The sequence below is a fragment of the Planotetraspora mira genome (assembly GCF_016863275.1).
Lineage (GTDB): Bacteria > Actinomycetota > Actinomycetes > Streptosporangiales > Streptosporangiaceae > Planotetraspora > Planotetraspora mira.
In genome coordinates this window covers 1-113,831 of sequence record NZ_BOOO01000001.1, presented here as the reverse complement: position 1 = coordinate 113,831, position 113,831 = coordinate 1, and the positions used below count along the sequence as shown (strand labels likewise).

Genomic DNA, 113,831 nt, shown 5'->3' with positions numbered 1-113,831 from the left:
CGTGATCGAGATCGGCCTGCCGTACTCCGATCCGCTCATGGACGGACCCACCATCCAGGACGCGGTGCACCGGTCTCTCGTGAACGGCACCCGCATCAGTGACGTGATGCGCACCGTCGAAGGGGTGGCCGCGTCGGGTGCCGCCACGCTCGTCATGACGTACTGGAACCCCGTCGACCGCTACGGGGCCGAGCGCTTCGCGCGCGACCTGGCCTCGGCGGGCGGGGCGGGGACGATCACGCCCGACCTCACGCCGGAGGAGTCCGAGCCCTGGCTCGCGGCGAGCAAGGAGGCGGGGATCGACACCGTCTTCCTGGTCGCGCCCAGCTCACCGGACGAGCGGATCAGCCGGGTCGCGTCCTGCTGCACCGGATTCGTCTACGCGGCCTCGCTGATGGGCGTGACCGGCGCGAGGGAATCCGTGGGCTCCGCCGCCGAGGGGCTGGTGAAGCGGACCAGGTCCCACACCTCCCTGCCGATCTGCGTCGGGCTCGGTGTCGGCAACGGCCGGCAGGCGGCGGAGGTGGCCGCCTACGCGGACGGGGTCATCGTCGGCTCGGCCTTCATCAGGCGCCTCCTCGACGCGCCGGACGAGAAGACGGGACTCGCCGAGGTTCGCGAGCTCGCGCAGGAGTTGGCGCGAGGCGTCCGGCGCTGAGGCGCAAGGAGGGTCATTTCCGGCCCACCCCTCGGTAAGGCCGGTAAAACCCCTGCTTACCGTGCTCTTATCCGTCACATGCTGTGCTGGTCCCGATATTGTTCACCCGGGGTTGCCGAGCGGGACGAGGGAGACGATGGTTCAGTTGGCATCGGGCAGGCCGGTGTTGAGTCCGTTACAGTCCGTGGCCACGGCGCTCTCGTGGGTGACGACCCTTGCGAGACTCGTGCTCGGCGTCTCTCTTTTCGTCGCGGGTGCGATCAAGATCGGCGCGCCCGCGGTCTCGGTGCAGGCGGTCAAGGCCTATGAACTGCTGCCGGACACTCTGGCCACGGTGGTGGGACACGGCCTGCCGATCGTGGAGATCATCGTCGGAATCCTGCTCGTCCTCGGCCTGCTCACCCGGCCCTCGGCCGTCGTGGGCGGTCTGCTGATGGTGGCCTTCATCGTCGGCATTTCTTCGGCGTGGGCGCGTGGCCTGCGGATAGACTGCGGCTGCTTCGGCGGCGGCGGCACGGTGGGCGCGGATCAGGACCCCGGATACATCTGGGAGCTTCTGCGCGACGTCGGCTTTCTCCTCTGCGCCGCCTGGATCGTCTACAGGCCCCCCGGCCGGCTCGCGATGGACTCGGCGCTCGGTCTGGCCGGTTCGCGCGAACTCGGCACCGCAGGCGACGACGAGGACGACGAGGACGGCAGCGATACGGATTGACGAGGTCGCGGGCTCACCGCGATCTGTCTGAGGCCGGCGCGGGATGGCCGGCGGAGCAGCCACGGGGGGCTTGCTTGAGTAAGAGGGCACGGGAGGCCTCGGCCAAGGCGCGGGCCGCGGCTCAGCGCGAGGCGGTCCGCAAACAGGAGCAGCGCAAGCGCACGACCATGCTGACCACGATCGGCGTGATCGTCGTGGTCGCCGGCGCGGTCACCTGGTGGTCGGTACGGCAGAGCGCGTCGGAGCAGGTCACGGGTGCTCTCGCGCCGGTCACGATCCAGCCGGACGGCCCGATCGTCATGGCGAGGCCAGGAGTCACCGCGCCCGTGATCGACGTCTACGAGGACTACCAGTGCCCCGCCTGCAAGCAATTGGAGCTGACCAGCGGGTCGACACTGAAGAACCTGGCCGCCGAGGGCAAGGCCAAGGTCGTCTACCACCTGCTCACGATCTTCAAGCAGGAGCCGACGATGTCGAACTCGCTGCGTGCGGCCTCGGCGGCCCGGTGCGTGACGGACGGCGCCCAATGGATCAAGTACCACGACAGGCTGTACCAGGAGCAGCCGAGCGAGACGTCGGTCGGGTTCGGCGCCGACGACCTGGTCCGCTGGGGCCGTGACATCGGCGTCACGGGCGCGGACTTCGAGACCTGCGTGCGCGACCAGAAGAACGTCGCCGCCCACCAGCAGTACTCCGCCCAGGTCATCGCCACTCAGAAGTTGCCCGGGACGCCGACCGTCATGCTGGACGGGCAGAGTCTGGGAACCACCGCGTTCGTGCCGAGCGCTCTGCGGGAGGCCGTTCTCGATGCGGCCAAGTGAGCTTCGGCACCTGTACTCCGCGGTGTGCACCGAGGGCGGGCGGACTTACGGTAACGTCACCTGACATGCCACCCCTCGCCTCGATTCCCAGTCCGTCACAGGGTGTCTGGGATCTCGGCCCGATCCCGATCCGGGCCTACGCGCTGTGCATCGTGCTCGGCGTCATCGTCGCCGTCTGGATCGGCGAGCACCGTTGGCGCGCCCGCGGCGGCGCGGCTGGAACGATCACCGATCTCGCCGTCTGGGCCGTGCCGTTCGGCCTGGTCGGCGGGCGTCTCTATCACGTCATCACCGACTGGCAGCTGTACTTCGGATCCGAAGCGCCCAACCGGCCGATCGACACGCTCTTCATCTGGAAGGGCGGCCTCGGCATCTGGGGCGCGATCGCGCTCGGCGCGCTCGGTGTCTACATCGGCTGCCGGCGGCGCGGGATCTCCTTCACCGCGGTGGCCGACGCCCTCGCCCCCGCGGTCGCGGTGGCCCAGGCCATCGGCCGGTGGGGCAACTACTTCAACCAGGAGCTGTTCGGCAGCCCGACCACGTTGCCCTGGGGCCTCGAGATCGATCCTGGCCGTCCGGGCGCGATCGCCGGCGTGGAGACCTACCACCCGACGTTCCTCTACGAGTCACTGTGGGATCTCGCCCTCGCGGGCGTCCTGGTGTTGCTGGCCAGGCGCTTCACCCTGCGCCACGGCCGCCTGCTGGCGCTGTACGTCGCGGGATACACCCTGGGCAGGTTCTGGATCGAGGGGCTGCGGGTCGATCCCGCACACCACATCCTCGGGCTCCGGCTCAACCAGTGGACCTCGGTGGTCATCTTCATCCTGGCCGTGGCGTACTTCTGGTTCGCCAGGAACAGGAAGGGCGAGGAGATCGTCGACGTCCCCGTGGAGCCCGCCGACGGTGACGGGCCCGCGGCGGACGCCGCAGCCGACGCGAGCGAGGACGGATCCGCGGGGGAGCGTGCGGACGGTTCCGAGTTAGCGGCAGGGCAGACGAAGGTCGCCGCCTTCACGAGCGAACCGGTCGGGGAGACGGCGGGCGACGCGGCGGCGGACACGGCAGCGGGCGCAGCGTTCGACACAGCGGCCGAATCAGCGTCCGACACAGCGGAGGTCGCTGTCGCCGAGGCCGCGGAGGAGGCGGACGGGGTCGACCCGGCGCACCAGCGGGACCAGGCGGACGAGTCCGACATCGCCCCGCCCGTGACGGCTCCCGACCCCGCCTCGGCAGACGACCAGGACGGTCAGGACGTCCAGGACGGTCAGGACGGCGAACGGGCGGCAGGCGAGGCTCAGGCCGTACCTGACCGGGAGGCCGGCCAGAGATGACCGAAGGCGGCTCGGGGGCGCGGGCCGAGATCCATCACCAGCACCGGGACGTCACCGGTGGGTGGCTCAGGCCTGCGGTGTTCGGTGCGATGGACGGCTTGGTCTCCAATTTCGCCCTGATCGCCGGTGTCGCGGGAGGAACCGCCGACACGAAGATCGTCTCCCTGGCGGGTGTGGCGGGCCTTGCGGCCGGCGCGTTCTCCATGGCGGGCGGCGAGTACGTGTCGGTCGCCAGCCAGCGGGAGCTGGCCGAGGCCGAGATCGACATCGAACGGCGAGAGCTGGCGCGCAATCCTCAGTCGGAGGAGGACGAGCTGGCGCAGCTTTACATGCAGCGCGGCGTGGAGCCGGACACCGCGAGGGAGGTCGCCAGGCAGATCTCCCGCAACCCGGAGCAGGCGCTCGTGGTCCACACGCGGGCGGAGATCGGCGTCGACCCGCAGGACCTGCCCTCGCCGGTCCTCGCGGCGGCCTCGTCCTTCGTCTCCTTCGGCGTGGGGGCGCTCATCCCGCTGGTGCCGTACCTCCTCGGGCTGACGGTCCTGTGGATCCCGGCGGTCGCGTCGATGCTGGCTCTGTTCGCCGCGGGCGCGCTGGTCTCCAGGGTGACCGCGCGAAGCTGGTGGTTCAGCGGCCTGCGCCAGCTCCTCGTCGGCGGCCTCGCGGCGAGTCTGACTTGGGGGCTTGGCACGCTCATCGGAGCCGGCGGTTCATGACCAAGCGAAAGCGCCGGACGTCCGGTTCCCGGGACAGATGGGCCGACTCGGCACCCCCCGCCGAGTCGGGGATGAGCGACAGTCAGCGGCGCGTCCTGGTGTGGACCGGGTCGATCGCCGCCACCCTCGCGACCGCGTTGGGCCTGGTCCTGCTGGCCACCTCGATAACCGGGAACGCCGCGGCGCCGGACGAGCAGGGGTCGGACCCCTTCGGGAAGGCCCGGCCGGACCTCTACCAGGCATGGCCGTCCCCCAAGCAGTTCGGGCCTATAGCCGACAGGAAGGCCGACGCGGCGCCGCTCACGGCCAAGGAGGTCTTCGGCGCCAAGACGCTCACGTCGGGCAGGATCGCCCTGAAGAGGATCGCCAGCCGCCTGGACGACAACTGCGGCGGCACCGTGTGGGGCGGCCTGGCGGGAGAGTTGGCCGACGCGGGCTGCGAGCAGGCCGTCCGCGGGCTGTACGCGACCGCCGACGGCGACTACGTCGCCCAGTACACGATGTTCAACCTGGCCGACGTGGACGCCGCGAACGAACTCGTCGACAACCTCAAGGCCCTGCACCACGACGGCTGGGTGCTGCCGCTGGAGTCGGAGAAGGCGCAGTTCCAGGGGTATACGGAGGCCAGCGGCCAGGCGATGGGGCACTTCGTCGGCCTCGCCTGGATCGGCCGCGCGGACGGCGCCGAGCCGGGGGGCAAGGACGACTTCGTCACGCTCGGGCTGGCGGTCCGGGAGTCGGAGAAGGCGCTCTACCGCCGCGTGGTCGCGGTCGCCGGGCTGCCCGCGGCCCCCGCCGGAGGGGACGAGGGAGACGACACGGCGCAGCCGTCGGAAGCGCCGCCCAGCGAGCCCGATCCGGGGTCCGGAGGATACGGGGAGTCCGAGTCTCCTCCGCCGGCCACCTGACAGGTCAACGGGCCCCGGCCAGTGTCTCCGACACGTCGGCGGGAAGCCCGGCGAGGCGGTGAAGGGGCAGTTCCAGTGCGGTGAGATCCCCTGCCCACGGCGCGGCCTCCTCGACCACGGCCCTGGCCTCCTTCCTGGTCAGCCCGGCCGTCTCGGCCAGCGCCTCGCGCCAGGTGTTGGCCACCTTGCCGTGCGCGCTGTCGAGGATCCGCCGGACGATCCGCGCGACATCGGCGTCGGGGAGCGGCAGCCGTACGGCGTCGAGGACGGCCCCCGCGCCGGTGGACCGGCAGGTGACGTCGTACACGGGGCGGACCGCCTCCGTCAGCGCGGGCAGGTCGTCCGGCCTGGCGGCGAGCAGGACGCGCACGTGCCTGGCCCGGGTCGCGAGCAGCAACCGGGGAAGGGCCGTCTCAAGCCCGGCGGGCATGGCCACGGCCACCCGTTCCGGCGCGGCGGCGTACGGCTTGGCGAGCAGGGTGGACAGCCTCGTCCTGGGCACCTTCGGCAGCAGTTCTCGGGGCCATTCCCCGGCGAGCAGGGCGGGGGCGAACTCCGCCAGATCCTCTCCGGCGGGCGCACCCGCCGCAGAGGCGGCCTCGACGGACTGGGGACCCTGGGTGTAGATCGCGGTGGCGAGCCTGTCGACCCGGGAGGCGACGGCAGGCCACGTCTTGGTCGTCGGCCGGAGAATGTAGAGGTCGGCGGCGCTGCCGATGGCCTCGGCCCCGTCGTACCTATTGAAGTCCGGAAATATCGCTTCATTAAGAAGATTTAGGTCAGACAAGGTGTTCTGTACCTTGAGGGCCAGCATGGGGGTGCGTTCGGACGCGCCGTAGGCCAGGAGGATCCGGCCGTGGTCGCGGTCCCGCAGCCCCTCGGCCGCGCGTGCCACGAACAGGCCGATCCCGTCGGGCGTGTAGGGCGGATCGGTGATCGCCAGGTCGGCCTGACCGCGCGCGGACGGGGCGAGGCCCAGGCGCAGGTCCGTCCAGCGGGTCCTGACACCGAGGCCCTGGGCGTCGATGTAGTCGAGGATCCGCTCGTCGATGTCGACGACCGTGACGTCCACATCCGGATGGATCATCCGTACGGCGAGGGAGGTCAGGTCGTGATCGCCCACGCAGAGCAGCCTGGCGCCCGGCAGCCAGAAGCGGGCCCCGAGCAGCAGGGCCCGCCGCAGGACCGTGTCGGCGGTCGCGGCGACATGGTCGAGCGTGTGGCGGCCCCGCGGGGCCTTGGCGATCAGCTCCCTCAGCCGCTCGAGGGTCTCGGCGTGCTCCCCGGCCAGGCCGGCGACCGGATCCGTCAGGTCCGAAATATCGGGACCGAAGGCTTCGTTATAACGTCGGGCGCGATCGGCCGGCAGCCGGAAGCGATCGCCGCTGCGCTCAAGGGTGAGCTCACGCAGCAGCGACTCGATGGAACGCCGCGATGTCGCGGTCTCCCGGACGAGATCGGCCAGAGTCCACCAGTCGCCGCCGCCGAGAAGGCCGAGCGCCCTGCGGAGACGGCGGCTGTCCACGCCCGCCGAGGTCAAGAGCTGATCGATCGCCTCATGAGCCGCCATGCGGCAACTGTATCCATCGTGTTAACCAATGAAGATTCGCGAAGCGGACCCACGGGGACTATTCCGGCAGGGTGCGGTAATCTCTACGTACCATAATTGCAGCAGGGCCAACGTCGTCCCTCTGTTTCGAACAGACGATGACGACGGGAGTGACTAGATGCCTGCTGCCCGCCTTGGCTCACCCAGAGGCTTTCCGGAGCCCCAGGGCCTGTATGACCCCTCGAACGAGCATGACGCCTGCGGCGTGGCCATGGTGGCCGACGTCGCCGGCAGGCGCAGCTATGACATCGTCTCCAAGGCGCTGACGGCGCTCCGCAACCTCGATCATCGGGGGGCCAGCGGCAGCGAGCCCGACACCGGTGACGGCGCCGGCATCCTCACGCAGATCCCCGACGCGTTCTTCCGGGCGGTCGCGGGCTTCCCGCTACCGCAGGAGGGCGCGTACGCCGTGGGCACCGCCTTCCTGCCACTCGACGAGGAGGCCAGGAGCATCTCCGTCGGCCTCATCGAGGAGATCGCCGCCGAAGAGGGCATGACCGTCCTCGGCTGGCGTGACCTGCCGGTCGACCGCGCTCTCCCCGGGGCCAGTGCCCGCGCGGTCATGCCGCATTTCCGGCAGCTGTTCGTCAGCTCGCCCGGCGGCGAGAGCGGCCTCGAGCTCGACCGGCTCGTCTTCGCCTTCCGCAAGCGCGCCGAGCACGAGGCGGACGTCTACTTCGCCTCGTTGTCCAGCCGGACGATCGTCTACAAGGGGATGCTGACCTCCCTGCAGGTCGAGCCGTTCTTCCCCGACCTCGCCGACGAGCGTTACGTCTCGGCCATCGCGCTGGTCCACTCGCGTTTCTCCACCAACACCTTCCCCTCGTGGCCGCTGGCCCATCCGTACCGGTTCATCGCGCACAACGGTGAGATCAACACCGTCAAGGGCAACCGGAACTGGATGCGTGCCCGCGAGGCCATGCTGGCCACCGGCCTCATCCCCGGTGACCTGGAGCGCCTGTTCCCGATCTGCGACCCGGACGGCTCGGACACCGCATCCTTCGACGAGACGCTGGAACTGCTCCACCTGGGCGGGCGGTCGCTGCCCCACGCCGTGCTGATGATGATCCCCGAGGCGTGGGAGAACCACGCCGAGATGGACCCGGCGCGGCGGGCTTTCTACGAGTTCCACTCGACGCTGATGGAGGCCTGGGACGGCCCCGCGTCGATCACCTTCTCCGACGGCACGCTCGTCGGGGCGGTGCTCGACCGCAACGGCCTTCGCCCCGGGCGGTTCTGGGTCACCGACGACGGCCTGGTCGTGCTCGCCTCCGAGGCGGGCGTGCTCGCGGACATCGCCCCGGAGAGGGTCGTCCGCAAGGGCCGCCTCCAGCCGGGCCGCATGTTCCTGATCGACACCGCCCGCGGCAAGATCATCGAGGACGACGAGATCAAGGCCGAGCTCGCGGCGGCCCAGCCGTACGAGGAGTGGCTGCACGCGGGCCTGGTGCGGTTCGAGGAACTGCCCGAGCGCGAGCACGAGCACCCCACGCACGAGGCGCTGGTGCGGCGGCAGCAGACCTTCGGGTACACCGAGGAGGAGCTGCGGATCATCCTGGCGCCGATGGCCAGGACGGCGGCTGAGCCGATCGGCTCCATGGGCACCGACACGCCCGTGGCCGTGCTGAGTGACCGGCCGCGGCTGCTGTTCGACTACTTCAGCCAGCTGTTCGCCCAGGTCACCAACCCGCCCCTGGACGCAATCCGCGAAGAGCTCGTCACCTCGCTGCAGTCGACGATCGGCCCGGAGGGCAACCTGCTCGACCCTGCCGCGCCCTCGTGCCGGCGTCTCGTGCTGCCCTACCCGGTGATCGACAACGACGAGCTGGCAAAGATCGTCCACATCAACGACGAGGGCGCGCTGCCGGGCTTCCAGCCGCACGTCGTCTCGGGTCTGTTCGACGTGGCCGGCGGGGGCGAGGCGCTCACCCGGCGGCTGGAGGAGATCCGCCAGGAGGTCTCCGCGGCGATCCGGGACGGCGCGCGGATCATCGTGCTGTCCGACCGCGGATCCTCCCGCGACAAGGCGCCCATTCCGTCCCTTCTGCTCACCGGCGCGGTGCACCACCACCTCATCCGGGAGAAGTCGCGCACCCGGGTCGGCCTCGTGCTCGAGACCGGCGAGGCCAGAGAGTGCCACCACATGGCCCTCCTCGTGGGGTACGGCGCCAGCGCCATCAACCCCTACCTCGCGCTGGAGACGGCCGAGGATCTGATCGCCACCGGCGTCATCGACCTCGAGCCGCACAAGGCCGTCCGCAACCTGATCAAGGCGTACGGCAAGGGCGTGCTGAAGGTCATGTCCAAGATGGGCGTGTCCACGGTCGCCTCCTACACCGGCGCCCAGATCTTCGAGGCGCTCGGCCTGGGGTCCGAGGTCATCGACCAGTGCTTCACCGGCACGACCTCCCGGCTCGGCGGCGTCGGCTTCGACGTCCTGGCCCGCGAGGCCCTGGAGAGGCATGCCCGGGCCTACCCGCGCGCCGAGAACGCGCACCGGCGCCTGGAGGTGGGCGGCGAGTACCAGTGGCGGCGCGAGGGCGAGCCGCACCTGTTCAACCCGACCACGGTCTTCAAGCTCCAGCACTCCACCCGGACCCGGCGCTACGAGATCTTCAAGGAGTACACCTCGCTCGTCGACGGGCAGTCCGAGCAGCTCATGACCCTGCGGGGCCTGTTCAAGCTGCGTCCGGGCACGCCCATCCCGATCGAGGAGGTCGAGCCGGTCGAGTCGATCGTCAAGCGGTTCTCGACCGGCGCCATGTCGTACGGCTCGATCTCGATGGAGGCCCACGAGACTCTCGCCATCGCCATGAACCGGCTCGGCGCCAAGTCGAACACCGGCGAGGGCGGCGAGGACCCCGAGCGGCTGCACGACCCCGCCCGCCGGTCGGCGATCAAGCAGGTGGCCTCCGGACGCTTCGGCGTGACCAGCGAGTACCTGGTCAACGCCGACGACCTGCAGATCAAGATGGCCCAGGGCGCCAAGCCCGGTGAGGGCGGCCAACTGCCCGGCCACAAGGTGTACCCGTGGATCGCCAGGACCCGGCACTCCACGCCCGGCGTCGGCCTCATCTCGCCTCCGCCGCACCATGACATCTACTCGATCGAGGACCTGGCCCAGCTCATCCACGACCTCAAGAACTCCAACCCGCGCGCCCGCGTCCATGTGAAGCTGGTCGCCGAGGTCGGGGTCGGGACCGTGGCCGCCGGAGTCAGCAAGGCCCACGCCGACGTCGTGCTGATCTCCGGCCACGACGGCGGCACCGGCGCCTCGCCGCTGACCTCGCTCAAGCACGCCGGCGCGCCGTGGGAGCTCGGCCTGGCCGAGACCCAGCAGACGCTGCTGCTCAACGGCCTGCGCGACCGCATCGTCGTCCAGGCCGACGGCCAGCTCAAGACCGGCAGGGACGTCGTCGTGGCCGCCCTGCTCGGCGCGGAGGAGTTCGGCTTCGCCACGGCGCCGCTGGTCGTCTCCGGCTGCGTCATGATGCGCGTCTGCCACCTGGACACCTGCCCGGTGGGCGTCGCCACGCAGAACCCCGAGCTGCGCAAGCGGTTCACCGGCAAGCCCGAGTTCGTGGTGAACTTCTTCGAGTTCATCGCGCAGGAGGTCCGCGAGTACCTCGCGGAGCTCGGCTTCCGCTCGATCGCCGAGGCCGTCGGCCACGCCGAGATGCTCGACACCGCCCAGGCGGTCGAGCACTGGAAGGCCGCGGGGCTGGACCTGTCGCCGATCCTCTACCAGCCGGAACTGCCCGAGGGCACCCCGCTGCACAAGGTCGTCGCGCAGGACCACGGCCTGGACAAGGCCCTGGACAACACCCTCATCCAGCTCGCCGAGGGCGCGCTCGAACTCGGTGACCGGGTGACGCTGGACCTGCCCATCCGCAACGTCAACCGTACGGTCGGGACCATGCTCGGCCACGAGGTGACCAGGCGGTACGGCGGGGCGGGACTTCCGGACGACACGATCGACGTGTCGTTCACCGGCTCGGCGGGCAACTCGTTCGGCGCCTTCGTCCCGCGCGGCGTCACGCTGCGGCTGATCGGCGACGCCAACGACTATCTGGGCAAGGGCCTGTCGGGCGGGCGGCTCGTCGTCCGGCCGCACCCGGACGCGCCGTTCGCGGCCGAGACGCAGGTCATCTCCGGCAACGTCGGCCTGTACGGCGCGACGTCCGGCGAGGTGTTCGTCAGGGGCGTCGTCGGCGAGCGGTTCTGCGTGCGCAACTCCGGCGCCACCGCGGTCGTCGAGGGCGTCGGCGACCACGGCTGCGAGTACATGACCGGGGGCAGGGCGGTCGTCCTCGGCCCCACCGGGCGCAACTTCGCGGCCGGCATGTCGGGCGGCGTCGCCTACGTGCTCGACATCAGGCCGGAGCGCGTCAACCGGGAGATGGTCGAGGTCGAGCCGCTGGAGGACGCGGACGCCGAGTTCTTGAGAGAGATCGTCGAGAGGCATTTCACCGAGACCGGATCCACGGTCGCCAAGGACCTGCTGGCCGACTGGGACTCCGCTCTGGCCAGGTTCGGGAAGGTCATGCCGACGGACTACAAGCGGGTCCTGCGGGCACGGGCCGCCGCCGAGGCCGAGGGCCGGGACATCGACGAGGCCGTCATGGCCGCCGCGCACGGATAAGGGGCACACCAGATGGCTGACCCGAAGGGTTTCATGAGGCACGGGCGTGAGCTGCCGGCGCGCCGTCCCATCGACGTGCGCATCCGCGACTGGCGCGAGGTCTACGAGGACTTCTCCCGTCCGGCTCTCACAAAGCAGGCGGCTCGCTGCATGGACTGCGGCATCCCGTTCTGCCACAACGGCTGCCCGCTCGGGAACCTCATCCCCGAGTGGAACGACCTCGTCTTCCGCGACGACTGGCGCGAGGCGATCGAGCGGCTGCACGCCACCAACAACTTCCCCGAGTTCACCGGCCGGCTCTGCCCGGCTCCGTGTGAGGCGGCGTGCGTCCTCGGCATCAACTCCGACCCCGTCGCGATCAAGCGGGTCGAGGTGGAGATCATCGACAGGGCCTTCGCCGAGGGCTGGGTCACCCCCCAGCCGCCGCTGGACAGGACGGGACGGCGGGTCGCGGTCGTCGGCTCCGGCCCGGCAGGCCTGGCCGCGGCGCAGCAGCTCACCCGCGCCGGGCACGACGTGACCGTCTTCGAGCGGGCCGACCGGATCGGCGGCCTGCTCCGCTACGGGATTCCCGAGTTCAAGATGGAGAAGCGGCACATCGACCGCCGCCTCGAGCAGATGGAGGCGGAGGGCACCCGGTTCCGCACGTCGGTCAACGTGGGCGTGGACGTCACCGTGGCCGAGTTGCGCGAGGAGTTCGACGCGATCGTGCTCGCGGGCGGCGCCACGGCGTGGCGCGACCTGCCGATGCCCGGCCGTGAGCTGGGCGGCGTCCTCCAGGCGATGGAGTACCTCCCGCTGGCCAACCGCGTCCAGCAGGGCGACCTCGCGGAGTCCCCGGTCTCCGCCGAGGGCAAGCACGTCGTGGTGATCGGCGGCGGCGACACCGGCGCCGACTGCATCGGCACGGCCATCCGGCAGGGGGCCGCCTCGGTCACCCAGCTGGAGATCATGCCGAGGCCGCCGGAGTCCCGGCCGGGTGCGCAGCCGTGGCCGACCTACCCGATGTTGTTCAAGATGGAGAGCGCCCACGAGGAGCTTGAGGCCGGCGAGGGGGACCGGGTCTACGCGGTCTCCACGCAGGAGTTCCTCGGTGACGCCGAGGGCAACCTCAGGGCGTTGCGCCTGGTCGACGTCGAGGGGCCGGGAGCCGGGTTCAAGCCGATCCCCGGCACCGAGCGGGAGATCCCCGCGGGCCTGGTCACCCTCGCGATGGGATTCGTCGGACCGGAGAAGAGCGCGCTGCTCACCGGGCTGGCCGAGCTGGCCGGAGATCCGGCCGCGTTCTTCGACGCGCGTGGCAACGTCGCCAGGGGCCGGTCGTACGAGACCGCCGTGGACGGGGTGTTCGCCGCAGGCGACATGGGCCGGGGGCAGTCGCTGATCGTGTGGGCCATCGCGGAGGGCCGTTCCGCGGCCGCGGCGGTGGACCGGTACCTGAGCGGGCGGACGGCCCTTCCGGTCGCCATCCCGCCGACGGCCCGTCCTCTCGTCTGACGCCGGGGACCCGTGCGTGATCGTGGGGGCGATCGCGCACGGGACCTCGCCGGTGCGGCCCGTTTCGCCGGACATCAGCCGGTCGGGACGAGTCTTTGCATGATCACGGCCGGGCTTTTCGCCGGGGAGGGGTAAGGTCCCGGAGCCTGTGCCTGGTCGTGGCGGCGGGGGCGATAGCCGTACAAAACGGGAAGTATCCCTGCAAGGTGGTTGATTCGCGCGCTGGATGGCGGGCACTTGCGAGGGATGCCGGGCCCGGATCGAGGAGGAGTCGTTGAAATCACGGGGGCGTGTCGCGAAGGCACTGTTTTCGATCGCACTGGTGGGCGTCGCGAGCGCTGCCACGGCCGGTGTCTCGATGCCGACCGTCAAGTCCGTCCCGCCCGTCAAGGGCGGCGACTACCTGGTCTTCTACGCCGACGGTGCCCGTGACACGGCCTCACGTGCGGTCACCGCCGCGGGGGGCGTGATCGAGTCCCAGGACGACAGGCTCGGCTACCTCGTCGTACGCGCCCCGGCTCCGGAACCGCTGGCGGACAGCCCCTCCGTCGTCGGGGTCACGCCCGACCTCCCCATCGGCTCCGCCGCCGACATGCCGATGGCGGCACCCCCGCCGAAGACGTCGGGGGGAGCGAAGGCCGTGGCCGGCGACCCGCTGTCCGACCGGCAGTGGGACATGAGAATGATCGGCGCCACGCCCACCGGGTCGTACGCCAAGGCGCGGGGCAACCACCAGGTGCTGGTGGGCATCATCGACACCGGGGTCGACGGCAACCACCCCGACATCGCGGCCAACTTCAACCGCCAGTTGAGCCGCAACTTCGTCACCGACCTGCCGAACGACGTCAACGGCAAGAAGTTCGACGGCGCCTGCGAGGTGGCGGGCTGCAAGGACCCCGCCGACGTGGACGACGACGGGCACGGCACCCATGTGGCCAGCACCATCGGCTCGCCGATCAACGGTATCGGCGTCGCCGGGGTCGCACCCGACGTGTCGCTGGTCAACCTGAGGGCCGGGACCGACTCCGGCTACTTCTTCCTCAAGCCGACCATGGACGCCCTGGCCTACGCGGGCGACGTGGGTGTCGACGTGGTCAACATGAGCTTCTACGTCGACCCCTGGACGTTCAACTGCGCGGCCAGCCCGCAGGACTCGCGGGCCGACCAACTGGCCCAGCGCGGCATCCTCGTCGGCATGCGCAGGGCCGTCGCCTACGCACACCAGCGCGGCGTCACCATGGTCACCGCCATCGGCAACAGCGGCTCCGACCTGGGCAAGCCGAGCAAGGACACGGCCAGCCCCGACTATCCGCTCGGGGCCGAGAAGGAGCGCACGGTCGACAACACCTGCCTCAACGTGCCGACCGAACTCCCCGGAGTCATCGCGGTCTCCTCGGTGGGCCCCAGCGGCCAGAAGGCCGCCTACTCCGACTACGGGGTCGAGCAGACCGACATCGCGGCGCCGGGCGGCGACATCTTCGACAGCGGGACCTCTCTGGTCGGGGAGCGCAGGGAGATCCTCGCCGCGGCCCCGACCGCCGTGCTGAAGGCCGGGCACCAGATCGACGGCAACGGCAACCCGGTCGACGCGTCCGTCGTGCGCGACTGCCGTGGGGGGACGTGCGCCTACTACCAGTACCTTGAGGGCACCTCGATGGCCGCCCCGCATGTGACGGGAATCGCGGCGATCATCATCAGCCGGTTCGGCGTGCCCGGCAAGGGCGGTCTGACCATGGACCCGAACCAGGTGGAGAAACTCCTGTACGCGTCGGCGACCCAGACGTCCTGCCCGACGCCGCGCGCCTTCAAGTACGGCACGGCCACGCAGACGTGTGAGGGGACCAAGGAGCGGAACGGCTTCTTCGGCCACGGCATAGCCAACGCCGCCCAAGCCGCCACCCTCACCCCCTGACACCCCCCTCGTGGGGGGGATGGAGGGTGATCATGCACAGGTTCGGGGGCAGGTGCACTGACGTGCGCGAACTTGGTCCGTGATCATGCAGAGGTTCGGAATCTTGCCGCGTGACCTGGCCAAACGGTGGGCGTGATCATGCGCACTTTCGGCGATCGGGTCGTCGACCTGGGCCGATATCGGCCGTGATCATGCAGCGGCCGGCTCGTTGCATGATCACGCGTTGAATTCGCCCTGGTGGTGGGGTGCTTCCCCGAATCTGTGCATGATCACGAAATCGGGATTCGCAGGTCAGGCGGCCTTTCGCCGAATCCGCGCATGATCACGGACCAAGTTCGCGCACGTCGGCGGCCCCTTCGCCGAACCTGTGCATGATCACCCCCAAATCACGAGCGCACTCAAGGGAGGGTGAGTAGGAGTACGGATGTTCTGGGGGAGGGGGCGATCTACTTTCGGGGGCGGAGGGCAGATCAATGACTTATCGCGTCATCTCAGAAGCCACCATGGTGGTCCACTTCCTGGTCATCGCCTACATCGGTCTGGGCGGCTTCCTGGCCTGGTACCGGCCGCGGCTGATCTGGCCGCACCTGCTGGCGTGCGCCTGGGGCCTCGTGCAGCTCACCGGCCTGGTGGAGTGCCCCCTGACGGCCCTGGAGAACTGGGCACGGGCCCACGCGGGGGAGCGCGGCCTGGCTCCCGGCGGCTTCATCGACACCTACATCGAGGGCGTGGTCTACCCCGCGGACCACATCGCCCTCGTACGGCTGATCGTGGTGTCCGTGATCCTGGTCTCGTGGGCGGGCTTCCTCTTCCGCCTCCGGCGTCGCGCCGAAGTCGCGGGGGCGACCCCGTCCCCCGGGAACACGGCCCGTTGATCAGTTGGAGATGCCGCAGGTGTCCTCGGCGTACGACAACATGGTCGCCTGCGTCTGCTTCGACGGAGTGGCGATCAGCCAGTAGGTCTCCCCGTCGGCCACGGTGCCCCAGACGGGGAACAGGAACGCCTTCTTGGCCTCGCCGAACGCGTGCGGGTCGCAACGCGCGGGGGTGACGACCACCGGGATCTCCAGGCTCCGCACTCCCGGCTCGAGCACCACGACCGGATGGCGTTTGCCCGACACCGGCAGGATGTTGAAGTGGGTGGTGCCGCCGAGGTCGTCGATGGCGACCGCCTCGTTGCCGGTCTTCCTCGTGACCAGGAGGTCCCCGCGCAACTCCTTGCCCTCGTGCGTCCAGGAGTCGCCGAATGTGACGTCAGCCGACTCCCGCAGGATGAAGGCCCCGCACTCGGCGTTCACCAGCCCGCTCAGCGTCGGGTCGGGATGCGGAATGGTGAAGGTGACCTTCCGGAGCGGCCCGTTTCCCACCTGGATGTGGGCGATCACCGTCGCCGGCCGGACCGCGGGGATCCGTGCCGGATCGCAGCGGGCCTGGCCGTACGGGATCCGGAGGTCGGTCCGGGGAGTCCGGCCGAGTGTCGTGTCCACCCGTTCAGGGGGAAGTTTCACGAACGAGGCGGTGACGAGTTGCACGTCCTGGAATCGCACCGGCGTCGTGGTGTCGTTCCGGACGGACACCTCGATCGCGTGCGCGGCCTCGCCACTGCGCCACTGGTTCAGCGACACGGAAACCCCGGCCGGGGGCTGGTCCGATTCGGTAGTCTGAGCTGAACAGGCAGCCGCCAAGAAGAGCGCCACGACGGCACCGAATGCCCGGAAACGTCCCATGGATGGTCACGTTAGGGCACGTAGGTGATCACGTGAAGTCTCTGAACATTTGGCGACAGGTATGTGGGTCGTCACTACCAAGTGGTCTGTACCAATTAGGGTGGGGTATGTGAGTCGTCGAGCAAAGATCGTCTGTACCCTTGGGCCCGCCACCTCCTCCCCGGAGCGATTGCGCGAGCTCATCGCCGCAGGGATGAACGTGGCCCGTTTCAACCTCTCCCACGGCAGCCACGAGCTGCACAAGGAGGTGTTCGACCGGGTCAGGGCCGCCGCCGACGAGCTGGGTGAGGCCGTAGGCGTACTCGCCGACCTCCAGGGTCCCAAGATCCGCGTCGGCCGGTTCGCGTCCGGTCCCGTACGGCTCGGCTTCGGCGACGTGTTCACCGTCACCACCGAGGACGTCCCCGGAGACCGGGACATCGTCTCCACCACCTACGCGGGTCTGCCCGGTGACGTGAATCCGGGTGACACGATCCTCGTGGACGACGGCCGCCTCAACCTCGAGGTGACCGCCGTGGAGGGCCCGCGCGTCGTCACGCGTGTGGTCATCGGCGGGATGATCTCCGACAACAAGGGTCTCAACCTCCCGGGTGTCGCCGTCAGCGCCCCGACGCTCACCGAGAAGGACGAGGCGGACCTGCGCTGGGCACTCCGCACGGGCTTCGACATGATCGCCCTGTCGTTCGTGCGGACGGCGGAGGACGCCCAGGTGGTCCGCGACATCATGGACGAGGAGGGCGTGCATCTGCCGCTCCTCGCCAAGATCGAGAAGCCGCAGGCGGTCGATCAGCTCGAGGAGATCGTCGACGCGTTCGACGGCGTCATGGTCGCCCGTGGCGACCTGGGCGTGGAGCTCCCGCTCGAGCAGGTCCCGATCGTGCAGCGCCGCTGCATCGAGCTGTGCCGCGAGAAGGCCCACCCGGTCATCGTGGCCACCCAGATGCTCGACTCGATGATGAGCGCCCCTCGCCCGACCCGCGCCGAGACCTCCGACGTCGCGTACGCGGTGATGGACGGCGCCGACGCGGTCATGCTCTCCGGCGAGACCTCGGTGGGCACCTACCCGATCGAGTCGGTCGCCACGATGGCCCGCATCGCCACCGCCGCCGAGGGCACCACGCTGCACGCCACCCACCACCTCGACCGCCTGCCCGAGACCACCGGCGGCGCCATCGCGCGCGCCGCGGCTGAGGTCGGCGCGATCGTGGGGGCCAAGGCACTGGTTGCCTTCACGATGTCCGGCGAGACCGCCCGCCGCCTCGCCCGCTACCGGTCGTCGATCCCGCTGCTGGCGTTCACCTCCAACCCGCAGGTCCGCGGCCAGCTCGCGCTGACGTGGGGCGTCGAGACCTTCGAGGTCCCGTTCGTGCACCACACCGACGACATGGTCCGCCAGGTCGAGGCGTCGTTGCTGACCCTCGGCCACTGCGAGAAGGGCGACAAGATCGTCATCGTCGCCGGCTCCCCGCCCGGGAACCCCGGGTCGACCAACGCGCTCCGGGTGCACACGATCGGCTCCGCGGTGTCCAACACCCGCTGATCGACTCCGCCCAGACAACGGCCACCGCTCCGGCGGTGGCCGTTCTGCGTGTGACTCCCGGTGGCCCGGGAAAACCGGTTGATCGCGCCATGCCCCTGATGAACCATGGCAGGTGCGAGAGGCCCGATCCCGTCTCCATGCGCCGGTGAGGAGTGCTGCGCCCGACGATGCCTTCAGATGACGATGATCCAGATGCGGCCCCGGGCGCCCGGCAACTCTCGTGGCGCGCGCTGTGGCGGCTGAAGTCCTACCTCAGGCCCTACAACCGCGTGCTCGTCGTGTCGTGGGTGGCCGCCTTCCTCGGCATCGCCGCGGGCACCGCCGTCCCGCTCGTGGGCAAGCAGATCATCGACGGGCCCGTCGGCCACGGTGACCTCGGAGGCCTCCTGCCGCTCGGCCTGCTCGCCCTCGTGCTGGGGATCGCGGAGGCGGTCCTCATCTTCGTCCGGAGATGGTCGCAGGCGGGACCGGTCCTCGGCCTGGAGACGGCGATCCGCGACGACCTCTACCGCCGGCTGCAGAGCCTGCCGATGAGCTTCCACGGCGAATGGCAGTCGGGCCAGTTGTTGTCGAGGGCGACGACCGACCTCTCGACGATCCGCAGGTTCCTCGGGTTCGGCGCGCTGTTCCTCGTCATGAACGTGCTCCAACTCATCGCCGTCACCATCGTCCTGTTCCACATGTACTGGCCGCTCGGCCTGATCGTCGCGGTCTCGGCCGTGCCGATCGTCGTGTTGTCGCTCCGGTTCGAGAAGCGGTACATCGGCATCTCCCGCCGGGTCCAGGACCAGCAGGGCGACCTCGCCACCCTCGTCGAGGAGGCGGCGGTGGGCATTCGGACGATCAAGGCGTTCGGCCGCAGCCGGCATCTCTACGAGGGGTTCGACGAGACCGCCCGCGGGATCCACCGGACGTCGCTCGCCAAGGTACGGCTGGCCTCGCGGTTCTTCACCTTCCTCGAGGTGGTCCCGAACGTCACCCTGGCCATGGTCGTGCTCGTCGGCGCGCTCGCCGTCGCACGTGACGCGCTCACCCTCGGCACGCTGGTGGCGTTCACGACGCTCGTACTCCAGCTCGTCTGGCCGGTCGCCTCCCTCGGCTACATCCTCGCGATGGGACAGGAGGCCATGACCTCGGCCGACCGCGTCACCGAGGTGCTGGACACCGTCCCGGAGATCGTCGGAGGGACCGAGGTCATCGAGCACCCACGCGGGCATCTCCGGTTCGAGGGTGTGGAGTTCCGCCATCCCGGCGGCGCGCGCTCGGTGTTGCGCGACGTCTGGCTGGACGTGCGGCCGGGGGAGACCATCGCCGTCGTCGGGGCGACGGGCTCGGGGAAGACCACGCTCACGGCACTCGTCCCGCGGCTCATCGACGTCACGGGCGGCCGCGTCACCATCGACGGGCACGACGTCCGCGACCTGACGCTGCCCGCGCTCCGGTCGGTGGTCGCGACGGCGTTCGAGGAGCCGACGCTGTTCTCGATGAGCGTCAGGGAGAACGTCATGCTGGGCCACGGCGACGCCGGTGAGGACGACGTCCGGGAGGCCCTGGAGATCGCCCAGGCCACGTTCGTGTACGACCTGCCGTGGGGCCTGGACACCAGGATCGGCGAGCAGGGGATGTCGTTGTCCGGCGGCCAGCGGCAACGGCTCGCCCTCGCCCGCGCGGTCCTCGGCAAGCCGCGGATCCTCGTCCTGGACGACACGTTGTCGGCGCTGGACGTCGAGACCGAGGCGCTGGTGGAGGAGGCGCTGCGCCGGGTCCTCGCCGACGCGACCGGCCTGGTCGTCGCACACAGGGCCTCGACGGTGCTGCTCGCCGACCGGGTGGCCCTGCTCAGGGACGGAACCATCCAGCACGTCGGCCGACATCCCGACCTGCTCGCCACGGTCCCCGAATACCGGGCCCTGCTCGCCCAGGACGCCGACCTCGACCCCGACAGGGCGCTGCGGTGAGCGACTCCTGGCGCGGGGTCGCGGCCGAGGACAAGGACCACATCCCCGAGAACGTCTCCCTCCTGCTGCGGTCCCGCTCCCGCCGACTGCTCGGCGATCTCCTGCGCCCGCACAGGAGGGCGATCGCGCTGCTGACCGCCGTCATCGTGGTGTCCAACGCGGCCGGCCTCGCCCTGCCGTACCTGGTGAAGACCGGCATCGACAGCGGCATCCCGCCGATGGCCGACGGGCGGGGCTCGGGCACGCTGCTGACGATCGTGGCGGCGATCGTGGGGGCCGCGCTGGTCCAGGCCGTCACCCGGCAGGCGTTCCTCCAGCTCGCCGGGCGGATCGGGCAGGACATCCTGCTCGAGTTGCGGCGCCGGGTCTTCACGCACTTCCAGAAGTTGTCGTTGTCGTTCCACGAGGGCTACACGTCCGGCCGGGTGATCTCACGGCTCACCTCCGACGTCGAAGCCATCGCCGAGTTGCTGGACTCCGGCTTCGACGGCCTGGTCACCGCGGTGCTCACACTGTTCGGCACGGCCGCCATGCTCCTCGTGCTCGACGTCCACCTCGGGCTCGTCGCGCTGCTGCCGCTGCCCGTGCTGCTGCTGTTCACGCGCTGGTTCCGCCGGGAGTCGAGCGCCGCCTACCGCCGGACGCGTGAGACCGTCGCGCTGGTCATCGTTCACTTCGTGGAGTCGATGACCGGGGTCCGCGCGGTGCAGGCCTTCCGCCGGGAGCCGCGCAACCAGGAGATCTTCGAGAGGCTCAACGCCGACTACCGCGAGGCGAACACGCGCGGGTCGCGACTCATCGCGATCTTCATGCCCGGGATCAAGCTCATCGGCAACGTCACGGTCGCCCTCGTCCTGCTGTACGGCGGGTGGCTCGCGTTGCACGGCACGGTCACGGTGGGGGTGCTGGCGGCGTTCCTGCTCTACCTCCGCCAGTTCTACGAGCCGATGCAGGAGATCAGCCAGTTCTACAACGCGCTCCAGTCGGCCGGCGCCGCCCTCGAGAAGCTGTCGGGGGTGCTGGAGGAGCAGCCGGGCGTGGCGGAACCGCGCCGCCCCCGGGAGCTGACCCGTGCGAGCGGGGCGCTGCGGTTCGACGCCGTCGAGTTCGCCTACGGGGAGGGTCCGCGGGTCCTGCCCCGGCTGGACCTGGAGATCCCCGCCGGCCAGACCGTCGCGGTGGTGGGGACGACGGGCGCGGGCAAGACGACGCTGGCCAAGCTCATCTCGCGCTTCTACGACCCCGTGTCCGGGCGGGTCATGCTCGACGGCGTGGACCTGCGCGACCTGGACGAGGCCACGCTGCGGCGGTTCGTGGTCATGGTGACCCAGGAGAACTTCCTGTTCACCGGGACGATCGCGGACAACATCGGGTTCGGCCGTCCCGGCGCGCCCATGGAGGCGGTCGTCGAGGCCGCCGAGGCGATCGGCGCCCACGAGTTCATCACGGCCCTCCCCGAGGGTTACCACACCCAGGTCGGCAAGCGGGGCGGCCGGATATCGGCGGGGCAGCGCCAGCTCGTCGCGTTCGCCAGGGCGTTCCTCGCCGACCCCGCCGTGCTGATCCTCGACGAGGCGACCTCGAGCCTCGACGTGCCGAGCGAGCGGATGGTCCAGCGGGCCCTGCGGACCATCCTCGCCGACAGGACCGCGCTGATCATCGCCCACCGCCTCTCCACGGTGGAGATCGCCGACCGGGTGCTCGTCATCGAGGGCGGGCGCATCGTCGAGGACGGCCCGCCCGACCGGCTCATCGAGGGATCCGGCCGTTTCTCCCGGCTCCATCAGGCCTGGGTCGACAGCCTCGCCTGACCCGCGCCGGCCTGGCCCGCGCAGGCCCGACCTGCCTCGGCCTGACCGTCTCCGCCTGACCGCCCGGCGGCCGGGTGGAACCGCCGTACGGCTCGCGCTCCCACGCGAGCCGTACCGGCTTCCGGGTCCGCCGGGTTCTCGCGGTCAGCCGACCGGGACCGGGTAGTCCTTGGCGAGGTCGGAGACCGCGGCCTCCTTGAGGACGACCGAGCCGCCGACCGCCGCCTTGTCGGGCTTGAGGATGTAGGACGCCCGGGACGCCGGCTTGTCGAAGAACGTGAAGTCCATCGGGGTGCCGAAGCCGCCTTCGAAGGTCGACTGCGAGCGGTGCGCGGCCAGGATGCCCTCGTGGCTGAGGTCCTTGGCGGCGCAGGCCTTCTTGACCGCCTCATCCACGATCATGGCGGCGCTCCAGCCGGTGGGGACGGCGTTGTCGAGGGTCTGCCCGGGATATTTCGCCTGATAGTCGGCGACCAGCTTCTGCATCGCGGGCATGGGCGCGCTCACCGGCGCTCCGGCCGTCATGACGTAGAAGTCCTTCAGCAGCGCGGGCGCCGCCGGGGTGCCGAGCAGTTGCGGCGAGTAGGCGGAGTTGCTGCCGACGAACGGCACGTCCATGCCGCCCGCCAGTGCGACCCCGACGAGCGACGCGGCCTGCCTCGGCCCGACCGAGACGAGCACGGCCTTGACCTTCGCCGCCTTGAACGCGGCGACCTGCGCGCTCATGTCCTGGTCGGTGGCCTTGATCTTCTGCTCCACGATCTCCAGGCCGAGCTTGTCCGCGGCGTACTTCGAGCCGTTGAGCGCGCTCTCGCCGTAGTCGCCCTCGAAGTACAGGTGCCCGACCTTGTCGCCGGCCTTGATGCCCTTCTCCTTCGTGAGGAAGTCCACACCGTTGATCATGTCGATGTCGTACGTCGTGCCGGTCACCTGGATCGCCCGGCTGCCCAGCAGGGACGTCGCCCATGCCATCGGGATGGTGAGGAGCTTGTCGGTGTCGATGCGCTGCTTGAGCGCCGTGACCATGGGCGAGCCGATGAACTGCGGGATCGCCGCGGACTTCGGCCCGATCTCCGTGTAGGCGGCGACCGCCTTCTGCGTGTCGTAGCCGTGGTCGCGGACGATGACCTCGTACTTGCGTCCGCACGCTCCGCCCGCGGCGTTGGCCTGCTCGAAGTACAGCTGCTGCGCCTGGGTCAGGCTCTTCCCGAGCGAGGCGTACGGTCCGGTCAGGTCAGTGACCACGCCCACGGTGATCGTCGTGGCGGTCACGCCCGGGCCGGTCTTCACGCCGTCGCCGCCGGTGGCGGGCGCTCCGCCCACCGCCTTGTCGCTGGCGCAGGAGGCCGCCGCCAGGGCGAGGACGGCTAGCGTCGCGATGCGGGCGCGGGTGCCGAATTTGGCCATCTGAGCTCCTTGATTCGAGGGATGACGCGGCGGAGCCGCGTGGCGAGCCCGAGCAGACCGCCGGGCAGGAACAGCACCACCGTCACGACGGCGGCGCCGTAGAGGATGCGCGCGGCCTCGGCGGGGGACACCCCGCCGGAACCGGGCTCGGCCACCAGCGGCAGGGCGTCGCTGTAACGCGTCAGCAGCTGGGGGAGGAGGGAGACGAACACCGCTCCGATGACGGCCCCCGCGACCGATCCGAGACCCCCGATCACGATCATGGCGAGATAGTCGAGCGACAGCAGGAAGCCGAAGTAGTCCGGCACCGCCCGCTGGAAGACCAGGGCGACGAGCACGCCGGCCAGCCCGCCGTACATGGACGACAGGACGAACACGCCCGCGCGGTAACGCGCGACCGGGACGCCCATCACCCCCGCCGCGATCTCGTGGTCCCTGATGGTGTTCATGGCGAGGCCGGGACGGCCGCGCAGCACGCCCCGCGCGAACGCCGCCGCGGCGGCGAGCACCAGGAGACCGAGGAACCACAGCCGCTCCAGCGCCCCGAAGGGCACGTTGAGCAGCACGAGGCCGGGGGAGTCCGCGAACACGAAGCCGAACAGCTCCATCGGAGGCACCGCGCGGCCGTTGTAGCCGCCCGTGAGCGGCTCGGCGTTGAAGAGCACGTGCTGACCCCCGAAGATCAATGCGAGGGTGGCGATGCCCAGATAGGCGCCCTTCAGACGTCCCGCGATCGGGCTGAACAACCCGCCCGCGACGCCCGCGAGGATCACCGCGACGACGGCGGCCAGCGGCGTCGGCAGCCCCACGTCGGTCGACAGGTACACGTAGGCGTACGCGCCGACGGCGAGGAAGAACGCGTGGCCGAGCGACAACTGCCCGGTCGCCCCGGTCAGCAGGTTGATGCCGATGGCGCCGACCGCCGCCGACATCGCGAACAGGCCCGTCTGGAGCCAGAAGCCCTCCAGGTAGAAGGGCGCGACGACCGCGGCCACCACGACCACCCCCCAGACGGCGCCGAGCGTGATCCACCTCGATCTCCTAGACACGGGCCAACTCCTTCGTGCCGAAGATCCCGGCGGGCCGGAACAGCAGGATCACGATCATCACCAGGAACGGCGCGGCGTCGCCGATGCCGCGTCCGAGGAAGGCCAGCTGACTCTGGTATCCGCTCATCAGCGCCTCGGTCACCCCGACGATCAGCCCGCCGGCCAGCGCGCCGGTCGTCGAGTCCAGCCCGCCGAGGATCGCCGCGGGGAAGGCCTTCATGGCGGCGGCCGTCGTGCTGCGGTCCAGACCCGGCGTGGGGAAGACGCACAGGAACAGGGCCGCGATCGCGGCGAGCGCACCCGCAACGGCCCAGGCGCTGAGCGAGACCCGGCCAAGCCGTACGCCCATCAGGGCGGCGGTCTCCGCGTCCTCCGCGGTGGCCCGCATGGCCACGCCCCACCCCGTGAACTTGAACGCCAGCAGGAACGCCGTGATCAGTGCGGCGGCGACCCCCAGAGCGACGATGCGGGTCTCGGCGATCGTGATCGGGCCCAGGTGCAGGACCTGGTCCCGCCACGGATCCCCCAGGGCGAGGACGTCGGTTCCGATCTCCCGGGTGAGCTCGGTCGTCAGCAGGATGTCCACGCCGATCGTCACGATCGCCAGCACGCCGTGCGAACCGACCCGCGCCCGCCTGATGATCAGGAACTCGATCAGCGCCCCGACCAGCGCGGCGCCCGCGACCCCGGCCGCGAGGGCGAGCCAGAAGCCGAGCGCCGGATGCAGCTTCGCGACCAGGAACCCGCCCGCGAGCAGCAGCGAGGCGTGCGTGAAGTTCACCACCTCGGTCGCCTTGAAGATGACGACGAACCCGAGCGCGATCAGCGCGTACACGGCTCCGACGGAGATCCCGTTGACGAGAAGCTCCAGGAAGGTGGTCATGAGGGGCTCTCCTCGATGTCGCCGAGGTAGGCGCGGATCACCTCGGGATCGCGTTGGATCTCGTCGGGCTCGCCGTCGGCGATGCGCTTGCCGAAGTCGAGGACGGTCACGGAGTCGGCGATCCGCATGACGATCCCCATGTCGTGCTCGACCAGCAGGATCGAGATGCCGAGGCTCTCCCGGACGGAGACGATCAGGTCGGCCATCTCCCGCCGCTCCTCGCTGTTCATGCCGGCGACCGGTTCGTCGAGGAGCAGCAGGCGCGGCTCCATGCACAGCGCCCGGGCGAGCTCGACGCGCTTCTGCGTCCCGTACGGCAGCAGCCCGACCGGAGTAGGCAGCGCGTCGGCGACGCCGACGAACGCGGCGATCTCCTCCACCCGCGCGCCGTGCCGTACGGCCTCCCGCCGGGCCGAGGGCAGCCGCAGCCCGGCGGAGACGAAGCCGCTCCTGGTCAGCCGATGACGGCCGAGCATGAGGTTGTCCCGCACCGTGAGCCGAGGGGACAACGCGATGTTCTGGAACGTGCGCGCCACTCCGAGCGCCGCCACCTGGTGCGGCCGCGACGCCGTCAGTTCCGCGTCGCCGAACCGCACGCTCCCCGACGTCGCCCGGTACACGCCGGACAGCACGTTGAAGCACGTCGACTTGCCCGCGCCGTTCGGCCCGATGAGCGCGTGCGTGCTGCCGGGCCTGACCGTGAAGCTCACGGCGTCGAGCGCGACGAGGCCGGCGAACCTGACCGTGACGTCGCTGACCACGAGTTCCGGGATCACGCCGTCCACCTCGACAATGTCCGGACCGGTCGGGGCGGGTCGTCCGGCGGGGCGTTCTCCGCGTTGATACCAACCGGTCGGTCTGTCTCGGGCGTGCCGACGCCCAGATACCGGCGCCGTACCTCGTCGCTGGCGGCCAGTTCCGCCGCCGGGCCCGACAGGGCGACCTCGCCCACCTCCAGCACGTACGCGTGGGACGCCAGCCCCAGGGCCATCGCCGCGTTCTGCTCCACCAGGAGCACGGAGGTGCCCTGGGCGTTGATCTCTCTGATCGTGGCCGCGATGCGGGCCGCCATCTTCGGAGCGAGGCCGAGAGTGGGCTCGTCGAGCAGCAACATCGACGGGTTCGCCATCAGGGCCCGTCCGATCGAGAGCATCTGCTGCTCGCCGCCCGACAGCAGGCCCGCCCTCTGGTGCGCCCGTTCCGCGAGGATCGGGAACAGCGCGTGGACCCGGTCGCGCGCCTCGCCCGCCTTCGCGCGATCGCGGACGCCCAGCGCCCCGGCCCGCAGATTCTCGGCCACGGTCATCCGGGCGAAGACGCGGCGGCCCTCCGGCACCTGGACCACGCCACGTGCGACGGCGGTCGCCGGCGACCCGTTCAGCCGTGAGCCGCCGAAGGACACCGTGCCGGAGGTGACCCCGCCCCGGTGGAACCTCAGCGTGCCCGACACGGCGCGAAGGAGCGTCGTCTTGCCCGCGCCGTTCGCACCGAGGACCGCCACCACCGCACCGCGCGGAACGGTGACGCGGATTCCTCTCAACGCGCGTACGGGGCCGTAGTGCACCGCCAGATCCGCGATCTCCAGGCCTGCCTCACCAGCCATCAACCCCTCCTGTGACTCCGATGAAGGCACAGACAACCCATCGCGTCGAGCCGCGTCCAGATCTGCCCGGCAAGTCGGGTCCTCAGCCCATGTCGTTGACACACGACTTGTGCGACAGCACAATCCACGGTCACGAAACGAGAACCGAACCTTGTTCCAGACCCGAAGTGCTGGCACATTCGGACCCATGAGGTCCAGGACGGAATCCGAGATCCGGGAACTGCTGAGGACCTCCGCCGCCTTCTTGCTGGAACGGATCCCCGAGCTCACCGACGAGCTCGTGAAACGCGGCAGGGAGAACGACGAGGCCTACCGGATCAACATCCCCATCGAGGATCACTGGAAGAGCACCTACGAGGGGCTGCGCATCGGCATCACCGCCATCCTCCAGCCGCGGCACGAACGACGCGACGTCGAGTACGCGCAGACGGTGGGGCGCAGGCGGGCCGAGCACGGGCTGCCGCTCGACTCGCTCATGCGCAGCTACCGGCTGGCCGCCCAGGTCACGTGGAACGGCTTCATCGACATCGTCGGCGACCGGAACCCCGAGAAGCTGCCCGCACTGCTGCGCAGCGCCACTCACGTGTGGCACGCCATCGACCGGCAGGCCGTGGCGGCCGCCGACGCCTACCGCCGCCGGGAGAACGAGCTGCTCGGCCGGGGGAACGAGCGGGTGCACGCGATGCTGGACGCCCTGCTCGAAGGGCGGGCGGACGCGGCCGTCGGACAGGTCGCGGCGGCCGCCCTGGAGCTCCCGGAACACGGCCGCTATGCGGTCGTCACAACGCGGCTCCCCGAGCGGGTCCACCGGCCCGAGATCATCGGCGGCATGCTGTTCCTGTGGCGCATGCGGACCGACTACGAGATGGCCGTGGTGTTCATGGGCGACCGGTCGCTGGACGACCTCGTCGAGGCCATCAGGCCCATCGTGTGCGGGATCGCCGGCATCAGCCCCGTCGTCGAGGGGCTCGCGGAGCTCGGCAACGCCCGGCGGATGGCCGAGCTCGCCATGCGGACGTGTTCCGGCACCCGGCCGGAGATCGCGAGGCTCGACCGGCGGCTGCCCGCCGCGCTGGTGGTCTGCCAGCCCGAGCTGGCCAGGCACCTGGCGAGCGGCGTGCTCGGGCCGGTGTTGTCCTCACCGGAGCGCGGGGTGCTCCTGGCCACTTTGGAGGCCTGGCTCCGGTGTGAGGGCTCGGCGGTGCGGGTGGCGAGCGAGCTGTACTGCCATCGGAACACGGTCTTCAACCGGGTGCGCAGGATCGAGCAGATGACCGGGCGCTCGCCGTCGCGGCCGCGCGACGCCGTGGAATTGTCCCTCGCCCTCGATGCCGTACGGCTCCTGCCGGACACCTGATCGGTGTCGGGAAGCAGGCAAAGAGCCCGAAATCGCGTCGACCGGGTCGCGTGCGCCGATGACGGCGTCCGCCGGTGAGATTTCGGAGATGATTTTTACGATTACTGCAAGTGCCCCGGGTGGGACTCGAACCCACACTGTACGGGTTTTGAATCCGCTCCCTCATGCCAATTGGGGTACCGGGGCTTCAATCCGGACATACGTTGACTTGTCCGAACCCGTCGTCATAGAGCTTAGCGGAGAGATGATCGACCGCGTGGCCCCTGGCGTGGTCCTAATGTAGCGGACGTCGGTAACCTCTTGTGCGTGAGTACGCAGCGGCGAGTGGTGATCGCGGAAGACGAGGCACTGATCCGTCTCGACCTCAAGGAGATGCTCGAAGAGGACGGCTACGCCGTCGTGGGGGAGGCGGGCGACGGCGAGACCGCGGTCAAGCTGGCCATGGAGTTGCGGCCCGACCTGGTGATCCTCGACGTGAAGATGCCGGTCCTCGACGGGATCTCGGCCGCTGAGCGGATCGTGTCCGAGCGGATCGCGCCCTGTCTCATCCTGACCGCGTTCTCGCAGCGCGATCTGGTCGAGCGCGCCAGGGACGCGGGGGCCATGGCCTATCTGGTCAAGCCGTTCACCAAGGGCGACCTGGTTCCGGCGATCGAGATGGCGGTCAGCCGCCACGAGGAGATCTCGGCGCTGGAGAAGGAGGTTTCCACCCTTTCCGAGCGGCTGGAGACCAGGAAATTGGTGGAGCGGGCGAAAGGCCTGCTCATGACCCGGCACGGGTGGACCGAGCCGCAGGCGTTCCGGTGGATCCAGAAGGCGTCGATGGACCGGCGGCTGAGCATGCGCCAGGTGGCCCAGGCCGTCGTCGACGACGGCGCCGGAGAAGCCGCGCCGTCCGCGTGACGCCTTTATGGCGGAGTGAATTTCGGTGCTCAGTGGTATCCGAGTGCCGGTTGGGACGCCTGTGGCGAAATGTACGGAGAGAGCGCACACCGGGCTCCTGCTCAGAAAGGTTCCCCCCATAAGTTGAGGAGTTATTACGACTCCGCAACCAAGTGTGGACAGTTCTGACGCATGCCTGGTCGGAGGTCCCTTGCGGTATGTACGTTTCCACCATTCGATCGGGACCGGTCGGCGATGCTGCCGTTTCCCGGCCTGGATGAAGGAGATGCTTCATGATCCGCATTGCCCCCCTTGGGCGCGTGCTGGCCGTCGCCGCGGCCGCCAGCCTCGCCCTGACGGCCTGTGGCGGTGGCGAGGAGACCGCCGCGCCGACGTCTTCGGCGCCCGCCTCCTCAGCGCCCGCCGCTGCCAAGGGCGACGGCGTTCTCACCGTCGGCACGCTGCTGCCGCAGACCGGTTCGCTCGCCTTCCTTGGCCCGCCGGAGTTCGCGGGTGTCAAGCTGGCGGTTCAGGAGATCAACGCCGCCGGCGGCGTCCTCGGCAAGCCGGCCGTCGAGATCGACACCGACTCGGGTGACACCTCGACCAACATTGCCTCGCAGTCGGTTGACAAGCTGCTTCAGCAGAACGCCGACACCATCATCGGTGCGGCGTCCTCGTCTGTTTCGCTGTCGGTCATCGACAAGATCACGGGCGCCGGCGTGGTGCAGATCTCGCCCGCCAACACCTCTGACGAGTTCACGACGTACAACGACAAGGGCCTGTACTTCCGTACGGCTCCGCCGGACGTTCTCCAGGGCCGCGTGCTCGGCGACCTCATCCTCGCCGACGGCAGCGACAGCGTGGGCATCCTCGCCCTCCAGGACGCGTACGGCACCGGCCTGGCGGACAACGTCCAGAAGGCGGTCGAGGGCGGCGGCGGCCAGGTCGTCTCGAAGGTCATCTACGACCCGAAGGCGGCCGACTTCTCCGCGGACGTCGCGAAGATCAAGGAAGCCAACCCCAAGGCCATCGCGCTGATCGGCTTCGACGAGACGAAGAAGATCGTGCCTGAGCTGGTCAAGCAGGGCCTGACCGCCGACAAGGTGAAGTGGTACTTCGTCGACGGCAACCTGTCCAACTACGGCACCGGCAAGGACGGCTTCCCCAAGGGCACGCTGGACGGCGCGAAGGGCACCCAGCCCGGCGCCGAGGTCTCCGACGACTTCAAGGCGAAGCTCAAGACGGCCGACCCGAGCCTGAAGGACTTCAACTACGGTCCCGAGTCCTACGACGCCACGATCCTCACCGCTCTCGCGGCGACCGCGGCCAAGAGCGACGCGGGCGCGGACATCGCGGCGAAGCTGACCGAGGTCTCCAGCGGCGGCGAGAAGTGCAAGGACTTCAAGTCCTGCGCCGACCTGCTCGCGGCCGGCAAGGACATCGACTACGACGGTGTCTCGGGCCCGGTCGAGTTCAACGCCGCCGGTGACCCGGCAGAGGCCACCATCGGCATCTACCAGTACGGCGCGGACAACACCAACAAGAACATCGCCTTCAACACCGGCAAGATCGACGGCTGACGTCGGTGATGGCAGCGCTGTAGACGAAGTGCTGACGTGAAGGGCCCGGTCCTGGCGGACCGGGCCCTTTTCGCGTGCCCGCCACTGCCCCCGCCGTACGCCTGGCGTCGCGTCAGGGCCTCGGGCAGGCCGAGGTGATGGTGCGGGAGGCCTTGCGGTACTCGCGGAGCAGAGCGGGCCGCGTGGAGGGCGCTGTGGCAGCCGTGGACAGGGGCGTGCCGACCTCCTCGATGGTCGCGACGGGGCCGGCCAGGGACGCGGGGAGATGCGGGCCGTACATCGCGAGTGTGCCGCGCACGTAGCCGAAGCGGCCGCGCACGTCGCCGTCGTAGCGCTGGGCGTCCTCCTGGCCGGAGGGAAGCAGGGAGAGTTCTAGATAGCCGATGGCGGAGACCACCCGGGTGCAGGCGTCGTCGTCGGGCCGGGCGCCGGTCACGTAGACGGCCCTGTCCGCCGAGGCGCCGGCCGTCGCGGTCGAGGACCCGGATCCCCCCGGGGTGTCGTGAGGGGGGCTCTGGCAGGCGCTCAGGACGATCGTGAGCGCCATGAGGGCCGACGCCGACCCCAATGTGTTTCGGGTCATGACGCCCATTGTGGTCGCCGTGTTCCGCGGTCTCGCGGGCAAAAGGTCACAAGGCGGTGGCATTGCGCCGTACCGGAGACCACGAAGGGCCCCGGGCGGCGAACCACCCGGGGCCCCTCGTGACGGCGGCGCTAGGCGCGGGCCAGCGTGCCGAGATAGAGCTGGATGACCTTGGGGTCGTTGATGAGGTCGCGTCCGCTGGCCATGTAGGCGTTGCGGCCCTGGTCCAGGACGTAGCCCCGATGGCAGATCTGCAGACAGCGGCGCGCGTTCTGCTCCACCATGATGATCGTCACCCCGGCCTTGTTGATCTGCTGGGCCTGGATGAAGACCAGGTCCTGCAGCTTGGGCGACAGACCGGCCGACGGCTCGTCGAGCAGGAGGACCGACGGCTCGGTCATGAGCGCCCGGCCCATGGCGACCATCTGGCGCTCGCCGCCGGACAGGGATCCGGCCCGCTGCTTGCGACGTTCCTTGAGCGCCGGGAAGATCTCGCAGACGAACTCGAAGCGTTCCTTGAACTTGCCGGGCACCTGGAAGGCGCCCATCTCCAGGTTCTCCTCGATGGTGAGGCTGGGGAACACGTTGTTGGTCTGCGGGACGTACCCGACGCCCCTGGCGACCAGCGAGTGGGCCTTGAGGTTGGTGATGTCCTCGCCGTTCAGCGTGACCGTGCCCGTGCGCACGTTCACCAGCCCGAACAGGGATTTGAGCAGCGTCGACTTCCCGGCTCCGTTGGGGCCGATGATGCCGATGAGCTCGCCCTTCTTCACGTAGAGGTCGGCTCCGTTGAGGATGTTGACGCCGGGGACGTAGCCCGCGTACAGCTCGTCGGCGCGCAGGACCGCGTCCTGCGCCCCGGCCAGGTGGTCGGAGCGGTCGGTGACGGCGACGGAGGTGGTCTCCTCCGCAGTGTCCTCCGCAGTGTCCGCGGTGTCGTCCGCGGGCTCAGGGGCGTCCTGCTCCGCGGCGCGCGCGGCCGGTACGGCCACCGCGTCGTCGGCGCCTTCGGCGCGCTCGGCGTTCGGCTCTGGCTCGCTCATGCCTTCTCCTCGATCTCGGCCTCGAGCTCGGCCTCGGCCTCCTGCAGCTGCTCCTCGGCCTCCTCGGCCGACATCGGAGCGTCGTGGTGGGCCCCGAGGTAGGCGTCGATGACCCGGTTATCCGACATGATCGTGTCCGGCGGGCCCTCGGCGATGACCGCGCCCTGCGCCATGACGATGACCCAGTCGCTGATGTCACGCACCATGTCCATGTCGTGCTCGACGAAGAGCACGGTCATGCCCTCCTCGCGCAGGTCCTTGACGTGGCCGAGGAGGGACTGGGTCAGCGCCGGGTTCACACCGGCCATGGGCTCGTCGAGCATGACGAGCTCGGGGCCGACCATGAGCGCGCGGGCCATCTCGAGCAGCTTGCGCTGGCCGCCCGACAGGGAGCCGGCGAAGTCGTCCCGCTTGGCCGCGAGCTTGAACCGCTCGAGGAGCTCCTCGGCGCGCTCGGTGATCTCGTCTTCCTGCCCGCGCCAGCTGCTGGGGATCAGGGCGCGGAAGAAGTTCTCGCCGCGCTGGTTCTGCGCCCCCAGCCGCATGTTCTCCATGACGGTCAGCTTGGACAGGGCCTTGGTGAGCTGGAAGGTGCGCACCATGCCGTTGCGGGCCACCCGGTGGGCCGGTACGCCCCTGAGCGGCTTGCCGTTGAAGGTCCAGGAGCCCTCGTCCGCGGTGTCGAACCCGGTGAGCTGGTTGAAGAACGTGGTCTTCCCCGCTCCGTTCGGCCCGATGAGCGCGGTGATCGAGCCGCGCTGGACCTCGACGTGGTCGACGTCCACCGCGGTGAGGCCGCCGAACCTCCGCACGACCTTCTCGATGACGAGGATGGGGTCGGGCTTGGGTACGCCGGGCTCGGAGGCGATTCCCTCGAAGGCCGCAAGCGCGGCGGCCTTCTTGCTGGTCACGGTGGTGTCAGCGTGCATCGAGCGCGATCTCCCTCTTGTCGCCGAAGATGCCCTGGGGCCGGAAGATGAGCAGGAGCATCAGGCCGAGGCCGACCAGGATGAAGCGCACGGAACCGACCTGGGTCACGGTGATCGCGGAGCCGAAGACCCCGGCGCCGACGGCCTCGCTCAGCGTGTTGCCGACGAAGACCAGCAGCACCCAGAAGATCGCGGCGCCGACGACGGGGCTGAAGACCCGGGCCGCGCCTCCGAGGATCACGATCGTGTACGCGTAGAACGTGAACTCGGTGCCGAACAGGTCGGGCTGGATGGACGCCTGGCCCAGGCCGAAGATGAAGCCGCCGAGACAGCCGATGACGCCGCCGAGGACGAGCGCCTGCATCTTGTAGGAGAAGACGTTCTTGCCGAGGCTGCGCACGGCGTCCTCGTCCTCCCTGATGGCCTTCAGGACGCGGCCCCACGGGCTCTTCATCAGCAGGTAGACCAGCACGCAGGACAGCGCGATCAGAATCCAGCCGACCGTCAGGACCCACGTGGTCCGCTCGTCGAACTTGATCGGGCCGATGCCGTACGAGCCGGGGGCGTAGGGGTTCATGGCGTAGAAGTCGCCGGAGAAGTTCTGCCGCCCGTCGGAGCCGCCGAAGACGTCCTTGAACGCCACCGACCGGAAGACGAGACGGACGATCTCCGCCGCCGCGATGGTGACGATGGCGAGGTAGTCGGCCCGCAGCCGGAGGGTCGGGATGCCCAGCAGGAACGCGAGGACCACGGTGGCCGCGAGACCCACGACGATGCCGAGCCAGAACGACAGGCCGAACGTCGAGACGATGACGGCAAGGCCGTACGCGGCGACGCCGAGGAAGGCCGCCTGGCCGAAGTTGAGCAGCCCGGCGTAGCCGAACTGGATGTTGACGCCGATCGCGGCGAGCGCGTAGACGACGGTCTCCAGGCCGATCGAGGCCTTGACCGTGGTCACGAAGATGGTGTTCCAGTCCACGTGTGGTCTCCGATCAGCCGATGCGCTCGCGGCGGCCGAGGATGCCCTGCGGCCGGAAGAGCATGACGAGGATGAGCACCAGCAGCGCGCCGACGGTCTTCAGTTCGGTCGGCACCACGAGGGTGGACAACTGGATGAACAGGCCGACGACGAGCGAGCCGACGAGTGCGCCGAAGGCGGTGCCGAGGCCACCGAGGGTGACGCCCGCGAAGACGAGCAGCAGGATCTGGAAGCCCATCTGGTAGTTGATGTTCTGGGCGAGGCCCAGCATGACGCCCGCGAGCGCGGCGACGGCGCCGCCGACGGTCCAGATGATCTGGATGACGCGCTCGACGTTGATGCCGGAGGACGCGGCCAGCGCCGGGTTGTCGGCGACCGCGCGGGCCGCCTTGCCGGTGCGGGTCTTGAGCAGGGCCACGCCGACGATCACCAGGACGGCGAGTTCGACGCCCATCGCGATGAAGTTCTTGGGCGCCGCCGAGATCGGGCCGACCTGGATGCCCGGCTGGGCGTTGAATTCGGCGAAGGGCCTGCTCTCCCCGCCGAAGAGGAACAGGAAGATGTAGCGCAGGAACAGGGCGAGGCCGATCGAGATGATCATCATGGCGACGAGGCTGCTGCCACGTTTGCGCAGTTGTCCCCAGAAGAAGCGATCTTGCAGATATCCGAAGGCGCCGCCGATGACGACCGCGATCACCGCGGACAGGATGAGCGGGACGCCGAGGACGGCGTTGAACAAGTAGGCCGCCATGGCCCCCAGCGTGAGCAACTCGCCGTGCGCGAAGTTCGTCAGGCCGGTGGTGCCGAAGACGAGGGACAGGCCCATCGCCGCGAGCGCGATGATGAGGCCGAGGTTGAAGCCCTCGAAGGTGAGTTGGGCGACGCGGTCCCAGACCGAGGCGGTCGTCTCACCGGAGGCGTTCCCCCCGTTCTGCTGCCCGGCCGGCGCGAGGGCGAACAGCACGTTCCGCTGGTTCCCCTCGTACACCTGGACGTCGAGCGTGCCCTTGTCCTTGAACTTGAGGCCGACCCCCGAGGGAAGCGTCTTCTGGTCGAGGGTGACCTTGTACTTGCCGGCCTTCGAGACGGGGACCTCCCACGTGCCGTCGGCTCCGGTGGTGACCGCGGCGACGGGGCTTCCGTCCTCGGCCACCACGCTGATCTTGACGCCGTTCACCGGCTGGCCTTGGTTTTGGAGTGTGCCCTTCAGCGCCTCCCCTTCCGCCCAGGCGGGGGAGGCGAGGAGAAGAACGAGTCCGCCCAGGAAGGCCGTGAACGCGATCACGGCTCTGCGCAATGGTGCTCCCTCTATTTGGCTCATGGCGGGTGGGTCGCCCGCCATTCCGAACACACGACAATCGCCTCGGGTCGACGACGTTGTGGCGGAGCATAAGCCCGAGTCGCCCGGTTCGGGGTTGTTCGTCACCAATCGGTGACCATGGCGTGTCACTCACGTGAGAATGGCTTCCCAGGTCAGAACCGATTTGCCGGAGAGATCCTCTATTGAACGGCCACGGAAAAAACAGTGAGCCCGTGGCTGACCTTTGGGACCGTGCAGAGCTTCCCCGGCTCTGCACGTTGTCTACTCGGTCTTCCACGGGCTCTCTGGGGCCACAACGGTAGCGAGCGGAGAGGTCCGCGTGCAAAGAGAGTCGCAACCTCATCCGTTTTGCGGCGATATGTCGCTGTGCTGCTCCGCGTGTCGCGCCTTTTCCGGGCTCTCAGACGCCTTCCGGGCTCTCAGACGTCGCGCAGCATGCAGGTGAGCCGCGAGGTGCAGATCCGGCGGCCCTCCTCGTCGGTGATCTCGATCTCGTACGTCGCGAGAGTGCGGCCGCCGTGCGTCCGGGTGGCGACGCCGGTCACGTGACCGGAGGTCGCCGAGCGGTGATGGGTGGCGTTGATCTCGATGCCGACGGCGATCCTGCCCTGCCCGGCGTGCAGGGCGGACCCGATGGATCCCAGCGTCTCGGCCAGCACGACCGAGGCGCCGCCGTGCAGCAGGCCGTACGGCTGGGTGTTGCCCGCGACGGGCATGCGCCCGACGACCCGCTCGGGGCTCGCCTCAAGGATCTCGATGCCCATGCGCTCAGGCAGGTGGCTCTTCGCGGCCTCGTTCGCGGCCGCGATGAACTCGTCGGGATTGGTCAAGGTCAAAGGGATCCCTCCTGTGGGAAGAGCCCGGGATTCATGTCGTAGACGGAGACTAGGCTGCGTGTGTGCCGAAGAGTGAAGCGACCCCCAGCCGTCCCCGCCTGCTGCTGCTGGACGGCCATTCTCTTGCGTACCGTGCGTTCTACGCCCTTAAGGACGCCAATCTCATGACGACCGACGGGCAGCACACGGAGGCGGTGTACGGCTTCACCTCGATGCTGGCCAATGTCCTCCGCGATGAGCAGCCGAGTCATGTCGTGGTCTGTTTCGACCGAAGTGAGCCCACCTTCAGGCACGAGGCGTTCGAGGGCTACAAGGCGAACAGGAGCGAGACTCCCGAGGACTTCCGCGGGCAGGTGCAGCTGATCTTCGAGCTGCTCGACACGCTGCGGATCCCCCGGATGTGGCAGGCCGGGTTCGAGGCCGACGACCTGATCGCGACCCTGGCCACCGAGGCGGCCGGCAAGGGCATGGACGTCCTGATCGTCACCGGCGACCGCGACGCGCTCCAGCTCGTCAACGACGACGTCACCGTGCTGATGACGCGCCGCGGCATCAGCGACATGACCCGGTTCACCCCCGCGGCCGTCATGGAGAAGTACGGCCTCACGCCGGCGCAGTATCCCGACTTCGCGGCGCTTCGCGGCGACCCGAGCGACAACCTGCCGAGCATCCCCAGCGTCGGCGAGAAGACCGCCACCAAGTGGATCTCGGAGTACGGCTCGCTGGACGAGCTGGTCAGGCGGGCCGACGAGGTCAAGGGCAAGGTCGGCGACAAGCTCCGCGAGCACCTCGGCCAGGTCATCCACAACCGGATGCTGACCGAGCTGAGGCGTGACGTGGAGCTCGGCGTCGAGGTGACCGACCTCCGGATGGGCGAGTGGGAGCGCGAGGAGATCAACAAGCTGCTCGACTCGCTCCAGATCCGCGGAGAGCTGCGCGAGCGGCTCTTCAAGACCCTCGGCACGGCCGAGCCCGAGGTGGAGGAGGGCTTCGAGCTCGAGGTCACGGTGCTCGAGCCCGGCCAGGTCGCCGGATGGCTCGCCACGCTCACCGAGAGCAGGGCCGGTCTCGCCTTCGACGGCGTGTACGGCAGCGGCACCGGGCGGGTGGACGGCATCGCGATCGCCGCCGAGGCGGGTGCGGCCTACGTCGATCCCACGCGGCTGACACCGGAGGACGAGGCGGCGCTCGGCGCGTGGCTTGCCGACGAGTCGAAGCCGAAGGCCGTGCACGATGCGAAGGGGCCGCTGCTGGCCCTGTGGGCGCTCGGGTTCGACCTGCGGGGGCTCACCTGCGACACCGCCCTCGCGGCCTACCTCGCGATGCCGGGGCAGCGCTCGTTCCCGCTCGACGACCTCGTGCTGCGCTACCTGCACAGGGAGCTGCGGGCCGAATCCGCGCCCGGCGGGCAGGGGTCCCTGTTCGAGGACGCCGACGCCGGCGCGGCCAAGGACCTGGCGCTCCGGGCCCAGGCCGTGCGCGATCTGGCCGAGTCGCTCGAGGACCACCTGTCCAAGCGCGGCGGCACGCGCCTGGTCACCGATGTCGAGTTGCCGCTGGTCCGGGTCCTCGCCGAGGTGGAGCGGGCCGGCATCGCCTCCGACCGGCAGTATTTCGCCGCGCTGGAGGCCGAGTTCGGCGCCGCGGTGAAGCAGGCCGTCGAGGCGGCCCACGAGGCGGTGGGGGAGCAGTTCAACCTCGGCTCGCCCAAGCAGCTCCAGGAGATCCTGTTCGTCCGGCTCGGCCTGCCCAAGACCAAGCGGATCAAGACCGGTTACACGACCGACGCCGACGCGCTGGCCTGGCTCGCCGCCCAGACCGACCACGAGTTGCCGACGATCCTGCTGAGGCACCGCGACCAGACCAAACTGCGGACCACGGTCGAGGGCCTGATCAAGGAGATCTCCGACGACGGGCGGATCCACACCACGTTCAACCAGATCGTCGCCGCGACGGGCCGCCTGTCCAGCGAGAAGCCCAACCTGCAGAACATCCCCATCCGCACGGCCGAGGGCCGGCGCATCCGCAAGGGCTTCGTCGTCGGGGAGGGCTACGAGACGCTGCTGACGGCCGACTACAGCCAGATCGAGCTTCGGATCATGGCTCATCTGTCGGAGGACGCCTCGCTGATCGCCGCGTTCGAGTCGGGCCACGACTTCCACCAGGCGACCGCGGCCCGGGTCTTCGACATCCCGGCCGAGCAGGTGGACGGTGAGCTCCGGGCGCGGATCAAGGCGATGAACTACGGCCTGGCGTACGGCCTGTCCGACTTCGGGCTGTCGGGGCAGCTCAACATCCCCGTCGCCGAGGCGAGGGCCCTCAAGGACGAGTACTTCGAGGAGTTCGGCGGCGTCCGCGACTACCTCGAGGCGATCGTCGCCCAGGCCCGCACGGACGGCTACACCGAGACGATCCTCGGCCGCCGCCGCTACCTGCCCGACCTGACCAGCGACAACAGGCAGCGCAGGGAGATGGCCGAGCGGATGGCCCTCAACGCGCCGATCCAGGGATCGGCCGCCGACATCATCAAGGTCGCGATGCTCAACGTGCAGCGGGCGATCGAGGGGATGCGCTCGCGCATGCTGCTCCAGGTCCACGACGAGCTGGTGTTCGAGGTGGCTCCGGGAGAGCTCGACGAGCTCACCGCGATGGTGCGGGAGCAGATGAGCGCCGCCTACTCCCTGCGGGTGCCGCTCAGCGTCTCCGTCGGTGTCGGCTCGACCTGGGAGGACGCCGGCCACTGAGGGGGCCGGAGCCGTCTCCGTCCACGGGGGGAGCCGGTGTCTGCCCGGCGGGCGCGGGCGGCGCCGCCGGCCTACGAGGTGCCACGGCCGTCACATCGCCCCCCGGCGGCCGGGCGTGCGCCGTCCGCCGGACGGCCGCCGCCTCGACTTCCAGGATGCTCGCCTCGCGCCGTTCCGCCTCGTGGGCCGGCCGCCCGCCCCGCAGGCCGAACAGCCGTTTGCTCAGCGCGATGTAGAGCACGACCGCGATGTTGATCAACAGGATCACCACACGTGTCGGGGTGACCTTCTCGGCGATCTCGTGGACCTCCACGGGGATGAACGCCGACGTGGCGATCACGGAGAAGTACTCGCCCCAGCGTTTCAGCAGCCACAGCCCCAAGCCTTCGATCATCCACAACATGCCGAGGACGAGCAGGGCGAGCATGATCCAGGTCAGCGTCGTGGTGGTCGCCGCCAGGGCGGTCCTGACCGTGTGAACCGCGCCGGACTGGTCCAGGTTCCACCCGAGCCGGTCGGCGATCGGCTGGAGCAGCGGCAGATTCGCTTTGAAGGCCCGGTTCACGGCGTCGTGGTCGGCCCGGAAGCGCCACACCCCGTAGGCCGCGGCGAGGACGAGCACGCCCTTCACCCATCGGAACACGGCGATCAGCCGGAGGATCGTCGCGTCACGAAGAGCCCTGCCGCGCAGTACGATCGGCGCGGCTCCCGCGGGCCCGGACCCGTGGGCCTCGCCCACGACGAAGTCGCCGCACCGGAGGCACCGCCAGGCCTCGCCCATGGCGGTGTCCGCGCGGAGGCGGCCGCGCAGCGCGGGGTCGTCGGGCGCGAACGTCACGTGACCATGCCGGCCACATGCCCGGAGGCTCCAATCCACACAAAAATTGCAACACAGGCCATCTCGGGCAGAGAGCGGCACTAAGGTCAAATGACTGTGCGGAGTCTTGCCCGGGCGGGTGTCCTCGCCAACGCGGCCGTGGTCGTCGTCGGCCTGGTCGTCGTGACACTTCTGCCCTCATCCGACGCCGGACGACAGGCGGTCAGGACCAGGATCACGCCCGTTCCCGTGCCCTCCGTGAGCCATCCGGCCGGTAAGCCGACGGCCGCCGAGGCCGCCCGGAAGGTGAAGGCCAACGAGGCGGGCATGATCCCGGTGATCATGTACCACCGGCTGCTGGCCAAGCGCCGCGCCTCCATCGACCGGACCCCGAAGCAGTTGCGCGCCGAACTGGAGCGGCTGGTCCGGGAGAAGTACGTGCCGATCACGGCCGCCGAGTTCGTGTCGGGGAAGTTCAACGTCCCGGCCGGGACGCACCCCGTCGTGCTGACCTTCGACGACGGGAACCCCAGTCACTTCGCCCTCGACACGCACGGGAACCCCAAGAAGAACACGGTGGTCGAGATCCTCTACGAGGTCGCCGCGAAGCATCCGGAGTTCCGGCCCGTGGCGACCTTCTGGGTCAACCGGAACCCGTTCGGGATCAGGGACAGGTCGCAGGAGGAGCGGGCGGTGAAGTGGCTCGTCGGCCACGGGTTCGAGGTCGCCAACCACACCTACACCCACCCCGACCTGCACCGGATGAAGGCCAAGAAGGTGTCGGAGCAGATCGTCAAGCAGGAGCGGCTGCTCAAGGAGATCGGCGTCCCGTCGTCCACGACGTTCGCCCTGCCGTACGGCTCGGCTCCGAAGAAGCAGCGCGTCGCCCATGACGGGTCCTGGGACGGGACAAAATATCATTTTGATGGAGTTTTCCTAGCTTCGGCACGGCCGTCGGTTTCGCCCTACGCGAAAGCCTTCGACCGCTACGCGATCCCGCGGGTGCAGTCGAACGAGAAGAAGTCGGGCTGCCCCGTTTACTGCACGCAGTACTGGCTTGATTGGCTGGACAAGCGGCCGGGGGAGCGCTACACGTCGGACGGCGATCCCGCGCATATCTCGGTCCCGAAGAAACTGCGGGGCAAAATCACTCCAAGCCGGGCTAAAAACGTCATCGCGTACTAGCGTGTTCAAGCTTGTATCGGATTGACCCAGCCCGCCACGTCTCATATGCTGATCGCTGCGCTGTGGGCTCGCGCGCGTCTCGTACGGAGCGGCTCGCGCTCGATCATCGATGCTTCGCCAGGTGCCTCTGATGAGCGAAAACAGGTCCGCCGCGCTTCCGTCACAACGACATCTGTCCGGTTCGGAGCAACTCCACACATGACGAGCAGCACTGAGGCCACCTCGAACACCCCGCAGGTAGCGGTCAACGACATCGGTTCCGAGGAGGCCTTCCTCGCCGCGATCGACGAGACCATCAAGTACTTCAACGACGGAGACATCGTTGAAGGCACCGTCGTCAAGGTCGATCGAGACGAGGTCTTGCTCGACATCGGCTACAAGACCGAGGGTGTCATCCCCTCGCGTGAACTCTCCATCAAGCACGACGTCGACCCCGCTGAGGTCGTCGCCGTCGGAGAGCACGTCGAGGCCCTGGTTCTCCAGAAGGAGGACAAGGAAGGCCGTCTGATCCTGTCCAAGAAGCGCGCTCAGTACGAGCGGGCCTGGGGCACGATCGAGAAGATCAAGGACGAGGACGGCATCGTCACCGGCACGGTCATCGAGGTCGTCAAGGGTGGTCTCATCCTCGACATCGGCCTCCGCGGCTTCCTGCCGGCCTCCCTGGTCGAGATGCGCCGCGTCCGCGACCTGCAGCCGTACGTCGGCCGCGAGCTCGAGGCGAAGATCATCGAGCTGGACAAGAACCGCAACAACGTGGTCCTGTCCCGCCGCGCCTGGCTCGAGCAGACCCAGTCCGAGGTGCGCCAGACGTTCCTCAACACCCTGCAGAAGGGTCAGGTCCGCAAGGGCGTCGTCTCCTCGATCGTCAACTTCGGCGCCTTCGTGGACCTCGGCGGAGTCGACGGTCTGGTCCACGTCTCCGAGCTGTCCTGGAAGCACATCGACCACCCCTCTGAGGTCGTCGAAGTCGGCCAGGAGGTCACTGTCGAGGTTCTCGACGTCGACATGGAGCGCGAGCGGGTCTCGCTGTCGCTCAAGGCGACGCAGGAGGACCCCTGGCAGCAGTTCGCCCGTACGCACCAGATCGGCCAGGTCGTCCCCGGCCGGGTCACCAAGCTGGTTCCGTTCGGCGCGTTCGTCCGGGTCGAGGAGGGCATCGAGGGTCTGGTGCACATCTCCGAGCTGGCCGAGCGTCACGTGGAGATCCCCGAGCAGGTCGTGCAGGTCGGCGACGAGATCTTCGTCAAGATCATCGACATCGACCTGGACCGTCGTCGCATCTCCCTGTCGCTGAAGCAGGCGAACGAGGGTGCGATCGGCGCCGACGTCGAGTTCGACCCCACGCTCTACGGCATGGCGGCGACCTACGACGACCAGGGCAACTACATCTACCCCGAGGGCTTCGACGCCGAGACCGGCGAGTGGCTCGACGGGTTCGACAAGCAGCGTGAGGAGTGGGAGCGGCAGTACGCCGAGGCTCAGGCCCGCTTCGAGGCGCACAAGACGCAGGTCGAGAAGGCTCGCGCCGAGGAGGCGGAGGCCAGCGAGGCCGCCCCGTCGTCCTACACCGGCGAGACCGCCAGCCCGGCTCCGACGACCGGTGGTGCTCTCGCGTCCGACGAGGCGCTCGCCGCTCTTCGCGAGAAGCTGGCCGGCGGCCAGAGCTGACCGCACTGAAGTGAACGCAGTGAAGGCCCCGCTTCGGCGGGGCCTTCCGCGTTCCCGGGCATGTCCGAGCGGGGATGCCCTGCCTGCGCGGCCTGCTTCGCGGCCTGAATGAAGCGCCCGGCGGCCCGGGTCCGGGTCCGGGTGCCGGAGGTGGAGCGGCCGCTCACCCGGACCGCCGATAGGGTTTGCGACGTGGTGGACATCACGCGCGCCCTCCCCGAAGACGCGGGGGAGATCCTCACCCTCCAGCGGGCCGCATACGTGACCGAGGCCCAGTTGTACGGCGACCCGTTCATCGGGCCCCTCGTCGAGTCCGCCGAGCAGGTCCGCGAGTTCATCGGCACCGGGGTCGTGCTGAAGGCGACGGCGGGCGCACGGATCGTCGGCTCCGTCCGGGGCAGGCTCAACGGCTCCACCTGCCTCGTGGGGCGTCTCGTCGTCGCCCCGGATCGTCAGGGCGAGGGGATCGGGGGCGGCCTGCTCGCCGCGCTCCACGACGCCCTGCCGGACGCCACGACCTTCGACCTGTTCACCGGTCACCTGTCCGGCGGGAACCTCCGGCTCTATCGCCGCCTCGGCTATCGCGAGACCCACAGGGAGCGCGTGCAGGACCATCTGACCCTGGTACACCTCCGACGCGACGTTTGAGATCCCTCGGTAGGCTTCGGGCGTGCTCAAGGTTGGCCTGACGGGCGGCATAGGTTCGGGGAAGAGCGAGGTCTCCAAGAGGCTCGCGGCCGGTGGTGCGGTGGTCATCGACGCCGACAAGATCGCCCGTGAGGTGGTGGAACCGGGGACGCCGGGGCTCGCCGAGATCCTCGAGGCGTTCGGCGAGGGTGTCCTGCGCCCGGACGGCACGCTCGACAGGGAGAGACTCGGCTCGATCGTCTTCGCGGACACCGGGAAGTTGAAGATCCTCAACGGGATCGTCCATCCCAAGGTGGGTGCCCGCGTGGGGGAACTCCAGCAGGCGGCGCCCGAGGACGCGATCGTGGTCTACGACGTCCCGCTGCTGGCCGAGAACAACCTCGCGGGCTTCTACGACGTGGTGATCGTCGTCGACGCCTCCGATGAGATCCGCCTCGAGCGCCTGCGCAAGTTCCGGGACATGCCCGAATCGGAGGCGCGGGCGCGGCTCGCGGCTCAGGCCTCCCGCGAGGACCGCCTGAAGATCGCGGACATCGTGATCGACAACGAGGGCTCCCTGGACGCGCTCGACGCCAGGGTCGCCGAGGTGTGGGCCGGTCTCCAGTCCCGGTGACCGCCGGGTGACGCGGGCCACAGTGTCGTCGCCCGTCCTCGGGGAAGATGCCGCCGGTGAGCTTGCGGCGGCTGGGCGTACTCGACTGGATCAGCGTGGGGTTGCTCGCGCTGGGCGTGCTCTTCGTGATCACGGGGCTGCTCCCGGCCGCGACGGCCCGTGCGAGCGTCGACCGGATCGCGCCGCTCCTGGTCTTCCTCTGCGCGGTCGTCGTCCTGGCGGAGCTGACCAAGCAGGCGCAGGTCTTCGATGTCGTCGCCACGCGCCTCGCCATCGTCGGCCGCGGCAGCTACGCCGTACTTTTCCTGCTTTGTACGGCTTTCGCATCTCTAGTAACGATATTTCTTAATCTAGACACGACGGCCGTGTTGCTGACCCCCGTCATGCTGGCGCTGGCGCCGCGGGCGAAGATCGCGCCGCTTCCGCTCGTGATGACGACGGTGTGGCTCGCCAACACCGCGAGCCTGCTCCTGCCGGTCTCCAACCTCACCAATCTCCTCGCGATGAGCAGGCTGGCGCTCGGTACGAGGGAGTTCGCCGCACACATGTGGGCGCCGGCCCTGGTGGGCGTCGCGGTCACGATGGCGTTTCTGTGGATCTTCTACTGGCGGCGGGGGGAGCGCGGGGACGACCGCTACGTGCCGCCGCCCGCCCCTTCGATCGCGGACCGGACACTGTTCGCCGTCGCCGCCGTGGCCTGTGTGCTGTTCGTCGCGGGGATCCTCGCCGGCGCGCCGATCGAGGTGGCCGCGCTGATCGCCGCCTTCGTCGTCGTCGCCGTCTTCTCCTGGCGTGACCGGGGAAGACTCCGCTGGGGTCTGGTCCCCTGGCGGCTGCTGGTGTTCGTCACCGGGCTGTTCCTCGTCGTGCCCACGCTCGGCAGGTTCGGCCTCGAAACGGCGATGAACGTGATCATCGGGCTGGACGGCGCCGGCGACGGCGCCTACCGCGCGGCCGCGGCCGGGGCGGGGCTGTCCAACGTGGTGAACAACCTGCCTGCCTACGTCGCGGGGGAGCAGGTCATTCCCGCGGCCCACCACATCCCGTTGTTGTCGCTGCTCATCGGCGTCAACCTGGGGGCGGTGATCACGCCGTGGGGCTCGCTCGCGACCCTGCTGTGGTTCGAATGGTGCCGCCGCCGGGAGGTGCGCGTCCCTCTGGTGAAGTTCATGCTCACGGGCGCGGGTCTCGCGGTCACCGGCATCGCCGCGGCCGTCGGGACCCTGCTGCTGACCGCCTGACGACCGTGCGCGGAACCGCTCATGCCAGGCCGGGGACGGCAGGAGCCCAGACACCCTGTTCGGCGGGCGGGATGTGTCCCCGGTAGGGGTCCTGACGGTTCAACGCGTTCCGGGCGATCTCGTCGGCGTCGTCCTCGCCGAAGTCATCAGGCAGTGGAATCGCGAGGGCCGCGAACAGCGCGAACGTCTCCGCCGGCGTCGGAGAGTCGCTGAGTCGCGGGGCCAGCTCCAGCGGGACGCGCCGTGCCTGGCGAAGACTGTTCCTCAGCTCGGTGGACCACAGGTTGTAGTGAGGGCTCTGCCGGGGGAAGGAGATGGCGGGGAAGCGCGGGCCGCGCTGCGTGATGACCAGACGGCTCGACGACAGGTCCCACCGGAAGAGCGTGATCACCGAGGAGAGCCGCACGTCGATGTCCAGGAGTTGCTCGTTGAGCTGCCGGTACCAGCAACAGGCGAGGATCGTGGAGTAGACGTCCATACGGGTGCCCTTCGGCGTCCAGCTCTCCCTCTCCTCCGATCCGGGCGGGGCGAGATCCTGGTGCAGCTTGGTGTAGTTCGCGCATAGGTCCCCGTCCATGGGGTCGAGGATCTCGAGCCGGAACTCGATCGAGCGCCGGTTGCGCTCGGCGTGCGCGTAACACTCCGGAAGCGTCACAGCGCGGGTGAACGTCCCCGTACCTCCCTTGAACAACCACCGGTCGGTGTCCAGCCGCGCCTCGCCCAGTTCACGGGTGATCATCGGGCCGGACAGCACACGCACAGAGCTCGCGTTGGCCACCAGGCTCTTGAGATCATGTGTGTCGACGGCCACCGACGACACTTGCTTGGCCACCCGCCGCTGGCGCGCACGGTCCATGATCCAGGCGAACGCGAGCGCCGCGAGAACCGGGAGGATCGCGCCGCTCGCCTTGTCGTCGGGCACGAGATCCATCAAGTCCAGGAAGCCCACGACCAGAGCGGTCAGGAACACCAGGACGATGTCCGCGTTCTCGGCAAGACCCCGCAGTCGTGCCAGGAGATTCCGCATTAAGGCCCCTCAATGGCTTCCGGCGCATTTCCCCCGATCGAATGGTAATGGGTCCAGCGAGGGGCACTGAGGTCTTTGCCGGGGTCTCCGGGCTTTCGTTACCTGGTCCGGGAAGCCCAGCGGGCACGAGGGGTCGTCGAGTGGAGCGTGGTGGCTCAGGTCGCGCCGCGCAGGCGTGGAATGATCTCAGCGAGGCGTTCAAGCTGATCGGTCTGGGCGGTGAGATCGAGGGCGCCGATCCTGACGACCAGATGGCGGGCACCGGCGGCCGTGTATCGGCTCAGTTCGGCCCTCACCTGTTCCACGGGTCCCGTGACCACGGCCTGGATCGTCTCGAGTTCTTCCAGCGGAAGCCCGTAGGCGACCCTGGCGTACCCGTCGAGAGCGCGGCGGCCGGACTCGGCGCTTTCGGCGATCAGCACCGAGACGAAGAGTGCCGGAGTGATCGCGCCGGGATCGCGGGAGGCCGCCTCGGCCGTCTCCCGGATCGTCTCCAAGCCGGACCGGTAATCGGCGGGATCCGGCGGATAGGGCAGCCAGCCGTCGTAGAGCCGCCCGGCGCGGGACAGCGCCGCGGGAGTCGCGCCGGCCAGCCAGACGGGCGGCCCGCCCTTCCTGAAGGGCGGGGTGGGCGCGGGGATGTCGTCGAACCGCAGGATCTCGCCGTGGAACGAGGTGGGTCCCTCCGCCGACCAGAGCAGGCGCCACAGGGCGACGGTCTCGTCGAGCCTTTCGAAGCGGCGCGGCCACGGCACCTCCGACAGGTCGTAGAAGGGCCGGCCGAAACGCCCCGGGAAGCCCGCGCCGACCGCCACGGCCAGCCGTCCTCCGCTGAGCAGGTCGATCGAGGCGAGGGCCTGCGCGGTCTGCACGGGTCGGCGCAGGAACGGCAGAAGGGCGCCGGTGCCGAGCGTGGCCCGCGTCGTGACGGGCGCGAGGGCGGCGAGCATCGTGAGCGCCTCGACGCGCGGGGAGATCAGCGAGTCGTTGACGAACAGCGAGTCGTATCCGAGTCGTTCCGCCCGGACGGCGAAGCCGATGAGCTCCCTGGGATCGGCGGCGTCGCCCCACTGGGCCCTTCCCGTGGGCACGAGCACGCCGAACCTGATGTCGTGGGTCATGTGCCCCAGCGTGCCGACCCCTCCTGAGGCGTCTCAATTCCCCGGGGGGAATGGCCGGGCCCCGGGAGCGGGGGCTACAACTGGCCGGGTGGACTTTCCTCAGGCGCTGCGGGAGCGGCGTACCGGGCGCCGGCTGAGCCAGCTCGACCTCGCCCTGCGGGCGGGGACGACCCAGCGGCACCTCAGTTTCATCGAGAGCGGCCGGTCGGCTCCCGGCAGGACCATGGTCGTACGGCTGGCGGAATCGCTGGAACTGCCCCTCCGGGAGCGCAACGAGCTGCTGCTGGCCGCCGGATACGCGCCCGCCTACCCGGAGACCTCCCTCGACGACCCCGCCCTGGCGCCCGTACGGACCGCGCTGCGGCACATCCTGGCCGGTCACGAGCCCTATCCGGCCATCGTGGTCGACCGGTACGGCGATCTCGTCGCGGCCAACGAGGCGTTCGGGCTGATCACCGAGGGGGCGGCCCCCGAGCTCGTCGGGCCGGGGACCAACGCCTACCGCCTGGCGCTGCACCCGGACGGCCTGGCGCCCCGGATCATGAACTTCGCCGAATGGGCCCGCCACATCCTCGAACGGCTCCGCCAGGCCGCCCCGCACGACCCCGCGGGCAGGATCGCGGAGTTGCACGCCGAGCTGGAGACGTACGTTCCCGAGATGCGGCCGTCGCCTGATCACCTGGGATTCGCCGTGCCGCTGCACCTGCGCTCCTCACGCGGCGAGCTCCGGCTCATGACCACGGTGACCACCTTCGCGACCGCCGTGGACATCACACTCGCCGAGCTGAAGCTCGAGGCGTTCCTGCCCTCCGACCAGGCCACGGCGGCGCTCCTGTCCGCCTGACGCCAGGAGGCCTCCTACCTCGGCGGCAGCCCGATGGTCAGGGCCCGGGCGTCGGCGACGAGGAGCGACTCCCGAGCCCGGGACGGCCCGCGACGAAACCGCGGACCTCGGAGGGGCTACCCGCCGAGCGTGTTCGAAGTCCTTAGGTTCCTCCTGGCGAGCTCGGCGGCACGGACGGTCTCGCGGGCATCGCAGTGTTCCCGCCTGATGTGGTGGATCGGCGCGTCCAGGGGACCCAGCGAGAGGTCGGCCAGTCCGGGCCTGTTCCGGCCCAGCGCCACGGTCGCGGTTTCCACGCCCTCGGGGATCACACTGCTGTGGAACGTCCCCGCCTGGAGCGTGTAGGTGTCGCCGGGACCGAAGATGTCGATCCGGCCGGTGGCGCAGCTGACCGTCCGCCCGGTGGGCCGGATGACGTCGCCCTCCGGCGAGCTCGTGACCGAGAAGACACGGTGGCCGGCGTCGGGCCCGGCGTCCGTCACGACCGCGCGGACATTGTGCACCTGGCCGTAGAGCACATGGCTGACGAGGTCCCAGCTGTGGCAGTGGACCTGGGACGTCGTGTTCCCCGCCGGCCGAGCGGTGGCCGACCAGATATGGACGCACACACCGTACTCTCCGGCGCGTTCCACGGGCAGGCAGAGGAAGCCGAGGGGATGGCGGACGGCGGCGATGCCCGACAGGCCTCCGGCGACCTCGTCCAGGGCGCCGAGGGCCCACTCGCGGACGCCGCCGCCGCGTAGCTCGTCGAGCGCGTCGTGATATTTCATGATGCGTATGGGTCCTTGACTCGCAGGGCCTTCCGGGTGATCTCGACCACCTCGCGATCGGCGCAGGACTTCGGCGACGGGAGGTCGATCCGGTCGAACAGCCTGCGGACCTCCTCGAACCCCGCCATAGGTCAGCCCCGCATCCGTCGGTGTGCTTGGCTGGCATGGTAACGAGGGAGCAACGTCCCGGCCAAGAAGAGACCAAACGGCCGCCGAGCGATGTCGGCCCCATCCCCGGCGATGTGTCGCGGGGCGCACGGGGAGCGGTCGCGCGGCCCACGGCGGAATCCTCGCCGGGAAATGTCGGTGCCCGCGCGTAGGTTAAGAAGGTGTGGGCCCGGCGCGGCGGGCGGAGTCGCCGCCGACGCACGAGTCGCCCCGCGGCAAGCGAAGAGTGGAGATCGGCCGATGAGACCTGTCACGGAGCTGGAGCGGAAGGTGGCGCCCTTCGAGGTCGTCACCGGCATGACCCCCTCCGGGGACCAGCCTGCCGCGATCGCCGAGATGGAGCGCCGCGTCAATGGCGGGGACAAGGACACCGTCCTGCTGGGCGCCACGGGCACGGGGAAGACGGCGTCGGTGGCCTGGCTGATCGAGCGGCTCCAGCGCCCGACGCTGGTCATGCAGCCGAACAAGACGCTGGCCGCCCAGTTCGCCAACGAACTGCGCGAGATGCTCCCCAACAACGCGGTGGAGTATTTCGTGTCGTACTACGACTACTACCAGCCTGAGGCGTACGTCCCGCAGAGCGACACCTACATCGAGAAGGACTCCTCGATCAACGAGGAGGTCGAGCGGCTGCGCCATTCGGCCACGTGGTCGCTGGTGACCCGCCGCGACGTCGTGGTGGTCGCCTCGGTCTCCTGCATCTACGGCCTCGGCACTCCGCAGGAGTACGTCGACCGCATGGTCGGCCTCAAGGTCGGCCAGGTGATCGAGCGCGACCGCCTCCTGCGCAAGCTCGTCGACATGCAGTACGCGCGCAACGACGTGGCCTTCACCCGCGGCACCTTCCGCGTGCGCGGCGACACGATCGAGGTCATCCCCGTCTACCAGGAGCTCGCCGTACGGATCGAGATGTTCGGCGACGAGATCGAGAAGCTGTCCACGCTCCACCCGCTGACCGGCGAGATCGTCAGCGAGGACACCGAGCTCCACATCTTCCCCGCGACCCACTACGTCGCGGGTCCTGAGCGGATGGAGCGGGCGATCGGCGGCATCGAGGCCGAGTTGGTGGACCGGCTCGCCGACCTGGAGCGGCAGGGCAAGCTGCTCGAGGCGCAGCGGCTGCGCATGCGCACCACCTACGACATCGAGATGATGCGCCAGATCGGCACCTGCGCCGGCATCGAGAACTACTCACGGCACATCGACGGCCGCGAGGCCGGCACCGCGCCGCACACGCTGCTCGACTTCTTCCCCGACGACTTCCTGCTCGTCCTCGACGAGTCGCACCAGACGGTCCCGCAGATCGGCGCGATGTACGAGGGCGACGCCTCGCGTAAGCGGACCCTCGTCGACCACGGCTTCCGCCTGCCGTCCGCCATGGACAACCGCCCGCTGAAGTGGGAGGAGTTCCTGGAGCGCATCGGCCAGACCGTCTACCTGTCGGCCACCCCCGGCCCGTACGAGCTGGGGCGGAGCAAGGGCGACGTCGTCGAGCAGGTCATCCGGCCGACCGGCCTGATCGACCCGGAGGTCGTCGTCAAGCCGACCAAGGGCCAGATCGACGACCTCATGGAGGAGATCAGGTCCCGGGCGGAGCGCGACGAGCGGGTCCTCGTCACGACGCTGACCAAGAAGATGTCGGAGGACCTGACCGACTACCTCCTCGAGAACGGCATCCGCGTCCGCTACCTGCACAGCGAGGTCGACACCCTGCGCCGCATCGAGCTGCTCCGTGAGCTGCGGATGGGCGAGTTTGACGTGCTGGTCGGCATCAACCTGCTACGTGAGGGCCTCGACCTGCCCGAGGTGTCGCTGGTCGCGATCCTCGACGCCGACAAGGAGGGTTTCCTCCGGTCGGAGACGTCGCTGATCCAGACCATCGGCCGGGCCGCGCGAAACGTGTCCGGTCAGGTGCACATGTACGCCGACAAGATCACGCCGAGCATGGAACGCGCGATCGACGAGACCAACCGGCGCCGTGCCAAGCAGGTGGCCTACAACGAGGCGGCCGGCATCGACCCCCAGCCGCTCCGCAAGAAGATCGCCGACATCCTCGACAGCCTGGCTCGGGAGGACGAGGACACCGCCCAGTTGCTCGGCGGTGGTGGCCGCCAGCAGTCGCGGGGCAAGGCCCCGGTTCCCGGCCTGGCCTCGCGGGGGGCCGGTCAGCACGCGAAGGCCATCGCGGGGGAGATGCCCAGGGCCCAGTTGGAGTCGCTGGTGGAGTCGCTCACCGAGCAGATGCACGCGGCGGCCACCGACCTTCAGTTCGAGGTGGCGGCCCGGCTCCGCGACGAGATCAAGGAGCTGAAGCGCGAGGTCCGCGACATGCGCGAGGCCGGCGTCAAGTGACCCCGGGTCCGGCCTGATCGGTCCTCTCCCGCCCCGCCGTCTCCGGCGGGGAGGGGGCGGGGCAGGGACGGCTCAAGGCGTACGGACCGTCTCGGGGCCCCGGACGGCTTCGGGGGCATGCGTGGCCTCTGCCGCGTGTGAGGTGCCGGGGCGGGGCCGCCGCCGGACGGCTCCGGCGACCACGGCGAGCAGCGCCAGCACCAGGACCAGGACCCCGTAGGCGGTGGCCGTGGTCCGCAGGCCGGCGGACGGGACAGCCAGACCGGCCAGGACCGCGGGCACGCTGAACGCGAGGTAGCTGACCACGTAGATGGAGGCGAACAACTCCGCCCGCTCCGCTGGCTCCGCGAGTTGGGCGAGCGAGCGGAACGCGCCGAGGAAGGCGGCGCCGAAGCCGCTGCCCGCGACGGCGGTGCCGATGAAGAACAGCGGCGCCGACGCCCCGGAGATCGCGGCCAGCGCCAGCGCGGTCCCGACGGCCAGGGCGGCCGATCCCGCGGTCATGACGCGGCGCGGTTCCATGTCGCGGACCACGATCGAGGCCACGGCGCCCGCGCCCGTGAGGGTGGTGACTACGAGCCCGCCCACCAGGTGGTTGGTGACGTGCAGGACGCTCGCCGTCACCGAGCCGCCCAGGGAGAGGTAGAGCCCTCCCATCGCCCAGGTCGCCACGAGGCAGGGGACGGCGGTGAGGAACGCCCGCCGTGCTCGGGGCGGCACCGAGGCGCGTGGGCGCAGCGACGAGAGGGCCCCCCGGCGCCGCGAGACCGTCTCCGGCAGGAAGGCCACGGCGACCGTCAGGAGCACGAAGACGGCCGCGAGAAGGGCGAACGGGAGGGTCGTCGGCGCGGGGGCGTACTGCACGAGCAGTCCGGCCCCCAGCGCTCCCACGGCCAGTCCCACGGTGGGCGCCACGCTGTTCGTCAGCGCTCCCAGTCGTGAGCCCGGGAAGGGCTGGAGGTCCACCACGGCGGCGCTGATGGCCCCGGCCGCGGCGCCCGTGGCGAGGCCCTGCAGGATTCGGGCCAGCAGCAGGAGCCCGACCCCGTCGGCCTCCATGAACACGACCATGGCGACCGCCTCGACCAGCAGGGCGGCGGCCAGGACGGGGCGGCGGCCCAGATGGTCGGACAACCCTCCGACGGTCAGCAACGCGATCAGCAGGGCCAGGACGTAGACGGCGAAGACGGCGGTGAGCGTGGCGGCGGAGAAGTCCCATCGCTGCTGGTAGACCACATAGAGCGGGGATGGGGTGCTCGAGGCCGCCATGAAGGCCAGCAGGGTCCCGCCGACCAGCCAGAAGCCGGCGGCTCGGGGCATCCGCCGCGCGGCGCGAGCCGCGGGCGGACGATCGTCGGTGTTGTGCATGCCCGGCTCTCCTTCAATACAGTTCCAAAATTTTCGAACTGTTGGAGACTACGCCGCGGGGACTCACTGTTCAACTATTGTCGAACCATGAGTGGAACCTCACGGGACCTGGCGCACCCGGACACGGCGGACCTGGCCCTGACCGACGTGTTGTTCGCCCTGAGCGATCCGTCGCGCCTGGCGATCGTGCGATCCCTCGTCGAGGGCCCGATCGAGGTGGCGGCCTGCCAGCCGGCCGGTGCGGAGATCCCCAAGTCCACGCTCTCCCACCATCTGAAGACGCTGCGGGAGGCGGGGGTGGTCCGAAACGTCCCCCACGGCCGGCAGCGGTACGTCAGCCTCCGCCGGGGGGACCTGGACGAGCGTTTCCCCGGCCTCCTGGCCGCCGTCCTCGGCTCCGTGCGGGAAGAGACCGACACCCCCATGCGGGAAGAGGTCGACGCAGCCGAGAACGGGTGACCCCTCGCACCCCCTGGCGTGATCATGCACAAGTTCGGCGATCGCCCCCCTCGCCTGCGTCGACTCTCGCCGTGATCATGCACAGGTTCGCCGCGATGGCCGCTGACCTGCTGAAACAATGTTCGTGATCATGCACAGGTTCGGGAAAACGCTTGCGAGCAGCGCGGATCCCATTCGTGATCATGCAGTGACGACCGACAACCGGGCTTCGGGAAAGTCGCATGCATGATCACGAATGCCATCGCGCCAGGCCAACGGCCCTGATGCCGAATCGGCGCATGATCACGGAAGATGTGGGCCCTGTTCGTCGGCCTGATCACCGAACCCGTGCATGATCACGAATACGATCGCGCCAGGCCAAGGGCGCTGACGCCGAATCTGTGCGTGATCACGGTCCGGCGGGGCGGGCTCGGCGGGCCTCCCGATAGCGGCGCACCCGGCGCAGGAGCAGCCAGGCGACCAATGCCAGAACCGCCATCGCCACGATGACGAGCACCGGCAGGAAGATCGCGATGAGGCTCATGCCCAGCGAACTCGCGTCCTCGACCGTGCTGACGACGGGGGCGCCGAAACCCGCCGTGGTCGCGTTGACGACGGGGCGGGCGCCCGACTTGACCAGATGGACGGCCAGGGCGACCACGATGCCGAGGACCCAGCCGACCGCCGGATGCTCGGCCATCCACGTCGATTCGTCCAGCCTGGCCGCGGCCGCGGTGGCGCTGAAGACCACGCCCCCGGATGCGGGCCGTACGGCCGTCTGGATGATGTCGTTGACGTGGTCCACTACGGGGACCTTGTCGAGCACGAACTCGGCGACCAGCAGCACCCCGATGACCGCCAGGACCCAGCCGTTGGACAGCCATTCGTAGCCCTGCGGCAGCCGTACGGCGTCGGTGAGGTTGGCGAGCAGCCCGACGACCATGAGCGGGATGTAGGCGTTGAGCCCCGCCGCGGTCGACAGGCCGAGCCCGGTCAGCGCCGCGAACATCGGCATCTCCTTCTGCTTCGCCACGTAATCGGGCGCCACGTGGCCGTCGCCATCCGGTCAGGCGAAGACATCAACGGACGGACTTCCCTGCACGTCCCCGAAACGGGTGACGATATGCGAACGCCGGACCGGGCTCACCCGGCCTCGGCGACGGTCGGCCGGGTCGCCGGCGGGCCCGGCCGGGCGGGAGCCGTACGAGCCTCGCGGAAGTCCTGCGGTCCCTCCGGGAGAACCGGCAGGAGGGGGCTGTGCCACCCCCGCTCGGGGGAGTGCCGGCGGACGATCTTGGCGGGGACGCCCGCGATCACGGAGTGGTCGGGGAACTCGCCGCGGACGACGGCGCCGGCCGCGACGACCGACTGGCGGCCGATGCGAGTGCCCGGCAGGATGATCGCCCCCGTCCCCAACCACGAGCCCGAGCCGATCGAGACGGGATTGTTGCGCGGCCACTGCCGCCCGATGGGCGTCTCGGGATCGTCGTAGACGTGGTTCTGGTCGGTGATGTAGACGTACGGGCCGGTGAACACGTCGTCGCCGACGTCGATCGACTGGTGCCCGACGATGTGGCTGCCCCTGCCGATGGAGCAGGCGCGGCCGATCCGCACGATCGAGTCGGGACCGAGGTCCACGCCGGGGCCCATTCCGGCGGAGATCGAGACCCTTTCCCCGATCAGCGTGTGGTCCCCGATCTCGATCCAGGCCTCACCGAAGATCGCGCCGAGCGGGAACGACACGCACGCTCCCTCGCCGAGATGACGGAACCGGTAACCCCCTGTGGAGCCGGGGCTGAGAGCGGCCGCCTCCCGCAGGTAGGCCCATGTCCGGTGGGCCAATCGGCCCACGGCGCGCTTCACGATCGACATAACGGGACAAGGTACCTCCTGGTCGCGCCCTTGACCATGGTGGGTTCGCGCACGTAGGGGCACCAATCATGCAAAGCGTTTGATAATCTGAGAGCCCGTGGCATGGCGGTCGCCGATTTGGCGGCCGAGCAAAGTCAACGACCACGGGAGCCCTTCTTGCGCAGCGACGCCCACTCCAGGCCAACACTGACCAAGCATCTGTTCGTCACCGGCGGCGTCGCCTCCAGTCTCGGCAAGGGGCTCACCGCCTCCAGCCTTGGCCGCCTTCTCAAACTGCGGGGCCTGCGGGTCACCATGCAGAAGCTCGACCCCTACCTCAACGTGGACCCCGGAACGATGAACCCGTTCCAGCACGGCGAGGTGTTCGTCACCGACGACGGCGCGGAGACCGACCTCGATGTCGGCCACTACGAGCGTTTCCTCGACACCGAACTGCACGGCTCGGCCAACGTGACGACCGGCCAGGTCTACTCGAACGTGATCGCCAAGGAGCGCCGCGGCGAGTATCTCGGCGACACCGTGCAGGTCATCCCGCACATCACCAACGAGATCAAGGACCGCATCCGGAGCATGGCCGGGCCGGACGTCGACGTGGTCATCACCGAGGTCGGCGGGACCGTCGGCGACATCGAGTCGCTGCCCTTCCTGGAGGCCGTCCGCCAGGTGCGCCACGAGGTCGGCCGCGACAACGTCTTCTTCCTCCACGTGTCGCTCCTGCCGTACATCGGCCCGAGCGGCGAGCTGAAGACCAAGCCGACGCAGCACTCGGTGGCCGCGCTGCGCAGCATCGGCATCCAGCCCGACGCCATCGTCTGCCGGTCCGACCGGCCCATCACGACCTCGCTCAAGCGCAAGATCAGCCTGATGTGCGACGTGGACGAGGACGCCGTGGTGTCCGCCGTGGACGCGGCCTCGATCTACGACATCCCGAAGGTCCTGCACACGGAGGGTCTCGACGCGTACGTCGTCAGGCGGCTCGGCCTGCCCTTCCGCGACGTGGACTGGAAGGAGTGGGACCAGCTCCTGCACCGGGTGCACCGGCCGGCGACGGAGGTCACGATCGCGCTGGTCGGCAAGTACATCGACCTGCCCGACGCGTACCTGTCCGTCACCGAGGCGCTGCGCGCGGGCGGCTTCGCCAACGACGCCCGAGTCAACATCCGCTGGGTCAAGAGCGACGACTGCGAAACCCCCGAGGGGGCCGCGCGTGAACTCGACGGCGTGGACGGCGTGCTCATCCCCGGCGGCTTCGGCGTGCGCGGCATCGAGGGCAAGGTCGGCGCGGTGCGCCACGCGCGCGAGCAGAAGATCCCGCTGCTCGGCATCTGCCTCGGCATGCAGTGCATGGTCATCGAGGCGGCGCGCAACCTCGCGGGCATCGCGGACGCGGGAAGCACCGAGTTCGACCCCGACACGGCCGACGCGGTGATCTCCACGATGGCCGACCAGGAGGACGTCGTCTCCGGCGACCGCGACATGGGCGGCACCATGCGGCTCGGCCTCTACCCGGCCGCGCTCACCGAGGGCTCCCTCGCCCGCCAGCTGTACGGCAAGCCCAGGGTGGAGGAGCGGCACCGCCACCGCTACGAGGTGAACAACTCCTTCCGTGACCGGCTGGAGAAGATCGGTATGGTGTTCTCCGGGCTGTCGCCCGACGGCCGGTTGGTGGAATACGCCGAGATGGCGGCCGACCAGCATCCCTTCTTCATCGGCACCCAGGCCCATCCCGAGTTCCGCTCGCGGCCGACCCGGGCCCACCCGCTGTTCAAGGGACTGGTTCAGGCGGCCCGGGTGTACGCCGACGTCCGTGAGACCGTTGCGAAGGCAGGCCGCAGCAAGTGAACGTGGAAGACTCCGCGGAGTCCTGGGAGATCACCGGCTCGCAGGAGCACTTCTCCGGGCGGGTGATCTCCGTGCGCACCGACGCGGTGCGGATGTCCGACGGTTCGGTGGCCAAGCGTGACTACGTCGTCCACCCGGGCGCGGTCGCCGTGCTCGCCCTGGACGACGACGACCGCGTGCTGCTGATCCGCCAGTACCGGCACCCGATGCGCCGCCTGCTGTGGGAGCTCCCCGCGGGCATCCGCGACGTGCCGGGCGAGCCGCTCGTGGACTGCGCCGCGCGCGAACTCGCCGAGGAGGCCGCCTACCGGGCGGGCACCTGGCACACGCTGGTGGACCTGTACACCTCGCCGGGGATGAGCGACGAGCGCATCCGGGTCTTCCTCGCGCGCGACGTCACACCCCTGTCCGACGAGGAGAACAAGTTCGTCCGGCGGGACGAGGAGATCGACATGCCGGCGATCTGGATCCCCTTGGGAGCCGCGGTGGACAAAGCCCTGTCGGGGATGATCCACAATTCTCCGGCCGTCGCCGGTATTCTCGCCGCGTACGCCGCTTCCGCCGACGGTTTCAAGGGCCTTCGTCCCGCCGACGCTCCGGAGGCATGAGTCCGTAGGGGGACGTCCTGAGCGAGCCGGAGGCGGTGCTGTCCAGCTACCTCGCGCACCTGGCGGTGGAGCGGGGTCTGGCTGCCAACACACTCGCTTCCTACCGCCGCGACCTGCGCCGCTACCTCGATCATCTCGCGGCGCAGGGGGTCGATTCCTTCTCGCGGATCACCGAGTCCGACGTGGTCGCCTTCCTTGCTTCACTGCGGGAGGGCGACGCGGAGCACCCCGCCCTGGTCGCCAGTTCGGCGGCCCGGGCGGTGTCGGCGGTGCGCGGCCTGCACCGCTTCGCGGTCCGCGAGGGCGTGACCGGTCACGACCCCGCGCACGAGGTCCGGCCGCCGCGCCAGCTGCGCAGGCTGCCGAAGGCGATCACGGTGGCCGACGTTGAGCTTCTCATCGCGGCCTCGGGCCCGGAGGACGCGCCGCTGACCCTGCGCAACCGCGCGCTCCTTGAGGTCCTGTACGGCACGGGCGCGCGGATCTCCGAGGCGGTCGGGCTGGCCGTCGACGACGTCTCCCCCCGCGAGGAGCCCGATCACGACCAGGTACGGCTGCGGGGCAAGGGCGGCAGATCGAGGATCGTCCCGCTGGGCCGGTTCGCCCGGGGGGCCCTGGACGCCTACATGGTCCGGGCGAGGCCCCAGATCGCCTCTCACGGCCGGGGGACGCCCGCGCTGTTCCTCAACGCCCGGGGGGGCAGGCTGACCCGCCAGGGCGCCTGGGAGGTCCTCCAGGCGGCAGCGGAGCGGGCGGGTCTTTCTGGTGTTTCTCCGCATATGTTGCGGCATTCATTCGCAACCCACCTCCTTGACGGAGGCGCCGACGTTAGGGTTGTCCAAGAGTTGCTGGGCCATGCGTCGGTCACCACGACGCAGGTGTACACACTTGTGACGGTCGACAGGCTCCGTGAGGTCTACGCCGCCGCCCATCCCCGGGCGCGGCACTGAACGCATTTGGTTCCGCGCGCAATATGGCGTTGAATATCGCGGGCCCCTGGCGCGCCGCCTTGCCGCAGGGGGTCCTACGCTCTAAATTCGATCAGGTTCGGTCCATCAGGGAGGTTCGTCAGTTGACTGCGACCACAGATGCGACGTGGACCGCGGGGAATCCCGGCGGTGAGATCGGGCCGACCGGTCGCCCCCGCCCCGTATTCCCGGAGCCGATAGCGCCGGAGACGCACGGTCCCGCGCGGATCGTCGCCATGGTGAACCAGAAGGGCGGCGTCGGCAAGACGACCACCACGATCAACCTGGGCGCCGCGCTTGCCGAGGTGGGCCAGCGGGTGCTGCTCGTGGACTTCGACCCCCAGGGCGCCCTGTCGGTCGGGCTCGGGATCGACCCGCGGCCGCTTGAGTCGACCATGTACGACCTCATCATGGAGGAGCCGGACGTCACGGTCGACGACGTGCTGCTCAAGACCTCCGTCGAGGGCATGGATCTGCTGCCGAGCAACATCTTCCTGTCCGGCGCGGAGATCAGGCTCGTGAACGAGGTGGCGCGCGAGTACGCGCTGCAGCGGTCGCTCGAGCCGCTCCTGCCGCACTACGACATCATCCTCATCGACTGCCAGCCGTCCCTCGGACTGCTCACCGTGAACGCGCTGACCTGCGCGGACAGTGTGATGATCCCCCTGGAGTGCGAGTTCTTCGCCCTGCGCGGCGTCGCGTTGCTGATGGAGTCGATCGGCAAGGTGCAGGAGCGCCTGAACAAGGACCTCGAGATCGACGGCCTGCTGGCGACGATGTACGACCCGCGGACGCTGCACGCGCGGGAAGTGCTGCAGACGATCATGCAGGGCTTCGGCGACAAGGTCTTCCATACCGTCATCAACCGGACGGTGCGGTTCCCCGACGCCACCCTGGCCGGCGAGCCCATCACCCAGTTCGACCCGGGTTCCATGGGTGCCACCGCCTACCGCGAGCTGGCTCGTGAGCTGCTCGTCCGGTGGCCTTCGCGGGTCTGACGTCACGCGCGGTTCCGAGCCCCCGCATCGGGACCGCACGCGTCGGGTCCTGCCTGGCTCGGCCGGCCCTGCCCGGGCCGAGGCGCCCCAGAGGCGGAGCACCTCAGCCCGGCGCTCCGCAGACCACGTCACCGGATGTCGGGCGTGGCCGTACGGGGCGGTTCGCTCGGGGCCCGCATGCCGCCATGGCGGCCCGGTCCTCCTGAGCGGCTTGATCAGGACTGCGTGCCGCCGGGGCCGTCGAACAGCGCGCTGTAGTTGCCCACCAGCATGGCGCTGCCCTTCACCGCAGAGGTCACGTCGGGTCCGGCCAGCTTCGCGACGCCGTCCTCACCGGGAATCCAGCTGGCGCCCTTCTCTGGGCCGAGCGGCACGACGATGATGGGTGGCAACGGCTGCCACGTGCCGAGCTCACCCTCACCGGTGATCAGCGTGCGGAGGTTTCCGGCGACCAGCTGTCCCTGGTAGGTCGCGCCACCGGCCGTCTTGCGGTCCGCGTCGGTGATGTCGCCGATCGCGAACACGCGCTCGTGCCCGATCACCTGCAGCTGCCCGTCGACGCGGAGGTAGCCCCTCTCGTCGCGGGTCGCTGCGAGGGAGCCCGTCAGGTAGCCCGACTCCGGGGTGAGGCCGAAGCAGCGGAACCAGATGTCCGCCGTCAGCTTGTCGCCGTCCTCGGTGGCGATCGTGATCTCGCCGAACGTGGCCGGGGCGGTGTCCGGCAGCTCGCTCAGGGGGCTGCCGAGTTTGACCTCGACGCCGATCTCGTCCAGCTGGCGTCGCAGCTCGTCGCGCAGTGACTGGTCGAAAGGGCCGGGCAGGACGTCGGATGCGATGTCGACGATCGTCACGTGCTTGTCGGGGAAGAACGCCTTGATCTCACCCGCGAGCTCCAGGCCGGTGGGGCCGGCGCCGACCAGCAGCACCCGCTCGGCGCGGAGGAGCTCATCGTGCGCTCCCCGGAACCTGGCCTTCGCCGTCTCCGCGTCCGGCGCGTCGGTCTTGGCGGGGAAGGGGTAGGACGAGCCGGTCGCCAGGATCAGGTAGTCGGGCTCGAGTTCCCTCCCTGAGGCAAGGGTGACGCGCCGGCCGTCGACGGTCACGGCGCGATCGTGCAGGAACCGCCCGTGGGTCAGCAGGCGGTCGTAGGGCATGAAGATCTGTTCCAGCCAGACGGGCTCGACCAGGGCGCGCCATGCCGCGACGTTGTGCACGAAGATCTCGCTGGCGTCCACGAGGGTCACGTCGGCGACGTCGTCGAGGCCCTTGGCGGCGTTGACCCCGCCGTATCCGCCGCCCACGATCACGACGCTCGGGCGCCCGCCGGTGTTGTCGGTCATTACGCTTATCCTCACTCGGTATTTAGGGGTGACACTGCGAAGACTAGCAGCTAGGAAAGTCGAAGTGGCAAGCAACCGGCTAGGATGGGCTCCGTGACCTCCGAACCCCCCTCACCCGCCGAGGTGGAGTGCTGCGAGCGCGGTGATGCCGCGTTGACGCGAGCCTTCTCGGTTCTGGGGAAGCGCTGGACCGCCGTGGTGCTGGGTTGCCTACGCCCGGGTCCCGCCGGATTCCGCGAGCTGTCGCGTGCGATCGGGGGAGTGAGCGATTCGGTGCTCTCCGACCGCCTGTCGGAGTTGGCCGAGGAGGGACTCGTCACGCGCACCGTCTGTGAGGGACCGCCCGTCACGGTGTCGTACGAGTTGACCGAGCGGGGCCAGGCGCTGATGCCCGCGCTGGACCAGGTCGCCCGCTGGGCACGCGAGAACCTTCTCGCCGAAACGGTGTGAGCGACCCGGTTCCTCCGGAGATCGCCGTGACTGAGTTTCCGCCGGTGTCGTGTTCCGCTGTGGACCGGTGTCGTGACTCGCCGTGAAACGGCGAGTGCCGTGCTGGGCTGTCGCCCGGCGCGGCACTGTTCATGTTCTGACGAACTCAGAGTGGCGGCGTGTGATTCACGAAGGCCGTGCAGTTCGCCGGGTACGCCGGAGGCCCACCGGGCGCCCCGGGGGCGAAGAAGCCACCGAGAACCGGGGTCGGGATGCCGATCGCACACACCGTCTGCGCGATCTGACCGGTCGAGGTCTCCACCGTCACGGGCCGCCGGGACCCTGCGGACCGCCGGGGCCGCGTGGCCCGGGCGGGCCCTGCGGGCCTCTCGCGCCGCCGCCGTCGAAACCGTCGCCGCCCCTGCAGCGCCGCCTGTTGCATCCGTCGTCTTCGTCGTCGAGCATTCGGGTCAGATGCCGTGAACTTTCGGCAATACGAATGACGTTGCGCGCTGCGCGAGGGTTATCGAAGTCACCTCGTGACTGGAGGGAAATCGCGCCTTGCGCGCTGATTACGGCACTCGCCGGTGTCTGGCATGAGAGAGCAAGAATTGCGCCGATTGCCGTCGTCGCGACCCCCAACGCCCGGATGCTCCTACCGGAACCAGGAGTGGAAGCGCGCCTGTAACTACTAGAAGTCATCGCGTTCCATGTCGTTCGTGATTCGAGAGAATCAAATCCATGAACCGCTACAGCGGCTGCGAACAAGGGGTATCCGGCCATAGTCGCGACAATGCGCCTTCTTCGTTAACAGGGCATAAATGGGTTCGTCAACGATGAGAAATTGTCCAAATTATTCGAGTTTGCTCGGCGCTTTCCGTGGAGAATGCTTGAGTCGCAAGTCTTAATTCATTATAAGAGGATGTCACTCCCATTATGTCAATTAAAGGAGTGTACTACTGATTTAAGGCCTATCGGAGCCCGGCAATGAGCCGGATTTGGCGAGTTCTGGTCTTTTTATCCAGTGATGAGATGTCTGAATAACCCGCATGGAGTTGTTGGTCGTGAAAGGGAAAGTTTTTCGGCCGGTGCAGGCCGTGGAGACGGATTCCCCAGGCCTCCGGCAGCGGTCCCCCGTGTGAGGGACAATGAGAGGCGTGATCGAGCAGGAGACCGAGCGGGAGAGCCCGGCGCAGGAAGGCTTCCAGGTGCATCTGGACGTCTTCGAGGGCCCGTTCGACCTGCTGCTCGGCCTGATCTCCAAGCACAAGCTCGACATCACCGAGGTGTCCCTGCACAAGGTCACCGACGAGTTCATCGCGTACATCCGGTCACGGGGCCCGGAGTGGGACCTCGATCAGACCAGCCACTTCCTTCTCGTCGCGGCGACGCTGCTCGACCTGAAGGCGGCCAGGCTCCTGCCCACCGGCGAGGTGGAGGACGAGGAGGACCTCGCCCTGCTCGAGGCCCGTGACCTGCTGTTCGCCCGCCTCCTCCAGTACCGGGCGTACAAGGAGGTCGCCAAGATCTTCTCCGGCCGGATGGCGGAGGAGGCTCTGCGGTTCCCGCGTGCCGTGCCCATGGAGAAACGGTTCGCCGACCTGCTGCCCGAGCTCGTCCTCGGCATCGGGCCCGAGCAGCTGGCGAAGATCGCGGCGAGGGCGTTCACGCCCAAGGCGCCGCCGTCCGTCTCGGTGAGCCACATGTACCAACCGCTCGCCAGCGTGCGCGAGCAGGCCGCTATCCTTGTCGAGCGGCTGAGGCGGGTGAAGAAGGCCACCTTCCGGGCGCTGACGGCCGACTCCGCGGGGACGTGGGAGACCGTCGCCCGCTTCCTGGCCGTCCTGGAGCTCTTCCGGGAGGCCGCGGTCTCCTTCGAGCAACTCGAGCCCCTGGGCGACCTCTACGTGACGTGGACGGGCGCAGACGACGGCGACGTCTCCGTCGGGGACGACTACGACGAGGGCAAGGGCGGCGGCACCGGCGAAGCCGGGGACGAAAAGGCCGCCGACGGGCCGGATGAATGACCCGGGAGGATCGGGCGCACGCGGGCTCCGCATCGGCTCTCCGGACGACGATCGCGACGAGGACGGCGATCCTCCGGCACGATGAGCACAGGACGCGCCGCACGATGATCAGGGTGAGCCCTCGACAGGACGTCGAGGGGCGAGCCACGGCAGGATGATCAGGGCGGGCCGCGGCACGATGGACATGATGAACACGGTGGACCTCCGGAACGACGAACGAGGAGTTATGGAACGCAGCGACGCCCCCGACCCCGTCGGCCGCGAGGCGAACGTGCCGGACGAGCCCGACGGCGCTCCCGGCGTGGTCGGTGACGTCCAGAGCCCGGTCGAGAACGTTCTGGAGGAGCCGGACGAGGCCCCAGGGGCGCCCGGGGACGACCAGGACTCCGCCGGCACGGGGCCGAGCCTCAGCATGGCGCTCGAGTCGATCCTCATGGTGGTCGACGAGCCCGTGGCCGACGTCACGCTCGCCCAGGTCCTGGAGCGTCCGACGAACGAGATCACTACGGCGCTGCGCGAACTGTCCGCGGAATACACCGCCGCCGGAAGGGGTTTCGACCTCCGGGAAGTGGCGGGCGGCTGGCGCTTCTACACGCGCGCGGAGTGTGCTGCGCTGGTGGAGCGGTTCGTCAGGGACGGCCAGCAGGCCCGGCTGACCCAGGCCGCGCTGGAGACGCTCGCCGTGGTGGCCTACCGGCAACCGGTGAGCCGAGCCAGGGTGGCGGCAGTCCGTGGTGTGAGCAGCGACGGCGTCATGCGGACGCTGCTCGCGCGAGGCCTCGTCGAAGAGGCCGGGGTCGACCCGGAGAGCCAGGCAGTGCTCTACCGGACGACCAGTTACTTCCTGGAGAGACTGGGGCTGAAGGAGCTCGGAGAGCTTCCTGAACTCGCCCCCTTCCTCCCGGACAACGTGGAAACCCTAGAGGAGCAGAAGTGAACAGCAGGCCTACCCCGTCCGGTGATGGACGCGGTCGAAGCCGGAACACCGGTCAGCGCGGAGGAACCGGCGGGTCCGGTCGCGGTGCCGGAGACGCGAGAAGAGGGTCGGGAGACTCGCCCAGAAGCGGATCGGGCGGCGGATTCCGGAGCGGATCTCAGGGTCGTCCCCAGGGCGACAGGCGCGGAGGCTCCCGCTCGGACGCCGGTTCCGGCTACCGGCCGGACGCCGGATCCCGCCGGGACGGAGGCCCCCGCTCCGGCGACACAGGTGACCGGGGCGGCTCCGGCGGCTCGTACGGCAGGCCCGGCGGCGACCGGGACCGCTTCAGGAGCGGCGACCGCGACTCCTTCCGAGCCGACCGCGGCGGTTCACGCGGCGGGTACGGCCGGCCGGATGACACTCGCTCGGAACGCGGCGAGCGCCGCCCGGACGACCGGGGCGGACGGAGCGACGACCGCGGTTTCAGCCGTGGCTCCGGCTTCGGCCGTGGGTCGGGCCCGTCTGACCGTGGTTTCAGCCGTGGGTCTGGTCCGTCTGACCGTGGTTTCAATCGTGGTTCTGGTGGGTCTGATCGTGGGCGCGATGATCGTGGCTTCGGCCGTGGGTCTGGCCCGTCCGATCGTGGTTTCAATCGTGGGTCCGGTGCGTCCGATCGTGGTTTCAGTCGTGGGTCCGGTGCGTCCGACCGCGGCTTCGGCCGTGGTCCTGGCGCGTCTGATCGTGGGCGCGATGATCGTGGTTTCAGCCGTGGGTCTGGTCCGTCTGACCGTGGCTTCAATCGTGGTTCTGGTGGGTCTGATCGTGGGCGCGATGACCGTGGCTTCGGCCGTGGGTCGGGCCCGTCCGACCGCGGCTTCAACCGTGGTCCTGGCGCGTCTGATCGCGGATCCGACCGCGGCCGCGACGACCGCGGCTACGCCCCGCGTCGCGACGACGCCCGTGCGGACAGCCGGGACGGCGGACGTGACCAGCGTGACTGGCGTGGTGACCGGCGTGACGACGGCCGCCCCTCCGCACAGGGCAGGCCGGCATTCCGCGCCGACCGCGGTGGCGCCCGCACCGGATATGGCCGTAAGGACGACCGGTCCGACGACGTTCAGACGATCGGCGGTGACGGTGCTCGCGGTCAGGGTGCTCGCGGTGAGGGTGCTCGCCGTGACGGCGCCGGCCGGACCGGTGGCGCCGAGCGTGGCGGCTCGCGAGGCCGTTTCGGCAGGGACAGCTCGCGCCGTGACCTGCGTGGTGGAGGCTCCGGTGCGCCGCGCGGGGGCAGGCCCGAGGCCAAGCCGTACGGAACACGGGGTGGCGCCCCTGCGGGAGGAGCCCGCGGTGGCGGGGCGGGGAAGGCCGGCGACAACCCGTTCAAGACCTCCCGGCAGCCGCTGCGCGACCCGGACTTCTACGACAAGGACTACGTCGACGAGCGCGACACCACAGAGGTGCCGGGCGGCGAGCGGCTGCAGAAGGTCCTCGCCCAGGCCGGCATCGCCAGCCGCCGCGCCTGCGAGGAGATGATCGGCGACGGCAGAGTCACGGTCGACGGCCAGGTGGTCCGCAGGTTCGGGGCGCGGGTCGACCCGGTCAAGCAGGTCATCCACGTCGACGGCAAGCGCATTCCGACCTCGCCCGAGCTCGTCTACTACGCGCTGAACAAGCCGATCGGCGTCGTGAGCACGATGGAGGACCCGGACGGCCGTCCGTGCCTCCAGGACTACGTCCAGGACCTCACCACGCGGCTGTTCCACGTGGGACGGCTGGACACCGAGACCGAGGGCCTGCTGCTGTTCACCAACGACGGGGAGCTGGCGCACCGCCTGACCCACCCGAGTTACGGCGTGCAGAAGAAGTACTGGGCCAAGGTTCCCGGTCCCGTCCCGCGCGACCTGCACCGGGTGCTCCGCAAGGGCATCGAGCTCGAGGACGGCCTGGCCAAGGTCGACGAGTTCAACATCGTCCAGGAGCACGGCCAGCAGGCGCTCGTCGAGATCATCCTGCACGAGGGGCGCAAGCACATCGTCAGGCGGCTGCTCGAGGCGTCCGGTCACCGGGTGATCGACCTGGCCCGCATCGAGTTCGGCCCGGTCAAGCTGGGCCGTCTCAAGCCGGGCACGATCCGGACGCTGACCGTCCAGGAGGTCGGCGACCTCTACTCGGCGGTGGGCCTCTAACCTGGCCCGTCCGGCGGCGAACTTCGCGAGTCGGGCACAATGTCCTGGGAGGTCACAGTGATGGGCGCGGTGGACCGCGCCCGTCTCTCCAGACTGGTGGGAGGGGAACGACATGGTCCGGGCCGTCCGCGGAGCCATCCAGGTCGACGGCGACGATCGGAACTCGATCATCGCGGGGACGACCGAGCTGGTGACCGCGGTGATGGAGCGCAACAGGCTCACGACCGACGACGTCATCAGTGTGATCTTCACGGCGACGCCTGACCTGACCGCGGAGTTCCCCGCTCTCGCGGCGCGCAAGCTGGGGTTCCACGATGTGCCCCTGCTGTGCGCCTCGGAGATCGCCGTGCCGGGCGCGCTGCCGCGGGTGGTGCGCCTGATGGCTCACGTGGAGACCGACCGCCCCCGCCAGGACATCCAGCACGTGTACCTGCGGGGCGCGGTCGCCCTGCGGGTGGACATCGCCCAGTGACCGGCGCGGCCGTCCGCCCGGACGAGAAGGCACGCTAGGACGACGAGGACCATGACTCCCATCGAGGGTGCGACGATCGGCAGCGTTGTCGTCGTCGGAACCGGGCTGATCGGCACATCGATCGCCCTCGCGCTCCGCCAGCGGGGGGTGCGGGTCTTCCTCGCCGACCGCGACGCCGCGGCCGTACGGCTCGCGCGGGAGCTCGGCGCGGGGGAGGAGTGGCCGTCCGACCGCACCGTGGACCTGGCGATCATCGCCGTGCCCCCGCGGTACGTCGCGCAGCAGCTGCTCGACCTGCAGAAGAACGACGCGGCCAGGGTCTACACCGACGTCGCCAGCGTCAAGGTCCTGCCGCTGGGCCAGGCCGTGCAGCTGGGCTGCGATCTGTCGACCTACGTGGCCGGGCACCCCCTCGCGGGGCGGGAGCGGTCGGGGCCCGCGGCCGCGCGAGCCGACCTGTTCCTCGGCCGACCGTGGGCCCTGTGCCCGTCGGCGGAGAACACAGCGGAGGCGCTGGAGACGGTCCAGGAGCTGGTCACGCTGTGCGGCGGGAACGCCGTACGGATCGGCGCGGAGGAGCACGACCGGGCCGTCGCGGTCATCTCCCACGCGCCGCACGTCACCGCGGCGGCGGTGGCCGCGCGGCTCTCGGAGGCGTCGGACACCGCGCTCGGCCTGTCCGGGCAGGGCGTCCGGGACGTCACGCGCATCGCGGCGGGTGATCCGTCGTTGTGGACCGGGATCCTGGCGGGCAACGCCGTCCCGGTCGCCGAGGTCCTGGAGGCCGTGGTGGCCGACCTTTCCGCCGTGGCCGGGTCGTTGCGCGCGTTCGCGGGTGAGGGCACGGCCGTCGGCGGAGTCACCGAACTGCTCGAACGCGGCGTCCGCGGGACCGGCAGGATCCCCGGCAAGCACGGCGGCCCCGCCCGCACGTACGCCGTCGTCCAGGTCGTCATCGGCGACCGCCCCGGCGAGCTCGCCCGCCTCGTGCAGGCGGCGGGGGAGACCGGTGTCAACATCGAGGACATCCGGCTGGAGCACGCTCCCGGACTGCCTCTCGGCGCGGCGGAGCTGTACGTCCAGCCGGAGGCGGCGGCCGCGCTGGCCGACGGCCTGCGCGAGCGTGGCTGGCACCTGCCCGTCTGACCCTCGCGCCGTCCGCCCCTGGCCGTCCCCGAGCTACGCCGGGCGTGGGACCTCGGCGGGCCTGGCGGCGGGAGGGGCCGCGTGACCGCCTCCGTCCGTCCCGTGCCGGCGCCACCAGCGGGCGAGCGGCGCGGGCGCCCACCACGCCCACCGGCCGAGCAGCCGCATCGTGGCGGGAACGAGCAGGGCGCGCACGACGAAGGCGTCCACCACCACGGCGATCACCAGGCCCACCCCGGCCATCTTCATGAACGCGATGCCGGACAGGGCGAACCCGCCCACCACCACGGCCACCAGCAGGGCCGCGCTCGTGATGACGTGGGCGGTCCGCTGCAGCCCGAGCGCCGTCGACTCCGCCACGTCACCCGTGCGGTCGTACTCCTCCCTGACCCGTGACAGCAGGAACACCTCGTAGTCCACGGCGAGGCCGAAGGCGATCGCGACGATCAGCACGGGGAAGTTCACGTCCACCGCGCCGACCGCTTCGAGTCCCAACAGGCCGTCGAGCAGGCCGTCCTGGAAGATGAGCTTGATCGCGCCGAAGGCGGCCCCCAGTGAGAGCAGGTTGAGCAGCACCGACTTGATCGGCAGCACCACGGAGCCGAGGGCCAGGAACAGGACCACGAACGACACCGCGGTCGCGAACAGCGCCATCCACGGCAGCCGTGAGATGACCATGTCGACGATGTCCGCCCGGGAGGCGGGCATGCCGGTGAACGACGTCGTGCTCCCCTGTGGCGGGGCGACCGCGCGGAGGTCCTCGACCATCCGCCGGGCGTCGCGGGACATCGGGTCCATCGAGTATCCAAGGGTGATCCTCGCCTGGCCGCCGGCGGTCCCCGTCACGGCCGCCCCCTCGATCCCCGGCACCGCGTCCAGGCGGGCGGCGTAGGCGTCGAGGGCGGCCGGGCCGGCGGGCAGGGGCGACTCGACCACGGCCGTGACCAGCTTGCCCGGGTCGGCGGCGAACCGCCCCGCCATCTCCTGGGTGACGACCCGCGCGTCGGCGCTCGACGGCAGGACCCAGTCGCCGGGACGCGCCCAGTTCACCCCGAGGAACGGCAGGCCCAGGGCGCCGAGCACGACGACGATGGCGACGGTGTTCCGCAGCGGGCGCCGCATGACGGCGTGGGCGACGCGGTACCACCGCCCGGACGCCGGGTCGGCGGTCCTGATCCTGGCCGGGTTGAGCCGCGACCCCATGGCGGTGAGCAGCGCGGGCAGCACCGTGAGCGAGGCGAGCACGGCGACGAGGACGGTGCCCGCGCCCGCGTAGCCCATGGACGACAGGAACCGTGACGGGAACAGGGTGAGTCCCGCGAAGGACACGGCCACCACGGCGCCGGAGAACGCGATGGTACGGCCGGCGGTCGCCATTGTCCGTTCGACCGCGGTCTCCACCGTGGCGCCCGCCGACAACTCCTCGCGGAACCGGGTGACGGCCAGCAGCGCGTAGTCGATGGCCAGGCCCAGGCCGAGGATCGTGATGACCTGGATGGCGAAGGTCGAGATGTCGGTGAAGAAGGTGACGAACCGGAGCAGCGCCAGCGAGCCGAGAGCCGCGGTGAGACCGACGATCAGCGGAAGCGCGGCGGCCAGGAGACTTCGGAAGATCACGACCAGCAGGAGCAGCAGGATCGGTATCGAGACGGCCTCCGCGATCGCCAGATCGCGCAGCGTCAGCCTGTTCACCTGGTCGGTCATCGCCGTGGCGCCCCCGAACCGCACCGTGAGGCCGTCGGCCCGGAAGCTGTCCTGGATCTTCCTCAGCTGCAGGACCCGCTCCTGGTCGTCCGCCGACCGCAGTTGCACCGCGGCGTACGTCGCGCGCCTGTCCTCGGACACGTACGAGGCGGAACCCGTCGACCAGTAGGAGTCGAGCCGGGTGACGTCGCCGCGGGGCACGCTCTCCAGAGCCCGCTGAACGGGGCCGGCGAAGGCCGGGTCGTCCACCGTGAGGCGGTCGCTCTCATAGAGGACGACCACATCGTTGGCATGACGGCCGAGCGGTCCCGCGAGCAGCCTGTCCGCGTGCGCCGACGGGCTGCCCGGGTCGTCGAAGCCGGCGCCGCCGCCGAGGCGGCCGAAGACGCCGGTTCCCCAGACCGCCGCGAACGCGACCAGCAGCAGCGTCCCCACCATGATCCATCGGCGGCGCCTGCCGGCGAACCTGCCCAGAGTGCCGAACATGAAGACCTCCTTATTTGGATAGTGGAAAGTGATGCTATCCATTTTATGGATAGTGACGCTATCTGCCTTGTGCGTCAAGCCGTTGAGTTCCGCACCCGCGTGGCGGCCGGTCCTATCCTGGGAACACGCGCTGAGGGAGAGGGACGATGAGGATCGCTGAGCTGAGCAGGCGCACCGGCGTTCCGATCCCCACGATCAAGTACTACCTCCGGGAGGGGCTGGTCCCCGCCGGGGAGCGCACGGGCCCCAATCAGGCCCAGTACGGCGAGGCGCACGTGAAGAGGCTGAAGCTGGCCCGCGCCCTCGTCGAGGTCGGCGGCCTGTCGATCGCCTCGGCGCGCGAGGCGCTCCGGCTGATGTTCTCGGCGGGGCTCTCCGAGCTCGACACCATCGGCAAGGCGCAGTACGCCATGACCCCCGCGAGGGAGTACATGGAGGACGAGGCGTGGGACGAGGCCGTGGCCGAGGTGGACGAGCTGATCGCCAAGAGGGGCTGGCGGGTCAAGCCGGCCAATCCGGCCCGCAGGACGCTGGCCGACGCGCTCGCCACATTGCGACGGCTGGATCAGGACGACTACTTCGAGCTGCTGGACTCCTACGCGGAGACCGCTGAGCGGCTCGCGGCCGACGAGATCGAGACGGTCACGCGCCGGGGGGATGTCGACAGCGTCGCCGAGGCCGTCGTGGTGTGGACGGCGGTGGGCGACACCGTGCTCGCCTCCCTGCGCAGGCTCGCTCAGGAGGACAAGTCCACCCGGCTGCTCGAGGGCTCCTGAAGAGCCGACGCGAGTCCCGTTTCCCGGGACTCCCGCCGGGTGCCGGCCACTCTCCGATGCGTGGTTACACGCCGAATCCCGGTAGCCTCAGGGTCGACAGCTCGAAGGGGCGTAAAGCAAAGGAGAGACCGTGTCGGGTCTGGTCGTCGCCATGGATGGCCCTTCGGGGTCCGGCAAGTCGAGCGCCTCACGCGGTGTCGCGCGCGCGCTGGGCCTGCGCTACCTGGACACGGGTGCGATGTACCGCGCGGTCACCTGGTGGATGCTCCAGCAGAAGGTCGATCTGGCCGATCCGCAGGAGATCGCCGCACGCTCGGGCGAGCCGTCCCTGATCATGAGCACCGACCCGGACGCACCGGGCGTGTCCGTCGACGGCGTCGACGTGAACGGCCCGATCCGCGGCCCCGAGGTCACCGGCGCCGTCTCCGCGGTGAGCGCGGTCCCCGAGGTCCGCCGCCGGTTGGTCACCCTTCAGCAGGAGATCATCGCCGAGTCCCTGCCCGCTGGGGGCATCGTGGTCGAGGGGCGCGACATCGGCACCGTCGTGGCCCCGGACGCGCCCGTCAAGGTCTATCTGACCGCGAGCGCCGACGCCCGCGCGCAGCGCCGTACGGCGGAGCTGACCGGCACCACGGTGGAGACGCAGAAGGCCGAGATGGCGCGGCGGGACACGCTGGACTCGACCAGGAAGGCGGACCCGCTGGCGGCGGCGGCGGACGCGATTGAGCTGGACACCACACCGTTGACCTTGGACGACGTGATCGCCGAGGTCCTGCGGTTCGTCAAGGAGAGAGCCTGATCCTCTCCGGGATCGGGAGAGGAAGCGATGGGCAGGGACGTGACGGGGGAGTACCGGGACGAGAGCGGCTGGGTCGAGGCCGAGGCCGGGGAGTTCGACGAGTTCGAGTTCACCGATGGTGAGACCGAGTTCTCCGACGGCGAGACCGGCGAGGAGGCGGGACCCGATGCGGGCCCGCTCCCCGTGGTCGCGGTGGTCGGCAGGCCCAACGTGGGCAAGTCCACGCTGGTCAACCGCATCATCGGCCGTCGTGAGGCGGTCGTCGAGGACGTTCCGGGTGTGACCCGCGACCGGGTGACTTACGAGGCGACGTGGCGGGGCCGCCGCTTCACGCTGGTGGACACCGGCGGGTGGGACCCGGATGCCACCGGCATGGCGCTGCGCATCGCGGAGCAGGCCCAGATCGCCGCCGAGCTGGCCGACGTCGTGCTGTTCGTGGTGGACGCCAGCGTGGGCGTGACCGACTCGGACGAGGCCGTGGGAGCCGTGCTCCGCCGTTCGGGCAAGCCTGTGGTGCTCGCGGCCAACAAGGTCGACAACCAGCTGATGGAGCTGGAGGCGACCGGGCTGTGGTCGCTCGGCCTGGGAGAGCCGCAGCCGGTCTCCGCCCTCCACGGCAGGTCCAGCGGCGACCTCCTCGACGTGGTGCTCGACGCGCTGCCCGAGACCCCGCCGCAGACCTTCGGCGAGCAAAGAGGGCCGCGCAGGATCGCGCTGCTGGGCAAGCCCAACGTCGGCAAGTCGTCCCTGCTGAACCGGGTGGCGGGGGAGGAGCGCGTGCTGGTCGACCCGGTGGCGGGCACCACGCGCGACCCGGTCGACGAGCTGGTCGAGCTGGGCGGCAGGACCTACCGCTTCATCGACACCGCGGGCATCCGCCGCCGCGACAGGGAGCTGAAGGGCGCCGACTTCTACGCGGCCATGCGCACGCGGGCCGCCCTGGAGCGGTCGGAGGTCGCGGTCGTCCTGATCGACGCCTCCGAGGTGCTGACCGAGCAGGACCTTCGCATCATCGGCCTGATCATCGAGTCGGGCCGGGCGATGGTCGTCGCCTTCAACAAGTGGGACCTCGTCGACGAGGACAGGCGGTACTACCTGGAGAAGGAGATCGACCGCCAGCTCGTCCGCACGCCCTGGGCGCTGCGGGTCAACATCTCCGCCAAGACCGGCCGCAACGTCGAGAAGCTCGTGCCGGCCATCGAGAGGGCCCTGGATTCGTGGGGGACGCGCGTCCCGACCGGCCGGCTCAACCAGTTCTTCACCGACCTGCTGCGGGCCACGCCGCCGCCGGTGCGCTCGGGCAAGCAGCCCAAGATCCTGTTCGCCACGCAGGCGTCGACCGAGCCGCCGAAGTTCGTGCTGTTCACCTCGGGCTTCCTCGAGGAGACCTACCGCCGGTTCCTCGAGCGGAAGCTCCGTGAGGAGTTCGGCTTCGCGGGCTCGCCGATCGAGGTGACGATGAAGATCAGAGAGAAGCGCAAGAAGAAGTAGGGCTCCGTCGGACATTCGCGCCCGCGGGAAGGTGCCGGTTCCACGTGGGGAACCGGCACGGCCCATCTGCGGGAGCGCATTCGAGGGGCCTCGCATCCGAAAATCGGCTTATCACTATCATTTCGCCATGACCAAGTCCGAACATGTGCGCTATGGGGAGATGATGACCGGCGACGTGCAGTTGTCAGGCCAACCCGGGGATGAGACCGAGGACCGCACAAGCCGGCTCGTCATCGAGTCGTACCAGATGGCGTACAAGTCTCGGTTCGGCGAGGGTATTCGCCTGATGCTGATGGACGCCGCGGCCAAGAACATGGTCGCCTGGTATGACGGGTTCAGCGACCCCGCGCATCCGGCGCCGGTCGCCTGGGTGGGGGCACACCACAGCACTCATATCCCCGATGTGATTCACCAGCACTGGTCGATAGAAACCAGCCTTGCCAACGGGCAGTTGCACACCCGGTTCTCCATCGATTACGGCACGGACCTGGCACAGGTTCTGTTCAACAGGTCTGATGTCCTGTTCAGCGCGTCCGAGGGAGGGAAATTCCGCATCGGGATATCGCCGGACAAGCAGAAGGTGATTCCGCGGGATTTCGTGTTCGGCACCGGTGGCCTCGGTGCCGACAGCGAGCGGCGCTGGGTGCTCCGTTGCGACACCGCCCCGGAGACCGGCGGCGACAGAGGCAGCCATCTGCGCCTGCTGCGCTACTCCGACGAGGGACGACTGATCGACGCGCCCATTTCGGTGCACCGCAACAACGGCCACGTCGGCATGGGGACGGAGGACACCGGGGTCGCGCGGGTCACCGTGAAGCACGAGATCACCGCCTTGCGGCTGATCGGTTCGGCGTCGTCCACGACCTCCGGGCTGCTGCGGCTGGAACCCTCCCACCCGTCCGGCGTGGCTGTGGACATCCGCCCGGACGGCGCCACGGTGTCTCCGTTCACCGTGAACGGCAACGGACGGCTGCGCACGACCGATGACGTCGAGGTCGCCGACCCCGCACGCGGCGTGGTGCTGACCTCCCCGAACGGCAGCAGGTGGCGGGTGACCGTGGACGACGCCGGGAGACTGCAGACGAAGCCGGCATAGGGCGCAGCCGGCGGCGCCGACCGGGTTCCGCGAGGAGACCCGGCGGCGCATCCGGAGAGAATCCCGGCGTCGCCGATCGAGGTCACGATGAAGGTCGGGGAGAAGCGAAGAAGAAGTGCGAGACGAAGTAGGGTATGCCCTACCAGGAACATTCCCGGACACGGGATCGATCGGAGATCGCCGGCTGCCTAGCGTGGGAGACATGCGAAGACTTCTCTCCCGACTCGCCGGGGACACGGTTTACCTCCTCGTCGGGTTCCCCCTCGCGAGTATCGCGTTCTGCCTGATGGTGTTAGGTCTGTCCGCGGGTGCCAGCCTGCTGGTCTTCTGGCTGGGCGTGCCGGTCCTGGTGCTGACGGCTCTCGTGGCACGAGGGCTGGGCGACATCGAGCGGCTGAGGATGCGCGGGGTCCTGGGTATGGACGTGCCCCAGCCCCGCTACCCCCGGTCCCCGGCCGAGGCGGGATGGTTCCGCAAGATGCTGTCGCCGCTCGCCGGCGGGCAGCCGTGGCTCGACATCCTGCACGCCCTGGTGGTGTTCCCCGTCGCCATCGCCACGTTCTGCGTGATCGTCATGTGGTGGGGGACGGCGATCTTCGGGGTCACCTACCCCGTCTACGGCTGGCTCCTGTCGAACATTCCGGGCAACGAGGGGCTCCCCGAGCTGCTCGGGTTCGACCGGGGCTACGTGAACGACAGCATCTTCTACGTGGGCATCGGTCTCCTCGCGGCGCTCACGCTGTACCCGGTCGTCCGCGGCTGCGCGCTGGTGCAGGCGTCGCTCGGCAAGGCGTTGCTCACCGGCGTCGCCCAGCTGCAGGAGCGCATCGAGGACCTGACCGAGGGGCGCAACGCCGCCGCCTACGCAGAGGCGACCGCCCTGCGCAGACTGGAGCGGGACATCCACGACGGGCCGCAGCAGCGCCTCGTCCACCTGGCCATGGAGTTGTCCCGCGCGCAGCGCGAGCTGGAGAAGGACGCGGCCGCGGCCCAGTCGACCATCGGCAAGGCGATCACCGCCACCAGGGAGACGCTGGACGAGCTGCGCGCGCTCTCGCGCGGCATCGCGCCGCCTATCCTGGCCGACCGCGGCCTGGTTCCCGCGCTGGCCGCCCTGGCGAGCCGCTGCACGGTCCCCGTGGAGCTCGACGTCCAGACGGAGGAACGGTTCCCCGCGCTGATCGAGAACACCGTCTACTTCGTGACGGCCGAGGCGCTCACCAACGTCGCCAAGCACAGCCGGGCGGAACTGTGCACGATCACGCTGATGAGAATCGGCGACAGCCTGATGCTCACGATCGGCGATGACGGGGTCGGCGGCGCGCACGTCGCCAAGGGACACGGGTTGTCCGGCCTCGCCGAGCGGCTGCGTGGGGTCGACGGCGAGCTGGCCGTACGGTCTCCGGCAGGCGGGCCCACTTCGATCACTGCGGAGGTTCCGTGCGGGTAGTCGTCGCCGATGACGCCGTCCTGATCAGGGAGGGCCTGGTACGTCTGCTCGAGGAGTTCGGCTGCGAGGTGGTGGCGGCCGTGGGCACGGGCGACGACCTCGTCGAGGCCGTCGCCGAGCACCGCCCCGACGTGTCGGTGGTCGACGTGCGGATGCCGCCGACGTTCACCGACGAGGGGCTCAGGGCGGCCGTCGAGGCACGGAGAAGGATTCCCGGGGCTCCTGTGCTGATCCTGTCCCAGTACGTCGAGGTCTCCTACGCGGACGACCTGCTCGCCGACGCCAGGGGCGCGGTCGGCTACCTGCTGAAGGACCGCGTCGTGGACGTGGAGGAGTTCATGGAGGGGCTGCGCAGGGTCGCGAGCGGGGGGACGGTCTTCGACCCCCAGGTCGTCGCGCAGCTCATGGTCCGGCGCCGCCGGGGCGACCCGCTCGCGTCGCTGACCCCGCGCGAGCGTGAGGTCCTCGAGCTCATGGCGGAGGGCCGGTCGAACCCCGCCATCGGCCGCCGCCTCGTCGTCACCGACGGCGCGGTGGAAAAGCACATCCGCGGCATCTTCACCAAGCTCGGGCTGCACGCGGAGGACGGCGACCAGCACCGGCGCGTCCTGGCCGTGCTCGCCTACCTGCGCTCCTGAGCCGCCTTCAGGCCTGAGCCGTCCTCAGACCTGAGCCGTCCTCAGCCCTGAGGCGTGCTCCGCGGCAGGGCGAGCGCCGCAAGCACGCCGATCGCGCACAACACCGCGGTCAGCAGGAAGATCTCCGAGTATTCGACGTGCAGGGCGGCCTTGACCTTGGTGGTGTAGTCGGCCAGCCTCCTGGTGAACTCGGCGGCGTCCACCCCCATCGGAAGCGGGGTGTCGAGGTCGGCGGTGAGCGACTGGAACCGGTGGAAGCCCCATGCCGTCAGCGCCGCCACTCCGAGCAGCATCCCCATCATCCGCGCCACCACGACCGCCGCCGACACCACGCCGTGCTGTACGGCCGGCACGACCCGGAGCGCGGCCGACGAGACGGGCGCGATGACGGCGCCCAGGCCGAGGCCGGCGATGACGAGGTCGAGGTCCACCCGCAGGCCGGCCGTCGCGAGGTCGGCGGGCCAGCGGGAGATGAGCACGTAGCCGGCGGTGGCGACCGCCATCCCCGCCGTCGCCACCACGCGCTCGCCGAACCGGCGCGTCAGCATGCCGCCGAGGAACGCGGCGACCGCCAGCGCGGCCAGGAAGCGGGTGAGGACGAGCGCGCCCGACACGGTGTCCCTGCCCATGAGCGTCTGCGCGACCAGTTGGACGTCGACCAGCGTGACCAGCAGCGCCGCCCCGGCGAGGAAGCTCACCCCCAGCGTCGCGAGCAACGGACGCCGGGGAATCCCCGTGAGGTCCAGCAGGCGGACCGGCGAGCGGATCTCCCAGGCCACGAACAGCGCCGCCGCGACGACTCCGGCCGCCACACACGGCAGGCCCCAGGGCGGCAGGACGGACGCGTCCGGCGACGGGTTGTAGAGCCCCGCGACGAGCAGCCCGAGGGCGAGCGCGAGCAGGACGGCGCCCACCACGTCGACCCGCACGGCGATCCTGTCCGTCCTGTCCGTCCCGCGTGGCCCGGCGGGCACCGCGCGGTGCACCGCGACCGCGGCGAGCAGGGCGAGGGGGACGTTGATCCAGAAGATTCCGCGCCAGCCGACGAGCGCCGCCACGCCCGCGCCGTACAGGGGACCGAGGACGCTGCCGAGCTCCTGCGCGGCGCCGACGGCGCCCAGGGCCACCGGCCGGCCGCGCTCGTCCCACAGGTCGCCGATGAGGGCCATGGTGATCGGAAGCAGCGCGCCGCCCGCGACGCCCTGCAGCGTACGGCCGGCCACGAGGCCGGGCACGCCCGTGGACAGCGCGGTGATCACCGACCCGGCGGCGAATCCGGCCAGGCAGGCGTGGATCAGCACGCGCCTGCCGTACCGGTCGGACAGCTGGCCGAGCAGCGGCATCGCCGCGATGTAGCCGAGCAGGAACCCGGTCACGATCGGCGTCGCCCGCTCCAGGTGGTTCAGCGGCACACCGGCGTCCCCGGCGATGTCGGTGAGGACGGTCACCACCACGTACGCGTCGAGCGCCGCGAGCAGCACCGCGGCGCCGCCCACACCCAGCACGACGCGGCGGTTCTCCACAGTGGTCATGAGGCGCTCACGAGGAGGGAGGTGTGATGGTCACGGGAGCGTCGTAGTCGTCGAGGCTCACGGTCACACTGCCGCCCGTCATCGGCAGGTCGATCTTCAGCAGCCGGCTGGAGGCCTTGTCGATCCACACCGTCCCGTTGACACCCTGCTGGATGCCGGGGACGAGCTTGACCAGCGCCTGCTGGGGGAGTGTCACCGCCACCCGGTAGGCGTCGGAGTCGCCGACCTTCTCCGCCGCCTCCGATCGGGCGTCCTGCGCCGCCGCCAGCAGCTGTGGGACTCCGGTGAGCACGGCCGAGGGGTCGTAGATCGCCGCCAGCTGCTCGCGGGTCATCGTCTGGTAGCCGCCTGTCGGGCCCTTGAAGTGCACCGTGCTCCCGGACACGATGAACTCGAGCTCCTGCAGACCGCCGAAGTCGATCTGGAGCGAGCCCTTGGCGTCGCCCCCGCTTGTGAGACTGCCCTCCGCGTGCTTGACCGGCACGGCGGGGCGGTCCTTGGTGTCGATGGTGAAGGCGACTGTCTTGACCGTCTTCATCGCCTCGGCGGACTTCTTGAGCAGATCGGGCCCGCTCGGGACGGCGGCCTCGCTGTTCGAGCCGCAGGACGTCACGAGGAGGAAGGCGGCGGCCACGGCCAGCCAGACGATTCTTCTCACAGGCGGATCGTAGCGATCGTCACGTCAGCGGCGCGCGATTGCGACATATCGGTTCGGCACTTCCCGGAGCCGGGCGTCGCGCCGGGGGAGGGCCGCTCCCCCGTCTCCGAGGGCCCGGCGCTCACCTGGGTCTACTTGGCCGAGCGGATCGAGTGGATGTGATCGACGACGTGGGTGTAGATCTCCTCGACCGTCGCCACCTGTTCGGGGGTGAGCAGGTCGATGAAGTGCTCGCGGACGCTGGCCACGTGCTCGGGGGCCACCCGCTGGGTGGTGTCCCAGCCGAGGTCCGTCAGCACGGCGTAGGTGCCGCGCCGGTCGTCCTCGCAGTCCTCCCTCGTCACCAGTCCCGCGGCCTCCATGCGGGAGATCTGGTGGGAGAGCCTGCTGCGGGACTGGATGGTCGCGTCGGCCAACTCGCTCATGCGCATACGATGCTCGGGACTCTCCGAGAGGTTCACGAGGATCTCGTAGTCGTTGAGTGACAGGCCGAACGCCTGCAGTTCACGGTCGAGCTGGTGGGACAGCAGACGGTGCGCGGCGAGGTGGGCGCGCCAGGCGCCCTGCTCTCGCGGGCTGAGCCAGCCGGGGTCTTCCATGGCTTACAGCATAAGATCGCACTGATTGAGCAGGGTGGACGGAGTGGCGATGGGCGCGGGCGAGACCAACGAGAGCAGCGAGAGCCTCGGCACGGTCCTGATCGCCGGCGCGGCGAATCTCGCGATCGCGCTGGCGAAGCTGGTGGCCGGCCTCATCAGCTCCTCGGCGTCGATGTTGTCGGAGGCGGCCCACTCGGCGGCCGACACCGTGACCGAGGTGCTGCTGTTCACCGCTATCCGGCACGGCGAGCGCCCCGCCGACCGGCGGCATCCGCTGGGACACGGCCGGGCCAGCTATCTGTGGGCGATCATCGCGGCCTGCTTCACCATGGTCGTCGGCGCGGGCTTCTCACTCACGCACGGCTGGCACACGATCAGCCACGGCGAGGAACTCGGCGACGTCGCCGTCTCCTACATCGTGCTCGCCGTGTCCTTCGTGATCGAGTCGGTCTCCCTGTGGCGGGGGTGGTCGCAGCTCAGGAAGGAAGCCGGCCGGCAGCAGGTGACCTCGAGGCGGCTGCTCTCCCGGACCGCCGACACCATGCTCAAGGCGGTCATCCTGGAGGACATCGCGGCCCTGGCAGGTCTCGTGCTCGCCGGTCTCGGCCTGGTGTTGTCCCAGGTCACCGGTTCGGCGGTCTGGGACGGCGTGGCGTCGATCGCCATCGGCCTGCTCCTGCTCGGCGTCGCGCTCACCCTGATCAAGACCAACGCCTCCCTGCTCATCGGCCAGGCCGCCTCGACCGTGCTGGAGGACGAGATCCGCACCGTGCTCGTGGCCCAGCCCGAGGTGGAAGGCGTCGTCGACCTCGTCACCGTCGTGATGGGCCCCAACCAGGTCATGGTCGCCGCGAAGATCGACTTCCTCGACGAGACGACGGGGGAGCGGCTGGAGTTGGCCTCCGACCGGGTGGAGCAGTGCCTCACCGAGCGGTTCCCCGAGATCAAGCAGGTCTTCCTCGACCCGACCCCCGGCCGGTCAGCCGCCCAGGAGGCGTAGCTTCCCCGGCTCGTCGGTGATGGCGGTCGCGATCACGGTGCCGGCCTTCCACTCGAGGAAGTGACGTCCCTCCCATTCGAGGTCGCCCGACGGGCCGCCGTCGAAGGGGAGCGCGGACAGGTCGACCTCGCGCAGCCGGTCGAGGGTCAGCTCGCCCCGCTTGACCAGGGCCTCCTTCCTCACCCACTGCCGGATGAGCCTGGTGTTGTCCCGGCCCACCAGGGCGGCCTCGGCCGGGGTCAGCGCGAGAGCCGCGAGGCTCTGGTCCGCAGGGCCGGGCGTCGCGTGCTCGGCGTCGATGCCCACCCGGCCGTAGCCCGCGGCCGCGCAGACGTATCCCGACGTGTGGGCCAGGGTGACCGAGAGTTCGGGGGCCTCGGCGAGCCGGGGGCGGCCATGGGCCTGGTCGCACCGCTCGCACCGCTGCACCACGGTGAGCATGCAGGCCCGCGTCCCGAGGATCTCCGCCGCGCAGTGCCGTACGAGCAGGTGGGCTGCGATGAAGTCCAGACGGTCCTGCCTGCGGGTGAACCGGTCCGCGCGGGTGCGCTCCGCCTCGGTCAGCGTGCCGCCGACGACCTCGAGCACCTCGTCGGTGTAGCCGGCCACGGCCAGTGGGGGGCGCACGCGCTCACCCTAGGGGAGCCGTATGACGATCAAGTGAACTGGTGGCGGAGGTGGTGACTCCGATATCCGGCCGGACGGTATCGGTCCGGTACATATTCAAGCGAAAGGTGATACTTAACATGTAGTGAGTCAGGAGACTTGACGGGCCACCTCGGTCGCTGTTGCCTGGGAAAACAGGCTGATCCGCTCCCACCGGCCGGTCGGGGCGGGAGTCGGGGATCTTCCCTCGGGGCCCCGGAAAGGCGGTGTCGGTTGCTCATCGGTTCGATCTTGCAGGGTAAAGGGACCAGCGTGGCGACGGTTCGCCCACAGGCCACGGTGACCGAGTTGCTGGCGACGCTCGCCGAGCTCAACATCGGCGCGGTGGTGGTTTCGGACGACGGGGCGACCATCGCGGGAATCGTCTCCGAGCGGGACATCGTGCGACGGCTGCACGAGCAGGGTGCCGGCATCCTCGGCCATCCGGTGTCGTCGATCATGACGTCCGACGTCCGTACCTGTGCTCCGGACGCGAACGTGGACGAGCTCCGCCGTACCATGACCAACCACCGCATACGTCACGTACCGGTCGTACGGAACGGCCGGCTCGCGGGCATCGTGAGCATCGGTGACGTCGTGAAGAACACCATCGAGGAGCTGGAGACCGAGAAGGACGCCCTCGTCGGCTACATCCACAGGTGAGACGGGCAGGAAAGGGGCCAGGCGGTCTGACCGCCGGGCCCCTCGTCTCACTTGACCGTGATCTTGTCCACTTCGACCGTGATGCCCTTCACCTGTGGGGTGGAGGTGGCCGTCGTGACCGAACCGGTGCCCGAGGAGACGCCCTTCAGCGTGAAGGAGTAGGTGAACGTCTCTCCCGGAGCCCCCGGCGTGCTGGTGATCCGGTAGTCCTGCGTGGGCGGCCCGCTGATCTGGCTGCCCCCTGTGCCGTCGGCGTTCTCCGCGCCGACCGTCAGGCCCGCCGCACCGGGGTCACCCGGCAGGACTGCGGGGTCGTAGGCGTAGGTGATGTCCTCGGCGCCGTTCAGGCCGATCCATTGCTGGAAGACCTTCCGGTCCGCCGTGCCGGCGAGATTGACGTGCCACTCGAGCACCAGCCAGCGGTTCACCTGGTCGGTGAGGAAGCCGGCGTAGACGCCCGGCGTGCCGGTGCCGTCCAGGTTGGTCCAGTACGGCGCGAGCACGCCGTTCGGCGGGGTGGCGTCGGGGAGCGTCTGCGGCGTGGCCTGGATCTGTGCCGGGTCGGTGATGCCGCCCGCGACCGCGTAGCCGTTGGAGACGACGCCGATTCTGTTGTAGGTCTGCCCGGCGAAGACGAACGCCGGAACGTTGAGGTTCACCGCCGACTCGTTGCCGACGGGGATCGGCGCGATGCCGAAGTCCGCCAGGGAGAGCCAGCCTCCGGCCGGGTTCTGACCTGGGGCGATGACCGGCCTGGCCGGCTGCCTGCCCGTGAGCGTGGCCTTGGCGGTCACGATCTGGCTGCCGACCTTGGTCGCGCCGGTGGCCCCGGTGAGACGCAGCCTGCCGTCCAGGGTGGTCAGCGCGGTGACCTCGGTGTCGTCGAAGGTGTTGTTCTGCGCCGTGACGGTGCAGGTCGACGTCCCCGAGTTCTTCGCGATGTCCGACGGCGAGCAGGTCTGGTCGATCGGAACCGCGCCCTCCTGGCGGAAGAACGCCACCGGCAGGTGCTGCGCCCGGTTGCCGCCGACCTGCTTGAGGTTCACCTGGCCGAAGTACTGCCCGGTGGGCAGGTCCGGCGCGGTGATGACGATGGTGATGCCGACGCTCTTGCCCGGCTTGACGGTGAACAGCGGCGGCAGCACGGTGATGTTCGCCCCGCTGACCGTGGTGCCCGTCGCGGTGTAGATCAACGTCTTGTTCGTGGTGTTGACGAGCGTGCGCTTGGCGCTGATGACGCCCGGCATCACCGGGGCGTTCACCGACGGCAGGTTCAGGTCGATCCGGTTCAGCGGGTCGTTCGCCGAGGCGCGGTAGTCCGCCGCGCTCTCGTCGAGCGTCAGGGCCGCGTCCCCGGCCTTCGACAGGTCGATGCGGCCGCCGCCGTAGTCGAAGGGGTCGGCTGGGGTGGTGCGGTCCGGCTTGGTGACCTTGGTGGTGGCGGTGGTCTCCAGCGCGGACTTGACCTGGCCGGGAGTCCACTTCGGGTGCAGGGCGAACATCAGCGCGCCGGCGCCCGCGACGTGCGGCGACGACATGGACGTGCCCGCGATGACCTGGTACAGGTTCCCCGGGGGGCCTTCCAGCGCGGACTCGGGAGTCGGGGTCTGGCCGGCGAGGATGTGCAGTCCGGGCGCGGTCACGTCCGGCTTGAGGAAGTCGGAGCCGGGTCCCCGGGAGGAGAACGTGGTCATCACGTCTCCCTGCCAGGTGGCCTTCTGGCCCTGGGTGAAGGTGGCCGTCGTGTTCGGGTGGGACGCCAGCCACGACAGCAGGACGTCGGTCTCCGGCTTGTCGATGTGCACGGCCGGCAGCCAGTGGTTGTCGGTCATGATGTCGAGCGGCGTCGTGTTGTAGAGGATCATTCCGGCCGCGCCGCCCTGCTTGACCTGGAAGCCCTTCAGGACCCGGTTGGTCCCGCGCTCACAGGCGACGATCTTGCCGATGAACAGCCCGGGCGGCGCCGGGTGGAGACACTGCGCGTCGTTGTACGGCGGAGCCGACGCCAGCACCACGGGCAGCGGGGCCGCGACGCCCGAGGTGATCGAGGCGCCCTTGATCGTGGGACCGCCGGTCAGGGTGATCGTCGACTGGAACGTCCTCGACTGCGTCGAGGCGGCCACGGTGGTCACCCAGGGGCTGCGGTGGTCGGTCGTGCCCGCGCCGGGGCCGGAGTTGCCCGCCGAGGCCGAGACGAACACGCCTGCGGCGTACGCGTCGAGGAAGGCCAACTCGACCGGATCGCTGTAGGGATCGGCTCCGCCGGAGATGGAGAAGTTGATCACCCGTACACCGTCGGCGACGGCCTGCGCGACCGCGGCGGCGGAGTCGGTCTGGTAGCAGCCCTCCGCGCCGCAGATCTTGTAGACGGCCACGTGCGCCGCCGGGGCGATGCCGTGGATCGCGCCGCGGTCGATGCCGAGAGGGTTGGCGTGCTCGACCGGGCCGCCGGCTGAGGTGCTCGCGGTGTGCGTGCCGTGCCCGTTGGAGTCACGTGCGTTGTCCGGGTAGACCTCGGGAGTCTCCGCGTTCGCCTTGTACGTCTCGAGGAACGCCTGACCGGAGATCAGCTTGCGGTTGCAGACGAAGACGTCGGTGGCCGGAGTCAACGGATTGTCGCCGAAATTGCACGTTCGCGGCGTGCCGTCGGCCTTCGCCGGTGGGGCCGGGAGCGTTCCCGGGTCGGCGAACGAGGGGTGTTCGGGCCACGCGCCCGAGTCGAGGATGCCGACGATGACGCCCTTGCCGGAGGACTTCGTGCCGCCGAGCTGGTTGTAGATCGTGTTCGCGCCGATGAACTCGGCGCTGGAGTCGGTCAGCGGGTGTTCGAGCTTGTCCTCCTGGACGGCCGCGACACCGGGGAGTTTGAGGAGGCCGGCCGCCTTGTCGGCCGGGAGCGTGAGGGCCACGCCGCCGTAGACCGTGCGGAGTCTCTGGCCCACCTTCGCGCCGGGGATCTTCTTGCTCAGCTCGCTGAGGAAGGTGTTCTCGACGTCCTCGATGTGCTTTTGGTACTTGGCGGCGTCGGCGCTCTTGAGATCGAGCGACCTGCCGGTCACCGAGGGGCTGGTGGCGGGCAGGCCGGGCAGGCCGCCCTTGTAGGCCGCGACGGCGTCGTAGTCGAGCTTGACCACGACGCTGACGGGTGCGGGGGAGACGGACTTGAGCAGCGCCTGGTCGCTTTCGGCCAGCCGGCCGCTGTCCGAGGTCGCGCCTTGGACCTGATCGGTGACGGCGACCGGTGTAACGCTCCATGTCCGTGTCGGCGAGGGGCTTGGGTCGGCGACGGCCGACCCTGCGGGGATCATCGCCGTGATGAGTCCGAGTCCGGCGACGACCGCGCCGGCGCGTAAGAAGGTAGGCGGGGGCTTCCTTGACACGACACCTCCCTGTAGTGCTGCAGGCACTCGAGGCACACAGGAATGGAGGCGTCGCGCCGCCCAGATGGCATGGGAAGGTACGAGCCCCTCCCCGGTGGGCGACGAGCGAACGGCCACCCGGGTGGGCGGCCGATCCTGACAGGGAGTCTAACTAACGATCATTTATGCGGCTAGATCGTTTTTTACGGCAATTTGACGGGGTCTTTTGGTAATCGGTTGGGCTGGCGGCGGCCCTTTAGACTTGATCCGTGAAGCTCAAGCTGGATCTCCATGACATCTACAACAAGGGCGGCGAGATCGACCGGGCGCTGCGCGGCATCATCCAGGAGGCGGTCCAGAAGAAGGCCACCCAGGTGGAGATCATTCCGGGCAAGGGCTCGGGACAGCTGAAGAAGAAAGTGCTGCGATTCCTGGAACAGAAGGAGATCAAGGCGCTCTATCACCGGATCGACAAGGACGCCAAGAACCACGGCCGCCTGTTCGTCTACTTCCGCTGGTAACCCCCCCTTTTTTCCGCGTGATCATGCACAGGTTCGCCGACCCGCCGCCTGACCTGCCCAGACTGTTGCCGTGATCATGCACACATTCGTGTGGGATGAATCTGACCTGCGCGTTTTCTCTGCGTGATCATGCACAGATTCGCGCAGAGCTCGTCTCACGTGCGCAAACCTTCAACGTGATCACGCACAGGCTCGGAGAAGTGCCGCTTGACCTGCGCGAACTCCGATCGTGATCATGCGAGTTCCTGCCGGCCGTACCACGTGATCGGGATGTGCTCTCCGTCCCGGAACCCTGCATGATCACCATTGACGACGGCGCAGTTCAGCGGCGTCTTCTCCGAATCTGCGCATGATCACGCTCGACAAATGTGCAGGTGGGAGGACGTTGACCCGAATTTGTGCATGATCACGTCCGAGGTTTCCGCACGTGAGGAGCCATCCGTACGAACCTGTGCATGATCACGCGGAGGGGGTCGGGTCAGAGTTTGCGGAAGGTTCTGGCCTCTTCGGCGGATGCGAGGACGTCCGGCAGGGACGCCCCTCCGCCCACCGTGACCGCCGCCGCGATGGCGCCCTCCACCAGCGGCACGTCGGCGATCACCACGGACCCCGGCTCCTCGACCAGCTTGGCGGTCAGCACCGAGCTGCCGAGGTCGGGGATCAGCACGACCCCCATCCCCTGGTCCACGCTCTCGATGGCCGCGATCACCTTGTCCAGGCTCGTACCGAGACCGCCGTCGTCGGTGCCTCCGGCCGCGGCCACCGGCACGTTCTCCCCGCCGATCTCGCGGGCGATCGCCGCCACCTCTTCGGCCAGCCTCGCGCTGTGCGAGACGATGACGATCCCGACCATCGCCTGAGCCTGAGCCTGAGCCTGAGCCTGAGACGCGGCCTGAGCCTGGTCGTCCATCACGCCTGCCCGGCCGCCCGCCGCAGCGCGGTGAAGATCAGCACCGTCGACGCGGCTCCCGGATCCTCGTGCCCGACGCTGCGCGGGCCGAGATAGCTGGCCCGTCCCTTGCGCGCCTGCAGCGGGACGGTTGCCCGCGCGCCCTCCTCGGCGGCGGTCGTCGCCGTCTCCAGGGCGTCCGCCAGCTTCGCCCCGTCCTGTACGGCCTGCGCCAGGGCTCTGACGGCGGGAGCGAACGCGTCCACCAGGGTCTTGTCGCCTTCGGCTGCCCCGCCCAGCTTCTGGACCCCCTCCTGGGCCGCCTCCAGCGCCGTGACCAGGCCGGCAGGCGTGATCTCCGGGGCGTCGCCCAGCGCCCGGCCCATCTGGCGGAAGGCCGTGCCGTACAGCGGGCCGGATGCTCCTCCCACCTTGCGGATCAGCGCGGAGCCGGCTTGCACCAGGACCGCGCCCGGCGTCTCCGGAGGCGTATCCGCCAAGGCCTGCCGTACGGCCGCGAAGCCCCGGTCCAGATTGGCGCCGTGGTCGGCGTCGCCGATCGCGGCGTCGAGCTGGGTGAGGTGATCACGCTCGGCCTGTACGGCTGTCGCGGCCTCCTTGATCCAGGCCAGGAAGAAGGATGTGTCCAACGGTGGCTCCTTGCTGCACGGCGTTTCCTGTCAGAGGGTTCTCCGCGGGCTTCGATCGTCGCCTTCCGGCGAGGGTCCCGGGCGGGAGTCGGGGAGAGTGAGGATCAGCGACCCCAGCGGAGCCCCGGCGTCTCCACCGGAGCGTCCCAGAGCCGGGTGAGCTCGTCGGTCAGACGGCAGACGCTGACCGAGAAGCCCTGCATGTCGAGGCTGGTGACGTAGTTGCCCACCAGGCAGCGTACGGCTGTCGCGCCCTTCTCCTCGAGGTAGGCGGCGACTTCCGCGTACACGATGTAGAGCTCCAGGAGCGGAGTGCCGCCCATCCCGTTGAGCAGGACAAGCGTGTCGCCGGAAAGGGGGACGTCGTCGTTGATGGCGTCCATGGCCAGCCGCGCGATCTCGCGGGCCTCCCGGTGGGTGCTGCGCGTGCGGCCGGGCTCGCCGTGGATGCCGATGCCGAGCTCGATCTCGGTGTCGGACAGGTCGAACGTCGGCTTGCCGGCGGCGGGAACCGTGCCTGCCGACAGGGCGACTCCGAACGACCGGCTGCGCTCGTTGACCTCCTGGGCCAGGCGGGCGACCTCCGCGAGCGGGGCGCCGGTCTCGGCCAGGGCCCCGGCGATCTTCTCCACGAACAACGTCGCCCCCGTGCCGCGGCGGCCGGCGGTGTAGAGGGAGTCCTGGACGGCGACGTCGTCGTTGACCAGGACGCTGGCGACCTCGATGCCCTCGTCGGCGCACAACTCGGCCGCCATCTCGAAGTTGAGCACGTCGCCCGTGTAGTTCTTGACGATGTGGAGCACTCCGGCTCCGCCGTCGACCCCCTTGGAGGCCTCGATCATCTGGTCGGGGACGGGTGAGGTGAAGACTTCGCCGGGACAGGCCGCGTCGAGCATGCCGTACCCGACGAAACCGCCGTGGAGCGGCTCGTGGCCGGCACCGCCGCCGGAGACGAGCCCGACCTTGCCCGGCCGCGGCGCGTCCCGCCGGTAGATCACCCGGTTCTCGATGTCCACGCGGAGCGAGGGATGCGCCGCCGCGACGCCGTGGAGGGTGTCGGTGACGATCGCGTCGACGCTGTTGATGAGCTTCTTCATGACCACGCCGTCCTTGTCCGTTCTCAAGGCCCACTTGTGCCCCGTCCGCGATGACGGCAAGCGGTCGCGCCGCGGGCATCCCGCGATGTCAGGTACGCCGAGCCGCAACGAACCGTCGTTCGGACCCTCTGGGGGCTCGGAACACCGGTGCCGTCGTCTGGGTAGACCAGGTTTTCCGATGCTATGCCCAATGTCTATTTATGCCAATAAGTCCGAATTATTGGCGTCGACTGTGTGATGTGGACGTAAGTTCGGCACATGTGGAATGTGATTCGGGACTGCGGACGCCGAACCAGAGCGGGCCGATTCTGATCTGGCATTCGGGAGTGGGGTGTAGGAGGATCTTCCCATCCTGACAGATGGGAGTCGGCATGTCGGTGCTGCGCGAACTTGTGGAGAGCATCCGGACCGGTGGGATCGAGGTGCTCGACCTGACCGCGCCGCTGAGTGGGACGACGCCGATCCTCCTGCTACCCGAGCAGTTCGGGCAGACGGTGCCCTTCGCGCTCCATGAGATCAGCCGGTACGACGACCGGGGCCCGGCCTGGTACTGGAACAACTTCACGACCGGCGAACATGTCGGGACGCACTTCGACGCCCCGAATCACTGGGTGACGGCCAGGGACGGGGAGGACATCTCCCAGGTCGCCGTCTCCAAGCTCATCGCCCCCGCCGTGGTGCTCGACTTCGTCGCCGAGGCGCGGCGCGACCCCGACTTCCTCCTCGAGATCGACCACGTCAAGCAGTGGGAGGACGAGCACGGCCCGCTGCCCGACGGAGGCTGGCTCCTCTACCGGACCGGCTGGGACGTCCGGGCGCACGACCAGGCCGAGTTCCTGAACGCCGACGAGACCGGGCCCCACACCCCGGGCATCTCGGTCCAGTGCGCCCGCTACCTCGCCGAGGAGACCCCGATCGCGGGACTCGGCGTGGAGACCGTCGGCACCGACGCAGGCGCGGCGCACTCGTTCGACCCCGCCTTCCCGTGTCATTCGTTCCTGCTCGGAGCCGGCAAGTACGGCCTCACCCAGTTGCGCAACCTCGACAGGCTGCCGCCCACGGGAGCGGTCGTGATCGCGGGTCCGCTGCCGATCGTCGGCGGCTCGGGCAGCCCGACGCGCGTCCTCGCCCTGGTGGAGAGATGAACGTCGCGGAGGCCGTCGGCACCGTGCTCGCCTCTTTGGGCGTCCGCGCGGCCTTCGGCGTCGTCGGGAGCGGCAACTTCCACGTGACCAACGCCCTGACCGAGCAGGGCGTCCGCTACGTCGCGGCACGGCACGAGGGCGGCGCCGCCACCATGGCGGACGCCTATTCGCGGATGAGCGGCACCGTCGCGGTGCTCAGCGTGCACCAGGGGCCCGGCCTCACCAACGCCCTGACCGGCGTCACCGAGGCCGCCAAGAGCCGTACGCCCCTGCTGGTCCTGGCCGCCGAGGCCACCTCGCCGCGCTCGAACTTCCGGATCGACCAGGCCGCGCTCGCGGCCGCCGTCGGCGCGCACGGGGCCAGGGTGGGGTCGGCGGAGACCGTGGTGGACGACACGGTCATGGCCTACCTCGCCGCCCTGCTCGGCCGCCGCACGGTGCTGCTCAACCTGCCCCTCGACGTCCAGGCCGAAGAGTTGCCCGACGACGTCGTGCACGCCGTACAGGAACTGCGCGCGGGCCGCGGGAGCAGGCGCCAGGAGGCGGCGGGCCTCGTCCCGCCTCCATGGGGACTGACCTTCCCGGGCGTACAGGAGTCCAGCGCGGAGGAGCCCATCGTCTCGGGCTCGCAGGGCGGGGGACCCGGCGTCTCCGGAGCCGTGGCGGAGTTGGCCGGCCTGCTGGCGGCCGCGGAGCGCCCGGTGTTCGTGGCGGGACGCGGCGCGCGCGGCTCCCGCAAGGAACTCGAGGCTCTGGGGGAGCGCGTCGGCGCGCTGTTCGCGACCTCGGCGGTCGCGAAGGGACACTTCCACGGCAGCCCGTGGGATCTGGACGTGAGCGGCGGGTTCGCGTCCCCGCTTGCGGCGGAGCTCATCGGCGCGGCGGACCTCGTCGTCGGATGGGGCTGCTCCTTCACGATGTGGACCACGCGGCACGGCACGCTCATCGGGCCGGACACCAAGGTCGTCCAGGTCGAGATCGACCCCGACGCCATCGGCGTCAATCGCCCGGTCGACCTGGGCGTGGTCGGAGACGTGCGGGAGACCGCGCGGACGGTGGGTGCCCTGCTGGCCCCGGCCGAGCCCGGTGAGGCGCCGACCGGCTATCGCGGCCCCGAGCTCGCCGGGCGGATCGCCCGTGAGGTCCGCTGGCGGGACGTTCCGTACGAGGATCTGAGCGGGGACGGCCGGATCGACCCCCGGACGTTGTCGATCGAGCTGGACGATCTCCTGCCCGAGGAGAGGGTCGTGTCCATCGACTCGGGCAACTTCATGGGGTATCCGACGATGTTCATGTCGGTCCCCGACGGAAGCGGTTTCTGCTTCACGCAGGCGTTCCAATCGGTCGGGCTCGGCCTGGCCACCGCCATCGGGGCGGCGCTGGCCCGGCCTGACCGGCTGCCCGTCGCCGCGCTGGGCGACGGCGGCCTGCTGATGAGCGTCGGGGAGCTCGAGACTGTCGTACGGCTGGGCATCCCCATGGTGGTCGTGGTCTACGACGATCAGGGGTACGGGGCCGAGGTGCACCATTTCGGGCCTGACGGGTTCCCGCTCGACACGGTCAGGTTCCCGCCGGTGGACATCGCCGCGATCGCGCGAGGGTTCGGCTGTGAGGCTGTGGCCGTACGGGAGAGGGCCGATCTGGCGGACGTCGCCGAGTGGCTCAAGGGCCCGAGGGACAAGCCCCTGGTGGTCCACGCCCAGGTGACGGCCGACAAGGGCGCCTGGTGGCTCGAAGAAGCCTTCCGCGGCCACTGACCCCCTAACCCCCCGCGTGATCATGCACAGGTTCGGTGATTGCCGTGCCGGCCGGCGCAAACCTAAGCCGTGATCATGCACAGGTTCGGCGGTTACGCCGCCGACCTGCGCCGATGCCCGGCGTGATCATGCACGGATTCGTTCACGGGGCACCTGGCCTGTGGAAACGTCTTCCGTGATCATGCGCAGAATCGGACAGGTGCCACCTGGCCAGCGCGGAATCACTCCGTGATCATGCAATCCCGGCTCGGCAAGGATAAGTGACTATCTGCATGATCACGAACGTGATCGTGCCTGGTCATCGGTCATGCCGCCGAATCTGCGCATGATCACGAAAGACGTTCGCGCTGCTCGCCGACCTGATCACCGAACCTGTGCATGATCACGGCGCGGGGTTGCGCAGGTCGGCGGCGCAATCACCGAACCTGTGCATGATCACGCGGCGGCTGTGCATGATCACGCGGGAGGCGTGCGTGATCACGGTGGAGGGGGGTGGGCGTAGGTTTGAGGGATGGAAGCCATGACGGATGCCGAGTGGCGCGAGTTCGTGATGACGGGTACCCGGACCGGGAAACTGGCGGTCACCCGTGCGGACGGCCGGCCCCACGTGACCCCGATCTGGTTCGTCCTCGACGGCGACGACGTGGTGTTCAACACCAGCGAGACCGGTGTGAAGGGGAGGGCGCTCCGGCGTGATCCCCGGGCGACCCTGTGCGTCGACGACGAGCACACTCCGTACGCCTTCGTCATGATCGAGGGTGAGGCGACCATCTCGTCCGACCTCGACGACCTGATCAAGTGGGCGTCCGCGCTCGGCGGCCGCTACATGGGCCAGGACAGGGCAGAGGAGTTCGGCGAGCGCAACGGCGTGCCGGGCGAACTGGTCGTCAGGCTGAGAATCGACCGGGTCATCGCGTTCCGGGACATGGCGACCTGACGCCGCTCTGAAAATCCGTGAACGATGGGGCTTTCTGCGCCCAAGGAAAGGGGTGTAAGTAAGTAATAGGAGGAATAAATGAAAATTGGACTACAGATCCCCGATTTCACCTACCCCGGCGGCCCCGCCACCCTCGGCGCGGACCTGGCGGCGATCGCGAAGACCGCCGATGACGCGGGATTCGCGGCCATCGCCGTGATGGATCACTTCTTCCAGATCCGCAGCGTCGGTCCCAGCGAGGGCGAGATGCTGGAGGCCTACACCACACTCGGTTACCTGGCCGCCCACACGACCAGGGCCGATCTGTTCACTCTCGTCACCGGGACCATCTATCGCGAGCCCGGCCTGCTTGCCAAGATCATCACAACCCTCGACGTGCTGTCCGGCGGCCGTGCCTGGCTGGGGATCGGCGCGGCGTGGAACGACGAGGAGTCGCGCGGACTGGGATTCGCCTTCCCCGAGACGCGCGAGCGGCTCGAGCGACTGGAGGAGGCGGTCCAGATCTGCCTGCAGATGTGGACGGACGACGAGAAGCCCTACCACGGCCGGCACTACCAGCTCGAACGGCCGCTCAACTCGCCGCAGGCCCTGACCCGGCCGCACCCCCCGATCCTCATCGGCGGAGGCGGGGAGAAGAAGACCCTCCGTCTGGTGGCCCGATACGCGCAGGCCTGCAACCTGTTCCCCGGCCCCGACCTGGCGCGGAAGCTGGATGTGCTCCGGGCCCACTGCGAGGCCGAGGGCCGCGACTACGACGAGATCGAGAAGACCGTCTACTACCGCTACGACGTAGGCGACAACGGCGAGAACGCCCAGCGGATCGTCGACGACCTCGGCGGGTTCGCCGAGATGGGCTTCAGCCATGCCATCGGCCAGGTCAAGGAGGTCCACCGCCTCGAGCCGCTCGAGATCATCGGAGCCCGGGTCATCCCGGCGGCCACCGGCCTCTAAGCAGCCCCAGTAGGCGGCCCCGGTAGGCCGTCCGGCTTCCAGAGCCAGTTCCGGCGGGGATGGATGACCGTGAAGCCGGCCCTCAGCATGTTGTTCAGTGACGAGTTCAGCGTGTCCTGGGCCGGCTTCCAGGTCTCCGCGACGAGCCATCGGCAACCGGACGCGGCGGCGTCGCGGGCCCGTGCGGCCAGCAGGGCCGACTGCGCGCCGCCGCCGCGATGCTCGGGCAGCGTGGAGGCGCCGAAGAACGAAGCGGTGTCTCCATGGATGCGCAGATTGGCCGCGCCGACCATGTCGTGCCCGCTCCAGGCGGCATAGGCGCGGAAACGGCCGCTCTCCACGCCGTGGACCAGCACCGGCGCCATGTCCTCCACGGCCATGCCGAAGCCCCGCAGCAGGACGGCGGCCCACTCGGCGACCTCGTCCTTCCCCACGGCGGCGACGCGCAGGTCCGTCCGAACTTGTGGGAACGTTCCGGTGTCCGCCGCGCGGACCAGCTTCACCCAGGTCGATCCGGCGGAGATGTTCTGCGCGGCGCAGATGCCGGGCCACTCGGGCGGCAGGCACGCGGGGGCGATCTGCAGAACGGCGCCCGGGCTCGCCTGCTCGCGATAGAAGTCGCAGACCTCGGCGATCAGCTTGTGGCCGACCGGCTCGTCGAACCCGAACCCGAGTGCCTTGCTCCAGTAGCCGGTGGAGTCGTGCCGCATCGACAACGCGACGCCCCCGCCGATGCGTGCGGACGCGATGCCCAGCGATGACCGGGCGGGTTCGGGGGCATGGGCGACAAGGGCGTACAGGGACTCGGCTTCGGCGAGTTCGGCGACCGCCGCCAGAGGGTTCACGGTCGGTCTCCTCCCGGCTTCGGAGCGGATGGCGCGAGCGGCCGAAGGCGACACGCAGGATGAGGATACGCAGGGAGAATAAGGTCCGTGGATATCTATCGATAGAAACATGCCGAAAAAGCGTCTTCGGTCGCCCGGCGCGTCCTTCGCCCCGTGCCGTCAGCCGCGCCGCCGGTCGGCGTTCCCGCGTACGGCACCGCAAGCCAGCCGCGCGGCGTTCCCTCCCACGGCACCGCAAGCCACCCGCGCGGCGTTCCCTCCCACGGCACCGCAAGCCGTTCACATGACAGCGCGAGCCGCTCGGGCGACGTTGACCGAGCGGCTCGCGAGCGAAAGGGGCCGTCCCTTATCCGGCGGCGCCGTCCGGGTAGCCGAGGCCGCCCAGGTCGGGCTGCGGCGAGCCGCTCTGCGGCACGTCACCCCGGTACGGCCCGTCGATGACCGGAGGAACGAAGGCCTCCTTGATCGTGCGGGCGTTGACCCACCGGATCAGGTTGAAGATCGAGCCGGCCTTGTCGTTGGTGCCCGAGGCCCGCGCGCCGCCGAACGGCTGCTGGCCGACGACCGCGCCCGTGGGCTTGTCGTTGATGTAGAAGTTGCCCGCCGCGAAGCGCAGCCGCTCCGTGGCGTCCGTGATGGCGTGCCGGTCCTGCGCGATGATCGAGCCCGTCAGCGCGTACGGCGCGGCGCTCTCCATCTGGTCGAGCACCGTGTCGTACGACGAGTCGTCGTAGACGTGGACCGACAGGATCGGGCCGAAGTACTCCTTGACGAAGATCTCGTCCGTGGGGTCGGAGCACTCCAGGATGGTCGGCTTCACGAAATAGCCCGTGGAGTCGTCGTACGACCCGGTGAGCACGTCGATCGTTCCGGTCGCGCGGGCCCGGTCGATGGCGTCCTTGTGCTTGGCGAACGCCCTCGCGTCGATGACGGCGCCCAGGAACGTGGACAGGTCGCCGGACACGTCGCCCATCGTGAGCGACTCGGCCGCGGAGACCAGGTCGTCGCGCATGCGCGACCAGAGCGACCGCGGCACGTACGCCCGGGACGCCGCCGAGCACTTCTGGCCCTGGTACTCGAACGCGCCCCTGATCAGCGCGGTCGACAGCACGTCGGCCGACGCCGACGGATGGGCCACCACGAAGTCCTTGCCGCCGGTCTCGCCGACGAGCCGCGGATAGCTCCGGTAGCCGGTGATGCCCTCACCGACCGTGCGCCACAGGTGCTGGAAGGTCGCGGTGGAGCCGGTGAAGTGGATGCCGGCCAGGTCGGGATGCGGCAGCGCCACCTCGGAGACCGCGGCGCCGCCGCCGGTCACCATGTTGATCACGCCGGGCGGCAGGCCGGCGGCCTCGAACAGCCGCATCAGGAAGTGCGCGGAGAACTGCTGCGTCGGCGACGGCTTCCATACGACGACATTTCCCATCAGCGCCGCGGCGGCCGGCAGGTTCGCGGCGATGGAGGTGAAGTTGAACGGCGTGATCGCCAGGACGAAGCCCTCCAGCGGGCGGTACTCCATCCTGTTCCACACACCGGGCGAGGACACCGGCTGCTCGCTGAGCAGTTGCCGCGCGTACGACACGTTGAAGCGGAAGAAGTCGATCAGCTCGCACGCCGCGTCGATCTCCGCCTGGTGGGCCGACTTCGACTGCCCGAGGATCGTGGACGCGTTCAGCGTCGCACGCCACGGCCCGCTCAGCAGGTCGGCGGCCCGCAGGAAGATCGCGGCCCGCTCCTCGAACGGCAGGGCCCGCCAGGCGGGCGCCGCCTGGGCCGCCGCGTCGATCGCCGCGCGGACGTCGGCGGGCGTCGCGTCGGCCGTGGTGCCGAGCACCGAGGCGTGGTTGTGCGGCTGGACGACGTCGATCGGAGCGCCCCCGCCGAGACGCCGCTCGCCGCCGATCGTCATCGTGAGGTCGAGCCGGGCCCCGGTGAGCTCCTTGATCCGGTTCTCCAGTTCGCCGCGCCCCGCAGTGCCGGGCGCGTAGCCGCGCACCGGCTCGTTGGCCGGTACCGGAACGCTGGTGATCGCATCCATGGCTGACCCCTCTATTTCGCCGATCAGAGAATTACTTGCCGCTCAGGGAGCGGAGGAAGAAGCCGACGTTGGCCGGACGCTCGGCGAGACGGCGCATGAAGTAGCCGTACCAGTCGTCGCCGTAGGGAACGTAGACCCGGGTCTGCGACCCGGCGCCGACGAGCGCCTCCTGCTTGTCGGTCCGGATGCCGTAGAGCATCTGGTACTCGAAGCTTTCGCGGTCCCGGTCGTTCCGGTCGGCCAGCAACTCGGTGATGGCGATCAGCCGGTCGTCGTGGGTGGCCACCATCGGATAGCCGGTGCCCGCCATGAGGATCCGGAGGCAGCGCACGTAGGCCATGTCCACCTCGGTCTTCTTCTGGTGGGCGACCGAGGCGGGCTCACGGTAGGCGCCCTTGACCAGGCGCACCCGCGACCCGGCGAGATCACGGCAGTCGGCCTCGCTGCGGAACAGGTAGGCCTGGATGGCGACGCCGGTCTCGGGGAAGTCCTCGCGCAGGGCGCGCAGGATGTCCAGCGTCGAGTCGACGGTGGTGTGGTCCTCCATGTCGAGCGTCACCGTGGAGCCGCAGTCGCGGGCGGCCGCGGCGATCTGCCGGGCATGATCGAGCGCCATCGTGGCGTCGAGCGCCTGCCCGAGCGCCGACAACTTCACCGACACCTCCGCCTGCCGGCCGAGATCGAGCGGCCGGAGCGCGCCGAGCAGGGTCACGTAGGCCTTGACCGCGTCGATCGCCGCACCCGTGTCGCGGACCTCCTCGCCGAGGTGGTCGATCGTGACCGAGAGCCCGGCGTCCGTCAGGCGCCGGGTCGCGGCGACGGCGTCGTCGGGTGACTCGCCGGCGACGAAACGGTCGACGACCTTGCGGGTCAGGGGGAAACCTGACACCGCCCGGCGGGCGAGCGGGCTCCGTGAGCCTGCCAGAAGCAGCGAACCGAACATGGGGAAAGAGTAAATCCGCAGCTCACGGGTGGTCCACGGACATCCGCCACAGCGTTTTCATACAGATGCACAACAATGGACGGATGCAAGACATCGCCGACGAGATCGCCCGGATCCTCGACGCCTCGGTGACGCTGGAAGACCGATCGTTCAATCTTCTGGCGTACGGCGCGCAGAGCGGGGACATCGACACCGTCCGCCAGGAGTCGATCCTCCGCAGGCGCGCCACCGACGAGGTCCGCGCCCACTTCGAGGCGTACGGCATCGCCACCGCCGAGGGCCCGGTCCGGATTCCCGGCCTGCCCGGCATGCTCGGCCGCGTCTGCGTGCCGCTGCGGCACGGCGGGGTGAACTACGGCTACCTGTGGCTGCTCGACTCGGGAGCGCTGACCGACGAGCGGCTGGCCTCGGTGACGCCGCTCGTGGACCGCGCCGCCGCGCTTCTCGCGCACGAGGCGCGGGGCAGGCACGCCCGGCTCAGGGACTTCTTCTCCGCCGACTCCGCAACCCGGGCCGCCGCGGGGGTGGAGGCGGAGGGCCCCGTGGTCGCGATAGCCGTACGGACCTCGCCCGGCCGGGCGGCCGCGCTGTGGACGCTCCCGCGCGGCGTGCTCGCCGAGCCGGCTCCGGACGAGGCGCTCCTCACGGTCCTCGCGCCCGCGTCGCAGGCCGGCGAGGTCGCGCGGAGGCTCCAGGAGATGTACGGCACCGCCGCCGGAGCCGGAGGGGTCAGGGACGACGCGGAGGAGGCGTGGGAGAGCTGGCGGGAGGCCGTCGTCGCGCTGCGGGTGGCCGAGCATGTGGAGCGGCACGCCCCGGTCGCGACCTGGGCCGACCTCGGCGTCTACCGCCTGCTGGCCAGGCTCGCCCACCGGGAGCTCGCCGAGCTGGCGGCCGAGTCGGCGGCGCTGACAGCGGCAGGGGGAGGGCTGGCCGCGACGGTCGAGGAGTATCTGGACCGGTCCGGTCACGCGGGGGAGACGGCCGAGCGGCTCGGCGTCCACCGCCAGACGCTGTACTACCGGCTCCGCAAGGCCGAGCGGCTCACGGGCCTCGACCTCGCCGACGGCGAGGACCGCCTGCTCCTGCACCTCTCGCTGAAGGCCGCCGCGATCACAGGTCCCCCGCGGGGCGTGTAGCCCACGGGGGACCTGTGATCACGGGAACGGCTCCGGGCTAGGCGCAGGTCCTCTCGTAGACCCGCAGGAGCTCCATGCTGATGCGCTCGACCGAGTACCGGGAACGGGCCCGGTCGGCGGCCGCGTAGCCGATCGCCGTCCGCAGGGTCGGGTCGCCCAGCAGCTGACGGATCCGGCCCGCCACCTCGGCCGGGTGGTCCGGGCGGATCAGGAAGCCGGTCACGCCGTCGACGACCGAGTCGAGGTGGGCGCCGGCGGCCGAGGCGATCACAGGGATCCCGCACGCCATGGCCTCGAGCGCGGCCGTGCCCGTGGGCACGCTGGAGGGCAGCGAAAGGATCAGGTCGGCGCTGCGCATGAGCTTCGGCATCGCGGTGTGGGGCACCATGCCCAGCAGCTCCACCCGGTCGGCGACGCCGTACTCGGCGGCGAGGGCGCGCAGCCGCTCGACGCTGAGGTCGTCGCCGCCCGCGATCACGAGCTCGGCCTCGGGGACGGAAGCCAGCGCGTCGACGGCGCTCGCCGCCCCGGCGTGCCCGACGTGGAGCAGGCGGGGCATGGTCCCGCGCGGGAACGCGGGCCCCTGACGGCGGAAGCGCTGCGTGTCGACCCCGTGGGGCACGACGGAGATGTTACGCCGGGGGACGCCCATCCGGATCAGCTCCGACTCCTCGTCCGCGCACGCGGCGATCACGGCTCGGGCCCGCCGGCCGATCGCGCACTCCAGCCGGCGCACGGTCGCGGGCGTCCCGCTGTCCCCGTGGCCGTGGAACGTCTGGGTCACCGGCACGCCGAGCCCCTCGGAGCCGGCGATGGCCGCGAGCCCGCTGGACCAGGAGTGGGCGTGGATGATGTCGGGACGGCTCTTGCTCCACCGCCGCCGCAATCCGTCGCTGAAGTCCGAGATGTACGGAAGAAGGTCGCTCTCCGAGAGCTCCATGTCGGGCCCGGCCGGGACATGTTCCACACCGGCACCCTTGGCCTTGGAGCGTGTGTAGACGGTGACCCGGTGGCCTCGCGCCAGCTCGCGTGCGAGGGCGGGGGTGTCGGGAGTGAGCTCGTGAGCAGAGACGATCGCGATATCCATGGCACACCTCAAGGCAGAAAGGCGCTTGAAAAGGTGTGCCTGCGTCTTAGGCACGATCTATGTAAGCGTGTTTACCGTAGCCTGGATCGAGCTAAACGCCTAATCGGGAAAATCATCCCGTCTGCAGCCGCGGTCCCGCCGCCTGGAGCCTGATCGTGCAGCCCGTGGCGTCGGACCGGACATCCACATGGTCGCAGACCTGCCTGGCCAGCCAGAGTCCGTCCTCGGCCCGCTCGATGGGACCGGGCGGCCGGAACCCGACGAGCGGGTCGGAGATCGCCTTTCCCGGCCGCCGCAGGTCGCAGACCACCGCCCCGAAGCTCTCCCAGATGCCCGCTGTCAGCGGCGTGCCGAGATAGCGGGCGGCCTCGTGCGCCGCCACGGCCAGCAACGAGGCGCTCTCCTCGGCGAGACCCCGGCGGCGCGCCTCCTCGGCCACGAACCGGCGGACGTCGTTGATCTCGTCCAGGGGGGCGCTCACCGAGCCCGCCGGCGGCGCGGCCAGCGGCGCCGCGTCGCATCGGCCGATGAAGTCGTGGGGATCGGCGTAGGTGGCCGAGGGTTGTGCCGTCCTGCCGTCGGCGCTGACCGACGGATGGGTCCGCAGCGCGTCCTCGGCGATGCCCGCGCCGACCGAGCGCGTGTCGTAGGGACAGATCATCCAGATCCCGGTGTCATCGAGCAGGACGTTGAGACCGGACTCCATCCGCTTCCACGCCAGCACGTCGCGCGCCGACTTGCCCTGCCACACCGGCTCGGCGAGGATCCGCACCCGCCTGTGGCCGCTGTTGCGCCGCCAGTACCGTGTGAACGCGGTGGCGCGCTGGGCCGTCCTGCGGCCGTAGTAGGCGGTCTCCGCGTGGTCGACCCGGGAGGCGTCCTCGCCCAGCGCCTCGCCGAGCAGTTCGAGGTTGCCCGACGTCGTGGTCACCAGGACGGGCTCGCCGTTGGCCAGACCGTCCCGCACGAACGGCACCGCCATCTCGAGGAACTCCTGGTCCGAGCCGTACAGGCTCGCCTGATGAATCATCTGCTCCATCGGGCATCCCCTCCTCGCACGCGCAGCCCGGGCGCCTTGTCCCAGCCGATCAGGCCGATCAGCTGGGCGACGTGTTCCGGCACGCGATCCAGCACGAGGGACCTGCCCTCCTTCAAAGACGTCGCCGTGTCGACCAGGGCCCTGAGGCCGGACAGGTCGATGAACGAGATCCGGCCCATGTCCACGTGCACGTCGCCCCGCTCGCGGCGCACGGCGGACGTCAGCGCCCTGGTCAGCTCGTCGACCGCGTTGGCGTCGATCTCGCCGTCCAGTTCGAGCCCCGGCGGGTCGACGCTGCGGCGGATGCGCAACAGGGCACCGTCGAACTCCAGGTCCACATCTGTTCCCCGGTGCAGGCGTTGCAGCTCCGACAAGGTGACGGGCGGGAAGACCCGCCGGTCGTACTGACAGATCCCCATCGCGACGCCCGAGTCGAACAGGGCCTGGACCTTGGTCTCGAAGGCCGTGAGGCTGTCGGTCCCCTCACGGACGGCCCAGCTCATCTCGCCGGTGAAACGCAGGGCGCGATACCCCTCGGCACGCGCCCGGTGCGCGGCCTCGGTGAGCTGGGCGACCATCACATCGGGGTCGGAGGTGCCCAGCGTGCGCACCTCGAGTCGCCCCGCGTACGCGTCGGGGTCGATGCCCCAGCCCCGCAGCAGCCCGGTCGCGACGGCGGGATGCGTGACGTCGGTGACGTACAGCACCTTGTCCCGGCCGGCGAGGCCCTCGTGGACGAACGGCGCCAGCACGGGTTCGAGTTCGGCCTCGTCGGAGAAGGCCACCGACCGGTGCTCTCCTGGTGCCATGCGCACAGCGGACCTCCTCAGCCTCGGCCGGTTCCGTGGATCACCGGGATTTCCTGAGCACGAGCACGGTGATCTCGTCGATGGCGTGGCTCCCGCAGAAAGCCTGGTGGTCCTCCTCGAGGGCCTTGACCACCGTGCCGGGGGGCTGGCCCACGCAGCGGGCGAGGACCTCGGTGAGGCGGCCCTCGCCGTAGACCGTCCCCTCGTCGCTCTGGGAGCCCACCAGGCCGTCCGAGTAGAGCACCAACGTCTCGCCCGCCGTCAGAGTCAGCTCCTCCGTGGCGGGCTCGGCCCCCTCCTCGAAACCTAGTGGGACCCCGCCGCCCTCGGAGAACCGGACCTGCCCGTCGGTCTGGAGCAGGGCCGCGGGGTGATGGCCGGCCGAGGCCAGCCGTACCTTGCGGCCGCGCACGAACCCGGCGGCGGCCATGACGAACAGGCCGGTGTTCTGCACGACGAGCGCGTCGTTGACCTTGCGCAGAGCCAGACCGGGGTCGTCCTCCCAGACGCTGAGCACGCGCATGCCGTTGCGGACCATCGCGGTGACGGCGGCCGCCTCCTCGCCCTTGCCGGCCGCGCTGCCGATGACGAAGCCCCAGCCGTTCTTGACGGGGAACACGTCGTAGAACTCGCCGCCGATCGCGCGGAGGCCCGATCCCGGGTGGTAGATGGCGGCGGTCTCGAAACCGGGCAGGTCCGGCAGATTGCGGGGGAGAACGCCTGTCTGCAGCGTGTCGGCCGCGAGCGACCTGCGCTGGAAGCTCCGCTGGGCCCGGATGGCGAGGCCGAGGTGGAGGCCGATCTCCTCGAGCAGTCCGAGGTCCGCCAGGCCGAACGGCTGCCGGTCGCGCGATCGCACGAGTGTGAGGACGCCGCCGATCCGGTCCCCGGTGGTGATCGGCACGCTGAGCAGCGAGCCGGCCCCCATCGCCTCGAGCACGTCGTCGCCGAGCAGCGTGTCGTCGGTCAGCATCTCGTTGACGATCCCGCTCTGGGTGCTCAGGACCTGTCCGACGATCGGCACGGCGGCCGGATCCATCCCTTCGAGGTCCCGCTGAAGCCGGCCGAGCGGCTGGTCGGCGGGACCGACGACGGCGGCCCTGTGCGGCCGGCCGTCCCGGATCACATCGGCGATCACCCAGTCGGCCGTCTCGGCCGCGAGCAGGCGGGCGGCCCGGATGAGGGCCACCGGTTCGCGCAGGCTCTCCTCGTCGAGCAGCAGCCGGGTCAGCTGGGACAGCAACTCGTGCCGGCGCGCGGCGGCCATGATCACCGCCTCGTCCGGGTCGCCGGACGATTCCTGGGCCTGCGGCAGTTGGACCTCGGTGGGCAGGACGACCGCGGCGATCATCTCCTGCGGTTCGCCGGGCATGCGGAGCGTGCTGAGGACGAGCCTGACCGTGTGCGTGCGGCCCTGATGGGCCAGGCGGGTCTGGAAGGCCGCGCTCTCCTCGCCGCGCAGGACGGTGGTCAGGTGGGAGCGAAAGGCTGCGCGACCGGTGACGTCGACGAGAAGCGGGAAGGCGCGGCCGATGAGGTAGCCGGCCGGGCTGCCGAGCAGGCGGGTCGTCTCGTTGTTGATACGGCGGACCGTGGCGCCGGTGTCCATGATGATCACCGGTATGGGCAGCGCGCGGAAGATCTGGCGCAGCAGCTTCTGCTCGCGCTGGTTGCCGCCGTCCTTGCGCCTGCGGCTTCTGGCCAGCTCGCCCAGCGCGTCTCTGAGCAGCTCCTCGGCGTTCTCCAGCTCGCGGAGCGCGGCGCCGGACCCGGGATCGTCCCGGAGCGCGGCGATGCGGTCGGCGAGCCCGCTGAGCGAGCGCTCGAGCTCGGCGATGTCGGCCAACGCTGCCCCCTCTCTAGAGATTAGACGCTACGCCAGACAGCCGATCTAATCGATGCAGCCTGGATTAACACCAGAACTATGGGAATGGTCTTTCTACCATGGAGACAACGTCCATCCTCGCCCGTGATCTCGCCGCTCTCGGCCGTGTGACAGAAGGTGCGTCGGCTGAAAGCGTCCTTCGCGGCATCACCGAGGCCATCGCCCGCGGTGTGCCCGGATGCGCCGGCGGAACGGCCGAATTGTGGATGGAGGGGCGGGTGCTCCTCGCCGCCTCCCACAGCGAGCTGATCACTCTGACCGACAGGGAGAGCGACCTACGGGAGGGACCGTCGAGGGAGGCGCTGACCTCGGGCCGGCCGGTCACCGTCACGGACGTCATGCGCGACCCCCGCTGGCCCCGTTACGCGGCGACCGCCGTACGGCACGGCGTGCGGTCGGTGCTGATCCTGCCGATCGAGGTCGAGAACGCCGTTGTGATCATCGGCCTGTACGGCGTGCGGACCGGCGTGCACACCGATGGGGAGGCGCTGATGTCCCTGCTCAAGGAGCAGGTGACGGTGGCGCTCGCCAACGTCTGGGAGTTCGACGACGTCCTCACCGGAGCCGCGCAGATGCAGGAGGCCCTCGTGGGACGCTCGGTCATCGACCAGGCGAAGGGCATCATCATGTCGAAGAGCGGCTGCTCGGCCGAGGACGCGTTCGACGAGCTCAGACGGGTGTCCCAGCACCATCAGGTCAAGGTCGCCGACCTGGCCCGGCTGCTGGTCACCGAGCACCAGCAAAAGCATGGGGGAGCCACGCCGTAACCGCCCGGATCAGGCGCCGTCCGTCGGGCCGGATCCGGGGTCGGCGCTTCGGGCGGGGGGATCAGGGCCGGGGTTCGGCGGCGAAGGCCGCGAGGGCCTCGTCGAGCGTGTCGAACAGGGGCAGGCGTTGCGACAGGCCTGTCACCCACATGACCTTGGAGCTCGGGTACTGCACCGCCACGAGGGCGAAGTTGCCGCCCGCCGTGGTCGACCGCTGCCAGTGGTGGACGATGAGGCCGAGCGCCCGGGAGTCCATGAAGGTGACGCCGCCCAGGTCGAGGATCATGTCCGGACCGTGGTCCTCGGCCTCGGTGTCCAGGTGGTCGGCGAACTGGTCGCGTGTCGTGGCGTCGAGAATGCCATCGATGTGGACCACCACAATGGTGCCGGCCATGGTGGATCGCAGGGACAGCAGTCCGTTGTCAGACACGTCGCACCTCCTCGACGGCAACATTACTGGTGCCGTGGGGGTGGTGATACTCCCGAAATTCGGGCAATATACTCCGACAGAGGTCCAGCAGAGGGCCTCGTCTCGAAGCTGTAGCGAGGCGCGCCTTCTGCGACGGGTGATTTCCCAGGTCGGCGTAGCCCTCGCAAGATATACGAGGGGATATGCGCAGATGTCTGCCGATATCCGAGTAGCGACCATCAGCGAGCCGACCGCTGAAGAACTTCTGATCGAGCTGGTCCAGGATGACGTGTCCGAACAGCGGCGCGAGCGCCTGCGAGAGATCATCGTCGAGATGCACCGCCCCATGGCGAGGGACATCGCCAGGAGGTACATGAACCGGGGCGAGCCGATGGAGGACCTCCTCCAGGCCGCCTACGTGGGACTGATGAAGGCGATCAACGGCTTCGACGCCGATCTCGGGCACAGCTTCAGGGGCTATGCCATGGTCACCATGACGGGTGAGGTCAAGCGGCACTTCCGCGACCGCACCTGGGCCGTCCGGGTCCCCCGCCTCTACCAGGAGCGGCGCTCGGAGCTGAACCGGCACGTCGCCGACATGACCCAGCAGCTCGGGCGGTTCCCCAAGGTCGCCGAGCTCGCCGAGAAGATGGGCATCTCCGAAGAGGACATGCTGCTGACCATGGACGCGTCGGCGGCCTACAGCACACTCTCCCTCGACGCGCCGATGGGTGCGGACGGCGACTCCGCGCCGCTGGGCGACGTGATCCCCGAGCGGGACGACGCCCTGTCCACCTTCGTGGACAGGGAGGCCGTGATGCCGCTCATCGACCATCTCCCCGAGCGGGACAAGAACATCCTCCTGCTGCGCTTCTACGGCAACATGACCCAGGCCGAGATCGCCGCGGAGTTCGACATATCCCAGATGCACGTCTCGCGGATCCTCCGCAAGACGCTCGATCAGCTCCGTTCCGAGCTCGTCGCGAGCTGACGATGACCTCGCGACGATCATGCGTTACCCGGGATATCGCCGCCGACCTGGCGATGTCCCGGGGTATCTTCGTCCCGTATGCCACGGCTCACCAGGTCGTACGGCTGAGTCAGGTCCGGTGGGAGGCGTTTACCGGGTGAACGAAGACGGCGTTCCTCCGTCCGCCGCGGCGACGGCCAAAGAGCTCACGTTCTCGTTGGCCGATCTGCCCGACGTGCGGGAGTTCGCCGCTGCGCAGGCACAGGACCGGGGCATGAGCGCGGACGCGGTCGGCGACTTCCTCGTGGCCCTCAACGAGGTGGCGACCAACGCGGTGACGCACGGCTCGTCCAAGGCGCGGCTGCGACTGTGGACGGACGGCGGGTCGCTCATGGTCGACGTCCACGACGACGGCCGCCTCTGGCATCCGGAGGCCAGGCCTGGTCACACGCCGCCGCCGGAGAACGCCACCAGCGGGATGGGACTCTGGGTCGCCCGGATGCTGAGCCATGAAATTGTTGTCCGTACTGGGGTAAATGGGACGACCGTTTCGATGCGTTTCCTGGTCTAGCCGCTGTCCAGCGGGTACGGGACCCGCATGGCTGTGCCACGGATTCTGATCGTCGGCGGCGGTTACGTCGGTATGTACACGGCGCTGCGACTTCAGCGCAGGCTCCGGCGCGGCGAGGCCCACGTCATGGTGGCGGACTTCGGCTCGTACATGACCTACCAGCCCTTCCTGCCCGAGGCCGCCGCGGGGAACATCGAGCCCCGGCACGTCGTCGTCCCGCTCCGGCGGATTCTCCGATCATGCGAGATCCTCAGCGGGACCGTCGAGTCGATCAGCCTGGCGGACCGCACGGCGCGGTTCCAGCCGCACGAGGGCCCGGCCGTCACGATCGGGTACGACTATGTGGTCGTCGCCCCCGGTTCGGTCTCCCGGCTGCTGCCCATCCCCGGGCTCACCGACCACGGCATCGGGTTCAAGACCGTCGAAGAGGCCATCCACCTCCGCAACCACGTCCTCGGCAAGCTCGATCTCGCCGCCTCGACGCCGGACGAACGGGTGCGGCGCCGCGCGCTCACCTTCGTCTTCGTCGGCGGCGGTTACGCCGGGGTGGAGGCGCTCGGCGAACTGGAGGACATGGCTGCCGACGCCTGCAGGTACTTCGAGGGGATCAGCAGGGGCGACATGCGCTGGATCCTCGTCGAGGCCACCGACCGCATCCTGCCCGAGGTCGGCGAGGACATGGCCCGGTGGACGGTGCAGGAGTTGCGCGGGCGCGGCATCGAGGTCCGGACGCGGACCCTGCTCACGTCGGCGGAGAACGGCCACATCGTGCTGGACGACGGCCAGGAGTTCGACGCGGAGACCCTCGTCTGGACGGCTGGGGTCAAGCCGAACCCGGTCGTCGCGGCCGGAGACCTGCCCCTCGACGAGAAGGGCCGGGTCAAGGCCACCGCCTACCTGCGGATCAAGGGCACCGACTTCGCCTTCACCGCGGGTGACGCCGCCGCGGTGCCTGACCTCACCAGGCCGGGCCTGCTCTGCCCGCCCAACGCCCAGCACGCCGTACGGCAGGGCCGCAGGCTGGCCGACAACGTGCTGGCGACCATCAGGGGCCACACCTGCACGCCGTACCGGCACAGGGACGTGGGGTCGGTGGCGAGCCTCGGGCTCTACCAGGGCGTGGCGCAGATCTACGGCCGGCAGATGCGCGGGTTCCCCGCGTGGTTCATGCACCGGACCTACCACCTGATGAGAATGCCCACCTTCAACAAGAAGTCGCGCATCCTGATGGACTGGACCCTCGGGCTCCTGTTCCCACGAGAGATCGTCTCGCTCGGCGCGCTCCAGCGGCCGCATCAGGAGTTCAAGGTCGCGGGCCGCTCCTGACGGCGGGTCCTCCGGAGACGTGAGCGTGCCGCGTGACCCCCGCCGGGGGCCACGCGGCACATCGTTCTCAGGAGGTATTTCGTCAGATGGCGTAAGACCTCAGCGGCGGGCGCGGCGCCAGTTGCCGCGGTAGGAGCTCACGCTGGCCGTTCCGATGCCGGCCTGGTGCAGCGCCAGCAGGCACAGTCCCAGGGCGATCAGCGCGGTGAGGCCGATGCCGATGCTGGCGTTGAGAAGATCGAGGAGAAAGGCGATGCCGAAGACGATCGCCGCGGCGATGGCGAGCATGGTTGTCTCACTTTCCGGTCAGTTGGGCGAGGAGGGTGTGATACTCACGCAGGGCCAGGCGCAGCGCCTCCGTGTCGGCCTGATCGCTGTTCTTCCACTGGTCCAGCAACGACTGGCGGCGCACGGTGAACTCGGTCACCGCCGCCTCGACCAGCGCGTCGGCCTGCTCGACCGAGCCGCGCGGGTCGTCGACGAACTGGGCCTTGATCTCGTGCCAGCTCTGCTCGTAGTCGACGTCGTCCACCGGCTCGAGGTCGCCGCGGGTGCCGGGCTCCGTCGTGGCGGCGGCCGCCACGAGGACGTCGGCGTCCCTGTCCTGCGGCGCCGGGACCGCGCCGTCGTCCCGGACGAGGCCGGGCGACAGGACGTCGTCACGGTCGTCCGCGGATTCGACGGCCTCCAGGGAGTCGGCGTTCTCTGAGCCGTGCCGGTCGACCGGGACGATCTCCGGGCCGTCCTGTACATCGGCGCGGGTGCCGGTCTCGGTGTCGTCGGCGGTCTCGGCGTCGTCGGCGTCGTCGGAGCGTTCCGCGGAGTACACCGGGCCGGGGCCGTCGTGCTCGTCACGCCGCTCGCCTGCCGATGCCTCCTCCTGCCTGGTGTCCTCATCGAGGGGCTCGGAAGGCTCGGGAACCGGTCGTTCCGGCGTGCCGTATCGGTTTTCGTAAGGGTTGCCTTGCATCACAGGTCAGCCTCCTCGGCGTTGGAGCGGTTGGCGTGACGGCCGTTCACGGGAGTCTCGGCGGAGTCCGCGAGCAGTTCCTGGAAGAGCGCGCGGTAGTGGACCATCGCCTGGCGGAGCTCCTCGGTGGAGGCGTCCTGCCGGGCGGCGCGGCTGCTGATGTCGTGGGCCGCGCGGTAGTGGTCGAGCGTGGCCGCGTGGGCGACGGACAGATCGCTCAGCCGCTGCTCGAACTCATCGGTCGGATATCCGCGGTCGGCCATGACAGAGGTGACCAGAGCGTCCGCCTCGGTCACGGCGAAGCCGGGCGCGTCGACGAAGCGCTCCTGGACCTCCGTCCACTTCGTGGAGTAGGACTGGCGGGTCTCCGGGTCGAGCGGTCTGATGTCGAGCTTGGCGTGGCGCTCCTCGCGGGCGAGCAGGTCCTGCTCGGCCTCCTTGCGGCTGTCGCTCTCCTCGACGGTCCTGTCATATTCCGGTCCGAAGCGGTCCCGCAGGTGCCGGCGGCGGTTCTGGCCGGAAACGAGGTAGCCGACCACCAGGATCACGGCCACCGCGACTACGACGACGGCCACCCATGCAATGGCGGACATATCTGCCTCCAGGGTGATTGTGCGTTGTTCGTTCGCACTGCCCTGGAAAGGACCCTTCACGCATTGCGTAATGCGGGATTTGCGGGGTAGAGGCGCTGATCACCGTCTGAGGAGGTAATCATGGGCTTCGGAGCCAGTCTCGCTTTCCTCGCGATCGGCGCGGTGCTCGCATTCGCCGTGAAATGGGATGTCCCCGGGATCGACCTGCAGATGATCGGCTGGATTCTCATGGCCGTCGGTGCCGTCGGCGCACTGCTCACCGGTCTTTACACGCGCCGCCCCCACGCGGAGGACACGGTCGAGACCGTTGAGCCCGACGTGATGTACACCGTGGACCCGCCGGCCCAGCCGCAGATCCATGTGCACGAGACGGAGGTGCGGCCGAGTGAGCGGCACGTCTACGTCCAGGACGAGACGACGCCCATCAAGCGTCAGGACGTTTGACCGCTGGGTTCCTGAACCGTGGTGAGGGCGACCTCGTCATCGTGGAACGCCTCCGAGGTCGCCTGAGGTGGCGCAGGCGACGAGTTCGCCGTCGGATGGGTTCACATCTATGTGGTGGTATCCGGCGGGCGATCGGTTACGTCCTGATCGTTCGGAGTCGGCCGCATCGCCTGCTCCGCTTCCGAGAGCACCATGGCGATGTGCGAGGACCCGCGGGCGGGCGTCTCCTGGAATCCCCGCTCGGGGTCGTAGGTGACGTCGAGATCGTTGTCGACCAGGCGGCTCGCCCAGCGGAGAGCGGTGTTGAGCTTCTCCTTCGGGATCGTCCGGCCCTGTGCGACGGCGGACAGGTTGCGAAGGTTGGTGGCCGGCCCGCTCTGACTGTGCTCACGGCTCAGTTTCCAGGGCAGCGCCCTGCTGTGGTCGGTCATCGGCTTGGACAACCCCGCGGCCCGCTTCGCCTGCAGGATCCCGGAATCGGTCACTCCGAAGTGGGCGGCGAGCTGCGCGTTCGACCAGCCCTCCGCGATCAGGCTGCGGAGCTCGTCTTGATCGATGCGAGGTTTCCTTCCCATGATCCACAGCCTAGGTCCGGCGGGGTAAGCCTGTACGCACGTGCCCTCAAACTGCGCTAAGGTTGGTGAAGCCCGAACGGGCAGCGGGACGTAGCGCAGCTTGGTAGCGCACTTGACTGGGGGTCAAGGGGTCGCAGGTTCAAATCCTGTCGTCCCGACTCTGTTTCGGCAGGTCGGAAGCCTGATCATCTTCTAGATGATCGGGCTTTTCGCTTGTCTGACCGTCATCTGACCGTGGGCCGGAGCCTGCCGGACTGTTGTGACCGGTGCCCGTCTATGCCCGGCATGACCAGCTGATACGCGGCTCAGGCGGTGCCGGGGGACCTCCTGTTCAAACGAACTTCCGCGTTTGAAGATCAGTCCGAGGGGTGGCACACGCTCGCGGAGTGGTTGATCGAGGGTGCTGGGCCCCGCGTCATCAGGCAGGGCGGGCAAGGATCTTGCGGAGGATGCCGAGGTTGTAGGCGCGCAAGGTCTGCTCCGGCGCCTTCGGCGTGTAGTTGATGTAGTCGAGGGCGAGAACGACCGGGCCGCGCTGAAGGATGAGCACGGTGCTGACGGATGTGCGTTTGTCGTTGACGTTCATGAGTTGCTCGATCTGATGGCCATGCCAGCCGAAGGCGTCAGGCATGTAGGTCTTTGGGTGGGAGATGCCGCTGATCCGTCTTGTCGGGTCGACTGGGTCGCTCGTGGATCCGTTGTAGCGGCATTGGGGGAGTTTCCGGTTGACCTGCTTCATGAGGGTGGAGGCGGCAGCTTCGCTCGGCAGCACCCACCCCTGCTGTGTGAGGCGGCCCTTGTAGGGGACGGTGATCGCTTCCTCGGCCGTCGCATACTGCTTGTCGACGGGTACTCCGGGGGTGTTCATCGGGTTGAGCGGCACGCAGATGCTGAGCCTCGAGAGAGTGCCCTCAGGAACGGTTTGAGTTTCGCCGCCGGCTAGTCCGGCTTCGGCTGGATCGAGGAAGAGCGCAGTGACATCCTCGCGGGTTCCAGACTGCGCTGAGTAGGCGACTGGGCTGGGCTTGGCGGCTGGGGGAGGGTCGGTGTGGGCAGCTCCCTCGGTGTTTGCTCCGCAGCCGGCCGCCATGAGGCCGAACAGCCCGACACACGTGGTGATCCAGCGACTCATCTCAGCACTCCGCTCTGCCGGTTCTGCACACCGGAGCGACTCTGAGGCAAGGAGGGGACTGTTTCAGCTGAGACTCTGCAACATTGGATTTTTCTCGAGCGTTTCTTGCCAGACCCGCGACTTCCAGCTCCGCGCCGTTGGTCCGGCCGGTTCCCTGCCGCGTCTGGTGTGCTGGTGATAGGTGGTGTCCCGCTGGGTGGTGTGACTCGCGGCTGATCATGTTGGGGTGGATGAGCCGGACGGACCGCCGTTCTAAGCGCGGCGTTTACCCGGCCTGTCGATCGGGAGGCACTTCCCGTATCACATCGCCGGGGGACTTGTCCGATCGGAGCCCTCGCCATGACGGGTGCCGCAGACGGCCGTCACCCGTCCACTCGGCGTACTGCACCTCACCCACGAGCAGCGGCTCCACCCAGTGCGCGTGCCGAGCGTGCTCGCGCGGCACGGCGTCGGCGAACGGCGGGGTGGGTCGCTCCAGCGGTGCCAGCAGTTCATGGAGGTCGCGGAGGGCGGCCTGGGTGAACCCGGTGCCGACGTGCCCGGTGAACACCAGCCGCCCGGCCTCGTCGTGGATGCCGAGCAGCAGAGACCCGATCATCCCCTCCCGCCGGCCGCCGCCCGGCTGCCAGCCGCCGATCACGACCTCCTGCGTCGCGATGTTCTTCACCTTCGTCCAGTCGCCCGACCTCTTGCCGGGCCGGTAGGGCGAGTCGAGCCGCTTGGCGACGACGCCCTCCAGGCCCATCTGCCGGGACAGGGTGAGAGCGGTGTCCCCGGCGTCACGGAACCATCCGGGTACTTGCCAGCGCGCGCCCGCGTTCACCACGCTTTCCAGTAGGTCGCGACGCGCTATGTACGGCATGTTGATCGACGTCGCCGCGTTGATGTGCAGGATGTCGAACAGGAGGTAGGTGACCGGCACCAGCCGTACCAGCTGCGGGATCTTGTGAGGGTTTCTCTGGTGGATACGCGGCTGCAGGGCCGCGAACGAGGGCCGGCCGGCCTCGTCGAACGCGACGATCTCCCCGTCGAGGACGCAGTCGTGGCCACTGGTCGCGCCTGCGAGCGCGTAGACCTCCGGGTAGGCGATGGTGACGTCGTTGCCGTTGCGGGAGACCAGCCGAAGGGCGCGGTTCTCCACGTAGGCGAGCGCCCGGACGCCGTCCCACTTCATCTCGTGGCCGTACTCCGCTTCCTGCTCCGGCATGGGGCCGAGTTGGGCCATCATCGGCGCGTATGCAGGGAGAGATCCCACAACGGTCCTGGTACCCCAACCGAAGATCGGTACCTGGTGTCTCAGGGGCAGTGCGACGCGCCCGCCTGCGCGGCACGGAGTCTTTTTCGGTTCGCGCGGGCGTGGACCGGGCTGAGCTCCCTCGCGTCTCAGCGATATGACGTTCACGTGGGATCTACTCATCACACCAGGCGCCGCACTCGGTGGTGTCGCCCTGGCCCTTCTTGGGACCGCGATCCGGGAACGAACCCAGCTTCGGTGACAGGCAGCGTGTCGGTTGCCGGTACGAGGCGCACCCCAAATCTCCTCAACACAGCTGAGAAGATCTTGATCGCTCCGCCTGCCATCGACCCAGGCAGAGCCCACCAGCCCGACTCCTCCAGGTCAAGCTCGGCCGTGCAGGTAGGGCAACCAGCGTGTGGAAGGTCATCAGGAACGTGGACATATTGGGTGCGTCACCCTCGCCGTTAGTCTCAACCTGGAGATCGACCCGAATTCCCCGAGCAATGTGCCAGGTGGGCCACCTTTCTGATGTCGGTCGTTTGCGGGATGGCGCTGAGATGAGCGGCCCGGTGCCAAACCCGAGGTCGCCTGCGCGGGTAGTTGGGTTCGTGGGTGAGTGCAGAGGAATGCATGGGAAGGCCGGTCTGCGTTCGTAGGCGCTACTGTCGATTTGCCCCGTGCTCTTTGGTCTCCTTCGAGGTATATCGGTTGGTTAATCGGCTTCTGTGTCCCGGTGTTGTTCCAGGCCCAGTCGGGTTCTGATTCTGGTGATCAGTGCGGAAAGGGCCGGAGGAACGGTGAGAACGAAGGCGAGCGCGTCGGCAGGGCTTGATCGGGTTAGCTGGTAGGTGAGCCATGCGAGGGGAGGCGTGAGGACGAGCCACGGGCGGAGGAGGGTGGCAAACGCGGTGGTGAGGAGGGTTCGAACCAGGCTATGGGCTTGGGGGCGCCACAGGACGACGGCCAGGGCGGGGACGCCGCGGAGTAGTTCGACGACGTAGGCCCGGCGCTCGGTGGGCAGCGTGGCGAGTTCAGCCGACCACTCGTGGAGGTAGCGTCTCCGGGCCGACGCGGGCAGGATCACAGACGCCGCCCGCACCGCGGTGAAAGCTGGCCCTGGGTCGAGCCGGGCATGGGCGAGGGACTGCAGTTCGTCGGCGACGGATGCTAGGTCGAGCCGCCGTGCCAGGGGCACGAACCATTCCAGTGTGTGCAGAGACTTCTGGCGCTGCTTGTGCGGGGCCATGTGTTCGATCGTCCGCATGTTGTGCAGGCGATCGAAGAGTTTGAGAAGCAGGACGCGGTCGTCCGTCGGCACTGGGCCTCCGCGGTCCATCGCGGTGACGTTTGCCACGAGTCCCGTGATCTCGGTGCCGAATTCGCTGCCGAGGCAGCCGAGGTTGAAGTCCGGTCCGTCGACGATGTCGTGGAGTAGGGCTGCGCATATCGTCGCGGGGTCGGCACCTGCCGCCGCGACCATTGACGCGACTTCGACGGGGTGGGTGATGTAGGGGTCGCCACTGCGCCGGAGCTGACCCTCATGCCGCTCTGCGGCGCGTTCGTAGGCGAGTTCGACGAGCCCCAGGTCGCCGCTGTTCAAGCGATCGGTGAGTTGGCTGAGCAGTGGTGTGATCAGCGTGTCCACGATCATGCTCCCTGAAGTCCGGGCCTGGTGCGGAGGCCGCCGCTTTGGTGGACGCGGTCGGCCCGTTCGGCTTCCTCGCGGGCGCGTACGGCGCCCTCCCTGGTGAGCCGGTAGTACCTGCGGGGCGGGCGTCCGGCCCGCTCGTCTGACTCCGCGTACTCCCACCGGCTTTCCAGCCACCCGTAGCCTTCGAGTTGGGCGAGTCGTGGATAGAGCGTCCCGTTCGCCAGCCCCGTTTCTGCCCGCAGTTCCAACCCATAGAGCTCTCGGTCGGGCTCAGCGAGGAATACCTTGATCACGTCCAGTGTGGGACGGGTCATACGTGGCTTATCCGACATATGTCGATCGTGCGCCCCTCTGTCACGACCTGGTATTCGCGCGGGGGTGAGTCATGCCTTACGTCTCGACAGGTTCCCGGGCCCGAGCGTGGCAGCGGAAGCGAAGAGGAGGAGC

The 113,831-nt window shown here is 69.5% G+C and carries 101 protein-coding genes and 2 tRNA genes (1 of these 103 running past the window's edge); 55 read left to right on the top strand and 48 right to left on the bottom strand.

What is annotated here, in order from left to right:
• The 6 genes from trpA to Pmi06nite_RS00485 form a co-directional block, all read left to right on the top strand.
• Window positions 1-658: the 3' portion of a tryptophan synthase subunit alpha gene (gene trpA, locus Pmi06nite_RS00510; RefSeq protein WP_203950762.1), read on the top strand. Its footprint begins 137 nt before the window's first position; 658 of the gene's 795 nt are visible here — the last part of the coding sequence; the start codon falls outside the window, past its left edge; the stop codon is at window positions 656-658.
• A 184-nt stretch (window positions 659-842) separates the two neighbouring features.
• A complete protein-coding gene (locus Pmi06nite_RS00505; RefSeq protein WP_239113415.1) occupies window positions 843-1,370 on the top strand; it encodes a MauE/DoxX family redox-associated membrane protein in 528 nt (175 codons plus the stop codon).
• A gap of 74 nt (window positions 1,371-1,444) precedes the next feature.
• Entirely contained in the window at window positions 1,445-2,191 is a 747-nt protein-coding gene (locus Pmi06nite_RS00500) for a DsbA family protein (protein ID WP_203950761.1), read from the top strand.
• A gap of 65 nt (window positions 2,192-2,256) precedes the next feature.
• Window positions 2,257-3,522: a prolipoprotein diacylglyceryl transferase gene (gene lgt, locus Pmi06nite_RS00495; protein ID WP_203950760.1), complete on the top strand. Its 1,266-nt coding sequence runs from the start codon at window positions 2,257-2,259 to the stop codon at window positions 3,520-3,522.
• Window positions 3,519-4,238 carry a VIT1/CCC1 transporter family protein gene (locus Pmi06nite_RS00490; protein WP_203950759.1) on the top strand — a complete coding sequence of 240 codons (720 nt, stop codon included), beginning with the start codon at window positions 3,519-3,521 and terminating at the stop codon, window positions 4,236-4,238. The genes lgt and Pmi06nite_RS00490 overlap by 4 nt, the downstream gene beginning before the upstream one ends.
• Window positions 4,235-5,146 carry a hypothetical protein gene (locus Pmi06nite_RS00485; RefSeq protein WP_203950758.1) on the top strand — a complete coding sequence of 304 codons (912 nt, stop codon included), beginning with the start codon at window positions 4,235-4,237 and terminating at the stop codon, window positions 5,144-5,146. Before Pmi06nite_RS00490 ends, Pmi06nite_RS00485 begins: the two co-directional genes overlap by 4 nt.
• A gap of 4 nt (window positions 5,147-5,150) precedes the next feature.
• On the opposite strand, the gene Pmi06nite_RS00480 is transcribed toward Pmi06nite_RS00485, so the two are convergent.
• Window positions 5,151-6,716, bottom strand: coding sequence for a bis-aminopropyl spermidine synthase family protein (locus tag Pmi06nite_RS00480; protein ID WP_203950757.1), 1,566 nt, complete (start codon window positions 6,714-6,716; stop codon window positions 5,151-5,153).
• A gap of 157 nt (window positions 6,717-6,873) precedes the next feature.
• Here Pmi06nite_RS00480 and gltB point away from each other — a divergent pair, with 157 nt between their 5' ends.
• The 4 genes from gltB (at window position 6,874) to Pmi06nite_RS00460 (ending at window position 15,681) form a co-directional block, all read left to right on the top strand.
• A complete protein-coding gene (gene gltB / locus Pmi06nite_RS00475; protein ID WP_203950756.1) occupies window positions 6,874-11,397 on the top strand; it encodes a glutamate synthase large subunit in 4,524 nt (1,507 codons plus the stop codon).
• A gap of 12 nt (window positions 11,398-11,409) precedes the next feature.
• Window positions 11,410-12,894, top strand: a complete 1,485-nt coding sequence (locus Pmi06nite_RS00470; RefSeq protein ID WP_203950755.1) for a glutamate synthase subunit beta — start codon at window positions 11,410-11,412, stop codon at window positions 12,892-12,894.
• Between the two features lie 358 nt (window positions 12,895-13,252).
• Complete coding sequence (locus tag Pmi06nite_RS00465) at window positions 13,253-14,806, top strand: S8 family peptidase (RefSeq protein ID WP_203950754.1); 1,554 nt, start codon at window positions 13,253-13,255, stop codon at window positions 14,804-14,806.
• A gap of 473 nt (window positions 14,807-15,279) precedes the next feature.
• Complete coding sequence (locus Pmi06nite_RS00460) at window positions 15,280-15,681, top strand: DUF2784 domain-containing protein (RefSeq protein WP_203950753.1); 402 nt, start codon at window positions 15,280-15,282, stop codon at window positions 15,679-15,681.
• On the opposite strand, the gene Pmi06nite_RS00455 is transcribed toward Pmi06nite_RS00460, so the two are convergent.
• Window positions 15,682-16,431, bottom strand: a complete 750-nt coding sequence (locus tag Pmi06nite_RS00455; protein WP_203950752.1) for a hypothetical protein — start codon at window positions 16,429-16,431, stop codon at window positions 15,682-15,684.
• 211 nt (window positions 16,432-16,642) lie between these two features.
• On the opposite strand from Pmi06nite_RS00455, the gene pyk reads away from it, so the two are divergent.
• The 3 genes from pyk (at window position 16,643) to Pmi06nite_RS42470 (ending at window position 21,842) form a co-directional block, all read left to right on the top strand.
• Entirely contained in the window at window positions 16,643-18,073 is a 1,431-nt protein-coding gene (pyk, locus tag Pmi06nite_RS00450; RefSeq protein WP_203950751.1) for a pyruvate kinase, read from the top strand.
• Window positions 18,074-18,240: 167 nt separating this feature from the next.
• Window positions 18,241-20,031 (top strand): ABC transporter ATP-binding protein, encoded by a 1,791-nt coding sequence (locus Pmi06nite_RS00445; protein ID WP_239113413.1) that lies wholly within the window; start codon window positions 18,241-18,243, stop codon window positions 20,029-20,031.
• Window positions 20,028-21,842, top strand: a complete 1,815-nt coding sequence (locus tag Pmi06nite_RS42470) for an ABC transporter ATP-binding protein (RefSeq protein WP_203950750.1) — start codon at window positions 20,028-20,030, stop codon at window positions 21,840-21,842. Before Pmi06nite_RS00445 ends, Pmi06nite_RS42470 begins: the two co-directional genes overlap by 4 nt.
• Before the next feature lie 144 nt (window positions 21,843-21,986).
• Here the strand turns inward: Pmi06nite_RS42470 and Pmi06nite_RS00435 are convergent, their stop codons facing one another.
• From Pmi06nite_RS00435 to Pmi06nite_RS00415, 5 genes are read right to left on the bottom strand one after another with little or no spacing between them, the layout of a single operon-like run.
• Entirely contained in the window at window positions 21,987-23,249 is a 1,263-nt protein-coding gene (locus Pmi06nite_RS00435; protein WP_203950749.1) for an ABC transporter substrate-binding protein, read from the bottom strand.
• Window positions 23,210-24,277: a branched-chain amino acid ABC transporter permease gene (locus tag Pmi06nite_RS00430; protein ID WP_239113473.1), complete on the bottom strand. Its 1,068-nt coding sequence runs from the start codon at window positions 24,275-24,277 to the stop codon at window positions 23,210-23,212. The genes Pmi06nite_RS00435 and Pmi06nite_RS00430 overlap by 40 nt, the downstream gene beginning before the upstream one ends.
• Before the next feature lie 13 nt (window positions 24,278-24,290).
• The gene (locus Pmi06nite_RS00425) at window positions 24,291-25,181 is read right to left on the bottom strand and encodes a branched-chain amino acid ABC transporter permease (protein WP_203950748.1); all 891 of its coding nucleotides are present in this window, start codon (window positions 25,179-25,181) and stop codon (window positions 24,291-24,293) included.
• Window positions 25,178-25,957, bottom strand: coding sequence for an ABC transporter ATP-binding protein (locus Pmi06nite_RS00420; RefSeq protein WP_239113472.1), 780 nt, complete (start codon window positions 25,955-25,957; stop codon window positions 25,178-25,180). The genes Pmi06nite_RS00425 and Pmi06nite_RS00420 overlap by 4 nt, the downstream gene beginning before the upstream one ends.
• The gene (locus Pmi06nite_RS00415; RefSeq protein WP_203950747.1) at window positions 25,954-26,784 is read right to left on the bottom strand and encodes an ABC transporter ATP-binding protein; all 831 of its coding nucleotides are present in this window, start codon (window positions 26,782-26,784) and stop codon (window positions 25,954-25,956) included. The genes Pmi06nite_RS00420 and Pmi06nite_RS00415 overlap by 4 nt, the downstream gene beginning before the upstream one ends.
• Window positions 26,785-26,971: 187 nt before the next feature.
• Between Pmi06nite_RS00415 and Pmi06nite_RS00410 the strand changes: the two genes are divergently transcribed.
• The gene (locus Pmi06nite_RS00410) at window positions 26,972-28,141 is read left to right on the top strand and encodes a PucR family transcriptional regulator (RefSeq protein ID WP_203950746.1); all 1,170 of its coding nucleotides are present in this window, start codon (window positions 26,972-26,974) and stop codon (window positions 28,139-28,141) included.
• A 111-nt stretch (window positions 28,142-28,252) separates the two neighbouring features.
• On the opposite strand, the gene Pmi06nite_RS00405 is transcribed toward Pmi06nite_RS00410, so the two are convergent.
• Window positions 28,253-28,327, bottom strand: a tRNA-Leu gene (locus Pmi06nite_RS00405).
• A 120-nt stretch (window positions 28,328-28,447) separates the two neighbouring features.
• Between Pmi06nite_RS00405 and Pmi06nite_RS00400 the strand changes: the two genes are divergently transcribed.
• Together Pmi06nite_RS00400 and Pmi06nite_RS00395 are read left to right on the top strand one after the other, a co-directional pair.
• Window positions 28,448-29,044, top strand: coding sequence for an ANTAR domain-containing response regulator (locus tag Pmi06nite_RS00400; protein WP_275409529.1), 597 nt, complete (start codon window positions 28,448-28,450; stop codon window positions 29,042-29,044).
• Between the two features lie 272 nt (window positions 29,045-29,316).
• Window positions 29,317-30,606 (top strand): ABC transporter substrate-binding protein, encoded by a 1,290-nt coding sequence (locus Pmi06nite_RS00395; protein ID WP_203950745.1) that lies wholly within the window; start codon window positions 29,317-29,319, stop codon window positions 30,604-30,606.
• A gap of 112 nt (window positions 30,607-30,718) precedes the next feature.
• On the opposite strand, the gene Pmi06nite_RS00390 is transcribed toward Pmi06nite_RS00395, so the two are convergent.
• From Pmi06nite_RS00390 to Pmi06nite_RS00365, 6 genes are all read right to left on the bottom strand, one after another.
• Window positions 30,719-31,189 carry a hypothetical protein gene (locus Pmi06nite_RS00390; RefSeq protein ID WP_203950744.1) on the bottom strand — a complete coding sequence of 157 codons (471 nt, stop codon included), beginning with the start codon at window positions 31,187-31,189 and terminating at the stop codon, window positions 30,719-30,721.
• Window positions 31,190-31,320: 131 nt separating this feature from the next.
• Window positions 31,321-32,232, bottom strand: a complete 912-nt coding sequence (locus Pmi06nite_RS00385; RefSeq protein WP_239113410.1) for an ABC transporter ATP-binding protein — start codon at window positions 32,230-32,232, stop codon at window positions 31,321-31,323.
• A complete protein-coding gene (locus Pmi06nite_RS00380) occupies window positions 32,229-33,161 on the bottom strand; it encodes an ABC transporter ATP-binding protein (protein WP_203950743.1) in 933 nt (310 codons plus the stop codon). Before Pmi06nite_RS00380 ends, Pmi06nite_RS00385 begins: the two co-directional genes overlap by 4 nt.
• The gene (locus tag Pmi06nite_RS00375; protein ID WP_203950742.1) at window positions 33,151-34,140 is read right to left on the bottom strand and encodes a branched-chain amino acid ABC transporter permease; all 990 of its coding nucleotides are present in this window, start codon (window positions 34,138-34,140) and stop codon (window positions 33,151-33,153) included. The genes Pmi06nite_RS00380 and Pmi06nite_RS00375 overlap by 11 nt, the downstream gene beginning before the upstream one ends.
• Before the next feature lie 13 nt (window positions 34,141-34,153).
• Entirely contained in the window at window positions 34,154-35,437 is a 1,284-nt protein-coding gene (locus tag Pmi06nite_RS00370) for a branched-chain amino acid ABC transporter permease (RefSeq protein WP_239113409.1), read from the bottom strand.
• Window positions 35,438-35,880: 443 nt separating this feature from the next.
• Window positions 35,881-36,225: a PaaI family thioesterase gene (locus Pmi06nite_RS00365; protein WP_203950989.1), complete on the bottom strand. Its 345-nt coding sequence runs from the start codon at window positions 36,223-36,225 to the stop codon at window positions 35,881-35,883.
• Between the two features lie 134 nt (window positions 36,226-36,359).
• On the opposite strand from Pmi06nite_RS00365, the gene polA reads away from it, so the two are divergent.
• The gene (gene polA, locus Pmi06nite_RS00360; RefSeq protein WP_203950741.1) at window positions 36,360-39,041 is read left to right on the top strand and encodes a DNA polymerase I; all 2,682 of its coding nucleotides are present in this window, start codon (window positions 36,360-36,362) and stop codon (window positions 39,039-39,041) included.
• Here polA and Pmi06nite_RS00355 read toward each other — a convergent pair.
• A complete protein-coding gene (locus Pmi06nite_RS00355) occupies window positions 38,992-39,879 on the bottom strand; it encodes a DUF2127 domain-containing protein (protein WP_203950740.1) in 888 nt (295 codons plus the stop codon). The two genes, polA and Pmi06nite_RS00355, sit on opposite strands and share 50 nt — an antisense overlap.
• Before the next feature lie 90 nt (window positions 39,880-39,969).
• Between Pmi06nite_RS00355 and Pmi06nite_RS00350 the strand changes: the two genes are divergently transcribed.
• From Pmi06nite_RS00350 to Pmi06nite_RS00330, 5 genes are all read left to right on the top strand, one after another.
• A complete protein-coding gene (locus Pmi06nite_RS00350; protein WP_203950739.1) occupies window positions 39,970-41,043 on the top strand; it encodes a polysaccharide deacetylase family protein in 1,074 nt (357 codons plus the stop codon).
• 198 nt (window positions 41,044-41,241) lie between these two features.
• The gene (gene rpsA, locus Pmi06nite_RS00345) at window positions 41,242-42,711 is read left to right on the top strand and encodes a 30S ribosomal protein S1 (protein WP_203950738.1); all 1,470 of its coding nucleotides are present in this window, start codon (window positions 41,242-41,244) and stop codon (window positions 42,709-42,711) included.
• Between the two features lie 192 nt (window positions 42,712-42,903).
• Entirely contained in the window at window positions 42,904-43,359 is a 456-nt protein-coding gene (locus tag Pmi06nite_RS00340; RefSeq protein WP_203970645.1) for a GNAT family N-acetyltransferase, read from the top strand.
• A gap of 22 nt (window positions 43,360-43,381) precedes the next feature.
• Window positions 43,382-43,972 carry a dephospho-CoA kinase gene (gene coaE / locus Pmi06nite_RS00335; protein WP_203950736.1) on the top strand — a complete coding sequence of 197 codons (591 nt, stop codon included), beginning with the start codon at window positions 43,382-43,384 and terminating at the stop codon, window positions 43,970-43,972.
• A 56-nt stretch (window positions 43,973-44,028) separates the two neighbouring features.
• Entirely contained in the window at window positions 44,029-45,213 is a 1,185-nt protein-coding gene (locus Pmi06nite_RS00330; RefSeq protein WP_373317231.1) for an ArsB/NhaD family transporter, read from the top strand.
• 19 nt (window positions 45,214-45,232) lie between these two features.
• On the opposite strand, the gene Pmi06nite_RS00325 is transcribed toward Pmi06nite_RS00330, so the two are convergent.
• A complete protein-coding gene (locus Pmi06nite_RS00325) occupies window positions 45,233-46,240 on the bottom strand; it encodes a hypothetical protein (RefSeq protein ID WP_203950734.1) in 1,008 nt (335 codons plus the stop codon).
• Window positions 46,241-46,395: 155 nt separating this feature from the next.
• Complete coding sequence (locus tag Pmi06nite_RS00320) at window positions 46,396-47,361, bottom strand: LLM class flavin-dependent oxidoreductase (RefSeq protein WP_203950733.1); 966 nt, start codon at window positions 47,359-47,361, stop codon at window positions 46,396-46,398.
• An 88-nt stretch (window positions 47,362-47,449) separates the two neighbouring features.
• On the opposite strand from Pmi06nite_RS00320, the gene Pmi06nite_RS00315 reads away from it, so the two are divergent.
• Entirely contained in the window at window positions 47,450-48,205 is a 756-nt protein-coding gene (locus tag Pmi06nite_RS00315; RefSeq protein ID WP_239113408.1) for a helix-turn-helix domain-containing protein, read from the top strand.
• Window positions 48,206-48,321: 116 nt separating this feature from the next.
• Here the strand turns inward: Pmi06nite_RS00315 and Pmi06nite_RS00310 are convergent, their stop codons facing one another.
• Complete coding sequence (locus Pmi06nite_RS00310) at window positions 48,322-48,975, bottom strand: hypothetical protein (RefSeq protein ID WP_203950732.1); 654 nt, start codon at window positions 48,973-48,975, stop codon at window positions 48,322-48,324.
• The gene (locus tag Pmi06nite_RS42465; protein ID WP_275409528.1) at window positions 48,972-49,103 is read right to left on the bottom strand and encodes a hypothetical protein; all 132 of its coding nucleotides are present in this window, start codon (window positions 49,101-49,103) and stop codon (window positions 48,972-48,974) included. Before Pmi06nite_RS42465 ends, Pmi06nite_RS00310 begins: the two co-directional genes overlap by 4 nt.
• 280 nt (window positions 49,104-49,383) lie before the next feature.
• Here Pmi06nite_RS42465 and uvrB point away from each other — a divergent pair, with 280 nt between their 5' ends.
• Window positions 49,384-51,495 carry an excinuclease ABC subunit UvrB gene (gene uvrB, locus Pmi06nite_RS00305; RefSeq protein WP_203950731.1) on the top strand — a complete coding sequence of 704 codons (2,112 nt, stop codon included), beginning with the start codon at window positions 49,384-49,386 and terminating at the stop codon, window positions 51,493-51,495.
• Window positions 51,496-51,567: 72 nt separating this feature from the next.
• Here uvrB and Pmi06nite_RS00300 read toward each other — a convergent pair whose 3' ends face one another.
• Window positions 51,568-52,863 (bottom strand): MFS transporter, encoded by a 1,296-nt coding sequence (locus Pmi06nite_RS00300; RefSeq protein WP_203950730.1) that lies wholly within the window; start codon window positions 52,861-52,863, stop codon window positions 51,568-51,570.
• A gap of 87 nt (window positions 52,864-52,950) precedes the next feature.
• Between Pmi06nite_RS00300 and Pmi06nite_RS00295 the strand changes: the two genes are divergently transcribed.
• Window positions 52,951-53,322 (top strand): ArsR/SmtB family transcription factor, encoded by a 372-nt coding sequence (locus tag Pmi06nite_RS00295; protein ID WP_203950729.1) that lies wholly within the window; start codon window positions 52,951-52,953, stop codon window positions 53,320-53,322.
• Between the two features lie 388 nt (window positions 53,323-53,710).
• On the opposite strand, the gene Pmi06nite_RS00290 is transcribed toward Pmi06nite_RS00295, so the two are convergent.
• Complete coding sequence (locus Pmi06nite_RS00290; protein WP_239113407.1) at window positions 53,711-54,349, bottom strand: DUF4126 domain-containing protein; 639 nt, start codon at window positions 54,347-54,349, stop codon at window positions 53,711-53,713.
• Between the two features lie 95 nt (window positions 54,350-54,444).
• Window positions 54,445-55,173 (bottom strand): acyltransferase, encoded by a 729-nt coding sequence (locus Pmi06nite_RS00285; RefSeq protein ID WP_203950728.1) that lies wholly within the window; start codon window positions 55,171-55,173, stop codon window positions 54,445-54,447.
• Window positions 55,174-55,275: 102 nt separating this feature from the next.
• On the opposite strand from Pmi06nite_RS00285, the gene pyrG reads away from it, so the two are divergent.
• The 4 genes from pyrG to Pmi06nite_RS00265 all read left to right on the top strand — a co-directional run bounded on the left by pyrG (window position 55,276) and on the right by Pmi06nite_RS00265 (window position 59,589).
• The gene (gene pyrG / locus Pmi06nite_RS00280) at window positions 55,276-57,015 is read left to right on the top strand and encodes a CTP synthase (RefSeq protein ID WP_275409527.1); all 1,740 of its coding nucleotides are present in this window, start codon (window positions 55,276-55,278) and stop codon (window positions 57,013-57,015) included.
• A gap of 2 nt (window positions 57,016-57,017) precedes the next feature.
• Window positions 57,018-57,623 carry an NUDIX domain-containing protein gene (locus Pmi06nite_RS00275; protein WP_239113406.1) on the top strand — a complete coding sequence of 202 codons (606 nt, stop codon included), beginning with the start codon at window positions 57,018-57,020 and terminating at the stop codon, window positions 57,621-57,623.
• Between the two features lie 35 nt (window positions 57,624-57,658).
• Entirely contained in the window at window positions 57,659-58,573 is a 915-nt protein-coding gene (locus Pmi06nite_RS00270; RefSeq protein WP_239113405.1) for a site-specific tyrosine recombinase XerD, read from the top strand.
• A 122-nt stretch (window positions 58,574-58,695) separates the two neighbouring features.
• Window positions 58,696-59,589, top strand: a complete 894-nt coding sequence (locus tag Pmi06nite_RS00265; protein ID WP_373317230.1) for a ParA family protein — start codon at window positions 58,696-58,698, stop codon at window positions 59,587-59,589.
• Window positions 59,590-59,804: 215 nt separating this feature from the next.
• Here Pmi06nite_RS00265 and Pmi06nite_RS00260 read toward each other — a convergent pair whose 3' ends face one another.
• The gene (locus tag Pmi06nite_RS00260; protein WP_203950726.1) at window positions 59,805-60,929 is read right to left on the bottom strand and encodes an NAD(P)/FAD-dependent oxidoreductase; all 1,125 of its coding nucleotides are present in this window, start codon (window positions 60,927-60,929) and stop codon (window positions 59,805-59,807) included.
• A 93-nt stretch (window positions 60,930-61,022) separates the two neighbouring features.
• Here Pmi06nite_RS00260 and Pmi06nite_RS00255 point away from each other — a divergent pair, with 93 nt between their 5' ends.
• The 6 genes from Pmi06nite_RS00255 to Pmi06nite_RS00230 all read left to right on the top strand — a co-directional run bounded on the left by Pmi06nite_RS00255 (window position 61,023) and on the right by Pmi06nite_RS00230 (window position 68,111).
• The gene (locus Pmi06nite_RS00255) at window positions 61,023-61,379 is read left to right on the top strand and encodes a winged helix-turn-helix transcriptional regulator (protein WP_203950725.1); all 357 of its coding nucleotides are present in this window, start codon (window positions 61,023-61,025) and stop codon (window positions 61,377-61,379) included.
• 1,127 nt (window positions 61,380-62,506) lie between these two features.
• Window positions 62,507-63,385 (top strand): segregation and condensation protein A, encoded by an 879-nt coding sequence (locus tag Pmi06nite_RS00250; RefSeq protein ID WP_203950724.1) that lies wholly within the window; start codon window positions 62,507-62,509, stop codon window positions 63,383-63,385.
• 412 nt (window positions 63,386-63,797) lie between these two features.
• The gene (gene scpB, locus Pmi06nite_RS00245) at window positions 63,798-64,322 is read left to right on the top strand and encodes an SMC-Scp complex subunit ScpB (protein ID WP_203950983.1); all 525 of its coding nucleotides are present in this window, start codon (window positions 63,798-63,800) and stop codon (window positions 64,320-64,322) included.
• A gap of 1,442 nt (window positions 64,323-65,764) precedes the next feature.
• Window positions 65,765-66,493, top strand: a complete 729-nt coding sequence (locus tag Pmi06nite_RS41680) for a pseudouridine synthase (RefSeq protein ID WP_239113403.1) — start codon at window positions 65,765-65,767, stop codon at window positions 66,491-66,493.
• Between the two features lie 112 nt (window positions 66,494-66,605).
• Complete coding sequence (gene aroH / locus Pmi06nite_RS00235; RefSeq protein WP_203950722.1) at window positions 66,606-66,965, top strand: chorismate mutase; 360 nt, start codon at window positions 66,606-66,608, stop codon at window positions 66,963-66,965.
• A 51-nt stretch (window positions 66,966-67,016) separates the two neighbouring features.
• Window positions 67,017-68,111 carry a prephenate dehydrogenase gene (locus Pmi06nite_RS00230; protein ID WP_203950721.1) on the top strand — a complete coding sequence of 365 codons (1,095 nt, stop codon included), beginning with the start codon at window positions 67,017-67,019 and terminating at the stop codon, window positions 68,109-68,111.
• A gap of 33 nt (window positions 68,112-68,144) precedes the next feature.
• Here the strand turns inward: Pmi06nite_RS00230 and Pmi06nite_RS00225 are convergent, their stop codons facing one another.
• A complete protein-coding gene (locus Pmi06nite_RS00225; RefSeq protein WP_203950720.1) occupies window positions 68,145-70,301 on the bottom strand; it encodes an MMPL family transporter in 2,157 nt (718 codons plus the stop codon).
• Window positions 70,302-70,447: 146 nt separating this feature from the next.
• Here Pmi06nite_RS00225 and Pmi06nite_RS00220 point away from each other — a divergent pair, with 146 nt between their 5' ends.
• The 6 genes from Pmi06nite_RS00220 (at window position 70,448) to Pmi06nite_RS00195 (ending at window position 76,551) form a co-directional block, all read left to right on the top strand.
• Window positions 70,448-71,077: a MerR family transcriptional regulator gene (locus Pmi06nite_RS00220; RefSeq protein WP_203950719.1), complete on the top strand. Its 630-nt coding sequence runs from the start codon at window positions 70,448-70,450 to the stop codon at window positions 71,075-71,077.
• Between the two features lie 130 nt (window positions 71,078-71,207).
• Entirely contained in the window at window positions 71,208-71,876 is a 669-nt protein-coding gene (gene cmk, locus Pmi06nite_RS00215) for a (d)CMP kinase (RefSeq protein ID WP_308442475.1), read from the top strand.
• A 27-nt stretch (window positions 71,877-71,903) separates the two neighbouring features.
• Window positions 71,904-73,367 (top strand): ribosome biogenesis GTPase Der, encoded by a 1,464-nt coding sequence (gene der / locus Pmi06nite_RS00210; protein WP_203950718.1) that lies wholly within the window; start codon window positions 71,904-71,906, stop codon window positions 73,365-73,367.
• Window positions 73,368-73,494: 127 nt separating this feature from the next.
• Window positions 73,495-74,463: a hypothetical protein gene (locus tag Pmi06nite_RS00205; protein WP_203950717.1), complete on the top strand. Its 969-nt coding sequence runs from the start codon at window positions 73,495-73,497 to the stop codon at window positions 74,461-74,463.
• A 202-nt stretch (window positions 74,464-74,665) separates the two neighbouring features.
• Entirely contained in the window at window positions 74,666-75,913 is a 1,248-nt protein-coding gene (locus Pmi06nite_RS00200) for a sensor histidine kinase (RefSeq protein WP_203950716.1), read from the top strand.
• Window positions 75,904-76,551, top strand: a complete 648-nt coding sequence (locus Pmi06nite_RS00195) for a response regulator transcription factor (protein ID WP_203950715.1) — start codon at window positions 75,904-75,906, stop codon at window positions 76,549-76,551. The genes Pmi06nite_RS00200 and Pmi06nite_RS00195 overlap by 10 nt, the downstream gene beginning before the upstream one ends.
• A gap of 41 nt (window positions 76,552-76,592) precedes the next feature.
• On the opposite strand, the gene Pmi06nite_RS00190 is transcribed toward Pmi06nite_RS00195, so the two are convergent.
• From Pmi06nite_RS00190 to Pmi06nite_RS00180, 3 genes are all read right to left on the bottom strand, one after another.
• On the bottom strand, window positions 76,593-78,083 hold the full coding sequence (locus Pmi06nite_RS00190; RefSeq protein WP_203950714.1) for an MFS transporter: 1,491 nt from the start codon (window positions 78,081-78,083) through the stop codon (window positions 76,593-76,595).
• 7 nt (window positions 78,084-78,090) lie between these two features.
• Window positions 78,091-78,741 carry an LppX_LprAFG lipoprotein gene (locus tag Pmi06nite_RS00185; protein ID WP_203950713.1) on the bottom strand — a complete coding sequence of 217 codons (651 nt, stop codon included), beginning with the start codon at window positions 78,739-78,741 and terminating at the stop codon, window positions 78,091-78,093.
• 131 nt (window positions 78,742-78,872) lie between these two features.
• Entirely contained in the window at window positions 78,873-79,340 is a 468-nt protein-coding gene (locus Pmi06nite_RS00180; RefSeq protein ID WP_203950712.1) for a MarR family winged helix-turn-helix transcriptional regulator, read from the bottom strand.
• Between the two features lie 34 nt (window positions 79,341-79,374).
• Here Pmi06nite_RS00180 and Pmi06nite_RS00175 point away from each other — a divergent pair, with 34 nt between their 5' ends.
• Complete coding sequence (locus Pmi06nite_RS00175; RefSeq protein ID WP_239113471.1) at window positions 79,375-80,340, top strand: cation diffusion facilitator family transporter; 966 nt, start codon at window positions 79,375-79,377, stop codon at window positions 80,338-80,340.
• On the opposite strand, the gene Pmi06nite_RS00170 is transcribed toward Pmi06nite_RS00175, so the two are convergent.
• Window positions 80,320-80,967 (bottom strand): 4'-phosphopantetheinyl transferase family protein, encoded by a 648-nt coding sequence (locus Pmi06nite_RS00170; protein WP_203950711.1) that lies wholly within the window; start codon window positions 80,965-80,967, stop codon window positions 80,320-80,322. The two genes, Pmi06nite_RS00175 and Pmi06nite_RS00170, sit on opposite strands and share 21 nt — an antisense overlap.
• 252 nt (window positions 80,968-81,219) lie before the next feature.
• Between Pmi06nite_RS00170 and Pmi06nite_RS00165 the strand changes: the two genes are divergently transcribed.
• A complete protein-coding gene (locus Pmi06nite_RS00165; protein WP_203950710.1) occupies window positions 81,220-81,648 on the top strand; it encodes a CBS domain-containing protein in 429 nt (142 codons plus the stop codon).
• Window positions 81,649-81,695: 47 nt separating this feature from the next.
• On the opposite strand, the gene Pmi06nite_RS42460 is transcribed toward Pmi06nite_RS00165, so the two are convergent.
• The gene (locus Pmi06nite_RS42460) at window positions 81,696-85,028 is read right to left on the bottom strand and encodes a S8 family serine peptidase (RefSeq protein ID WP_275409526.1); all 3,333 of its coding nucleotides are present in this window, start codon (window positions 85,026-85,028) and stop codon (window positions 81,696-81,698) included.
• A 248-nt stretch (window positions 85,029-85,276) separates the two neighbouring features.
• Here Pmi06nite_RS42460 and Pmi06nite_RS00155 point away from each other — a divergent pair, with 248 nt between their 5' ends.
• Window positions 85,277-85,528: a Smr/MutS family protein gene (locus tag Pmi06nite_RS00155; RefSeq protein ID WP_203880454.1), complete on the top strand. Its 252-nt coding sequence runs from the start codon at window positions 85,277-85,279 to the stop codon at window positions 85,526-85,528.
• 478 nt (window positions 85,529-86,006) lie between these two features.
• Here Pmi06nite_RS00155 and dhaM read toward each other — a convergent pair whose 3' ends face one another.
• The 3 genes from dhaM to dhaK form a co-directional block, all read right to left on the bottom strand.
• A complete protein-coding gene (gene dhaM / locus Pmi06nite_RS00150) occupies window positions 86,007-86,381 on the bottom strand; it encodes a dihydroxyacetone kinase phosphoryl donor subunit DhaM (RefSeq protein ID WP_203950709.1) in 375 nt (124 codons plus the stop codon).
• A 56-nt stretch (window positions 86,382-86,437) separates the two neighbouring features.
• Window positions 86,438-87,067, bottom strand: a complete 630-nt coding sequence (dhaL, locus tag Pmi06nite_RS00145; RefSeq protein WP_203950708.1) for a dihydroxyacetone kinase subunit DhaL — start codon at window positions 87,065-87,067, stop codon at window positions 86,438-86,440.
• 104 nt (window positions 87,068-87,171) lie between these two features.
• Window positions 87,172-88,191 carry a dihydroxyacetone kinase subunit DhaK gene (gene dhaK / locus Pmi06nite_RS00140; protein WP_444544140.1) on the bottom strand — a complete coding sequence of 340 codons (1,020 nt, stop codon included), beginning with the start codon at window positions 88,189-88,191 and terminating at the stop codon, window positions 87,172-87,174.
• A 344-nt stretch (window positions 88,192-88,535) separates the two neighbouring features.
• On the opposite strand from dhaK, the gene Pmi06nite_RS00135 reads away from it, so the two are divergent.
• From Pmi06nite_RS00135 to Pmi06nite_RS00120, 4 genes are all read left to right on the top strand, one after another.
• Window positions 88,536-89,309, top strand: coding sequence for a cyclase family protein (locus Pmi06nite_RS00135; RefSeq protein WP_203950707.1), 774 nt, complete (start codon window positions 88,536-88,538; stop codon window positions 89,307-89,309).
• Entirely contained in the window at window positions 89,306-91,066 is a 1,761-nt protein-coding gene (locus tag Pmi06nite_RS00130) for a thiamine pyrophosphate-binding protein (RefSeq protein WP_203950706.1), read from the top strand. Before Pmi06nite_RS00135 ends, Pmi06nite_RS00130 begins: the two co-directional genes overlap by 4 nt.
• A 511-nt stretch (window positions 91,067-91,577) precedes the next feature.
• A complete protein-coding gene (locus Pmi06nite_RS00125; RefSeq protein ID WP_203950705.1) occupies window positions 91,578-92,003 on the top strand; it encodes a PPOX class F420-dependent oxidoreductase in 426 nt (141 codons plus the stop codon).
• Between the two features lie 78 nt (window positions 92,004-92,081).
• Window positions 92,082-92,954 (top strand): LLM class F420-dependent oxidoreductase, encoded by an 873-nt coding sequence (locus Pmi06nite_RS00120; RefSeq protein ID WP_203950704.1) that lies wholly within the window; start codon window positions 92,082-92,084, stop codon window positions 92,952-92,954.
• Here Pmi06nite_RS00120 and Pmi06nite_RS00115 read toward each other — a convergent pair.
• The 3 genes from Pmi06nite_RS00115 to Pmi06nite_RS00105 all read right to left on the bottom strand — a co-directional run bounded on the left by Pmi06nite_RS00115 (window position 92,951) and on the right by Pmi06nite_RS00105 (window position 96,780).
• Window positions 92,951-93,799 (bottom strand): hypothetical protein, encoded by an 849-nt coding sequence (locus tag Pmi06nite_RS00115; protein ID WP_203950703.1) that lies wholly within the window; start codon window positions 93,797-93,799, stop codon window positions 92,951-92,953. The genes Pmi06nite_RS00120 and Pmi06nite_RS00115 overlap by 4 nt on opposite strands.
• Window positions 93,800-94,145: 346 nt before the next feature.
• On the bottom strand, window positions 94,146-95,837 hold the full coding sequence (gene pruA, locus Pmi06nite_RS00110) for an L-glutamate gamma-semialdehyde dehydrogenase (RefSeq protein ID WP_203950702.1): 1,692 nt from the start codon (window positions 95,835-95,837) through the stop codon (window positions 94,146-94,148).
• Window positions 95,838-95,868: 31 nt separating this feature from the next.
• Window positions 95,869-96,780, bottom strand: a complete 912-nt coding sequence (locus Pmi06nite_RS00105; protein ID WP_203950701.1) for a proline dehydrogenase family protein — start codon at window positions 96,778-96,780, stop codon at window positions 95,869-95,871.
• An 83-nt stretch (window positions 96,781-96,863) separates the two neighbouring features.
• On the opposite strand from Pmi06nite_RS00105, the gene Pmi06nite_RS00100 reads away from it, so the two are divergent.
• The gene (locus Pmi06nite_RS00100; protein ID WP_239113402.1) at window positions 96,864-97,919 is read left to right on the top strand and encodes a PucR family transcriptional regulator; all 1,056 of its coding nucleotides are present in this window, start codon (window positions 96,864-96,866) and stop codon (window positions 97,917-97,919) included.
• A gap of 37 nt (window positions 97,920-97,956) precedes the next feature.
• Here Pmi06nite_RS00100 and Pmi06nite_RS00095 read toward each other — a convergent pair whose 3' ends face one another.
• The 4 genes from Pmi06nite_RS00095 to Pmi06nite_RS00080 form a co-directional block, all read right to left on the bottom strand.
• Window positions 97,957-99,006, bottom strand: coding sequence for a glycosyltransferase (locus Pmi06nite_RS00095; protein WP_203950699.1), 1,050 nt, complete (start codon window positions 99,004-99,006; stop codon window positions 97,957-97,959).
• Window positions 99,007-99,118: 112 nt separating this feature from the next.
• The gene (locus Pmi06nite_RS00090) at window positions 99,119-100,045 is read right to left on the bottom strand and encodes an anti-sigma factor RsbA family regulatory protein (protein ID WP_203950698.1); all 927 of its coding nucleotides are present in this window, start codon (window positions 100,043-100,045) and stop codon (window positions 99,119-99,121) included.
• A complete protein-coding gene (locus tag Pmi06nite_RS00085) occupies window positions 100,033-100,854 on the bottom strand; it encodes an MEDS domain-containing protein (RefSeq protein WP_203950697.1) in 822 nt (273 codons plus the stop codon). The genes Pmi06nite_RS00090 and Pmi06nite_RS00085 overlap by 13 nt, the downstream gene beginning before the upstream one ends.
• Window positions 100,855-100,894: 40 nt before the next feature.
• A complete protein-coding gene (locus Pmi06nite_RS00080) occupies window positions 100,895-102,700 on the bottom strand; it encodes a SpoIIE family protein phosphatase (RefSeq protein ID WP_239113401.1) in 1,806 nt (601 codons plus the stop codon).
• 98 nt (window positions 102,701-102,798) lie between these two features.
• Between Pmi06nite_RS00080 and Pmi06nite_RS00075 the strand changes: the two genes are divergently transcribed.
• A complete protein-coding gene (locus Pmi06nite_RS00075; protein ID WP_203950696.1) occupies window positions 102,799-103,506 on the top strand; it encodes a GAF and ANTAR domain-containing protein in 708 nt (235 codons plus the stop codon).
• A gap of 61 nt (window positions 103,507-103,567) precedes the next feature.
• On the opposite strand, the gene Pmi06nite_RS00070 is transcribed toward Pmi06nite_RS00075, so the two are convergent.
• Window positions 103,568-103,936, bottom strand: a complete 369-nt coding sequence (locus Pmi06nite_RS00070; protein ID WP_239113400.1) for an STAS domain-containing protein — start codon at window positions 103,934-103,936, stop codon at window positions 103,568-103,570.
• Window positions 103,937-104,126: 190 nt separating this feature from the next.
• On the opposite strand from Pmi06nite_RS00070, the gene Pmi06nite_RS00065 reads away from it, so the two are divergent.
• The 3 genes from Pmi06nite_RS00065 to Pmi06nite_RS00055 all read left to right on the top strand — a co-directional run bounded on the left by Pmi06nite_RS00065 (window position 104,127) and on the right by Pmi06nite_RS00055 (window position 106,782).
• The gene (locus Pmi06nite_RS00065) at window positions 104,127-104,906 is read left to right on the top strand and encodes a SigB/SigF/SigG family RNA polymerase sigma factor (protein WP_203950694.1); all 780 of its coding nucleotides are present in this window, start codon (window positions 104,127-104,129) and stop codon (window positions 104,904-104,906) included.
• 136 nt (window positions 104,907-105,042) lie between these two features.
• Window positions 105,043-105,456, top strand: coding sequence for an ATP-binding protein (locus tag Pmi06nite_RS00060; protein WP_239113398.1), 414 nt, complete (start codon window positions 105,043-105,045; stop codon window positions 105,454-105,456).
• A gap of 27 nt (window positions 105,457-105,483) precedes the next feature.
• On the top strand, window positions 105,484-106,782 hold the full coding sequence (locus Pmi06nite_RS00055) for an NAD(P)/FAD-dependent oxidoreductase (protein ID WP_203950692.1): 1,299 nt from the start codon (window positions 105,484-105,486) through the stop codon (window positions 106,780-106,782).
• Between the two features lie 99 nt (window positions 106,783-106,881).
• On the opposite strand, the gene Pmi06nite_RS00050 is transcribed toward Pmi06nite_RS00055, so the two are convergent.
• The 3 genes from Pmi06nite_RS00050 to Pmi06nite_RS00040 are packed head-to-tail and all read right to left on the bottom strand — an operon-like array spanning window position 106,882 to window position 108,345.
• On the bottom strand, window positions 106,882-107,070 hold the full coding sequence (locus Pmi06nite_RS00050; RefSeq protein ID WP_203950691.1) for a hypothetical protein: 189 nt from the start codon (window positions 107,068-107,070) through the stop codon (window positions 106,882-106,884).
• 7 nt (window positions 107,071-107,077) lie between these two features.
• Complete coding sequence (locus Pmi06nite_RS00045) at window positions 107,078-107,752, bottom strand: hypothetical protein (RefSeq protein WP_203950690.1); 675 nt, start codon at window positions 107,750-107,752, stop codon at window positions 107,078-107,080.
• The gene (locus tag Pmi06nite_RS00040) at window positions 107,752-108,345 is read right to left on the bottom strand and encodes a hypothetical protein (protein WP_203950689.1); all 594 of its coding nucleotides are present in this window, start codon (window positions 108,343-108,345) and stop codon (window positions 107,752-107,754) included. The genes Pmi06nite_RS00045 and Pmi06nite_RS00040 overlap by 1 nt, the downstream gene beginning before the upstream one ends.
• Window positions 108,346-108,465: 120 nt before the next feature.
• Here Pmi06nite_RS00040 and Pmi06nite_RS00035 point away from each other — a divergent pair, with 120 nt between their 5' ends.
• Window positions 108,466-108,789, top strand: coding sequence for a DUF6458 family protein (locus tag Pmi06nite_RS00035; RefSeq protein WP_203950688.1), 324 nt, complete (start codon window positions 108,466-108,468; stop codon window positions 108,787-108,789).
• A gap of 107 nt (window positions 108,790-108,896) precedes the next feature.
• Here Pmi06nite_RS00035 and Pmi06nite_RS00030 read toward each other — a convergent pair whose 3' ends face one another.
• On the bottom strand, window positions 108,897-109,364 hold the full coding sequence (locus Pmi06nite_RS00030) for a helix-turn-helix domain-containing protein (protein WP_203950687.1): 468 nt from the start codon (window positions 109,362-109,364) through the stop codon (window positions 108,897-108,899).
• 84 nt (window positions 109,365-109,448) lie between these two features.
• Between Pmi06nite_RS00030 and Pmi06nite_RS00025 the strand changes: the two genes are divergently transcribed.
• Window positions 109,449-109,522, top strand: a tRNA-Pro gene (locus Pmi06nite_RS00025).
• Window positions 109,523-109,782: 260 nt separating this feature from the next.
• On the opposite strand, the gene Pmi06nite_RS00020 is transcribed toward Pmi06nite_RS00025, so the two are convergent.
• The 4 genes from Pmi06nite_RS00020 to Pmi06nite_RS00005 all read right to left on the bottom strand — a co-directional run bounded on the left by Pmi06nite_RS00020 (window position 109,783) and on the right by Pmi06nite_RS00005 (window position 113,698).
• The gene (locus Pmi06nite_RS00020; protein ID WP_203950686.1) at window positions 109,783-110,496 is read right to left on the bottom strand and encodes a hypothetical protein; all 714 of its coding nucleotides are present in this window, start codon (window positions 110,494-110,496) and stop codon (window positions 109,783-109,785) included.
• A 265-nt stretch (window positions 110,497-110,761) separates the two neighbouring features.
• The gene (gene ligD / locus Pmi06nite_RS00015; protein WP_203950685.1) at window positions 110,762-111,751 is read right to left on the bottom strand and encodes a non-homologous end-joining DNA ligase; all 990 of its coding nucleotides are present in this window, start codon (window positions 111,749-111,751) and stop codon (window positions 110,762-110,764) included.
• Window positions 111,752-112,445: 694 nt separating this feature from the next.
• The gene (locus Pmi06nite_RS00010; RefSeq protein ID WP_203950684.1) at window positions 112,446-113,378 is read right to left on the bottom strand and encodes an HD domain-containing protein; all 933 of its coding nucleotides are present in this window, start codon (window positions 113,376-113,378) and stop codon (window positions 112,446-112,448) included.
• A 2-nt stretch (window positions 113,379-113,380) separates the two neighbouring features.
• Complete coding sequence (locus Pmi06nite_RS00005; RefSeq protein ID WP_239113396.1) at window positions 113,381-113,698, bottom strand: PadR family transcriptional regulator; 318 nt, start codon at window positions 113,696-113,698, stop codon at window positions 113,381-113,383.
• Between the last annotated feature and the right edge of the window lie 133 nt (window positions 113,699-113,831).

Excerpts from the sequence above, each read along its gene's own strand:
- lgt (WP_203950760.1), top strand. The coding sequence starts at position 2,257 with ATGCCACCCCTCGCCTCGATTCCCAGTCCGTCACAGGGTGTCTGGGAT.
- Pmi06nite_RS00490 (WP_203950759.1), top strand. The coding sequence starts at position 3,519 with ATGACCGAAGGCGGCTCGGGGGCGCGGGCCGAGATCCATCACCAGCAC.
- Pmi06nite_RS00485 (WP_203950758.1), top strand. The coding sequence starts at position 4,235 with ATGACCAAGCGAAAGCGCCGGACGTCCGGTTCCCGGGACAGATGGGCC.
- Pmi06nite_RS00480 (WP_203950757.1), bottom strand. The coding sequence starts at position 6,716 with ATGGCGGCTCATGAGGCGATCGATCAGCTCTTGACCTCGGCGGGCGTG.
- gltB (WP_203950756.1), top strand. The coding sequence starts at position 6,874 with ATGCCTGCTGCCCGCCTTGGCTCACCCAGAGGCTTTCCGGAGCCCCAG.
- Pmi06nite_RS00470 (WP_203950755.1), top strand. The coding sequence starts at position 11,410 with ATGGCTGACCCGAAGGGTTTCATGAGGCACGGGCGTGAGCTGCCGGCG.
- Pmi06nite_RS00465 (WP_203950754.1), top strand. The coding sequence starts at position 13,253 with ATGCCGACCGTCAAGTCCGTCCCGCCCGTCAAGGGCGGCGACTACCTG.
- Pmi06nite_RS00460 (WP_203950753.1), top strand. The coding sequence starts at position 15,280 with ATGACTTATCGCGTCATCTCAGAAGCCACCATGGTGGTCCACTTCCTG.
- Pmi06nite_RS00445 (WP_239113413.1), top strand. The coding sequence starts at position 18,241 with ATGCCTTCAGATGACGATGATCCAGATGCGGCCCCGGGCGCCCGGCAA.
- Pmi06nite_RS00435 (WP_203950749.1), bottom strand. The coding sequence starts at position 23,249 with ATGGCCAAATTCGGCACCCGCGCCCGCATCGCGACGCTAGCCGTCCTC.
- Pmi06nite_RS00425 (WP_203950748.1), bottom strand. The coding sequence starts at position 25,181 with ATGACCACCTTCCTGGAGCTTCTCGTCAACGGGATCTCCGTCGGAGCC.
- Pmi06nite_RS00415 (WP_203950747.1), bottom strand. The coding sequence starts at position 26,784 with ATGGCTGGTGAGGCAGGCCTGGAGATCGCGGATCTGGCGGTGCACTAC.
- Pmi06nite_RS00410 (WP_203950746.1), top strand. The coding sequence starts at position 26,972 with ATGAGGTCCAGGACGGAATCCGAGATCCGGGAACTGCTGAGGACCTCC.
- Pmi06nite_RS00395 (WP_203950745.1), top strand. The coding sequence starts at position 29,317 with ATGATCCGCATTGCCCCCCTTGGGCGCGTGCTGGCCGTCGCCGCGGCC.
- Pmi06nite_RS00390 (WP_203950744.1), bottom strand. The coding sequence starts at position 31,189 with ATGACCCGAAACACATTGGGGTCGGCGTCGGCCCTCATGGCGCTCACG.
- Pmi06nite_RS00385 (WP_239113410.1), bottom strand. The coding sequence starts at position 32,232 with ATGAGCGAGCCAGAGCCGAACGCCGAGCGCGCCGAAGGCGCCGACGAC.
- Pmi06nite_RS00380 (WP_203950743.1), bottom strand. The coding sequence starts at position 33,161 with ATGCACGCTGACACCACCGTGACCAGCAAGAAGGCCGCCGCGCTTGCG.
- Pmi06nite_RS00365 (WP_203950989.1), bottom strand. The coding sequence starts at position 36,225 with ATGGGCATCGAGATCCTTGAGGCGAGCCCCGAGCGGGTCGTCGGGCGC.
- Pmi06nite_RS00350 (WP_203950739.1), top strand. The coding sequence starts at position 39,970 with ATGACTGTGCGGAGTCTTGCCCGGGCGGGTGTCCTCGCCAACGCGGCC.
- rpsA (WP_203950738.1), top strand. The coding sequence starts at position 41,242 with ATGACGAGCAGCACTGAGGCCACCTCGAACACCCCGCAGGTAGCGGTC.
- Pmi06nite_RS00325 (WP_203950734.1), bottom strand. The coding sequence starts at position 46,240 with ATGCGGAATCTCCTGGCACGACTGCGGGGTCTTGCCGAGAACGCGGAC.
- Pmi06nite_RS00320 (WP_203950733.1), bottom strand. The coding sequence starts at position 47,361 with ATGACCCACGACATCAGGTTCGGCGTGCTCGTGCCCACGGGAAGGGCC.
- Pmi06nite_RS00310 (WP_203950732.1), bottom strand. The coding sequence starts at position 48,975 with ATGAAATATCACGACGCGCTCGACGAGCTACGCGGCGGCGGCGTCCGC.
- Pmi06nite_RS42465 (WP_275409528.1), bottom strand. The coding sequence starts at position 49,103 with ATGGCGGGGTTCGAGGAGGTCCGCAGGCTGTTCGACCGGATCGACCTC.
- uvrB (WP_203950731.1), top strand. The coding sequence starts at position 49,384 with ATGAGACCTGTCACGGAGCTGGAGCGGAAGGTGGCGCCCTTCGAGGTC.
- Pmi06nite_RS00300 (WP_203950730.1), bottom strand. The coding sequence starts at position 52,863 with ATGCACAACACCGACGATCGTCCGCCCGCGGCTCGCGCCGCGCGGCGG.
- Pmi06nite_RS00295 (WP_203950729.1), top strand. The coding sequence starts at position 52,951 with ATGAGTGGAACCTCACGGGACCTGGCGCACCCGGACACGGCGGACCTG.
- Pmi06nite_RS00285 (WP_203950728.1), bottom strand. The coding sequence starts at position 55,173 with ATGTCGATCGTGAAGCGCGCCGTGGGCCGATTGGCCCACCGGACATGG.
- pyrG (WP_275409527.1), top strand. The coding sequence starts at position 55,276 with ATGGCGGTCGCCGATTTGGCGGCCGAGCAAAGTCAACGACCACGGGAG.
- Pmi06nite_RS00260 (WP_203950726.1), bottom strand. The coding sequence starts at position 60,929 with ATGACCGACAACACCGGCGGGCGCCCGAGCGTCGTGATCGTGGGCGGC.
- Pmi06nite_RS00250 (WP_203950724.1), top strand. The coding sequence starts at position 62,507 with ATGAGAGGCGTGATCGAGCAGGAGACCGAGCGGGAGAGCCCGGCGCAG.
- scpB (WP_203950983.1), top strand. The coding sequence starts at position 63,798 with ATGGCGCTCGAGTCGATCCTCATGGTGGTCGACGAGCCCGTGGCCGAC.
- aroH (WP_203950722.1), top strand. The coding sequence starts at position 66,606 with ATGGTCCGGGCCGTCCGCGGAGCCATCCAGGTCGACGGCGACGATCGG.
- Pmi06nite_RS00230 (WP_203950721.1), top strand. The coding sequence starts at position 67,017 with ATGACTCCCATCGAGGGTGCGACGATCGGCAGCGTTGTCGTCGTCGGA.
- Pmi06nite_RS00225 (WP_203950720.1), bottom strand. The coding sequence starts at position 70,301 with ATGTTCGGCACTCTGGGCAGGTTCGCCGGCAGGCGCCGCCGATGGATC.
- Pmi06nite_RS00220 (WP_203950719.1), top strand. The coding sequence starts at position 70,448 with ATGAGGATCGCTGAGCTGAGCAGGCGCACCGGCGTTCCGATCCCCACG.
- der (WP_203950718.1), top strand. The coding sequence starts at position 71,904 with ATGGGCAGGGACGTGACGGGGGAGTACCGGGACGAGAGCGGCTGGGTC.
- Pmi06nite_RS00205 (WP_203950717.1), top strand. The coding sequence starts at position 73,495 with ATGACCAAGTCCGAACATGTGCGCTATGGGGAGATGATGACCGGCGAC.
- Pmi06nite_RS00200 (WP_203950716.1), top strand. The coding sequence starts at position 74,666 with ATGCGAAGACTTCTCTCCCGACTCGCCGGGGACACGGTTTACCTCCTC.
- Pmi06nite_RS00190 (WP_203950714.1), bottom strand. The coding sequence starts at position 78,083 with ATGACCACTGTGGAGAACCGCCGCGTCGTGCTGGGTGTGGGCGGCGCC.
- Pmi06nite_RS00180 (WP_203950712.1), bottom strand. The coding sequence starts at position 79,340 with ATGGAAGACCCCGGCTGGCTCAGCCCGCGAGAGCAGGGCGCCTGGCGC.
- dhaM (WP_203950709.1), bottom strand. The coding sequence starts at position 86,381 with ATGGTCGGGATCGTCATCGTCTCGCACAGCGCGAGGCTGGCCGAAGAG.
- Pmi06nite_RS00135 (WP_203950707.1), top strand. The coding sequence starts at position 88,536 with ATGTCGGTGCTGCGCGAACTTGTGGAGAGCATCCGGACCGGTGGGATC.
- Pmi06nite_RS00130 (WP_203950706.1), top strand. The coding sequence starts at position 89,306 with ATGAACGTCGCGGAGGCCGTCGGCACCGTGCTCGCCTCTTTGGGCGTC.
- Pmi06nite_RS00125 (WP_203950705.1), top strand. The coding sequence starts at position 91,578 with ATGGAAGCCATGACGGATGCCGAGTGGCGCGAGTTCGTGATGACGGGT.
- Pmi06nite_RS00120 (WP_203950704.1), top strand. The coding sequence starts at position 92,082 with ATGAAAATTGGACTACAGATCCCCGATTTCACCTACCCCGGCGGCCCC.
- pruA (WP_203950702.1), bottom strand. The coding sequence starts at position 95,837 with ATGGATGCGATCACCAGCGTTCCGGTACCGGCCAACGAGCCGGTGCGC.
- Pmi06nite_RS00105 (WP_203950701.1), bottom strand. The coding sequence starts at position 96,780 with ATGTTCGGTTCGCTGCTTCTGGCAGGCTCACGGAGCCCGCTCGCCCGC.
- Pmi06nite_RS00100 (WP_239113402.1), top strand. The coding sequence starts at position 96,864 with ATGCAAGACATCGCCGACGAGATCGCCCGGATCCTCGACGCCTCGGTG.
- Pmi06nite_RS00095 (WP_203950699.1), bottom strand. The coding sequence starts at position 99,006 with ATGGATATCGCGATCGTCTCTGCTCACGAGCTCACTCCCGACACCCCC.
- Pmi06nite_RS00090 (WP_203950698.1), bottom strand. The coding sequence starts at position 100,045 with ATGGAGCAGATGATTCATCAGGCGAGCCTGTACGGCTCGGACCAGGAG.
- Pmi06nite_RS00085 (WP_203950697.1), bottom strand. The coding sequence starts at position 100,854 with ATGGCACCAGGAGAGCACCGGTCGGTGGCCTTCTCCGACGAGGCCGAA.
- Pmi06nite_RS00075 (WP_203950696.1), top strand. The coding sequence starts at position 102,799 with ATGGAGACAACGTCCATCCTCGCCCGTGATCTCGCCGCTCTCGGCCGT.
- Pmi06nite_RS00065 (WP_203950694.1), top strand. The coding sequence starts at position 104,127 with ATGTCTGCCGATATCCGAGTAGCGACCATCAGCGAGCCGACCGCTGAA.
- Pmi06nite_RS00055 (WP_203950692.1), top strand. The coding sequence starts at position 105,484 with ATGGCTGTGCCACGGATTCTGATCGTCGGCGGCGGTTACGTCGGTATG.
- Pmi06nite_RS00050 (WP_203950691.1), bottom strand. The coding sequence starts at position 107,070 with ATGCTCGCCATCGCCGCGGCGATCGTCTTCGGCATCGCCTTTCTCCTC.
- Pmi06nite_RS00045 (WP_203950690.1), bottom strand. The coding sequence starts at position 107,752 with ATGCAAGGCAACCCTTACGAAAACCGATACGGCACGCCGGAACGACCG.
- Pmi06nite_RS00040 (WP_203950689.1), bottom strand. The coding sequence starts at position 108,345 with ATGTCCGCCATTGCATGGGTGGCCGTCGTCGTAGTCGCGGTGGCCGTG.
- Pmi06nite_RS00035 (WP_203950688.1), top strand. The coding sequence starts at position 108,466 with ATGGGCTTCGGAGCCAGTCTCGCTTTCCTCGCGATCGGCGCGGTGCTC.
- Pmi06nite_RS00030 (WP_203950687.1), bottom strand. The coding sequence starts at position 109,364 with ATGGGAAGGAAACCTCGCATCGATCAAGACGAGCTCCGCAGCCTGATC.
- Pmi06nite_RS00020 (WP_203950686.1), bottom strand. The coding sequence starts at position 110,496 with ATGAGTCGCTGGATCACCACGTGTGTCGGGCTGTTCGGCCTCATGGCG.
- Pmi06nite_RS00005 (WP_239113396.1), bottom strand. The coding sequence starts at position 113,698 with ATGACCCGTCCCACACTGGACGTGATCAAGGTATTCCTCGCTGAGCCC.